This window comes from Cycloclasticus zancles 78-ME (genome assembly GCF_000442595.1).
Lineage (GTDB): Bacteria > Pseudomonadota > Gammaproteobacteria > Methylococcales > Cycloclasticaceae > Cycloclasticus > Cycloclasticus pugetii.
Genome location: NC_021917.1, coordinates 749,256 through 864,598, shown reverse-complemented (window position 1 = coordinate 864,598; position 115,343 = coordinate 749,256). Strand labels below are relative to the sequence as shown.

The 115,343-nt window shown below is 41.6% G+C and carries 116 protein-coding genes (2 of these 116 cut by a window edge); 36 read left to right on the top strand and 80 right to left on the bottom strand.

What is annotated here, in order from left to right; translation table 11 throughout:
• The 9 genes from CYCME_RS04305 to glyA form a co-directional block, all read right to left on the bottom strand.
• A protein-coding gene (locus CYCME_RS04305) for a phosphatidylglycerophosphatase A (protein WP_015006386.1) crosses the window boundary here: on the bottom strand, positions 1-62 show its 5' portion. 424 nt of this gene lie to the left of the window's left edge; only the first 62 of its 486 coding nucleotides appear in the window; its start codon is at positions 60-62; its stop codon lies off the left edge, out of view.
• A complete protein-coding gene (gene thiL / locus CYCME_RS04300) occupies positions 52-1,008 on the bottom strand; it encodes a thiamine-phosphate kinase (protein ID WP_020932229.1) in 957 nt (318 codons plus the stop codon). Before thiL ends, CYCME_RS04305 begins: the two co-directional genes overlap by 11 nt.
• Before the next feature lie 9 nt (positions 1,009-1,017).
• Positions 1,018-1,467: a transcription antitermination factor NusB gene (gene nusB, locus CYCME_RS04295; protein ID WP_015006388.1), complete on the bottom strand. Its 450-nt coding sequence runs from the start codon at positions 1,465-1,467 to the stop codon at positions 1,018-1,020.
• On the bottom strand, positions 1,464-1,943 hold the full coding sequence (gene ribE, locus CYCME_RS04290) for a 6,7-dimethyl-8-ribityllumazine synthase (protein ID WP_015006389.1): 480 nt from the start codon (positions 1,941-1,943) through the stop codon (positions 1,464-1,466). The genes nusB and ribE overlap by 4 nt, the downstream gene beginning before the upstream one ends.
• 100 nt (positions 1,944-2,043) lie before the next feature.
• Entirely contained in the window at positions 2,044-3,147 is a 1,104-nt protein-coding gene (gene ribBA / locus CYCME_RS04285) for a bifunctional 3,4-dihydroxy-2-butanone-4-phosphate synthase/GTP cyclohydrolase II (protein ID WP_015006390.1), read from the bottom strand.
• 61 nt (positions 3,148-3,208) lie between these two features.
• A complete protein-coding gene (locus CYCME_RS04280) occupies positions 3,209-3,862 on the bottom strand; it encodes a riboflavin synthase (RefSeq protein ID WP_020932228.1) in 654 nt (217 codons plus the stop codon).
• A complete protein-coding gene (gene ribD, locus CYCME_RS04275) occupies positions 3,863-4,975 on the bottom strand; it encodes a bifunctional diaminohydroxyphosphoribosylaminopyrimidine deaminase/5-amino-6-(5-phosphoribosylamino)uracil reductase RibD (protein ID WP_020932227.1) in 1,113 nt (370 codons plus the stop codon).
• Between the two features lie 9 nt (positions 4,976-4,984).
• On the bottom strand, positions 4,985-5,482 hold the full coding sequence (nrdR, locus tag CYCME_RS04270) for a transcriptional regulator NrdR (RefSeq protein WP_015006393.1): 498 nt from the start codon (positions 5,480-5,482) through the stop codon (positions 4,985-4,987).
• A gap of 12 nt (positions 5,483-5,494) precedes the next feature.
• Positions 5,495-6,751, bottom strand: coding sequence for a serine hydroxymethyltransferase (glyA, locus tag CYCME_RS04265; protein ID WP_020932226.1), 1,257 nt, complete (start codon positions 6,749-6,751; stop codon positions 5,495-5,497).
• A 206-nt stretch (positions 6,752-6,957) separates the two neighbouring features.
• On the opposite strand from glyA, the gene CYCME_RS04260 reads away from it, so the two are divergent.
• Positions 6,958-7,890: a histone deacetylase family protein gene (locus CYCME_RS04260; protein ID WP_016389992.1), complete on the top strand. Its 933-nt coding sequence runs from the start codon at positions 6,958-6,960 to the stop codon at positions 7,888-7,890.
• A 1-nt stretch (position 7,891) separates the two neighbouring features.
• On the opposite strand, the gene CYCME_RS04255 is transcribed toward CYCME_RS04260, so the two are convergent.
• Positions 7,892-10,594, bottom strand: coding sequence for a bifunctional acetate--CoA ligase family protein/GNAT family N-acetyltransferase (locus tag CYCME_RS04255; protein ID WP_020932225.1), 2,703 nt, complete (start codon positions 10,592-10,594; stop codon positions 7,892-7,894).
• 270 nt (positions 10,595-10,864) lie between these two features.
• Here CYCME_RS04255 and ettA point away from each other — a divergent pair, with 270 nt between their 5' ends.
• The 3 genes from ettA to CYCME_RS04240 all read left to right on the top strand — a co-directional run bounded on the left by ettA (position 10,865) and on the right by CYCME_RS04240 (position 13,854).
• A complete protein-coding gene (gene ettA / locus CYCME_RS04250; protein WP_020932224.1) occupies positions 10,865-12,532 on the top strand; it encodes an energy-dependent translational throttle protein EttA in 1,668 nt (555 codons plus the stop codon).
• A gap of 85 nt (positions 12,533-12,617) precedes the next feature.
• Complete coding sequence (locus CYCME_RS04245; RefSeq protein WP_020932223.1) at positions 12,618-12,965, top strand: DUF2834 domain-containing protein; 348 nt, start codon at positions 12,618-12,620, stop codon at positions 12,963-12,965.
• 286 nt (positions 12,966-13,251) lie between these two features.
• The gene (locus tag CYCME_RS04240; protein ID WP_020932222.1) at positions 13,252-13,854 is read left to right on the top strand and encodes a hypothetical protein; all 603 of its coding nucleotides are present in this window, start codon (positions 13,252-13,254) and stop codon (positions 13,852-13,854) included.
• Between the two features lie 142 nt (positions 13,855-13,996).
• Here CYCME_RS04240 and CYCME_RS04235 read toward each other — a convergent pair whose 3' ends face one another.
• Positions 13,997-14,551 (bottom strand): glutathione peroxidase, encoded by a 555-nt coding sequence (locus CYCME_RS04235; RefSeq protein ID WP_223253223.1) that lies wholly within the window; start codon positions 14,549-14,551, stop codon positions 13,997-13,999.
• Between the two features lie 203 nt (positions 14,552-14,754).
• Between CYCME_RS04235 and CYCME_RS04230 the strand changes: the two genes are divergently transcribed.
• Positions 14,755-15,030: a hypothetical protein gene (locus CYCME_RS04230; RefSeq protein WP_020162480.1), complete on the top strand. Its 276-nt coding sequence runs from the start codon at positions 14,755-14,757 to the stop codon at positions 15,028-15,030.
• Positions 15,031-15,072: 42 nt separating this feature from the next.
• Entirely contained in the window at positions 15,073-15,264 is a 192-nt protein-coding gene (locus CYCME_RS04225; protein WP_041932895.1) for a hypothetical protein, read from the top strand.
• Positions 15,265-15,269: 5 nt separating this feature from the next.
• Here the strand turns inward: CYCME_RS04225 and CYCME_RS04220 are convergent, their stop codons facing one another.
• Positions 15,270-16,229: an SdiA-regulated domain-containing protein gene (locus CYCME_RS04220; protein ID WP_020932219.1), complete on the bottom strand. Its 960-nt coding sequence runs from the start codon at positions 16,227-16,229 to the stop codon at positions 15,270-15,272.
• Positions 16,230-16,450: 221 nt separating this feature from the next.
• On the opposite strand from CYCME_RS04220, the gene ppk1 reads away from it, so the two are divergent.
• The 4 genes from ppk1 (at position 16,451) to CYCME_RS04200 (ending at position 21,698) form a co-directional block, all read left to right on the top strand.
• Positions 16,451-18,520: a polyphosphate kinase 1 gene (gene ppk1, locus CYCME_RS04215; protein WP_016389985.1), complete on the top strand. Its 2,070-nt coding sequence runs from the start codon at positions 16,451-16,453 to the stop codon at positions 18,518-18,520.
• A complete protein-coding gene (locus CYCME_RS04210) occupies positions 18,517-20,025 on the top strand; it encodes a Ppx/GppA phosphatase family protein (protein WP_020932218.1) in 1,509 nt (502 codons plus the stop codon). Before ppk1 ends, CYCME_RS04210 begins: the two co-directional genes overlap by 4 nt.
• A gap of 316 nt (positions 20,026-20,341) precedes the next feature.
• On the top strand, positions 20,342-21,214 hold the full coding sequence (gene htpX / locus CYCME_RS04205; protein WP_015006408.1) for a protease HtpX: 873 nt from the start codon (positions 20,342-20,344) through the stop codon (positions 21,212-21,214).
• 55 nt (positions 21,215-21,269) lie between these two features.
• Positions 21,270-21,698 carry a ubiquinol-cytochrome c reductase iron-sulfur subunit gene (locus CYCME_RS04200; RefSeq protein WP_020932217.1) on the top strand — a complete coding sequence of 143 codons (429 nt, stop codon included), beginning with the start codon at positions 21,270-21,272 and terminating at the stop codon, positions 21,696-21,698.
• A 9-nt stretch (positions 21,699-21,707) separates the two neighbouring features.
• Here CYCME_RS04200 and CYCME_RS04195 read toward each other — a convergent pair whose 3' ends face one another.
• From CYCME_RS04195 to CYCME_RS04175, 5 genes are read right to left on the bottom strand one after another with little or no spacing between them, the layout of a single operon-like run.
• A complete protein-coding gene (locus tag CYCME_RS04195) occupies positions 21,708-22,307 on the bottom strand; it encodes a DUF2490 domain-containing protein (RefSeq protein ID WP_020932216.1) in 600 nt (199 codons plus the stop codon).
• Between the two features lie 45 nt (positions 22,308-22,352).
• Positions 22,353-22,883: a PepSY-associated TM helix domain-containing protein gene (locus tag CYCME_RS04190; protein ID WP_020932215.1), complete on the bottom strand. Its 531-nt coding sequence runs from the start codon at positions 22,881-22,883 to the stop codon at positions 22,353-22,355.
• Positions 22,858-23,328 (bottom strand): hypothetical protein, encoded by a 471-nt coding sequence (locus CYCME_RS04185; RefSeq protein ID WP_020932214.1) that lies wholly within the window; start codon positions 23,326-23,328, stop codon positions 22,858-22,860. Before CYCME_RS04185 ends, CYCME_RS04190 begins: the two co-directional genes overlap by 26 nt.
• Before the next feature lie 51 nt (positions 23,329-23,379).
• Entirely contained in the window at positions 23,380-23,910 is a 531-nt protein-coding gene (locus CYCME_RS04180; RefSeq protein WP_041932892.1) for an FMN-binding protein, read from the bottom strand.
• Complete coding sequence (locus CYCME_RS04175; protein ID WP_015006414.1) at positions 23,910-24,833, bottom strand: DUF6662 family protein; 924 nt, start codon at positions 24,831-24,833, stop codon at positions 23,910-23,912. The genes CYCME_RS04180 and CYCME_RS04175 overlap by 1 nt, the downstream gene beginning before the upstream one ends.
• Positions 24,834-24,984: 151 nt before the next feature.
• On the opposite strand from CYCME_RS04175, the gene CYCME_RS04170 reads away from it, so the two are divergent.
• Positions 24,985-25,263: a hypothetical protein gene (locus tag CYCME_RS04170; RefSeq protein ID WP_015006415.1), complete on the top strand. Its 279-nt coding sequence runs from the start codon at positions 24,985-24,987 to the stop codon at positions 25,261-25,263.
• 235 nt (positions 25,264-25,498) lie between these two features.
• Complete coding sequence (locus tag CYCME_RS04165; RefSeq protein WP_020162486.1) at positions 25,499-25,969, top strand: VF530 family DNA-binding protein; 471 nt, start codon at positions 25,499-25,501, stop codon at positions 25,967-25,969.
• A gap of 213 nt (positions 25,970-26,182) precedes the next feature.
• On the opposite strand, the gene CYCME_RS04160 is transcribed toward CYCME_RS04165, so the two are convergent.
• The 4 genes from CYCME_RS04160 to CYCME_RS04145 form a co-directional block, all read right to left on the bottom strand.
• A complete protein-coding gene (locus tag CYCME_RS04160; RefSeq protein ID WP_016389980.1) occupies positions 26,183-26,377 on the bottom strand; it encodes a hypothetical protein in 195 nt (64 codons plus the stop codon).
• A 181-nt stretch (positions 26,378-26,558) separates the two neighbouring features.
• Entirely contained in the window at positions 26,559-28,838 is a 2,280-nt protein-coding gene (locus CYCME_RS04155; RefSeq protein ID WP_020932212.1) for a peptidase U32 family protein, read from the bottom strand.
• A 125-nt stretch (positions 28,839-28,963) separates the two neighbouring features.
• Positions 28,964-29,992 (bottom strand): cysteine synthase A, encoded by a 1,029-nt coding sequence (gene cysK / locus CYCME_RS04150; RefSeq protein WP_015006419.1) that lies wholly within the window; start codon positions 29,990-29,992, stop codon positions 28,964-28,966.
• Between the two features lie 36 nt (positions 29,993-30,028).
• Positions 30,029-31,471: a pyridoxal phosphate-dependent decarboxylase family protein gene (locus CYCME_RS04145; RefSeq protein WP_016389977.1), complete on the bottom strand. Its 1,443-nt coding sequence runs from the start codon at positions 31,469-31,471 to the stop codon at positions 30,029-30,031.
• Positions 31,472-31,886: 415 nt separating this feature from the next.
• Here CYCME_RS04145 and CYCME_RS04140 point away from each other — a divergent pair, with 415 nt between their 5' ends.
• Positions 31,887-32,993, top strand: a complete 1,107-nt coding sequence (locus CYCME_RS04140; protein ID WP_020932211.1) for a hypothetical protein — start codon at positions 31,887-31,889, stop codon at positions 32,991-32,993.
• A gap of 357 nt (positions 32,994-33,350) precedes the next feature.
• Here the strand turns inward: CYCME_RS04140 and CYCME_RS04135 are convergent, their stop codons facing one another.
• The 4 genes from CYCME_RS04135 to CYCME_RS04120 form a co-directional block, all read right to left on the bottom strand.
• Positions 33,351-36,038 carry a cation-translocating P-type ATPase gene (locus tag CYCME_RS04135; protein ID WP_020932210.1) on the bottom strand — a complete coding sequence of 896 codons (2,688 nt, stop codon included), beginning with the start codon at positions 36,036-36,038 and terminating at the stop codon, positions 33,351-33,353.
• 83 nt (positions 36,039-36,121) lie between these two features.
• Complete coding sequence (locus CYCME_RS04130) at positions 36,122-36,847, bottom strand: class I SAM-dependent methyltransferase (RefSeq protein WP_015006423.1); 726 nt, start codon at positions 36,845-36,847, stop codon at positions 36,122-36,124.
• 23 nt (positions 36,848-36,870) lie between these two features.
• Positions 36,871-37,866, bottom strand: coding sequence for a rhodanese-related sulfurtransferase (locus CYCME_RS04125; RefSeq protein WP_015006424.1), 996 nt, complete (start codon positions 37,864-37,866; stop codon positions 36,871-36,873).
• A 104-nt stretch (positions 37,867-37,970) separates the two neighbouring features.
• Positions 37,971-38,447 carry a YaeQ family protein gene (locus CYCME_RS04120; RefSeq protein WP_236886363.1) on the bottom strand — a complete coding sequence of 159 codons (477 nt, stop codon included), beginning with the start codon at positions 38,445-38,447 and terminating at the stop codon, positions 37,971-37,973.
• 233 nt (positions 38,448-38,680) lie between these two features.
• Here CYCME_RS04120 and CYCME_RS04115 point away from each other — a divergent pair, with 233 nt between their 5' ends.
• Positions 38,681-39,994, top strand: coding sequence for an APC family permease (locus tag CYCME_RS04115; protein ID WP_020932209.1), 1,314 nt, complete (start codon positions 38,681-38,683; stop codon positions 39,992-39,994).
• Here CYCME_RS04115 and CYCME_RS04110 read toward each other — a convergent pair whose 3' ends face one another.
• The 17 genes from CYCME_RS04110 to CYCME_RS04030 all read right to left on the bottom strand — a co-directional run bounded on the left by CYCME_RS04110 (position 39,995) and on the right by CYCME_RS04030 (position 55,407).
• Positions 39,995-41,584, bottom strand: a complete 1,590-nt coding sequence (locus CYCME_RS04110; protein WP_020932208.1) for a protein adenylyltransferase SelO — start codon at positions 41,582-41,584, stop codon at positions 39,995-39,997.
• Positions 41,581-42,261: an ATPase of PP-loop superfamily gene (locus tag CYCME_RS04105; RefSeq protein WP_020932207.1), complete on the bottom strand. Its 681-nt coding sequence runs from the start codon at positions 42,259-42,261 to the stop codon at positions 41,581-41,583. The genes CYCME_RS04110 and CYCME_RS04105 overlap by 4 nt, the downstream gene beginning before the upstream one ends.
• Positions 42,258-42,701 carry an acyl-CoA thioesterase gene (locus CYCME_RS04100; protein WP_020932206.1) on the bottom strand — a complete coding sequence of 148 codons (444 nt, stop codon included), beginning with the start codon at positions 42,699-42,701 and terminating at the stop codon, positions 42,258-42,260. The genes CYCME_RS04105 and CYCME_RS04100 overlap by 4 nt, the downstream gene beginning before the upstream one ends.
• 163 nt (positions 42,702-42,864) lie before the next feature.
• Positions 42,865-44,406, bottom strand: coding sequence for a long-chain-fatty-acid--CoA ligase (locus CYCME_RS04095; protein WP_020932205.1), 1,542 nt, complete (start codon positions 44,404-44,406; stop codon positions 42,865-42,867).
• A 530-nt stretch (positions 44,407-44,936) separates the two neighbouring features.
• On the bottom strand, positions 44,937-45,326 hold the full coding sequence (locus tag CYCME_RS04090; RefSeq protein WP_020932204.1) for a ClpXP protease specificity-enhancing factor: 390 nt from the start codon (positions 45,324-45,326) through the stop codon (positions 44,937-44,939).
• Positions 45,327-45,332: 6 nt separating this feature from the next.
• Positions 45,333-45,980 (bottom strand): glutathione S-transferase N-terminal domain-containing protein, encoded by a 648-nt coding sequence (locus CYCME_RS04085; RefSeq protein ID WP_015006432.1) that lies wholly within the window; start codon positions 45,978-45,980, stop codon positions 45,333-45,335.
• A gap of 79 nt (positions 45,981-46,059) precedes the next feature.
• The gene (locus CYCME_RS04080; RefSeq protein WP_016389964.1) at positions 46,060-46,797 is read right to left on the bottom strand and encodes a cytochrome c1; all 738 of its coding nucleotides are present in this window, start codon (positions 46,795-46,797) and stop codon (positions 46,060-46,062) included.
• Positions 46,794-48,011 carry a cytochrome b gene (locus tag CYCME_RS04075; protein WP_016389963.1) on the bottom strand — a complete coding sequence of 406 codons (1,218 nt, stop codon included), beginning with the start codon at positions 48,009-48,011 and terminating at the stop codon, positions 46,794-46,796. The genes CYCME_RS04080 and CYCME_RS04075 overlap by 4 nt, the downstream gene beginning before the upstream one ends.
• An 8-nt stretch (positions 48,012-48,019) precedes the next feature.
• Positions 48,020-48,613, bottom strand: coding sequence for a ubiquinol-cytochrome c reductase iron-sulfur subunit (gene petA / locus CYCME_RS04070; RefSeq protein ID WP_015006435.1), 594 nt, complete (start codon positions 48,611-48,613; stop codon positions 48,020-48,022).
• A 145-nt stretch (positions 48,614-48,758) separates the two neighbouring features.
• The gene (hisC, locus tag CYCME_RS04065) at positions 48,759-49,844 is read right to left on the bottom strand and encodes a histidinol-phosphate transaminase (protein WP_020932203.1); all 1,086 of its coding nucleotides are present in this window, start codon (positions 49,842-49,844) and stop codon (positions 48,759-48,761) included.
• Between the two features lie 4 nt (positions 49,845-49,848).
• Positions 49,849-51,147, bottom strand: a complete 1,299-nt coding sequence (gene hisD / locus CYCME_RS04060; protein WP_020932202.1) for a histidinol dehydrogenase — start codon at positions 51,145-51,147, stop codon at positions 49,849-49,851.
• Between the two features lie 3 nt (positions 51,148-51,150).
• Positions 51,151-51,780: an ATP phosphoribosyltransferase gene (gene hisG, locus CYCME_RS04055; protein ID WP_016389960.1), complete on the bottom strand. Its 630-nt coding sequence runs from the start codon at positions 51,778-51,780 to the stop codon at positions 51,151-51,153.
• Positions 51,781-51,784: 4 nt separating this feature from the next.
• Positions 51,785-53,050: a UDP-N-acetylglucosamine 1-carboxyvinyltransferase gene (gene murA, locus CYCME_RS04050; RefSeq protein WP_016389959.1), complete on the bottom strand. Its 1,266-nt coding sequence runs from the start codon at positions 53,048-53,050 to the stop codon at positions 51,785-51,787.
• Between the two features lie 32 nt (positions 53,051-53,082).
• Entirely contained in the window at positions 53,083-53,382 is a 300-nt protein-coding gene (locus CYCME_RS04045) for an STAS domain-containing protein (RefSeq protein ID WP_020932201.1), read from the bottom strand.
• Between the two features lie 27 nt (positions 53,383-53,409).
• The gene (gene mlaD, locus CYCME_RS04040; RefSeq protein WP_015006441.1) at positions 53,410-53,874 is read right to left on the bottom strand and encodes an outer membrane lipid asymmetry maintenance protein MlaD; all 465 of its coding nucleotides are present in this window, start codon (positions 53,872-53,874) and stop codon (positions 53,410-53,412) included.
• A gap of 2 nt (positions 53,875-53,876) precedes the next feature.
• Complete coding sequence (mlaE, locus tag CYCME_RS04035; protein ID WP_015006442.1) at positions 53,877-54,659, bottom strand: lipid asymmetry maintenance ABC transporter permease subunit MlaE; 783 nt, start codon at positions 54,657-54,659, stop codon at positions 53,877-53,879.
• A gap of 19 nt (positions 54,660-54,678) precedes the next feature.
• Positions 54,679-55,407, bottom strand: a complete 729-nt coding sequence (locus CYCME_RS04030; RefSeq protein WP_015006443.1) for an ABC transporter ATP-binding protein — start codon at positions 55,405-55,407, stop codon at positions 54,679-54,681.
• A gap of 298 nt (positions 55,408-55,705) precedes the next feature.
• Between CYCME_RS04030 and CYCME_RS04025 the strand changes: the two genes are divergently transcribed.
• The 10 genes from CYCME_RS04025 to mgtE all read left to right on the top strand — a co-directional run bounded on the left by CYCME_RS04025 (position 55,706) and on the right by mgtE (position 64,227).
• On the top strand, positions 55,706-56,683 hold the full coding sequence (locus tag CYCME_RS04025) for a calcium/sodium antiporter (RefSeq protein WP_020162496.1): 978 nt from the start codon (positions 55,706-55,708) through the stop codon (positions 56,681-56,683).
• A gap of 20 nt (positions 56,684-56,703) precedes the next feature.
• Positions 56,704-57,684: a KpsF/GutQ family sugar-phosphate isomerase gene (locus CYCME_RS04020; RefSeq protein WP_020932199.1), complete on the top strand. Its 981-nt coding sequence runs from the start codon at positions 56,704-56,706 to the stop codon at positions 57,682-57,684.
• Positions 57,681-58,220 (top strand): KdsC family phosphatase, encoded by a 540-nt coding sequence (locus CYCME_RS04015; protein ID WP_015006446.1) that lies wholly within the window; start codon positions 57,681-57,683, stop codon positions 58,218-58,220. Before CYCME_RS04020 ends, CYCME_RS04015 begins: the two co-directional genes overlap by 4 nt.
• 7 nt (positions 58,221-58,227) lie before the next feature.
• Positions 58,228-58,785: an LPS export ABC transporter periplasmic protein LptC gene (gene lptC, locus CYCME_RS04010; protein ID WP_015006447.1), complete on the top strand. Its 558-nt coding sequence runs from the start codon at positions 58,228-58,230 to the stop codon at positions 58,783-58,785.
• Complete coding sequence (gene lptA, locus CYCME_RS04005) at positions 58,772-59,275, top strand: lipopolysaccharide transport periplasmic protein LptA (RefSeq protein ID WP_020932198.1); 504 nt, start codon at positions 58,772-58,774, stop codon at positions 59,273-59,275. Before lptC ends, lptA begins: the two co-directional genes overlap by 14 nt.
• Positions 59,275-60,000, top strand: a complete 726-nt coding sequence (lptB, locus tag CYCME_RS04000; protein WP_015006449.1) for an LPS export ABC transporter ATP-binding protein — start codon at positions 59,275-59,277, stop codon at positions 59,998-60,000. Before lptA ends, lptB begins: the two co-directional genes overlap by 1 nt.
• Positions 60,001-60,099: 99 nt before the next feature.
• A complete protein-coding gene (locus CYCME_RS03995; protein ID WP_015006450.1) occupies positions 60,100-61,548 on the top strand; it encodes an RNA polymerase factor sigma-54 in 1,449 nt (482 codons plus the stop codon).
• Between the two features lie 28 nt (positions 61,549-61,576).
• The gene (gene hpf / locus CYCME_RS03990) at positions 61,577-61,867 is read left to right on the top strand and encodes a ribosome hibernation-promoting factor, HPF/YfiA family (RefSeq protein WP_015006451.1); all 291 of its coding nucleotides are present in this window, start codon (positions 61,577-61,579) and stop codon (positions 61,865-61,867) included.
• Positions 61,868-61,911: 44 nt separating this feature from the next.
• A complete protein-coding gene (gene rapZ, locus CYCME_RS03985; RefSeq protein WP_016389951.1) occupies positions 61,912-62,769 on the top strand; it encodes an RNase adapter RapZ in 858 nt (285 codons plus the stop codon).
• Between the two features lie 99 nt (positions 62,770-62,868).
• A complete protein-coding gene (gene mgtE, locus CYCME_RS03980) occupies positions 62,869-64,227 on the top strand; it encodes a magnesium transporter (RefSeq protein ID WP_020932197.1) in 1,359 nt (452 codons plus the stop codon).
• A gap of 18 nt (positions 64,228-64,245) precedes the next feature.
• On the opposite strand, the gene pmbA is transcribed toward mgtE, so the two are convergent.
• From pmbA to leuS, 14 genes are all read right to left on the bottom strand, one after another.
• Positions 64,246-65,601, bottom strand: a complete 1,356-nt coding sequence (gene pmbA, locus CYCME_RS03975) for a metalloprotease PmbA (RefSeq protein ID WP_020162501.1) — start codon at positions 65,599-65,601, stop codon at positions 64,246-64,248.
• Positions 65,594-67,036: a metalloprotease TldD gene (tldD, locus tag CYCME_RS03970; RefSeq protein WP_016389949.1), complete on the bottom strand. Its 1,443-nt coding sequence runs from the start codon at positions 67,034-67,036 to the stop codon at positions 65,594-65,596. Before tldD ends, pmbA begins: the two co-directional genes overlap by 8 nt.
• A 12-nt stretch (positions 67,037-67,048) precedes the next feature.
• Positions 67,049-67,885 (bottom strand): carbon-nitrogen hydrolase family protein, encoded by an 837-nt coding sequence (locus CYCME_RS03965; protein ID WP_016389948.1) that lies wholly within the window; start codon positions 67,883-67,885, stop codon positions 67,049-67,051.
• Positions 67,875-71,762 (bottom strand): YhdP family protein, encoded by a 3,888-nt coding sequence (locus tag CYCME_RS03960; protein WP_020932195.1) that lies wholly within the window; start codon positions 71,760-71,762, stop codon positions 67,875-67,877. The genes CYCME_RS03965 and CYCME_RS03960 overlap by 11 nt, the downstream gene beginning before the upstream one ends.
• Positions 71,763-71,778: 16 nt before the next feature.
• Positions 71,779-73,230, bottom strand: coding sequence for a ribonuclease G (gene rng, locus CYCME_RS03955; RefSeq protein ID WP_015006458.1), 1,452 nt, complete (start codon positions 73,228-73,230; stop codon positions 71,779-71,781).
• 343 nt (positions 73,231-73,573) lie between these two features.
• Complete coding sequence (locus tag CYCME_RS03950) at positions 73,574-74,161, bottom strand: Maf family protein (protein ID WP_015006459.1); 588 nt, start codon at positions 74,159-74,161, stop codon at positions 73,574-73,576.
• Positions 74,158-74,628 carry a 23S rRNA (pseudouridine(1915)-N(3))-methyltransferase RlmH gene (rlmH, locus tag CYCME_RS03945; protein ID WP_020162505.1) on the bottom strand — a complete coding sequence of 157 codons (471 nt, stop codon included), beginning with the start codon at positions 74,626-74,628 and terminating at the stop codon, positions 74,158-74,160. Before rlmH ends, CYCME_RS03950 begins: the two co-directional genes overlap by 4 nt.
• 110 nt (positions 74,629-74,738) lie before the next feature.
• The gene (locus CYCME_RS03940) at positions 74,739-75,398 is read right to left on the bottom strand and encodes an OmpA family protein (protein ID WP_015006462.1); all 660 of its coding nucleotides are present in this window, start codon (positions 75,396-75,398) and stop codon (positions 74,739-74,741) included.
• Positions 75,399-75,535: 137 nt separating this feature from the next.
• Positions 75,536-75,865 carry a ribosome silencing factor gene (gene rsfS / locus CYCME_RS03935; RefSeq protein WP_020932194.1) on the bottom strand — a complete coding sequence of 110 codons (330 nt, stop codon included), beginning with the start codon at positions 75,863-75,865 and terminating at the stop codon, positions 75,536-75,538.
• 31 nt (positions 75,866-75,896) lie between these two features.
• Positions 75,897-76,532: a nicotinate-nucleotide adenylyltransferase gene (gene nadD / locus CYCME_RS03930; RefSeq protein ID WP_020932193.1), complete on the bottom strand. Its 636-nt coding sequence runs from the start codon at positions 76,530-76,532 to the stop codon at positions 75,897-75,899.
• Positions 76,533-76,584: 52 nt separating this feature from the next.
• Positions 76,585-77,844, bottom strand: coding sequence for a glutamate-5-semialdehyde dehydrogenase (locus CYCME_RS03925; RefSeq protein ID WP_015006465.1), 1,260 nt, complete (start codon positions 77,842-77,844; stop codon positions 76,585-76,587).
• A gap of 40 nt (positions 77,845-77,884) precedes the next feature.
• Complete coding sequence (holA, locus tag CYCME_RS03920; protein WP_020162509.1) at positions 77,885-78,910, bottom strand: DNA polymerase III subunit delta; 1,026 nt, start codon at positions 78,908-78,910, stop codon at positions 77,885-77,887.
• 33 nt (positions 78,911-78,943) lie between these two features.
• Positions 78,944-79,474 carry an LPS assembly lipoprotein LptE gene (lptE, locus tag CYCME_RS03915; RefSeq protein WP_015006467.1) on the bottom strand — a complete coding sequence of 177 codons (531 nt, stop codon included), beginning with the start codon at positions 79,472-79,474 and terminating at the stop codon, positions 78,944-78,946.
• Between the two features lie 11 nt (positions 79,475-79,485).
• The gene (gene leuS / locus CYCME_RS03910) at positions 79,486-81,936 is read right to left on the bottom strand and encodes a leucine--tRNA ligase (RefSeq protein ID WP_020932191.1); all 2,451 of its coding nucleotides are present in this window, start codon (positions 81,934-81,936) and stop codon (positions 79,486-79,488) included.
• 168 nt (positions 81,937-82,104) lie between these two features.
• Between leuS and CYCME_RS03905 the strand changes: the two genes are divergently transcribed.
• The 3 genes from CYCME_RS03905 (at position 82,105) to CYCME_RS03895 (ending at position 84,562) form a co-directional block, all read left to right on the top strand.
• On the top strand, positions 82,105-82,629 hold the full coding sequence (locus CYCME_RS03905) for a zinc ribbon-containing protein (RefSeq protein WP_015006469.1): 525 nt from the start codon (positions 82,105-82,107) through the stop codon (positions 82,627-82,629).
• Positions 82,626-83,393, top strand: a complete 768-nt coding sequence (locus tag CYCME_RS03900) for a ParA family protein (protein ID WP_020932190.1) — start codon at positions 82,626-82,628, stop codon at positions 83,391-83,393. Before CYCME_RS03905 ends, CYCME_RS03900 begins: the two co-directional genes overlap by 4 nt.
• A 98-nt stretch (positions 83,394-83,491) precedes the next feature.
• Positions 83,492-84,562: an NADH:ubiquinone reductase (Na(+)-transporting) subunit F gene (locus CYCME_RS03895; protein ID WP_015006471.1), complete on the top strand. Its 1,071-nt coding sequence runs from the start codon at positions 83,492-83,494 to the stop codon at positions 84,560-84,562.
• Positions 84,563-84,648: 86 nt separating this feature from the next.
• On the opposite strand, the gene lnt is transcribed toward CYCME_RS03895, so the two are convergent.
• The 9 genes from lnt to CYCME_RS03850 form a co-directional block, all read right to left on the bottom strand.
• Entirely contained in the window at positions 84,649-86,163 is a 1,515-nt protein-coding gene (lnt, locus tag CYCME_RS03890) for an apolipoprotein N-acyltransferase (RefSeq protein ID WP_020932189.1), read from the bottom strand.
• Between the two features lie 30 nt (positions 86,164-86,193).
• Positions 86,194-87,045: an HlyC/CorC family transporter gene (locus CYCME_RS03885; RefSeq protein WP_015006473.1), complete on the bottom strand. Its 852-nt coding sequence runs from the start codon at positions 87,043-87,045 to the stop codon at positions 86,194-86,196.
• A gap of 8 nt (positions 87,046-87,053) precedes the next feature.
• The gene (gene ybeY / locus CYCME_RS03880; RefSeq protein WP_020932188.1) at positions 87,054-87,512 is read right to left on the bottom strand and encodes an rRNA maturation RNase YbeY; all 459 of its coding nucleotides are present in this window, start codon (positions 87,510-87,512) and stop codon (positions 87,054-87,056) included.
• On the bottom strand, positions 87,509-88,471 hold the full coding sequence (locus tag CYCME_RS03875) for a PhoH family protein (RefSeq protein ID WP_015006475.1): 963 nt from the start codon (positions 88,469-88,471) through the stop codon (positions 87,509-87,511). Before CYCME_RS03875 ends, ybeY begins: the two co-directional genes overlap by 4 nt.
• Before the next feature lies 1 nt (position 88,472).
• Positions 88,473-89,810: a tRNA (N6-isopentenyl adenosine(37)-C2)-methylthiotransferase MiaB gene (miaB, locus tag CYCME_RS03870; RefSeq protein ID WP_236886362.1), complete on the bottom strand. Its 1,338-nt coding sequence runs from the start codon at positions 89,808-89,810 to the stop codon at positions 88,473-88,475.
• 75 nt (positions 89,811-89,885) lie between these two features.
• Positions 89,886-90,695 carry an ABC transporter permease gene (locus tag CYCME_RS03865; protein ID WP_015006477.1) on the bottom strand — a complete coding sequence of 270 codons (810 nt, stop codon included), beginning with the start codon at positions 90,693-90,695 and terminating at the stop codon, positions 89,886-89,888.
• Positions 90,692-91,426 (bottom strand): ABC transporter ATP-binding protein, encoded by a 735-nt coding sequence (locus CYCME_RS03860; RefSeq protein WP_015006478.1) that lies wholly within the window; start codon positions 91,424-91,426, stop codon positions 90,692-90,694. Before CYCME_RS03860 ends, CYCME_RS03865 begins: the two co-directional genes overlap by 4 nt.
• Positions 91,426-92,379 carry a PQQ-dependent catabolism-associated beta-propeller protein gene (locus tag CYCME_RS03855; protein WP_020932186.1) on the bottom strand — a complete coding sequence of 318 codons (954 nt, stop codon included), beginning with the start codon at positions 92,377-92,379 and terminating at the stop codon, positions 91,426-91,428. The genes CYCME_RS03860 and CYCME_RS03855 overlap by 1 nt, the downstream gene beginning before the upstream one ends.
• An 8-nt stretch (positions 92,380-92,387) precedes the next feature.
• Positions 92,388-93,572, bottom strand: coding sequence for an ABC transporter substrate-binding protein (locus CYCME_RS03850; RefSeq protein WP_016389931.1), 1,185 nt, complete (start codon positions 93,570-93,572; stop codon positions 92,388-92,390).
• 354 nt (positions 93,573-93,926) lie between these two features.
• Here CYCME_RS03850 and CYCME_RS03845 point away from each other — a divergent pair, with 354 nt between their 5' ends.
• On the top strand, positions 93,927-94,736 hold the full coding sequence (locus CYCME_RS03845; protein WP_015006481.1) for an alpha/beta hydrolase: 810 nt from the start codon (positions 93,927-93,929) through the stop codon (positions 94,734-94,736).
• A gap of 81 nt (positions 94,737-94,817) precedes the next feature.
• Here the strand turns inward: CYCME_RS03845 and CYCME_RS03840 are convergent, their stop codons facing one another.
• Together CYCME_RS03840 and CYCME_RS03835 are read right to left on the bottom strand one after the other, a co-directional pair.
• Positions 94,818-99,656, bottom strand: coding sequence for an NAD-glutamate dehydrogenase (locus CYCME_RS03840; protein WP_020162514.1), 4,839 nt, complete (start codon positions 99,654-99,656; stop codon positions 94,818-94,820).
• A gap of 100 nt (positions 99,657-99,756) precedes the next feature.
• Positions 99,757-100,119: a PilZ domain-containing protein gene (locus tag CYCME_RS03835; RefSeq protein ID WP_015006483.1), complete on the bottom strand. Its 363-nt coding sequence runs from the start codon at positions 100,117-100,119 to the stop codon at positions 99,757-99,759.
• A 306-nt stretch (positions 100,120-100,425) separates the two neighbouring features.
• Between CYCME_RS03835 and CYCME_RS03830 the strand changes: the two genes are divergently transcribed.
• From CYCME_RS03830 to glp, 4 genes are read left to right on the top strand one after another with little or no spacing between them, the layout of a single operon-like run.
• Positions 100,426-101,247 carry a substrate-binding domain-containing protein gene (locus CYCME_RS03830; protein WP_015006484.1) on the top strand — a complete coding sequence of 274 codons (822 nt, stop codon included), beginning with the start codon at positions 100,426-100,428 and terminating at the stop codon, positions 101,245-101,247.
• Positions 101,240-101,941 (top strand): ABC transporter permease, encoded by a 702-nt coding sequence (locus CYCME_RS03825; protein ID WP_015006485.1) that lies wholly within the window; start codon positions 101,240-101,242, stop codon positions 101,939-101,941. Before CYCME_RS03830 ends, CYCME_RS03825 begins: the two co-directional genes overlap by 8 nt.
• Positions 101,938-102,642 (top strand): energy-coupling factor ABC transporter ATP-binding protein, encoded by a 705-nt coding sequence (locus tag CYCME_RS03820; protein WP_015006486.1) that lies wholly within the window; start codon positions 101,938-101,940, stop codon positions 102,640-102,642. The genes CYCME_RS03825 and CYCME_RS03820 overlap by 4 nt, the downstream gene beginning before the upstream one ends.
• 1 nt (position 102,643) lies before the next feature.
• Complete coding sequence (gene glp / locus CYCME_RS03815) at positions 102,644-103,912, top strand: gephyrin-like molybdotransferase Glp (protein WP_020932184.1); 1,269 nt, start codon at positions 102,644-102,646, stop codon at positions 103,910-103,912.
• A gap of 24 nt (positions 103,913-103,936) precedes the next feature.
• Here glp and CYCME_RS03810 read toward each other — a convergent pair whose 3' ends face one another.
• Positions 103,937-104,731 carry a thermonuclease family protein gene (locus CYCME_RS03810; protein WP_020932183.1) on the bottom strand — a complete coding sequence of 265 codons (795 nt, stop codon included), beginning with the start codon at positions 104,729-104,731 and terminating at the stop codon, positions 103,937-103,939.
• Positions 104,732-104,821: 90 nt separating this feature from the next.
• Here CYCME_RS03810 and gshA point away from each other — a divergent pair, with 90 nt between their 5' ends.
• Together gshA and CYCME_RS03800 are read left to right on the top strand one after the other, a co-directional pair.
• Entirely contained in the window at positions 104,822-106,405 is a 1,584-nt protein-coding gene (gene gshA, locus CYCME_RS03805; protein WP_020932182.1) for a glutamate--cysteine ligase, read from the top strand.
• A 112-nt stretch (positions 106,406-106,517) separates the two neighbouring features.
• Positions 106,518-107,234 (top strand): phosphoadenylyl-sulfate reductase, encoded by a 717-nt coding sequence (locus CYCME_RS03800; protein WP_015006490.1) that lies wholly within the window; start codon positions 106,518-106,520, stop codon positions 107,232-107,234.
• A gap of 14 nt (positions 107,235-107,248) precedes the next feature.
• Here the strand turns inward: CYCME_RS03800 and cysB are convergent, their stop codons facing one another.
• Entirely contained in the window at positions 107,249-108,223 is a 975-nt protein-coding gene (cysB, locus tag CYCME_RS03795) for an HTH-type transcriptional regulator CysB (RefSeq protein ID WP_020932181.1), read from the bottom strand.
• Positions 108,224-108,326: 103 nt separating this feature from the next.
• Between cysB and CYCME_RS03790 the strand changes: the two genes are divergently transcribed.
• Both CYCME_RS03790 and fdxA read left to right on the top strand, forming a co-directional pair.
• The gene (locus CYCME_RS03790) at positions 108,327-109,088 is read left to right on the top strand and encodes a sulfite exporter TauE/SafE family protein (protein ID WP_020932180.1); all 762 of its coding nucleotides are present in this window, start codon (positions 108,327-108,329) and stop codon (positions 109,086-109,088) included.
• A 95-nt stretch (positions 109,089-109,183) separates the two neighbouring features.
• On the top strand, positions 109,184-109,507 hold the full coding sequence (fdxA, locus tag CYCME_RS03785) for a ferredoxin FdxA (RefSeq protein ID WP_015006493.1): 324 nt from the start codon (positions 109,184-109,186) through the stop codon (positions 109,505-109,507).
• A 62-nt stretch (positions 109,508-109,569) separates the two neighbouring features.
• On the opposite strand, the gene rplQ is transcribed toward fdxA, so the two are convergent.
• The 11 genes from rplQ to rplR all read right to left on the bottom strand — a co-directional run.
• Positions 109,570-109,962, bottom strand: a complete 393-nt coding sequence (gene rplQ, locus CYCME_RS03780) for a 50S ribosomal protein L17 (RefSeq protein WP_020932179.1) — start codon at positions 109,960-109,962, stop codon at positions 109,570-109,572.
• Positions 109,963-109,977: 15 nt separating this feature from the next.
• Positions 109,978-110,982, bottom strand: coding sequence for a DNA-directed RNA polymerase subunit alpha (locus tag CYCME_RS03775; protein WP_020932178.1), 1,005 nt, complete (start codon positions 110,980-110,982; stop codon positions 109,978-109,980).
• Between the two features lie 19 nt (positions 110,983-111,001).
• The gene (gene rpsD / locus CYCME_RS03770) at positions 111,002-111,628 is read right to left on the bottom strand and encodes a 30S ribosomal protein S4 (protein WP_015006496.1); all 627 of its coding nucleotides are present in this window, start codon (positions 111,626-111,628) and stop codon (positions 111,002-111,004) included.
• A gap of 13 nt (positions 111,629-111,641) precedes the next feature.
• The gene (gene rpsK, locus CYCME_RS03765) at positions 111,642-112,028 is read right to left on the bottom strand and encodes a 30S ribosomal protein S11 (protein ID WP_015006497.1); all 387 of its coding nucleotides are present in this window, start codon (positions 112,026-112,028) and stop codon (positions 111,642-111,644) included.
• Between the two features lie 25 nt (positions 112,029-112,053).
• A complete protein-coding gene (gene rpsM / locus CYCME_RS03760; protein WP_015006498.1) occupies positions 112,054-112,410 on the bottom strand; it encodes a 30S ribosomal protein S13 in 357 nt (118 codons plus the stop codon).
• 76 nt (positions 112,411-112,486) lie between these two features.
• On the bottom strand, positions 112,487-112,600 hold the full coding sequence (gene rpmJ / locus CYCME_RS12895; RefSeq protein WP_016389921.1) for a 50S ribosomal protein L36: 114 nt from the start codon (positions 112,598-112,600) through the stop codon (positions 112,487-112,489).
• A 23-nt stretch (positions 112,601-112,623) separates the two neighbouring features.
• Positions 112,624-113,958: a preprotein translocase subunit SecY gene (gene secY, locus CYCME_RS03755; RefSeq protein WP_015006499.1), complete on the bottom strand. Its 1,335-nt coding sequence runs from the start codon at positions 113,956-113,958 to the stop codon at positions 112,624-112,626.
• Between the two features lie 3 nt (positions 113,959-113,961).
• Entirely contained in the window at positions 113,962-114,393 is a 432-nt protein-coding gene (rplO, locus tag CYCME_RS03750) for a 50S ribosomal protein L15 (protein WP_015006500.1), read from the bottom strand.
• A 1-nt stretch (position 114,394) separates the two neighbouring features.
• Positions 114,395-114,580 carry a 50S ribosomal protein L30 gene (gene rpmD, locus CYCME_RS03745; protein ID WP_015006501.1) on the bottom strand — a complete coding sequence of 62 codons (186 nt, stop codon included), beginning with the start codon at positions 114,578-114,580 and terminating at the stop codon, positions 114,395-114,397.
• 5 nt (positions 114,581-114,585) lie between these two features.
• Positions 114,586-115,095 (bottom strand): 30S ribosomal protein S5, encoded by a 510-nt coding sequence (gene rpsE, locus CYCME_RS03740; RefSeq protein WP_015006502.1) that lies wholly within the window; start codon positions 115,093-115,095, stop codon positions 114,586-114,588.
• 8 nt (positions 115,096-115,103) lie between these two features.
• Positions 115,104-115,343, bottom strand: the 3' portion of a protein-coding gene (gene rplR, locus CYCME_RS03735) for a 50S ribosomal protein L18 (protein ID WP_015006503.1). Its footprint extends 114 nt past the window's final position; the window shows 240 of its 354 coding nt (coding positions 115-354); its start codon lies off the right edge, out of view; the stop codon is at positions 115,104-115,106.

Genomic DNA, 115,343 nt, shown 5'->3' with positions numbered 1-115,343 from the left:
GCCAACATTTGCACAGGGTTAGCTAATAATTGTTTAAATGACGGGGTTTTATCAGCTCGCAAAATGATCGTACCCCTTATTAAGCGTAAATATTTTTCCGTTTTTCACTTCGACTCTCAAGCCCGCCTCTTTCTCAATAACACCAATTTTTGTAATGTCATACTTATGTAATTTACTTAATTCATCAGCATTTAGGTTCGAGGGTAATGTAAAGCATAACTCATAATCATCACCTGTCGAATAAGGCCACAAATCGTCACTCAGCTTACTTGCATGTTGGCGAACGGACTCAGTCACAGGTAAGCACTCATCCCATACGCTTGCCCCAACACCGCTGGCTTTAAGCAGGTGACTCAAATCTGCAGACAAGCCATCTGAAACATCAATACAAGATGTCGCTACATTGAGCAGCTCGCGCCCTAAGGCCACTTGAGGGTTTGGCTTTAAATATGAACACAGTTCTGCGTCCATCATGTTGAGATAACCCTGGCGGGCTTTTTCTAAGCCTAAGCCGGCGATACCAATATGACCGGACACATAAATATCATCACCAACGTTTGCGCCTGAACGCATCAATCGTTGCTGTTTAGGTAATAGACCCATCACATTCACTGTAATAGAAAGGGGGCCTCGAGTAGTATCACCGCCTATTAACTGTAACGAATATCGCTCAGCCAATTCAAAAAAACCTTTTGCAAACGATGCAAGCCAAGCTTTATCTATTGCTGGTAGTGTAATCGCTAACGAGGCCCATGCTGGGGATGCCCCCATCGCGGCTAAATCACTTAGGTTAACAGCCAGCACTTTATGCCCTAACAATTCTGGTTCACTATTCTCTAAGAAATGTACATTTTCAACCAGCGTATCCGTGCTAACAGCTATTTGTTTATCGCTAGGCACATCGATTACAGCACAATCATCCCCGATACCTAGCACTAAGGATTCGTTAGGGCCACCTGCCCTTGAGGCAAAGAACTCTTCAATAATCGAAAACTCGGGGGACGACATTTTGCAAGGTTAACCGGTTTTTTTCTTGCCTTTTGATTTTGCGTTTATTTCAACGGCTCGACTTTTTTGTGCTAATTTGTCCATGATGCTATTTACATAAGCATGACTTTTTTCAGAACCAAATTTTTTCGCCAAGTTTATCGACTCATTAATAGCCACTCGATACGGTACTTCTGGCTTGTAAAATAGCTCATATGCACCCAAGCGTAAAACAGCCTTTTCAATGGGATCAATCTTTTCTAAATTTCGCGTAGTGAACTCACTAATTGCTTCGTCTAACTCACCCAGTTTATCAACGACACCGATCAATAGGTGCTCAAAATAGGCTGTCTGATATTTAGGCGTTTCTGAGTCTTCTTCAAATTGTTTACAAATTTCATTAAGGTTTTGACCCGTAATTTGCCACTGATACAAAGCTTGTAACGCGACTAATCTTGCATTGCTTTTTGGTGAACTCATTCGGCGTCTATCACCTTAAGCACATTAACCATTTCAATGGCCGCAAGGGCCGCTTCAGCCCCTTTATTTCCAGCCTTTGTGCCCGCACGTTCTATCGCTTGCTCGATAGAGTCAACTGTTAACACACCAAACGTAACAGGGATATTCGCTTGCAATGACACAGTGGCTAGGCCTTTGGTGACCTCGGCTGAAACATATTCAAAATGTGGCGTACCACCGCGAATAACCGCGCCCAAACCAATGATTGCATCGTAATTTTGCTTCGCTGCTAGACGTTGCGCTGCCAAGGGCATTTCAAATGCGCCAGGCACTTTGACAATATCAATGTTTTTAATATCCGCACCATGTCGAACTAATGTATCAATTGCACCGCCTTCTAGTTGGTCAACAATAAAACTATTAAAACGCCCCACCAATAAGCAGAAACGTGCATCACGCACGACCATATTCCCTTCTATTACCTTTGCATCTGACATATAAAACCCTTGTTATGTGTACGTATAAACTTAAATTTAAAGAACCATTTGTATCGTTCGAAAAGCGCTTAAGCTGCTGCACTCTTCATTTATCAGCAACTTAATCTAATGGCACATGCTCAACAATCTCAATATCAAAACCAGTCAGTCCTGAATATTTCGTTGGCGTACCAAGCAATTTTAAGTTTTTAATACCGAGCGCTGTTAAAATTTGACAACCTACACCCACTTCTCTTGAGTCAACCAAGGGTTGTGGCGCCAAATTAGACACCCCTTTTTCTTTTAATTCTTGCTCGTGAATAAACTCAACAATCGATTGATTATCTTCTTTATTACGAATTAAAATCAACGCACCTCGCCCTTCAGCAACAATCTTTTGCATCGCACTTGGCAAGGGGTAATGATCACTCTCTTTCGCGTGTAATAAGTCGGCTAATGTGCTTTTTGCATTAATTCGAACCATTACTGGCTCATCTGTGTTGACATCACCATACGTTAAGGCCAAATGCAGCTTATTATCTATTTCATCTTGAAAAGCATGAAGTCTGAAATCACCGTATTTAGTCGGATAATGGCAACTACTGACAAGCTCTATCGTTTTTTCATTTTGTATACGGTAATGAATTAAGTCGGCAATCGTCCCCATTTTTAATTCATGTTTTTCAGCAAAAACGCTCAAATCTGCTCGTCTTGCCATCGTGCCATCATCATTTAATATTTCCACAATAACAGCAGCAGGCTCTGCACCTGCCAGACGCGCAAGGTCACAGCCAGCTTCAGTATGCCCAGTACGATTTAAAACCCCACCCGGTTGCGCCATCAGCGGGAAAATATGCCCCGGCTGAACAACATCAGTTGGCTTTGCAGTTGGATTAACCGCGGCTAAAATAGTTTTTGCACGATCAGCCGCTGAAATACCGGTAGTTACGCCTTCGGCCGCTTCAATTGACACCGTGAAATTGGTTGAGTAGGCTGCTTGATTATCATTAACCATTAACGGCAACCTTAATTGCTGGCAACGCTCACGCGTTAACGTTAAGCAAATCAAACCGCGGCCATAACTCGCCATAAAGTTAATGTCTTGCGGGCGCACATGCTCAGCAATCATTAGCAAGTCACCTTCATTTTCACGATCTTCATCGTCCATTATGATGACAATTTTGCCTTGCTTTAGGTCATCAATAATTTCTTGAGTCGTATTCATAAGTATTTTTAGTTGGTCAGTGGCACGTATTGTAGCCGATTCAACTCAGTTTCTTTTCAGATTATTTAACAAAGCCACTGCTTTCAAGTAATTTTTTATAATCAACTGATGACGAATTCTTTGCATCCCCCATCATTAAGCGCTCTAAGTAACGCGCAATAACGTCTACTTCAAGATTCACTGAATCGCCAATTGTTCGCTGGCCTAATGTTGTCATCTCTAACGTGTGCGGCACAATATTAACGGAAAACGAAGAATCATCCACGCTATTCACCGTTAAGCTAATACCATCAATACAAATGGAGCCTTTTTGCGCAACATAACGAGCTAATTCCTTAGGCATACTAAAACGAAAACGAACTGAACGTGCATCGGTTTTGCGCTCAAGCACCTGCCCAACCCCATCAACGTGGCCACTAACCATATGTCCACCTAAGCGAGTGTGTGCTTGTAACGCACATTCTAAATTAACCGCCGTACCGACTGTTAGTGCCCCCATCGTTGTTGCCGATAATGTTTCATTTGAAACATCCGCAACAAACTGGCCTGCCGCCAATTCAATGGCCGTTAAACAGACACCATTAACAGCAATACTGTCACCAAGCTGTGCATCACTCAAATCTAAATGAGCTGTAGCAACCGTCAAGCGCACATCACCTTGCTGTTGTTCAATACGCTTAATTTCACCGACTGCTTCGATAATTCCAGTAAACATTTAGCCTTCCCTTTTAACCCGATAAGTTAATTTAATATCGCTATCAAGCTCATGCATACCCACATAGTGTAGTTGAACTCTATCTGATAACGTTGATACTTGAGGCATAGAAAAAGCACCTCTTGCATCCGACCCTAAGGCACTTGGCGCCATATAAATGATTAACTCATCAATAATACCTGCTTGCAACAGTGCACCATTTAACAATGCACCGGCTTCAACCATTACACTATTAATAGCCTGCGACCTTAGCCACTCATGAACGGCGTATAAATCAACTTGTCCCTGAGCATCGGCAGCAATCACCTGCACAGTACAGCCAGCTTGCTGCAAAGCCGTCATAGCGTCTTGATTATTACTACAGGTTAAAATAGTGACCTTAACGTTCGACTTAAAAATACGAGCATTCACTGGGGTTTTTAACTGCGAATCTAGAATAACTCGATGCGGTTGCTCTACCGCTATATGCTCCAAACCATCTCTCGCTGTTAACTGGGGGTCATCAGCAAGGATTGTTCCTACCCCTGTTAAGACAATATCACTTTCAGCACGTAGCTGATGTACATCCTTTCTCGCCGCCGCCCCTGTTATCCATTGGCTTTCGCCCGATGCCATCGCTGTTTTACCGTCCAGACTCATTGCCACTTTACTAAAAATATACGGCTGGCCTGTAGTCATCCTATGATAGAACGCTTGATTTAGCGCTATTGCTTGCTCTTCAAACAAGCCAACAGCCACCTCAATACCTGCGGCCTGAAGTTTAGCAACACCTTGCCCGGACACAATAGGATTAGGGTCTTGCATAGCAATAACCACGCGAGATACCCCCGCGTTAATTAAACCATCAGCACACGGTGGTGTTCTGCCATGGTGGCTGCAAGGCTCTAATGTCACATACGCAGTTGCACCTTTCGCTGCTGCAGCAGCACTCTGTAACGCATATACTTCAGCATGTGGTTCGCCAGCTTTTTTATGCCAACCTTCAGCAATAACGTGCCCCTCGTCAACAATAACACAGCCGACACAAGGGTTTGGTTTTGTGCTGTACCTACCAAGCGCCGCCAGTTCTAGCGCTCGGTTCATATAGCGTTGATCATCAGACGTAAACGTCATAGCATCATATTATTTTTTGCTAACAACGGCTGATAACATCAGCTGTTCGCTTTTATCTTCTTTTTCAAGCTCATCAATTACTTTTCTAAATTCATTGATGTCTTCAAAACTTTTATACACAGACGCGAAACGAACATAAGCAACATGGTCTAGGTTTCCTAGTTCTTCCATCACCAGCTCACCAATTTTCATCGAGGGGACTTCGCGCTCGCCCAGTGACAGCAAGCTTTTTTTGATGCGACTCAAAGCAGCATCAATATCTTCGCTGCTAACAGGCCGTTTCTCTAACGCACGCAATACCCCGACACTAAGCTTTTCTTCCCAAAAGGGCTCGCGAACACCATTACTCTTCACTACCCTCGGCAGATTCAGCTCGGCTGTCTCAAAGGTGGTAAACCGCTCTTTACATGCTTGGCATTCACGACGCCTACGCACACTATCCCCTTCTCCCGCTAAGCGCGAGTCAATAACACGTGTATCACTGTCATTACAAAAGGGGCATTGCATATGGCTTAAACCTTAATCTGCGTAAACAGGTAAACGTAAACAAATGGCCAATACTTTTTCCTTAACCGCTTGTTGAACGCTTTCGTTTTCAATGTTATCAAGAATGTCACACATCCAACCAGCAAGGTCTTTGCTGTCTTGTTCGCTAAAGCCGCGTGTTGTAATTGCTGGCGCACCTAAACGAATACCACTGGTCACAAAGGGTGACTGAGGGTCATTCGGTACAGAGTTTTTATTAGTCGTGATGTTCGCCGCTTCTAGGGCTGCTTCAGCTGCTTTACCGGTTAAGCCTTTGTCGATTAAATCAACCAAGAACAAGTGATTGTCTGTACCACCTGACACGATGTTATAACCACGTGCGATAAAGGTATCGGCCATCGCACTAGCATTGACTTTAACTTGTTTTTGGTAAGCTTTAAATTCAGGTGACAACGCTTCTTTAAAGGCCACTGCTTTCGCTGCAATCACATGCATCAGTGGGCCGCCTTGAGTACCTGGAAAGACCATTGAGTTTAATTTTTTCTCAATCTCAGGATTGGATTTGGCCAAAATTAAACCACCACGTGGGCCACGTAATGTTTTATGTGTGGTTGATGTAGTAACATCAGCAATCCCTACTGGGCTTGGGTATTCACCCGCCGCCACTAAACCGGCAACATGCGCCATATCTACAAATAAATACGCACCAACAGAATCCGCAATATCACGGAATTTTTGCCAGTCCATTACACGAGAATACGCAGAAAAACCGGCTACAATCATTTTAGGTTTATGTTCGTTTGCCAGTGCTTGAATTTCTTCATAATCCACCTCGCCGGTTGCTTCATTTAAGCCGTATTGAACGGCATTAAATATTTTGCCCGAGAAGTTTACTTTAGCTCCATGCGTGAGGTGCCCACCGTGTGCCAAACTCATCCCTAAAATGGTATCGCCTGCTTGTAAAAGTGCGAAATAAACTGCTGCATTGGCTTGTGAGCCCGCATGAGGTTGCACATTGGCATAATCTGCACCAAACAACTCTTTAACACGGTCAATAGCTAACTGCTCAGCAATATCCACATACTCACAACCACCATAATAGCGTTTACCTGGATAGCCTTCTGCATACTTATTAGTCAACATAGAACCCTGCGCCTGCATCACACGAGGACTCGCGTAGTTTTCAGATGCGATCAGCTCAATATGGTCTTCTTGGCGTTGCTCTTCTTGTTGAATAGACGCCCAAAGTTCGTCATCAAATCCTTCAATGGTCATGCGCTTGTTGTACATTTAGTTTCCTCGTGCCGTTTCCAACGTCGTTAATTAAATAAAAAAGCGAATTCTACATCATATTGTGGTTACAAGGCTATTTTTAGCAGAAAGCACACAAGAACTTTGAAAAACCAACACCAATTGGCATCCTAAAGCCTGATCAACGCATGCTCAAGTTCTTTAATGTATATTATTAACATCATAAACTACCGGACCAATGTTGTATGAGAACGGCCTACATCACGCATGCTGATTTAATTAAACATGACATGGGGGATGGACACCCAGAAAGGTCAAGTCGCCTATATGCCATTCAAGATCAATTAAAACACCAACAGCTTTGGGACCTTTTAGAGCATATTGAGGCGCCAAATGTCGAGCAAGCCGCTTTATTGCGAGTTCATAGCCAGCAACACCTTGAATATATAGTTGATAACGCCCCTGGCAGCGGGCAAGCGCTCTTTCAAATCACCCCTGATACGCTAATGAACGAACATAGCCTAGACGCTGCGCTAAAAGCTGCAGGCGCAGGCACCACTGCGGTTGACCTTATTATGGACAAGCAAATAGAAAATGCTTTTTGTGCTGTTCGGCCACCGGGGCACCATGCGGAAAGGTCCAAATCAATGGGCTTTTGTTTTTTCAACAATATTGCTGTTGCGGCTGCACACGCTCTTGAAAAACACACACTAGATCGTATTGCCATTGTTGACTTTGATGTCCACCAAGGTAATGGCACACAGGAAATTTTTGAGGCAGATGATCGCGTGCTATTTTGCTCAAGCTATGAGCACCCTCTGTTTCCATTTTCTAATCGCCCGAGCATCCCCAACAAGCTCATTAACACGCCTTTAAAGTCAGGCTCAACAGGGGCAGAGTTCCGCGCTCAGGTACAACAACATTGGTTACCCGCCTTACATGCTTTTAAACCACAGTTTATTTTTATATCGGCCGGCTTTGATGCACACTGGGAAGATGATATCGCGACCCTGTGTTTTCAAGATCAAGACTTTGCTTGGGTAACACAGGAAATCATAGCGATTGCACGGCGCTACTCGCACAATCGCATTGTTTCTGTACTCGAAGGCGGTTACGCACTAAAAGCATTGGGACGTAGTGCCGAACAACACATACGTGCTTTAATGCAACTGAGCTAAATCAACTGTTTGACGCTTCGCGATTTAATAACAGCTTCACCGTCACCACCCCGGGTTCATTATGCTGACTTTGCATCGTAAAGCCGGCTCTTTTACACAGATCTAGCATGACTTTGTTTTCTGCCAACACTGAACCATACACCTCCTTAAGCCCTCTTGATTCGGCGTAATGAATAATCCTCTTCAACAATAACGTACCCAAGCCTTGTCGGCCAACGACATGATTAACAATTAAAGAAAACTCAGCCCTTGGTTCAAATGCCTCTGATATTAAGCGCACCACGGCGTACAGCTTCCAGTTTTTTTGTGTTCTTGGGTCCGTTATAACCAACGCCATTTCACGGTCATAATCAATTTGCGAAAAACGTGCTGCCATGGGGTGACTCATCGTCTTTATTGCATTAAAAAATCTAAACCGTATCTCTTCTTTGGTTAACTGATTAAAGTTTTCTATCAGCGCCGGTTCATCCTCTGGTCTCACCGGTCTCAATTCGTAGGTTTTACCGGACGCAAGCGTTATTTTCTCTTCAAGATCATGTGGGTAAGGGTGTATAGCCAGCCTGTTCGTCTTCACCTCACTTTTTATAGAAATACGTATGCGGGCATCGAGCGCAACAACACCCTGACTATTAACCAGCAACGGATTAACATCCAACTCAACTAAGCGATCAAAATCCACAACTACTTGAGAGAGTTTAATCAGTGTTAACAAAAGCGCATCCATATCAACAGCTTCTCGATCACGATAACCTTTTAGCAGATGATAAATTTTCGTCCTCGCCACCATATCTTTTGCTAACTTAAGGTTCAATGGAGGCAAGGCTAGCGCTTTATCGTTATACACTTCAACCGCTGTACCCCCCTGACCAAACATTAAAACCGGGCCAAATGTTGGGTCATTTAACACACCTAAGATCACCTCATGCGCGTCTTTATAATTAGCCATATTTTGAACAAAAAAGCCTTCTATTTGCGCATCTGGCCGACGATGTTGAACCGTATTTTGAATATCCAGTACGGCTTGTTTTACCGCTGCCTCACTCGCCAAGTTCAGCGCAACGCCTTGAACATCTGATTTATGAAGAATATCGGGAGAAAATATTTTTACCGCCACTGGGTACCCAAGCTCTGTCGCAAAACTGACAGCCTCTTCGGCTGTCGTAGCCAGGCGTGTTGTTACCGTCGGAATACCATAGGCTGCCAACACCTGCTTTGCTTCCATTTCATTAAGCCATTCGCGCTTTTTCGCTACCGCTTTGTCAACAATAGACTGTGCTGTCTTAACGTCAAACTCTAAATCTTCTGTCAGCGCGGGCGGTGTTTCCATCAAAATTTTCTGGTTTTGACGATAATGTACTAAATACATAAATGAATTAACCGCCGATTCAGGCGTTGCATAACTCGGAATACCTCGCTCAGCAAACAAGGAACGACTTGCTTCGGCGGTTGCACTACCCACCCAACTGGTGAGCACACATTTTTTACCTGTTGCAGCAATATCAGCCACAACCTTCGCTATATCAATGCTTGATGAAACAGCCGTCGGACAATTCAAGACCAATATCGCACCAATATTTTCATCCTCTTGAAGAACACCCAAGGCGGCAGCATAACGGTCTGGTCCAGCATCACCAATAATGTCGATAGGGTTTGCACCCGACCATGTTTTTGGCAACACCTTATCAAGCTTTTGTTTGCTGACATCTGACAGCTGCGCTAACACCCCACCTGATTGAACCAATGCGTCTGTTGCCAATACACCCATACCACCACCATTTGTCAAAATGGCTAAGCCACTCTTATCCAGTGGTTTAACCGATGTCAGTGATGCAGCAGCATAAAAAAGCTCACTCATCCCATTGACCCTAAGTAATCCTGAACGATCAAAAACAGCTTGATAGACATCGTCAGAACCTGCCATTGCCCCCGTATGAGACGCTACTGCTTTACTGCCCGCATCTGAGCGGCCCACTTTCAGCACAACAATCGGCTTCGTCCTAGAGGCGGCCCTTGCTGCTGAAATAAAGCGCCTCGCATGCTGAACCGATTCCATGTAAATAACAATAGCTTCCGTTTCTGAGTCCATTGACATTGCATCTAAGACCTCTCCAAATGTAATATCAGCCATATCCCCCAGCGACACTAAATGAGAAAAACCGATACCGCGACCACATGCCCAGTCAATAATCGAGGTTAACATGGCGCCTGATTGAGAAATGACACCAATCTTTCCTTTGTTAGGCATTAAATGGCTAAAACTCGCATTTAATTTGTTAATCGGTGAGATAACCCCTAAACAATTCGGCCCTATAATTCTCACATTATATTGACGCGCCTCTTTCAACATTTGCGCCTCAAGATCTTTACCACCGGTGCCATTGCCTTCAGAAAACCCAGCGGTAATGACAACAACACTTCTTGTCCCTTTTTGCCCTAGTTCAGCAATTAACCCCGGTACAGTCTTAGGTGGTGAAACAATAACCGCTAAATCCGCTGCAGATTCAAGTTCATCTACCGAGGCACTACAAGGAAGGTCGAGTACACGTTTATACTTAGGGTTAACAATACTGATATTGCCTTTCGCCATACCGCCAGACAATAAGTTTTGAACAATGATCTTACCGAGTGAGCCATCACGTGAACTGGCGCCGATAACAACAATTGTTTGAGGAGCAATAAAGCTCGACATTCTGTTTTCAGTCATGTTCCTTCCTTAAAATAAAATTATTTGTGCAATGCAATATAATAAGATTGTAATACGCATTTATCTAATTTATAAGAAAAAACCACCTATATCGCTACCTAATCTGATATTTACGCCTATAACGCCATCCAATCATTGTATAAAATATCTATCAATAACTATGCGCGCCAACTCGCCATTAAACGAGCCGCGCCATAAACGATTAATACACGTTTAACTATGTTTACTACCCTTAGAACAAGTCTTATTTAAATAATAAACGGATTACAAATGGCTCAATACATCTACACCATGAACGGCGTTAGTAAAGTCGTTCCCCCAAAACGTAAAATTCTTACTGATATTTATTTATCGTTTTACCCCGGCGCTAAAATTGGTGTTTTGGGTCTAAATGGCTCAGGTAAATCGACCCTGCTAAAAATTATGGCTGGGTTAGACACCGAAATAGAGGGCGAAGCGCGCCCACAGCCAGGCATTAAAATTGGCTACCTCGCCCAAGAACCGCAATTAGACGAAAGCAAGGACGTACGCGCTAACATTGAAGGAGCGTTAGGTGACCTCACCAATGCTCAAGCTGAATTAGACGCTGTATATGCCGCTTATGCCGAGCCCGATGCTGACTTTGACGCCCTAGCAAAAAAACAGGCCGAGTTAGAAAACATCCTGCAAGCTGGTGATGGCCACGACACCGATCGCACCATGGAAATTGCCGCAGATGCCCTACGCCTACCGCCATGGGATGCCGATGTTAGCAAACTATCAGGGGGTGAAAAACGCCGCGTTGCGCTGTGTAAATTATTACTTTCAAAACCCGATATGTTGCTGCTTGATGAACCAACCAACCACTTAGATGCTGAATCTGTGGCATGGTTAGAACGCTTCTTGCACGATTTTACCGGTACCGTAGTTGCCGTTACCCATGACCGTTATTTTTTAGATAACGTTGCCGGGTGGATTTTAGAACTCGATCGCGGACGCGGCATTCCTTGGGAAGGCAATTACTCATCATGGTTAGAACAAAAAGACGCACGACTAGAGCAAGAACAAAAAGCCGAAGCCTCGCAAAAACGTTCCATTAAAAAAGAGCTAGAATGGGTGCGTTCAAACCCGAAAGGCCGCCATGCTAAAAGCAAAGCACGTATGGCACGCTTTGATGACTTGCAATCCAAAGAGTTCCAAAAACGCAGCGAAACACAGGAAATTTACATACCACCCGGCCCACGCTTAGGTGATTCGGTGATAGAAGCCGTTAATATCAGCAAAGCCTTTGGTGACCGCGTGTTATTCGACAACCTAAACTTTAATCTGCCACAAGGTGGCATCGTGGGGATTATTGGTGCCAACGGCGCAGGTAAATCCACCCTATTCAAAATGATGGGCGGGTTAGAAGAACCCACCAGTGGTGATATTAAGATAGGTGAAACCGTAAAACTCGCCTACGTAGACCAATCACGCGAAAACTTAGACGACAACAAAACCGTATTCGAAGAAATATCAGAAGGTAACGACATGATTACCGTTGGCACCTATGAAACCCCATCACGCGCTTATGTTGGACGCTTTAACTTTAAAGGATCTGACCAACAAAAACGCATGGGCGACCTATCCGGTGGTGAACGTAACCGTGTGCATTTAGCTAAAGTACTGAAAGAAGGCGGTAATGTATTACTGCTGGATGAACCGACTAATGATTTAGACATTGAAACCCTGCGCGCACTAGAAGAAGCCCTACTCAGCTTCCCCGGTTGCGCCGTGGTCATCTCGCATGATCGCTGGTTCTTAGACCGCATAGCCACCCACATGCTTGCCTTTGAAGGCGATAGTAATGTAGTCTGGTTTGAAGGTAATTATGAAGAATATGAAGCCGATTTAAAACGCCGACTGGGTGTAGAAGCAGATCAACCTAAAAGGTTAAAATATAAAAAGTTGGCGGGGTAGAAAAATTCATTCATGGGGCTATCGAATATCAATTTGATTGCCCCTATGATTTCGCACCATAAACACCATTAAAAAAGGACGATTAATGCTCAACTCATCCAAAAGCCGTCAAATAATCTATGCTTTATTTGCTTTAGCGGGCGTCACGTTAACGTCGTACTTTAATATTCAATATATGCTTGAACAGGGTGGGTTTTCACTTAGTCATTTTATTCATCAGGCCTATATTAACAATGCCTCAAGCTCTTTAACCAATGATGTGCTGGTTATCTGGGGCGCTTTTATTGTTTGGTCATTTATTGAAGCTCGCCGCCTCTCAATGGCTCGATGGTGGGTATATATTCTACTAACGGCTACCGTTGCGGTGGCTTTTGCAGTGCCCGTTTTTTTATTAATGCGCGAGCGACTCTTAGCAGAGATAAATATCGATTAATAATAAATGAAGACCGCTAGGCTGATTTTAAACGTCGATTGAGTGCTGAGATAGATCAACCTAGACGGCTTAAATATAAGAAGTTGGCTGGGTAAAAAAGCTTATTGATATGTGGGATTAAATCCCACCATTTAAATTCAAGAGTCCAATGGAATGGAAATAATGTATAAATATTACAAGAAGTTAAACGCCTTTATTAAAATCAACCAAATAAAACTATCGGGATTCCCGGTAATACTGTTTTGTGGGATGCAATCCCATAAAACATGCTGTTAGGCAAAATCATATGAATAAAATGCTTTTGCTAGCTCGTTGGTTTTTACGAAGCTGGCCAGTGTTGATTCCAATATTTTTTGTAGTCTTGCATTGCACCGCTCTTAGTTATTGCCCTACCTCTTTAGAACAAATAAATAAAGCCTTTGCATTCGGGTTACAGCTGGCTGGTGGACTTCTAATTCTTTATTCTATCGACTCAAATATAGGAATTATTCATAATTCAAATATTATAAATGTAATAAAAAAGTGGCTTGCTGACATTCCACTATTTAAAAAGGCTTCTACACAAACAATCACTCTTGGTGGCGTCTCTTCTAAAGAAACTTTCGGTAACTTACGTATATACAACACTCCAAAAACCACAGAAGAAAAAATATCCCATTTACAAACTCAAATTGACTGGGTGAAAAAAGACCTAGAAAAACAAAACATGTCATTACAACAATCTGTATCTAAATTACAAAAAGCATCCTTTAAAGAGATTAACCGCATAAAATCCCAACTTTCAAGTTTAGAAGGCGCTTTTAAAGAAATGTCTGTAGGAAGTATTAAGACACAAATAATGGGAGTACTTTTTGTTGTTCATGGCTCAATTTCCAGTTACATTGCCTAAGGAATCAAGAAGAATCAAGGGGTCAGCCAGCTTGATTTACTTTATTCAGAGGGTAGTTAGCCCCCTCTCTTAAATAAGAAATTCTGATAGGCTATTTATTTTGACAAACAGAAGCTTTTCAAATAGCTGACCCAGCAAACTCTTAAGCTTTCAACGCTTCCTCAATCGCGTTAATAAGGCTTGCATCATCAGGCTTTATATCAGGCGCAAACCGGCCCTTAATTGACCCATCACGCGCCACTAAAAATTTTTCAAAATTCCAGCTGACATCGCTTTCTACCGCTGGCGATAAACCCTTTTCTGCCAGTCGGCTCATTAACTGACCACCTTCTAGCTGTTTGCTTGTTGGCTGGGCATTAATAAGCCATTCGTATAGCGGGTGTCTTGGGCTGCTATTTATGTTTACTTTACTGTACAGCGGAAAATTGACGGCATAGTTTGTTGAACAAAATGCTTGTATTTCAGCATCACTGCCCGGTTCTTGCCCTGCAAAATCATTACAAGGCAAACCCAATACCACCAAGCCTTTGTCTTGATACGCTTGATAAAGCGCCTCTAAACCTTCATATTGAGGGGTTAAACCGCATTTAGAAGCCACATTAACAATCAGCATAACCTTTCCCTGGTAGTCAGAGAGGGTTGATTCGTTACCGTCAATTTTAGTTAGCGCTATATCGTAAATTGAGTTACTCATCATCTTTTCCTTGTTCGTTTAATTGTCGTATCTTAACCATTATTTTGATAACTTGTACCTTATAAATGCAGTTATTCCTAGTACCCTAAAAGAACGTGAATATCACAATAGAGTGAATTATGGGGTCGGCCTAGCTAGCGCCCACTCTTAACAAAGAACCAATAAGTTCTTTAACGGTTATTGGTTAAATTAATCATTAAAAAAACATGCAATCAGACCCCCAAAAACTAATTGAAAAACACCCCAGCCTTACTCACTCAGAATTAATGAAGGTTATGTCACATGTTCAACGCCCTCAAGGCGACTGGATTTTACATACGTTGATGGTAGAAGGTTGCACTGTGCCCTTTAAATTCAAGCGCAAAGGTCAATACCAGAGCTTAAAAGGCGCCCGAGTAAACATGACGTACTATCCAGCACAAGAAACTGTTGCTGGCATTGATTTAGAAATTATGAAAGTAGTGCGTATAAAAAGAGGCTGACCTACAACTTAAAGAAGGCGCTAGTTTAAGTTCGTGATTGTTATGCCTAACACAAGTTTTAGCAAAATCGCTTGCAGCTACACCCAACAAGGCTTGTATCGGTTCTTGATAGTTAAAAAACAGTTGAAAGATAACAAGAACACCAAGGCCAACCAGCATATAACGGTTGCCGGTAAACCTTGCCCAGTTAAATACCGAAGCCATGGTATAGATGGGGTAGCCAGTTTGATTTAACGCAATTAGTCATTTTTTGACGCGACTTTTAACAAGCGATTTTTACTCTTGAGACGATAAAAGAAGTTAGGCTCGCTGATGACATAAATATCACCGTCTTTGTCCATTGTTATACCTTCAGCCTGCGGTACATCATCATGCAAACCAGCATTCCCTCTACTCAAGCCCAATCGGCTGATTTCAATCCCTTCTTTATTGACTTCAACCATTTGACGAGATTCGTCACTCAAGAGTATTAGGTGGCCTGTTTGATCGTCATAATGCACCCCTGAGTAATCATCACCGCCAAAAGAGGTTTTTTCTAAAGAAAACGGCGTTGAAATAGCAATATCAGATGATTCAACAAAACCCGACAGCTTTATCAATTGTCGAGGTGTTTTCTCGTTAATGATAAATAAATCCCCACTGTCTTGGTTATAAGTTAACCCTTCAAATCCTTTGTTTTTACCTGATGTTATGGCCAACTGAAGGCTCTTTAAGCCCGCCCTATTAACAACCTTTGTTTGCGAATTAATATCGAACATTACTAAGGTTCTTTTTCGCTCTTCAACCACGGCATATCGTTCGCCGCCGAGATACATCACCCCTTCAGTGTCTTCGAAGCCAATTAAATCAATACGACGAATTAGCTCACCGTCTTTTGTCAGCTCAAGTAGCGTTTCTGGGTTATTAACAACAGCAAATAATGTATTCGTATTACTGTTATAGGTTAGGCCAGATGCATTATCTTTAACACCCGCTATCATCTTGGGCGTTGCGTGAATTTCATAGCCACTTAAGCCAATTTGCTGTCCAGCAACTATGGGGGCTTCTTCACCGCTGAAGAGGCCTAATGAAACGACTAACATTAACAAGAGATAGATCAGGTTTTGCTTATTACAAACTTCTAAATCACCAATACGAGACTGCTCCAAAACAATTTTGAAGCAATAATCTAAACGAGATATTCGTGTGGTATTCAGCATGGCATTCATCCTTAGAATTTGCAGTGAATGTAACCAATGATGATGACAACGAAGTGTCAGAACGATGACAATATGCAGACGCGAGGCACAAATACCTATCTCAGCCCTTTCCGTGGAACAGGAAAATTTCGCCGCATAAAATCAAAGGATTAGACACTGTCACGAACCTGTCATCTTGCCTCTACATAATAAAGTTTTAGTAAACAGCTTAGGTGGGTTAGGTGATCAAAAAATTAGAGGCGAAATATATTGCGAAAGAACTCAGCTGGCTGTCCTTTAACGAGCGCGTGCTACAAGAAGCGGCAGATAAATCCACACCTATTATAGAAAGAGTCCGGTTTTTAGGCATTTTTTCAAACAACCTAGATGAGTTTTTTAGGGTGCGCGTTGCCAATGTTAAGCGTCGGGTTCTTATTGAGAAAGACCTTGATGAACAAACACCGACCAAAAACTTGTTACGTGATATACAAAAAAAGGTCTTAAAGCTACAAGAAGAATTTGATGTCACTTACCATGAGGTATTGAAAGGGCTCGCGCATAAAAACATTTTCTTAATTAATGAAGATCAACTGAGCCCCGAGCAAGGAAGCTGGCTACAAAAATACTTTACCAATCATCTACAAGGTTTTATTGAGCCTATTATTATCAATAAAAATACTAATTTAGCGGCCTTATTAAAAGATGACCTCAGCTATTTAATTTGTGAAATGCTGGGTGGTAAAAACATACAGTATGCAGCCATTGCGATACCAACCACAGACTCTCCTCGTTTTATTGAATTACCACGTGAAAAAGGTAAACGACGACGAGATATTATTATGTCCGACAATATTATTCGCTATTGCATAAACAATATTTTTTCCGCCTATTTTAATTACAAGGTCTGCAATGTTTACGCTATGAAGGTAACGGGAGATGCTGATTTCGGTCTAACCGATGATATTGATTTATCGGTTTTAGAAAAATTATCTATCGGTTTAAAGCAGCGCCTACATGCTAAGCCTGTGCGATTTGTGTACGAACGAGCCATGCCCGATCATGCTATCGACATGCTGAAATCTAAACTTGGCATTACACGTCATGATAGTGTGGTGCCAGGTGGCCGTTATCATAATTTCCGAGACTTTATTGACTTCCCTAATGTGGGGCGTAAACACCTTGAAAACCCTCCGTTAACACCTTTGGTTTCTAGGCAATTTTCCCGTCATGCCTGCCCTTTTGATGCAATAAAGCAGCAAGACATTTTGCTTTGTTACCCTTATCACAAGTTTGATCACTTTACCGAATTGATACGTCAGGCAGCTTTTGATCCAAATGTATTTGAAATAAAAATCTGCCTCTACCGTGTAGCCAACAACAGTAGGCTTATCAAGTCACTGATCAATGCGGTTAGAAATGGCAAAGAAGTTTTTGCTGTTATTGAGTTACACGCACGTTTTGATGAACAAGCCAACATGGAATGGGCGCGTATCTTAACCGAGTCGGGTGTTAAGGTTCACTTTGGCTTACCCTCACTAAAGTGCCACACTAAATTATGTTTAATTGGCCGACATGAACATAAAAAACAAACCTATTACGCTCACGTTGGCACCGGTAACTTTCACGAAAAAACAGCTAAGGTTTACACCGACTTTAGTTTATTTACCAACAAACAAGCGATTACCAAAGAAGTTGCGCTTGTTTTTGACTTTATTGCGCACAGTTATAAAAAAACCACGTTTAAACATTTAATTGTTTCCCCTATCGGCACAAGAGATTGGATTAATAAATCGATTGAGAATGAAATAAAGATGGCCAAAAAAGGGCATAAGGCTGAAATTCTTATTAAAATGAATAACATTGATGATAAGCAAGTTATTGATAAGTTGTACGAGGCCAGTAGTGCCGGTGTGAAAATTAAAATCGTCTTGAGGGGAATGTGCAGTTTAGCTCCTGGGGTTGTAGGGCTTAGTGACAATATTGAAGTTATTTCTATTGTCGACCGATTTTTAGAACATACACGATTTACGATTTTTCATAATAATGGAGACCCTCGCGTTACCATTAGTTCGGCAGACTGGATGACGCGTAATATAGAGCGGCGTGTAGAGGTTGGCTGCCCTATTTATGACCCTGCCATTCAGCAACAAATTATCCATATCTTTAACCTCCAATGGTCCGATAAGACAAAGGCCAGAATTATAGATAAGAAACAACATAACAAATATTTGCCACGAGGCAATAAGCGAAAAATTCGCTCTCAAATATCGGTGTATAACTATCTAAAAGACCTTGAGTCTAACAAGAAATGACTAGCCTTAACGCCGATACCCAATCAGAATTAATTGCTGCCTTAGATTTAGGCTCTAATAGTTTTCACTTAATTATTGCTCGCTTAAATGCCGGTAAGCTTGAACCTCTGCATAAGGTAAAACATCGAGTACGCTTACGAGCGGGGTTAAATAAGGCTAATGAATTAAGTTACGAGGCGATGCTAAGAGCAGCAAGCAGTCTTAAAGAAATGGGCGCTACAATAAAAACACATCAAATTAAAAAATGTCGTGTCGTGGCCACTCATACCTTGCGAGAAGCTGTTAACCGTAATGCTTTTCTCTCACTGGCTGAGTACTCATTGGGCTTTCCTATTGAAATAATTTCAGGCTCTGAAGAGGCCAGATTAATCTACCAAGGGGTCGTTCGTAGCGAAGAAATCAAAGACTCATGTTTGGTGGTTGATATAGGTGGTGGCAGTACTGAAATAGTGCTGGGTGAAGGCACTGATACTCAATATAGAGACAGCAAAAACATGGGCTGCATCAGCTTTACAGAACGTTACTTCAGTAAAGGCGTGAATCAAAAATCATTTAAACGGGCCGAGGTATCCGCACTGCAAAAGCTTGAGCAGTGTTCCCATCATTTTAGGACAAGTCACCCAAATAAGGTCTTTGCAACATCAGGCACCGCCAAAGCCCTTTTTAAGGCGATCGGTTTAATCAGCGAAACAACCGACCGTCTAGAATTAAATACCTTACTCAAATTACAACATTTATTATGCCAAATAGACGGTGTCTCTAAGCTCTCATTAGTTGGTATTGACGAAGCTAGAGCCATGGTTTTACCTGCTGGCTTAGCCATTATGATTGCCCTTATGAAGAGCCTAAACCTAACTGCTTTGACATTCTGCTCTGCTGCCTTGCGCGAGGGCGTCTTGTTTGAAATGGAGCAACAAAATAAACAAGGAGATACACGGCTGCGTACTCGCCAACATTTACAACGTCTTTACAACGTTGACCGTAGGCAGGCCCAACAAATAGCAGAAACTTGCGAGCTATTTTGGCACCAAACTTCAAAAAGCTGGAGTCTAACCTCAACGAAACTTAAGACTCTATTACTTGAGGCCGCTTATTTATATGAGGTTGGCCAGCAAATTAATGTGACTGACTTTCAGCAACATTCAGCTTATATTTTGGCTAACAGTGACCTTGCGGGCTATAACCAAGACGAACAGCTTCTGCTTTCAACCATCGTCATTGGGGCTAGAAAACGGTTTAGACGAAGACGGCTTCCCGACATTCGAATTATCAGCCATAAAATGTTAACGCGGTTAATTCGCCTATTTCGCTTAGCTGTTATTTTAAATAATAGCCGCCAGCCCTTAGTTATCGATTTATTATCGCTTCAGGTTGATGGGCGCGAAATGATGCTAAGCATTGATAAACAGTTCTTTCTTGAACAAGACGTGACCATGGCTGACTTAAACAAAGAGTCCAGTGTTATGGCAAACCTAGGCTACACCCTGTCTTGCCAAATTGTTTAACTGACTAGTTTAATAGCAAAATTTATTCTGCACGTTACTTAGCTGGCCTATTCACCCTCTTTCACTTTAATGTTTTATATTTTTTTGCAACGCTGTCTTTTTCCTAACTAGAATCGAACGTTCAAGTAATCAAACTAACCTTCTCTGTCCTTAAACAAAAACGCTTAACCGTTTAAGCATTAGGTATCAAAAATAGGGTATTTAGATTATTGAGACAAGCAAACGTCGAGTAAGATATTTAGCTTAAAATACCTAAACTTGAATTTACAAAATTCACCCCCAAATACTTCTTATATTGTTTAAGGACATTTTCAACATGACTCGAATTGCTTTATTTTTAGCCACTAATGTAGCCATTATGGTCGTTATCAGCTTGGTATTTAGCCTATTTGGTTTATCAGGTACTTTGCAGGCAAATGGGGTCGATTTAGACCTGAATGCTTTATTAATTATCTCTCTGATCGTTGGCATGACCGGTTCGGTCATTTCCTTAGCCATGTCAAAATCCATGGCAAAACGTTCCATGGGTGTTCAGGTTATTGATCAGCCTAAAAATTCAACAGAGCAATGGCTTGTTTCTGTGGTCTCAAAACAGGCGGAAAAAGCAGGCATTGGTATGCCAGAAGTCGGCATTTTTAATAACCCTACACCCAATGCCTTTGCAACTGGGATGAATAAGAATGATGCTTTAGTGGCCGTGAGTACTGGTTTACTTAATGCAATGAACAGAGATGAAGTAGAAGCCGTGCTTGGGCATGAAGTCAGCCATGTTGCCAATGGTGATATGATCACGATGGCATTGATGCAAGGTGTGGTGAATACTTTTGTATATTTCTTTGCCTCTGTCATTGGCCATATTGTGGATAGGGTCATTCTTAAAAATGAACGTGGGCATGGCATTGGTTATTTTGTGACCCAAATGTTAGCTCAGGTCGTGTTATCCTTTTTAGCCTCCATGCTTGTTATGTGGTTCTCGCGCTATCGTGAGTTTCATGCCGATAAAGGCGGCGCCAATTTAGCCGGTAAACAAAAAATGATTAACGCATTAAAAGCCCTACAGCGTAGTCATGAGCCAACTGATATGCCAGAAGAATTAGCCGCTTTTGGTATTAATGGTGGACAAGTCAAAAAACTCTTTATGTCTCACCCACCGCTTGAAGAACGCATCGCTGCGCTACAAAGAAACTAAGCTATCAAATAGATAAGGCAAACTGTACACATTATTAAACTAGGGAGCACCTTAAATGGATAGGCGATCTTTTATTAAAAAATCCAGCAGCTTCGCCTTAGCAAGTAGCTGCGGCGCCTCCTTATTAGTGGGCTGCCAAACATCACCCAATATCAAAACCACTCTTTTAAAAACGCAGCAAAACAATAAAATAATTGCTCATAAAACTGTATTAGAAAACGATGACTTTGCTATTTTGCAGGCCACGACTGTCAAGGCACCGATCTTTCTACATCAACAAAAAAATGGAAAATATGTTGCCTTGCTCTTAAGCTGTACACACCAAAAGTGCACCGTTTCTGTGACGCCAGACAAGCTGGTTTGCCCCTGTCATGGTGCTAAATTTGATAAACAGGGGACGGTTCTTCAAGGGCCCGCTGATAAAAACCTTCTTGCGCTTGAACTTTCTGAACAAGGCAATGAAATTGTTATCTCACTTCCTTAATAACTGCTTTTAAAAGGCCAGACTCAACACGATTGCCGATGAGGTTTGCCATTTATCCTTTTGCTTTGCCACTATTTTAAAAGATAGTTGCGGCACCACTGTTTTGAATTTATCGAAGGTAACACCCATGTCTACCCGTGTTTGCGATAATTGATGCGCCGTTAAATCATAATAATATTCATGGCTCACAAACGGTTTAGCATTAAAAATTCGCTTGGGTAATACAACCTTAGCTCTCACTCGGCTGCGTTTAGAGTGTCCTTTTCCTTCTCGATCTCTAAATTCTTGGCGAACTCTCAATCTCCAATCAAGCTTATTGTTCCCTTTGAATTTTTGCTCTAATTGAACATAGGGCCTATTTTCTAGCGCCCAACCATCTTCTTCTAAGCTATAAACCCTTCGATAATGAACACCTAGTGTTAAGTCTTTTATCGCCAAAGGAAGTCTTACGCCAATATCTGCATGCTTTCTATGCAATATGCCTTTATCTCTTCGGGCTTCTATATCACCTTTAAAAGCCACTCCTTTTATGACGGCTTTTTTATTCACCTTTAACTGGCTTTCAGTTGCTAAGCAGCTAAAAGAAAAGCACCAAACAACAAGGCTCATTAATATGAATCGATTTAAGTTAACGAACATATAAACACCAATCTTTTATCCTGCAGTGTGTGTAATCCGCTTTCTGCTTCTTTTTTTAAAATGCATCGTTAAAAACAAATATAGCCCCGTTACCCACAAAACAAATAAAATCAATGAGCTAGGTAAAAAAACCCATAGCTTTACAGCATCATGAAAGAACGTACCATCATGAATTGACTCAATGAAATCTGACCGGCGATGGGCCACTTGCAATATTTCATTAGATTGAGTGTCTATTTGAATTTCCCAATCGCTCTTCGCTCGAACTTTAACAATGCCTTTATTGGGCCTTACATCCAGTCGGTCAATATCCGACCAACCGTTAACCTTTGCTTGTTTTACTGTTTTTGAAGTTGCTAGAATTTCATCAAAAGTAATTGAAGGAACAGAACTCACTCCGCGAGTGCTGGGCGGCTGGATCCAATCTACATCTTTTTTGAGCAGCAACAAGACGCCTGAGCCTATAACAACCAAAATAGGTAAGGCACATAAAATTGATCCCCAATAATGCGTTTTCCGATTAAATTTTTTCCAATTTACTTTCATTTTTTCGCTTTTCATTTTTCTGTTTAACTTTCAACAACACATGAAGAGATAAACTGACAGGCAACACGAGACCTATCGCTAAGTGGGTGTACTCAAGCCATTGTCGAAACGTATCTTCTGCTACGTAATACAATAAATAGCCACTAATTATCAAAAGGCAGGGCATGGTAAGCAGCAAAATACCTGTCTTTCTTTTCTGTTTTGTTTTCCAACTTTTGGGTAGGTGGGCTCCTATAACAAAGCCCACGCCAATCATCATTAAAAATGCCATTGCACCGTGAACTTGCAATGCAGGGTATTGCCAAGCATGTTTTACCAGTCCATATTTGCCTTCTTGAAGAAACCAGGTTTTAAGAATAAAAAACCCACTGCCCGAGAACCAACTTAAGAAAAACAAACTATAAAGGCCGTAACGATATGGTTTAGGGAAATAGACAGTTACCATGACGTAAATAACTCATATTTATTACTAAATTAATTGTTAAACGAGTAGGCATTACAAGTGCTGTAAGACTTGTTGCCAAGTATGCGTCCAACGGTTTACTCCATCGGTAATATGTCGGCACGACAGCGTTGCACCCGAAATATTGTCAATCTGCTTATCTAACAATAATTTCTCAGAACTATCCCGACCATTAAACTGATCTAACCATTTAATATATCGAACTTCACTGCCATAACTTTCAACATAACGCAGTACCCTAAGCCCCTTTATCTTGCCTGAACTATCGATACCCACAGCCATATCAATCATTTCATGCTTACCAATAACTTGATCTACAAGAAACCACTCGTTGCTTTGTGTTTTCCATGCATTCAATTTATTACTCAGCACACGCATATCCGACGCATCTTCTATTGCCTCAACTTGAGCGTTAGATAATGTTAAATCCATTTTTTTCATCGGTGTGTTAGCAAACAACTCACCTTTTGCTTGCTCAACCGTTAAAAAAGTTTCCGCGTGTCCTATTGAAATCAGGCTTAACAGCATAAAGCCGAGTATGTACTTTACGTTTAACGCTTGCATTAAAACTCATAACCGAATGATACGCCGGCATGGTATTTCTCATGCTCATCAAAGTTTTTACCATCTTCACTAAAGCCGCCGCCCCCTTGGAACTGAAACAACACACCGCCTGTTGCCCACCATCGCTGAGTCGCATAATGAAGCGTTGGACCTATGTATTGGCCACTTTGATACCTATCGCCTAATCTAAAATCTGTTAAATCAAAACTAGAGCGCTGCACACCTTCTTCGAATTCTCCGTTTTCTTGCACACTTAAATAATCAGATTGAGAGCGATACTCAAGACCGACCGTCCATTTAGGCATAAATCGATAAGAAACAGCCGCCATCAACTCTAATGAAATTTCTTCCTCTAATACATCGGGGGACTTTCTTCTTTCAAGCTCTACCTTAGGGTTAACAACAAATATAAGTGTGTCATCTAAAAAGTCTTTTTGAAAATAGAATGTCGTTGTTAACGAATCTTGATCGATATCTGCGCCATCTAATCTGTACGCATCTCTATGCTCAAAAGCCAAGCCTACAGATAAACCCATGACATCTTTATAAGGGCTCAAAATATTATATTTAAGCGCCGCTTCATACCCTGCAAACTGAAATTTATCAAAGCGCTTGCCAGCCCCTCCCTGTGTACTAAACATAGGGTCATTGTCTGAATTATTCAGTGAGTAGTTATGATCAAAAAACACCAGCTCAGCGCTTACAGTTAATTTATCCGTTATTCCATACTCAATTTCTGGCCTAATATCATGTGCAACATAATCACCTGAGTTTTTTCCAACTTTAATTGTGTCACTCAGTTTGAACTCATAACTCCCTTGCGGCCTCGTGTCTGTACCTTTTGCATATAGCCATTGGTTTTCTCCTGCCACTGAAGCACCACTGGCTAACGTCAATAGACTGACTGCATACAACTTTTTCATAAAATTAATCCCTCTCCATAATTTTAATTAATAGTAATACGAATCATTCTCATTAGCAATAAGATTATTAAAAGTATTCTCTTGACAGCGCCAATCCATTTGTTTTAAATATTAATGATAATCATTCTCATTAACAAAAAAAGGTATTTGTATGAAATCCAATAGCACACCATTAGACCCTTCATCAAACATTGCAGACATGGCGACAAACATAAGCATTGAAAAACTACAGACGACTGTTTTGTTTTTAACAACCAAATATGCACAAACTAGGGAGTTAAAATTTGCTCAAGCAACCTATCAACACCTCTGTATGATTAATGATCACACCGATGCCAGCCCTGAACTAAAATACTTTGCCCAATCTTTAATTATGAAATGGCGGTTAATCGCATGTAATACTAGTTCACGCTTTTCATCACTTAATTAGCCCTGCTCTACCCTAATACGGTTTGCTTATTTGGGTGCCTATGTCATGCGACTCCAGCTGACCAAGCATTTATTAAGCAGGTCGTATTTAATAGCATTGAACATATGATGTAGCGATTTTCTCGGTAGTGCCGGCTGTGTTAGTACAGCTAAACGAAAAGTCTTATCGCTTCACTCTATCGCCGGTTGCTGACAGGTATAATGGAGGCCTAACCCACCTGATTAAGACAAATATCATGAATGACCCAATTGATTACACAAATAACCCGCTGCATGGCCTTAGTTTAAAGAACCTGCTGCTTGAGATCGTTGAGCATTACGGCTTTGAGATTCTCTTTGCTTATTTGAATATTAATTGCTTTAAGACTAACCCGAGTATTGCGTCGAGCCTTAAGTTTCTAAAAAAGACAACTTGGGCGCGTGAAAAAGTTGAGGCATTTTATCTATATGAATTTAAAAACCTGCCCAAGGTATCATCTAAAGAATTCTCAATACCACCTAGAGACCGACTTGTTCCAGCAAATCAAACGCCCGGGAAACCAGCTGAGCTAAGTTTGGAAGACGCGGAACAATTACAGACTAAACGTGTTAATAAAGCCTCTACCTATAATAAAGGCCAACACACAACGCACGAGAATAAGCGCCCGCCCGTCGAGGATAGCTATAGCCCTGAAAATACTGAGGATCCTTGGGCAAAATGGCGATAAAACCCAGCTAGGCTATCGTCTATTTAGGTGACATAAAATGGGCTGGCTGACTGCTTTATATTACCCTTAAAGCTCGATGTCTAAACCCATGTGGCGTTGAACAGCACTACTCAACTACTAAAAGCGAAATATGCTAATTACACGCCTAGACTAAGGAAACCAGTATCATTATTTGCAACAAACACGCAGCCTGCCAGTGTGTTTGGGTATCGGCTATTCGCTATTTTTTTTAAACGAATCGGAGATGGCTGAACCGTACGCTGTTTCTTGTTCACGGCCTGCAGCCTGTTCTTGCTGGTGCTCAATGTCACGTGCCTTAGCCCTTAGTGGGTTTGAGCCCATACCATCTTGTCCATCACAACCGATCAAGAAGGAACTTGTTACGATGATAAATAATATCTTTTTCATACTTAAATACAGTTATTGATGAGCCTAATGACCTATTAGTATAACCGTTATTCCCACTAAAATTTTAGCGTGAAGGGCTATTTTAAAAAAATACTTTTTGAGTGGTTCAACTGCTTAAGCGCACAGTATTTTTAAACTACTGCATACACAAAGCAACCAATACTACAAGCTCAGCTGCTTGTTATAAGCCTTGTCTATATTGCGCCATCGTCGAGACAGGAACCATTTGATTAAGCTGTTGTTTTGCTGCCTTTTGACCGCTTATTATTTGCTCAAAAGAATCTATCAATTGTGTTTTGTTCTGCTCTTCTTTTGACCCTGCACCGATATTGGTTAAATCTATAAAAAATTCATCAAATAAATCAGCCAAATCATTCACTACATCTAGGTTCAAAAACTGCTCATCATTGTAAATGCTGGGGTAGCCACCTTTTTGCTTATCAATGGCAAACGACACACCTTTTACATTGGTAATAGTCGTTGCCTTTTGACACTTAAGCATGCAGCCATCTTCAATGCTCGGTTTTTTACACCCCACCGTTTGTTGAAAGAAACATTGTCGACTGGTCATCATTAAAATGGGGTGATAAATACTGTAGAGCAATTTGAAATTTTTGGGTCGCGCAATATTTTTAATTTGCATACGATTAATTTCATTAGAAATAAACGCACCCGAACAGTTAAGCGTTTCTTGCAAGGTTAACAAAGCATATGAATTAGTGGTGTTTAAAAACGGTCCGGCAACCCAATCTATTCCCATTTCAAACGCTTTATAGGCAATACCCGTATTATTAGTAACAATACGTTTAGGGCGCACATGTTTTAGGACATTAACGGCTTCTTGGTAATCTTTACCAATTAAAACAGCGGGAAACCACGGTATTAAACGTGGGTTTTGAAGAAATAAATCAATGTATTTCGTACAGCCTTTTTTAAAACTTTCTGGCAACTTAAAGTAAATGTCCGCCTCTGTTACCTCACATAAATGCAGGTCTTTCTCATCCGCTATTAAAATAGACATAGACGGCTTCTTATCTATCGATGAACCTTCTTCTACTTTTGGGTGATTGAGCAGTGGCGGCACATCGACATCCCGCAATATCTCAACAGAATCATTCAGCAGGAAAGCGGCTTTATTTTTTAGCCGTGCCAGTTCTTTGAATGGCAGGCTAATATTGTCTGCTAAACGACTAAAGTCTATGGCTTCAATCGTATATCTCGCCTTATTGAAGCCTTTAAAACGCTTCTTGATCGCATTGGTATCCAGTGTTGACTGTGTTGGGTTTTTCAGTGGCTCTGCAGATTCGATCACATGTGTTGTCTCATCTTGCCCATTTGCAGTCTTTACCTGAATAGTTAGCACTAATGGCTCACCCACTTGCCCAGAAAAAACCAAATTCAATTGCTGCTTATCGATATTTAAGCCTTTAATTTTGTCGGCTAATTCATCACCAATTTTATTTTTATCTTCATACAAATCTTGTTTTGCTTTATGAATATGGACAATCGATACAGCCTGGCTTTTCGTCACTGCGTGTTCAACACTGTGATCTCTGGGATTATCAATAAACATGTCTTTGGTCAGATCACCCTTTAAAAAGGAATTGGTGAAATCACGATTAAAGACCTTATGTAAATTTGAATCGTCTTCTAATAAGCGCCCTGTTTGTTCAAATTTATCCATTTGTTTACGCCAGCTATCCACCACCGTATAAACATAATGCGCACCCTTAATACGTCCTTCTATTTTTAACGAGTCGACGCCCGCGTCCACTAATTCAGGTAAATCAAAATAGGCTGAATTGTCTTTTAAATTAAGTGGGAAATTATTGCCCGTGGCAGTGGTTTCATACTCATCTCGGCACGCTTGGCTACACCGCCCACGGTTACCAGAGTTGCCGACACTTACCGAGCTTGAATAACACTGACCAGAAAAAGCTATACACAGCGAACCGTGTACAAAAACTTCGGTTAATACATCATGATCATGTGCAAAACGGGTCAGGCTTTTCACCTCATCAAGGTTTAGTTCGCGCGATAAGTTAACCCGAGAAGCGCCAATTTTGCTTAAAAACTGTATTTGCCCTTCATTGTGTGTCGTTAACTGCGTTGAGGCGTGTAAATCAAGACTTGGAAAATACTTCTTTACTAAATTAAATGTGCCAAGGTCCTGCACAATAATGCCATCCAGACCGCTATTCACTAATTTATTCAACAGTTTGATTAGGCTAGGTAATTCTTGCTCCAATATAACGACATTGAGCGTTAAAAATACCTCGCAATCGTGCTGATGCGCCAAACGTAATACGCCACACAACTCATCAAAAGAAAGGTTAGTTGCGCGATTACGTGCATTAAAAACATCTAAACCGCAATAAACAGCATTTGCACCGGCAACAATGGCCCCTTTAATTGCTTCTACATCGCCACCGGGTGCTAATAACTCTATTTGCTTATTCATTCAATTCATCGTGTCTGACTATAAAAGCTCATTCTACTGTATCCAGCACTTGCACCGGCTATTAGTCGTCACTCTTCAACTCATTGCTTGATAAGCAAAGCCCTAGTCGTGAGACCAATAATGAATTAAAACTGATAACCCGGTGTAGACTTAGACACAGCTATTTCATCCTCTGACATCTCAATCGAAATATCATCAAACAAAGGCGTACTTAAGTAACGCTCGCCAGTGTCTGGCAACATACATAAAATATTCGCACCTGGCTTCGCTGTTTCGGCTATTTTCAAAGCACCAGCCAAGGTAGCACCTGCTGAAATACCCACAAAAACACCTTCTTGTTGCGCTAAATCTTTCGCACACTGAATGGCCTCTTTGCCATCGATAGATAGCAGTTCATCAATACGTGAGCCAGCATCCACCACTTCTTTTGTTAACACGGGAATAAAGTCTGGCGTCCAACCTTGTATTGGGTGAGGGCTAAAGCTGGGGTGGCTTTCGTTTTCAACTTGCGCAATACCACCACCTAATAAGGCGGCATTAACCGGCTCACAGACAATAACTTTGGTTGCTGGGCTTTTTTCTTTTAATACGGCTGATACACCGTTTAACGTCCCGCCTGTTCCATAACCGGTGACCCAATAATCAAGCGTTACATCGGAGAAATCTTCTAGAATTTCTTCTGCCGTCGTTTTCATATGCATTTGCGCATTTGCTGGGTTTTCAAACTGTTTTGATTGCCACCAGCCATTTTTAGCCGCCAGTTCTTCCGCCTTTTTAACCATGCCCGTGCCTTTTTCATGCGCCGGCGTTAGCACCACTTTTGCGCCTAAAAAGCGCATCAGTTTTCTGCGTTCTACGCTAAAACTCTCGGCCATGGTTATCACCAATGGGTAGCCTTTTTGTGCACATACCATTGCTAAACCAATACCGGTATTGCCACTGGTCGCTTCTACAATCGTTTGACCTGGCGTTAGCTCACCTTTACGCTCAGCATCTTCTATAACACCCAAAGCAAGCCGATCTTTAACCGACCCCATTGGGTTAAACGCTTCTATTTTGGCAAAAACATTCACCCCTTTTGGGCCAAGCTTATTGATCCGTACAACCGGCGTATGACCTATTGTTTGTAAAATATTATCGTAGCGTTGAGCCATATCAATCTCCTTATTTAAGAACTACTTTAGTTAGTATTAAATGAGTGCCTGAGCAATTTCAAGCACTTCATTGACCAAATCATCAGCATGATGCCAATCTGTTCTAGCACCCAAAAAGCACGGCCGGATAACCAGCTTATTATCCACCATGGTGGTGCTCGGAATATTAACACCATTTTTCATTAGTTGACGGTGAATTTTTTTATTTAAGCCATTTAAATCATCTACTTTTTCATTAACATAACGGAAACAACATACCGATAACGTCGGCTTTAATGCTAATTCTAAATGAGGGTGTTTTTCTACACGTTCAGCAACACGTCGCGCCATAGCATTGTGTCGACACACACGCGCCTTCATTCCCTCTACACCAATTTCACGAATCAAAGCCCATACAATGGCACCTCGAGCAGGTGCAGATAGCTCAACACCTAAATCATGATACGGAAAACCAATGGTATCCATTGAGTTCTCAATGTGTTCATTTTTTACCGTTGTTGTTTCTAGGTAAGCTGCTTCGCCTTGGTTAAAGGTTTTATATTGCGCTTGAACATCGCGCACAAAAGTCGCCCCAATACCAACCGGTGCACCTAACCATTTATGAGCATCAACAGTAATAGAATCAGCTAATGCCAGCCCCTTATATAATTCATGTACTTGTGGATCTAATGTGCCGGGTAAACCATAAGCACCATCAACATGAAACCAAATATTATGTTCACGTGCAATTTCGCCAATTTCTTGCAAAGGGTCAATCGAGCCTGTGTTCGTGCTGCCTGCATTAGCCACAATAGCCACTGGTAATGCATCGGACTTTTTATCTTCTATTAATAAACGTTTAAGCTCTCTCGGTGAAAGCCTCATCATATTATCAACAGGCACATGCACCATCGCCTTTCGCCCCATACCCAACACAGCAGCTGCACGGTGTATGGTGTGGTGACTATGCTCAGTGGCATACACTTTACAAGCGCGCTGAACACCGTCATTTGCCGGGTCTAAACCAACTTTTTCAAAGGCAGACTGCCTAGCCGCGCCTAAGCCTATTAAATTAGCCGTAGAACCGCCACTGCTAAAAACGCCTTGCATACCCTTTGGCAAATCAAACATTTCAGTTAACCAATTTAAGGCAACCTCTTCTAAATGGTTAAAAGCGGTCATGCCAACACGTTGTGGTGATGCCACTATTCCAGCCAATGTCGCAATAGACCCCATATCCGTCGCGGCTGTTGTTATATAGGATGTACAACCGGGTTTAGCCAGTTGCGACCCATTCGGCATCACATGTAAACCCAATTCACTAATCACCTGTTTTGCACCAATACCTTGCGTAGGTACTGGACGATTTAATGCTGTAGTCCAACTGTCCACGGTTGACATGGCATCAGGCTGTTCAAATCGCTGGCATTGTTCGATGGCACTGCTTAACTGTTGCAATAACTCAGGCAGGTGATTACATTCTGCTTTTTCTTCAAACATTAAAATATCAAACGTTCCGAGTTTTAAAGGGCTACTTTACCATTGCAGCATTCATCGCCAACATAGTTTTTTATTATCAGTTTCGCAAGACATGTTATAGCCTTAAATGACCCTTTATCGTCTCCTTTATCGCACTAATGATGGCAACACAGCTGTCCTTTTAGCCCCCACTTAAACCGATACTTGCTCTGCAAACTATTTACAAACCTCTTTATGGGATCGTTACTTGAACAAGTGTTATCGCTTGATTATTGAAGTATTCATCAATATTGAGCCCGTTGCTGAATTGGAATACTAGTATTGATTGGCGTAACCCTAATTAATACCCACGAGCCTATTTATCGTTAAATTCAACTTTAATATGACTTATAGATAGTCTATGGTTATGTGATAAAAATAATATCAAAGGAGCCTCATGAGCACTCAAGCAGCAAACCAGTCACTTTCATCTACCCTACTATCAGGGAGCATGGGTATCATTGTTGTATTAACCCTAGCCGCTCTTTGTATTGCACCTTTTGAGCAACACTTTTTTACCGGTTGGGTGGGTATCGCATTTATGTGCGCAACACCCACACAAGTCATTTTAAATTTGTTTTGGCATAACAACTTACCCAAACGAATCGGCGATATGCCACAGCCACTAAAAGGCATTTGCTTAACCCTTATTACTGTTGCTGCAGGTGCATTCTTCACCTTGTTATTGTCTGCCTTGGTTGGGCAAAATTATGGCGATACCCCGATGTTTATCCAGTATACGATACTAACGGTTGTGACTGTTTTGTGGCTTATTCCGATATGGCATGCTTGGCCTTTTTCTTTACTGAGTAAAAACCCTGTCATCATTGGGCTTGTTACTTTAGTGGCCACCTATGTCATAGCCTATATAGTCTGGTTTATCTTTTTTGACTACACCGCATTAGCACATATTCCTACACCCAACGGCGAGATTGTTCACCCGCTTTACCACCCAGAAATTGACCCGAAAGGCTTATTCGACTCATGGGTTGCTATGACATTTGCCGTCACAACAGCAGGGGTGATCGTTATTCATTCTTTATTTGACTTTTGGCCTATTAACAAGCTGTCGATGGGCCGCCCGCAGCCTATTCGCGGCCTTATTGGAACGATCTATGTTTTACTTTTTGCATTCATCGTACGCTGGTTTTTTACTGATTTTATCGGCATGGAACAGGTCAGCTATATGATTCAAGTACCGGTCTGCATGCTTTTTGGTGCCTTTTTGGTTAACAATATGATGCAATTTAGCCTCTTCCCTAACCTAAAGCAGCCTTACCGTGGTTTTGCGCTATTAGCTTGTGCGGTTATAGCAGGCTTAGTTATGTACCGAGTCTACAGTTATGCTGGATATTTATTCGTAGGGCATGAGCTAATCTCTGGCCCAACTGGTGGCTGGGAACTTGAATTATGGATTGCCACAGCCATGTTAGGTGTAACCTTTCCTATGGTATTCCTCGTCTCCGGTTTTTTTGATTTTTGGTTACTGAAAAAAGCAAAATAAAACCAGTATTTAACTAAAACACACCATCACCAAAGGAAAAACAGTGCCTTCCCTCAAAAAGAAAGAAGGCACTGTTTCTCGACAACTCAACAATCTGGATTCAAGCTTAATTAATTTTATGGCTTAGTTAGTTTATGGCTTATTAAGTGGCTATATTATGTACTGGCAGCCCAGCGAGCTAGATTTCAAATCTCAACATTATTTAATAACATCACCAGCAGCCGAACAAAATCAGTGTTGATACATCAAAATCATCAACTGACCTCAGAACAAACGTCATCAATCAAAAACAACCCTAGAGCATGTTAACTCATCACTCTGTTTGATTTTGTACCCATTATTCTTGGCATAGTAGTATCACCATGTCAGCCATTTCAATACAAACCGATTCTCGCGCCTTACAAATACTCGCCGTATTTCATCTGCAATAATAATCGTGATGGCAAACGGAATGCTCAAACTTAACTGCCATAATTCCAGCGGCGCGGTACCAAAGAACGTATTCATCAAAGGTACATAGGCAATTAAAGCCAATAAGATCAACTCTGACACAACACCCAGTAACACGAGTTTATTGACAAAAATACCTACCGTTAAGATACTTTGTCGTCGTGTACGACAAATTAATACATCGGCAATTTGGCAGATAATGATGGACGCAAAAAAAGCAGTAATCGCTTGTCGATACAGCGGATCGGATACGGCCAACGCCTCGCCCCATTGCCAGCCGCCATCCAGCAGGATATAAAAATAACTAAAAAAGCCGGCAGCCGCTTGAATCATGCCGACAATGCCATAGCTCATAAACAATAAATTTCGCGTTAAGAGCCGCTCATGTCTGGCACGTGGCGGTTTATTCATCACATCGGTTTCAGGCTTTTCTGAACCTAAGCCCAGCGCTGGAATAATATCGGTGCCTAAATCAATCGCCAGTATTAACACCACGGTGAGTGGCAGCGGGATATCCAACAAAACATAGGCGATAAAAGGCAGAATTTGAGGGATATTACTGGTTAAAATATAAGCGATAAACTTTTTGATATTATCAAAAATAGTCCGGCCTTCTTCAATAGCCGTCACAATGGTGGCAAAGTTATCGTCCATTAACACCATATTACTCGCTTCTTTCGCGACATCTGTCCCCATCAAGCCCATTGCTACGCCCATATCTGCATTTTTAAGCGCAGGCGCGTCGTTCACCCCATCACCGGTGACCGTGACGATTTGATCTTTCTTTTGCAAGGCTTGGACTATTTTCAACTTTTGCGCTGGTGTAATACGCGCAAATATCAATTCATTTTCATCCAGCAAGCTCGATAAGCCAGCCTCATCTAATGCTGATAATTCATCACCATTTAGCACCTTGCCGTTCTCACTAAATAGGCCAATTTGTTTACCTATCGCTTTAGCTGTAGGGCCAAAGTCACCGGTTAGCATAAACACACGTATGCCAGCCTGCCGACATTTTAAGATCGCCTCAGGAACTTCTACCCGAGGCGGGTCAATCATGCCAACAACCGCAACAAATATGTAATGCGCATCCGGAATGCCATCATTATCAAGATTCCTATAAGCTAATGCTAAGCCTCGCTCACCTCGTTCAGCCAGCGACATATATTGCGCAACAACCTGCTTTCGGTAAGCATCGGTAAACGCCACCTTTTGACCATTTAAATGAATCTGATCACACATCGCCATCACCACTTCAGGCGCCCCTTTTAAATAGGCATGAAAATGATCGCCCTCTGGTGATTCATTAACGGTCACCATATATTTATCTTCAGAGGTAAACGGTTTTTCGGCTAGGCGTTTAGTCTGAACAATGCCTTTAATTGAGGTTAGCTTTTCTGCGTAAGCCAGCAGCGCCACTTCTGTTGAGTCACCACTGTATTTCAGCTCACTGTCTAGGTGTGCGTTATTACAAAGGGTCATCACTCGACGGGCTATGTGTAACTCCACATCATCAGCAGTCAACGATAGTCCCACATCGTATTCACGTTGGTTAGTAATCAAGCTGTTAACACTGATTTTATTCTGCGTTAGGGTGCCGGTTTTATCGGTGCAAATAACGGTAGTACTACCCAGCGTTTCAACACTTTCTAAGTTTTTAATCAGCGCATTTTTACGCGCCATTCGTTTACTCGCCATGGTGAGTGCTAATGTGACCGTTGGCAATAAGCCTTCTGGGACATTCGCGACGATAATACCAATCGCAAAAATAAGGCTGCTGATCTCGCCTTTTCCAATCGCCACGCTAACGGCAAAAAAGCTAATACCAAGCACTATCGCAATACTGCTGATTATTTTTATGAAGTAATTTAGCTCTTTACCAATGGGGGTTTCAACGTTTGAGGTTTGCTTGGTTAACTCAACTATTTTACCAATTTGAGTCGCCATACCTGTTTCACAAACCAGCACCTTAGCATTGCCACTTTGCACTAAAGTACCTGAAAACACCATATTGCGGCTTTGATATGGGTTCTCACTATCAGCCTCTAACTGTAAGGTTTCTGGCGTACTTTCACCCGTTAGGCTACTCATATCAACTTGCAGTTGATTAACGCGAATTAAGCGCCCATCTGCCGACACTTTATCACCCTCATACAGCAACATAATGTCACCAGGAACCACTTGGCTAGCAGCGATCTGCTTAACCTCACCTTCACGTTCAATATTAACCATCGTTGGTAACATTTTCTGAAAGCTTTGCATGATTTTTTCACTTTGATACGCCTGTATAAAGGTGAAAATAGCGTTGAGTAATACCACGCCATACAGGGCACAACCAATATAAAAGTTACCTTGCTCTGGGTCCAAGTAATCAGCAAAGAAAGCCAAGCTGCCGCCAACCATCAGCAAGACGGCAAAGAAATTCTTAAACTGTAAGAGGAATTTTATATAGCCAGGTGTTTGCTGCCGCACATGTAACTCATTCGTACCAAAGGCTTTAATGCGGCGTTCAGCCTCTTCATCTGACAAGCCTGTTTCATGGCTATCAAGTGATTGATAGAGCTCACTAATCGGGCATTGATGAGGCTTTTCCATAATCACACTCTTAGCAATTTACACTCGATTAGCCGCGAAACTAACAAACCATTATGATTATCTTGGCAGTTTTATCGTTCAACTCAGCCATCAATAAACGTTAACTTAGCTAAATAATCATAATGTGGCCCTTGCTGAACTATCTCGCAACTAAAGCCATTTCTGTCAGCTGCATCTTGTAATAATTCCTCAGCAACATATAACCAATTAAATGGCTTCCCAGTAATATCCTTATAAGACAAGTTAAACTCGACCTCACCATGATATTTATCATTTAAATCAATCAGGTAAGAACCATCGTCTTGCTCGTAAAGGTAGATAAGATCTGAGCTATCTAACAATATTTGCCCATTCGGTGCCAACAAACTTTTTGCTTTTGAAAAAAAGGCATCAAAGCCCTCTAATGTTTCAACTAAGCCGATTCCATTCATTAATAATAATAAGGTATCAAACGGCTCTTCAGGTAAATCATAAAAGTTACACAATTTAACCGTTGATAAACCGCGCTTTTTCATCAACGCCACTGAATGAGGCGATATATCTAAGGCAGTCACATCGAGTCCTTGATTCTGCAAATACAAACTATGTGAGCCTGCACCTGCGCCTACATCTAACACTTTTCCATAGGCTAATTGAAGGGCTGCTTGCTCTAACGCGGGGCACTGCTCATAGGAACGGAAAAAATAGCTGGGCGCTAGCGTATCTTGCTCTGCAATATCCATATCAACGAAGATAGGCGTATCATCTTGCGTTTGATAAAAATTTATCAGCGCAGACCCTATCGGGTCCTCATTTTTATTTATCAACACAGTTTTAAGAAGGGTGTTTTCATTTAAGTGTCCTGTGTTTCGCTGTTGGCTTCGCGTTTCTTTTTAAGCTTATCTTGCCGATGCTGCTCAATCAATTCAGCCATTTCACCACCAATATGTTCCTCGCCGCGTTGTTTTGCCAATTCAATTTGATGTTGACGTTCAATAAACCGTGCTTTTTGCTCCTCATCCGTTTTATCAAAACAATGGTGGCAACTAATTCCCTGCTGATAGTGCGGATGCAATTTATCTTCTTCGGTAATGGGCATTCTGCAACCAAAACACTGATCAAAACTACCTTTTTCTAATTGATGGTCCACCGACACGCGGTTATCGAAGACAAAACATTCTCCTTCCCATTGCGTTTGCTCCTCTGGCACTTCCTCAAGGTATTTTAGTATCCCACCTTCCAGGTGATACACCTCATCAAAACCCTGTTGTTTGAGATAAGCAGTCGATTTTTCACAACGAATACCGCCGGTACAAAACATCGCTACTTTTTTATGCTTCGTTGCATCTAAATTTTCTTTTACGTAATCAGGAAATTCGCGAAATGTTTGCGTTTTAGGGTTTAGCGCCCCTTTAAATGTACCAATCGCCACCTCATAGTCATTGCGGGTATCCACCAATAACACATCAGGGTCGTTAATCAGTGCATTCCACTGTGTTGGTTTAACGTACGTACCCACTATATCGTTAGGGTCAATATCCTCGACACCCATCGTGACGATTTCTTTTTTAAGCTTCACCTTAGTGCGGTTAAACGGTTGCGAATCGACATACGATTCTTTGTGAACAAGGTTTTTAAACGCTTCTTGATTTCTTAGCCACCCTAATAGGTGGTCTATCCCATTGCGTTTTCCTGCAACGGTGCCATTAATGCCTTCAGCGGCGAGCAGTAAAGTACCCTTAATACCCTGATGTTGCATTAGCTTAAGTAAAGGCTGTTTTAATGCGGCGTGGTCAGCTAATCTAACAAAGTGATAGAGCGCACAAACAACGTAGTCTTGATTTTTCATATGTATCCTCAATGAGCTGGCTGGAACGTAAATCCAGTGCCTTGGTTGATTATTATATCAAACCGGCCAAAAACTTAGCGCAAACTCTTAAGAACCCACTCTGTTTAATAGCCTTTTAGGTTAACTATTTGATTTAAGTCATTATCACTTAAGTACATTTCACCGTCTTGGATATTACACTGTAAATTCATCGTTCGGCCCGCCAATGCTTCTACCCCACTGGCTGTAATGTGCACGATACTGAGATTTTTAAACCGTGCTAACTTTTCGCCGTGTTGTTGCCACCAAACAGTCGCCTTACCTTCGTGATAGGTATAAATAATCACTTGTTGTGCTCGTCCACAAGCCTTACGGATACGTTTTTCATCTGGCTGCCCAAGCTCAATCCATAATTCAATCTCACCTGTTAATGATTTTTGCCATAATTCCGGCTCATCATCGGTTGATAAGCCTTTGGTCAATGTCAGGTTTTCATTAGCATTGGCTATAAAAGCAATTAATCGAACCATCAACCTGAAATCATTTTCTGATGGGTGTTGGGCTACTGTTAACTCGTGAGTTGCATAATAATGGCTATCCATATTAGCGATACTCAAAGACACTTTATTAATGGTTGATCCGATAGCCATCTACGTTAATAATTTTTTTTAATCACAAAAAAACAGGCTAACAGATTAAAGCATTTTTGACACAGCTCATTGACGCATTCCCCTCTAATGATTGATAGTTATTACACCTTTCAATCATTAGCTCCAAACACAATAGAAAACCTTCCGACGAAAACTCTAGCGTTATTAACTAATCAATAGCCATCATGACACTAGCTGAAAAAAAAACCATCCATAGAGCAAGAGAAAAAACTCTTGGCGTGCCAGAATTAATTGCCATTGCATTGGGAGGGATGGTTGGCGGAGGCATTTTTACCATTTTGGGCATTTCTGTTTCAATGGTCGGTGCGTATACACCCGTGGCTATCTTTATCGGCGGAGGAATTGCCTTATTAGCCTGTTATTCATATATAAAGCTGGGCGTTTACTACCAAGATGAAGGAGCTACGTACTCGTTTTACAAAAGAACCTTTCCCGAATCGCGGTTTGCCGCCTCATTAATTGGTTGGTGTGTGATTTTTGGTTATATCAGTACACTTGCTTTATATGCCTATACTTTTTCTTCTTACGCCGTTAGTGCTGTTGATTTTGCAAACAATGAATGGGGGCGAAAAATCGTTGCTGGACTGATCATTTTAAGCTTTACACTAATCAATATATGGAGCGTTAAAGGTATGGGTAAAATTGAAGACATTATGGTCTATAGCAAATTAATTATCCTAATCGTGATCTCCTTTGTGCTGATTAACAACAGCCAGACCTCCCTGCCTGAGCTTCTGCAAAACGAACAAAACACTAGCCTTCTATCAATACTTATTGTGGCATCACTGACCTTTGTCGCCTACGAAGGGTTTCAACTAGTCATCAATGCGGTGAATGAAATGGAACAGCCTGAGGTCAATATTCCAAAATCAATTTATTCTGCTATTTTTTTAGCTATTTTGATTTATGTTGTGATTTCACTTGGCGCCATTTTAGCTATCTCATTTGAAGAAATTATCGAGAACCAAGAATATGCACTCGCTGCTGGAGCAAATCACACACTCGGCCACTGGGGTACAGACCTTGTTATTATTGGTGCACTGTTAGCCACCAGTAGTGCAATTAGTGGCACCTTATTCGGTGCTTCAAGGCAAATGGCCGTCATTGCTCAAGATGGTTACTTTCCTGCCATTCTCGCCAAACGCTCTGGCCAAATACCCACTGCGTCCATTATCGGTATGTCGATAATGGCATTTTTATTAATATTAGCTGGAAGTCTGCGCATTATTCTTGAGTTTGGTAGCATTACGTTTTTGCTTGTCTCTGTATTGATGGCTTATGCAAACTTTAAAATTCGGCAGCTAACAAAGGCTTCCCCGTTAATAACAATAAGCTCCATCGTCGGGCTTGTTTTAGCCACCGCACTGATCATTTATTATGAGTTTACGCATCAACCGCAGCAATTAGCTTTTATCGTAGGAATATATGCTTTGCTGACCTTAAGCGCTTGGCTTTATTCTAAAAAAAACCAACCTTAATTAAGAGCTACACGACAGCATAGAACAACCTACTTTATGCTTCGCCCAATCTGGCCTTTTTTGATTGAGGTGTTCTTTATCAGGTTGTTCATCATATGGGTGCCTTAAAACCTCTAAGAGCTCATTCACCATGCTGTGATCGCCTTTCTCTGATTTATCGATCGCCAGTTGAGCCAAATAATTACGTAATACATATTTAGGGTTAACGCTGTTCATTAAGGCCCTTCTTTGCACCGCATTTTGCGGCTCTTGTTCGCACCGTTTCACATAGCGAACTAACCACTCGGTGATCGCCTCTTTCGCCTGCAGCTCAAGCTCATCAATATAAAACGCTGGCTTTAAATGCTCTATCGCTGTTGCGACGTTAAAGTCATCAGAAGTTGTCTGAATATCTGCTAATCGCCTAAAGAAAATCGTCATATCTGTTTCATGCAAACTAAAAAATGACAGCAATTGTTTAACCAACTCACTATCAGTCTCTTCTTCAAGCTGCGAGAAACCGAGCTTTTTAGACATCATTAATAACCATTGTTGACCGTAACGCTCAGCATACTCGTTAAGCGCTTTTTCCAACGGTTCTGCCTCCTCAATCAACGGATAAATCGCATTTGCTAATTGATATAAATTCCAGTGCGCTATTTTTGCTTGTTGAGCAAAGGCATAACGATGATGTGTTGCATCGGTGGTATTAGGTGTCCAGTTAGGGTCATACGATTCAAGCCAACCATAGGGACCATAATCAATGGTTAAACCGAGTATCGACATATTGTCGGTATTCATGACCCCGTGAACAAAACCAACTCGCACCCATTCTATGACCATATCGCAAGTTAATCTGCAGACCTCTTCAAACCACTTCAGATAAATCTGCTTAGACGGCACTGAGTCTTTTTCTAGTAAGTGCGGAAAATCGGTTTCAAGCGTGTAATCAACAAACTGTTTTAATAGCTCTGTGTTTTGCTGAGCATAATATTGAAAATGCCCGAAACGCGTAAAGGATGGTGCGAGCCTACACACGACAGCACCCGGTTCAGTCGCTGGGTTACCGTTGTACATCACATCACGCATAACATGCTCGCCAGTACTTGCTAGACTAAGTGCCCTCGTGGTTGGCACGCCAAGATGAAACATCGCTTCACTGCACAAAAATTCTCTAATCGAAGAGCGTAAAACAGCTAACCCATCTGCCGTTCTAGAGTACGGTGTTGGCCCGGCTCCTTTAAGCTGCAAAGCCCAGCGTTCACCCTTTTTATTAACAATTTCTCCTAAATTAATTGCTCTCCCATCGCCCAGTTGCCCTGCCCAATTTCCAAACTGATGGCCGCCGTAACAAGTAGCATATGGCTGCATGCCATCGAGTTGTTCATTCCCTGAAAAAGTATTGAGAAACTGTTCTGATAGGCAATCGTCTTCATCTAAGTCTAATAATGCCGCCGCTTCTAGAGAGTAAGAAACCAGCGATGGCGCCTTCATCTGTTTTGGACTAACCCATGAAAAACAAGCTCCCTGAACCTGCCGCGGGTAATTCTCGCTAACATTATCGGCAGGTAACTGGCTTACAAATTTATTACTAAAGGTTAAATTATTCATACTGCCTCCTCGGTTGGCATTAAGTCGGCAAATACAAAGCCATCACGTTCCACGACTTCACCCAGCAACACCCCAATGGAGTACTTAAACATCGGGCCAGCATACGCAAAACTATGAAACTCACCATTTTCACCGCATGGGTCAACACCAATCGGTAAGTCATCTAAAAACTGTTGGTTAAAATCACGCCCTACAAAACTGGCTGGCAACTGCTTAGGGTCAATACAAGTAATGTGCGTTTTTAAGCCAGCTGCTAACATCTGTTGAGCTAGTTGATCGGTCGATTTCAACCAGAGTGGGAATAAAGGCTCTATCCCAGTTGGTTTTAAGTTGTCTATTCGGTATTGGCGAATATCCTCTAAAAATAAGTCGCCAAAGGCCATATGCGTGGCACCCAGCTTTTCGATGGATTCAAAAAAAGCACTCATTGCTCGGTTATATTCATTATTACTACATGGCGATGGAATGGGGATAATATATAAGGGGAGGTCTGCCGCCGCCGCTTGTTGCTTTAGCAGTTCCACACGAACTGCATGCATCGCAACACGTTGGTGTGTTTGATTGACCGTTGTTACTAAACCAAGCAGTTCAATATCCTGATCTTGCTGAAGTTGATAAAGTGTCCACGCGCTATCTTTACCACTACTCCACGATAATAAGGTTTTTTTCTTTGTCATGGTAGCGTTACACCTTCTACCGATTGTTCAAAAGAAGTAACTTTTGCTTTAATATCGTTGGGAATTGGGGCTGTTTGTTGACGTTTCATATCAAACCAAACTATCACTCCTCGGCTTGTTAGTACGGGTGTATCCTGACCTTTGTGATAAATATCGGCTAACATTGTTGCGCTTTTATTACCCATTTGACTAATGCGCGTATGAACCTCAAGTAAGGCTGGATAATGGACTTGTTTTAGATACCTACATTGCATATCCGCTAATACCCAGCCCGACTCTATACCCGCTTTAAGGGTTAAGCCCATCACCTCTTCGCAGTAAGCAACTCGACCGGATTCAACATAACGAACAAATTCAACATTATTAATATGTCCATAAACATCTGCGTCACCCCAGCGAACAGATAATGGAAAGACATGGTTAAATTCTTGTTTACTCATCAACAGCCCTTTGAACCTTATAAATTATTCATTACGTTTGTCATTATAACGACTTGGACACCGCCGCTTTAGGACAATATATTTCAATATTCTTAACGCTTAGAGCTATAGAAAACATACCCATCACTTAAGTGCCCTATTGAAAACAACCATAACAGTCGACCTATTGAACACCCCTTTCTATTTCACCGCGCTTATTTAAAACCCGCTTCACGATCTTACCAGCACCATTTTTAGGAAGTGTATCCATAAAAACGACTTTTCTTGGCACTTCATAACTGCCTAAGTGTTGACGACACCAACGACGTATATCGGCTGAGCTCGCCTCAACGCTCTCTTTTAACACGACATAAGCAACGGGGATTTCACCATGTAGTTCATCTGTTTGCCCAATTACCGCTGCTTCTAATATTCCGTCATAGCGATACAGCACCTCTTCAATAATCCGCGGATAAACATTCATACCGTTAACAATAACCATATCTTTTTTCCGATCGAGAATACTAAAGTAACCCTCTTCGTCAACGTTACCTAAGTCACCGGTTAAGAACCAATCTTCATAAAAAGACTCTTTGGTCGCCTCTGGCAATTGCCAATAGCCCTTCATCACATTATCGCCACGAACGGCAATTTCACCAATTTCACCTACCGGCAACTCCACACCCTGTTCATTAAGAATTTTCATTTCAACATTGGGTACAGGCAGACCAACCGTGCCTATTTTTCGAATGCCGCCTACTGGATTTACACACGTTACCGGTGAACACTCTGTTGGCCCATCGCCTTCATAAATGGGCACGCCAAATTTTTGTTCAAAACGATTTAATATGTCTACCGGCATCGACGCGCCACCAGACACACATAACTTAATTGAACGAAAGCGTGCACACTTATCGTCACGAGTATTTAGCAACACGTTGTACATACTAGGCACACCAAGAAAAACGGTACTGTTAGTTTTTTCGATGATGGTAAGCAAATTATCAGGTTCAAACTTGGCAACGGGAACAAAAGCACAGCCATGGGTCAGAGGAGTCAGCATGCCCACAGTCGCTGCAAACGCATGAAACATTGGTAACACAAGAACAATCACCTCTTTACCTGCTTGCCATTTCATTGCCTGAAAGACACTAGATGTGTTGCTCACTAAATTGTGATGTGTCAGCATCGCACCTTTTGGTTTCCCCGTAGTACCGGACGTGTATAAAATAGCCGCTAAATCATTAACTGGGTCAATTTTTATATTTGGTAATGAGCCATCATTATCACAAAGTTGCTTCCAATCAGCAGATTCTTCACGATTAGCGCGGATACAAATATTAAATAACTGTGCTGATATCTCTGCAGCAATGTCATCCATATTCGCCTGAAAAGCTTCATGGTAAATAACACCTTTAACCTGTGCATTTGTCATCACATAAATGATTTCAGCCGCTTTTTGAAGTAGATTAATAGGAACCACAACAGCTCCAGCCTTAACGATACCCATATAAGCTATCGCAAACTCAATACTGTTTATGCAATACAAGGCGACTGTGTCGCCTTTTTTAATACCCCGTTTTAGCAGCCCGTGAGCAAATTTATCTGAAGCAGTTTTTAACTCTATAAAAGTACATGACGTATCATTATCAATAACCGCAACACTATTAGCATAGGTGCTTGAAGTGGTGTTAAACGCTTCTATTAAAGATATTTTATGGCTCATTTATGCTCTCTTTTATTGCCATTTAATGGCTTATATTTATTAATGAGTAAGCGGTAAGTTATTTACTCTACGATGTTAGTTATTTATCACACATATGATTAGCAGCCAACCATAACGTGACAATATACTGATAGCAACCTAGAAGCGCTAAAGCAAGCCTTTCATTTTAATGGACTAAAAAATAGTTTAAGTAGGTTTGATGATTGTCGTTAGCTTTTTGATCGAACAGCTCTGTTTAACAGCAAGTAATTACAAGATAGCTTACCGATAAGACTTAGCCGAACCAGATGATAAGAAAGCTAGATTAGCTCTGAGATAACAGGGTATTCTATTAAATGGACTTTAGTGAATAACCAGTAATCTCAACTGATGAGCAACCGTAAAATAAACACCAGCAGGCAAAGCATTTTGACTGATACCGTTATTACCACGAATAGATTAGCAATAATTGCTACTTACCACTGAGGTCGAGAACTGAGATGCTTTTATGTCTAATTCATGCCACTACGTTTAAGTAGTCGGCATAGACATTATTTAACTATTTTTAACACCGGTTTTTTAGTTTCTTTTTTTGCCGGCGATTTATCAGGATCTGGCGGCACGTCATCTTCAAAGCGTTCATCAAACATCATCCCTTTACCATTTTCTTTTGCATACGTCGCTAAAACAGCATTGATCGGGATATATAGGTTTTCAGACTGACCAGAGAACCGAGCAGAAAAAGAAATAGCCTCATTATCTAAAAACCAATTTTGTACTGCGCTCGGGTTAGTATTTAAAATAATACGCTCATCCGATACATATGCAGTCGGAACAATGACCCCCTCATAGCTTGTATCAACTAAAAGATAGGGAGTCATTCCGTTTTCAAGTATCCACTCATGTAAAGAGCGTACTAAATAAGGCTTGAGTGGCGTCATTGATAATTAAGAGGCCATTAATATATGACTTTCCATCATATCAAGCTCTTCTTTGCTCATGCTTTCTTGGAAGGTGTCACGTTTTGTGACTCGAGCAATATAGTCCTTAATGGCCTTTGCTTCTTTAGGTAATTCAATACCATATAGTGGTAGACGCCAAAGTAAAGGAGCCAGTACACCATCTACCAATGTAAACTCATCACTTAAAAAGTATTTATTTGATTCAAACAATGGAATAGAAGCGATTAAGTTTTCTCTAAGTAGTTTCTTTGCTTTTGCCGCTTTTTTCTCACCTGCGTTAACAATATCATCAAGTAGGGTATACCAGTCTTGATCAATTCTATGTATTAACAGACGAGAACGTGCACGGGATACAGGGTCAATAGGATATAACGGTGGATGCGGAAAGCGTTCATCCAAATATTCCATAATAATTCTTGAATTAAATAAGGCTAAATCCCTGTCAATTAAAATAGGTAAGGTTCCATACGGGTTCAACTCTTGTAAGTCTTCTGGAAACTCCTTGCTATCTACAAATTCAACTTCAGCTGATGCACTTTTTTCGCACAATATAAAACGAGCACGGTGACTATAGTGACACACAGGGTCTGCAAAAAGCGTCATGATGGATTTTCTATTCAGTGCATTTATCATTATTTTGTCCGTTTTATTAAATGTGAAAGAGCTTTGTGTTAAATACAAAGCTCCTCAACTAGTACCGCTTATTATATTTTTAGTGAACGTCTTTCCAATATTCTTTCTTTAAGAAATAGAACACGACAATCATCAAGAAGATAAACATCAAGACTTTCCAACCAAGGCGTTGACGTTCAAGTTTTGCTGGCTCGCCCATGTAGGTCATAAAATTAACAAGGTCATTCATCGCCTTATCAAATTCTTTTTCAGTCATTCGACCAGGCTCAACGATTTCTAATCGATCTATCACTTTACGAATAGAACCATCTTCAAGCTCAACATCTTTATAGACTGCTTGCTGCATACCTTGTAAGTCTGCCAATACATGTGGCATCCCTACTTTTGGAAACAACGCATTGTCCACTCCAAACGGGCGCGATGCATCTACATAGAAGCTTTTTAGGTAGGTGTATAACCAGTCAGAGCCACGAGACCTAGCAATCAATGATAAGTCTGGTGGGTTAACACCAAACCACTTTACTGCATCTTCTGGACGCATTGAAATGGTCATACCATCAAATATTTTTTCACCCGTGAACATTAGATTAAGCTCAACTAATTCAGGCGGGATTTCTAAATCCTTCGCCATTCTTGAGTATCTAAGTTGCTTAGCTGAATGACAACTTAAACAATAGTTAACAAAATACTTAGCACCCCGTTGTAAAGACGCCTTGTTATCTAAATCTATCCTTGCCGACTCAAGTTCAATTGCCCCACCTGCAGCAAACAATTGTGATGAAAATAGTACTAATAAAGCCAAACTTAGTTTTTTCATTTCTCTTCTACCCTCTCTGGAACATATTTATCTTGGCCAAGGTTTGAATAAAATGGCATTAATAAGAAAAAAGCAAAATAAACAATCGAGAAGAGCCTAGAAGCTATGGTGCCTATTTCTGTTACAGGCTGCATTCCAAAGTAACCTAAGCCAATGAAACTAACACAAAATGCAACTATCGCAGCTTTAAATATAGGGCCTCTATAACGTATTGATTTATTCACACCCCTATCTAACCAAGGCAATAGGAATAAAACAAAAATTGCACCACCCATTGCAACAACGCCTAGGAACTTATCAGGCACCGCTCTTAAGATTGCGTAAAACGGTGTGAAGTACCATACCGGGGCAATATGCTCAGGTGTCTTCAATGGGTCCGCTGGTATAAAGTTTGCGTGCTCAAGGAAGTAGCCTCCCATCTCCGGCATATAGAAAATAATTAATGCGAAGACAAACATGAACACCGCGACACCTACTAAGTCTTTGACTGAATAGTATGGGTGGAATGGTATTCCGTCTAACGGTACACCTTTATCATCCTTGTGCTTTTTAATCTCGATACCTTCTGGGTTGTTAGAACCCACTGCATGCAATGCCACAATGTGCATAAACACCAAAATAACCAGTACTAATGGAATCGCAATCACATGAAAAGCAAAAAAGCGGTTAAGTGTTGCATCAGAAATAACATAGTCACCACGTAACCATAGTGCTAAATCTTCACCAACATAAGGAATCGCTCCAAACAAAGACACAATCACTTGTGCTCCCCAATATGACATTTGGCCCCATGGTAATAAATACCCCATAAAAGCTTCAGCCATAAGAGCGACATAGATAATCATGCCGAATACCCAGACTAATTCACGAGGTTTTTTAAATGAGCCATAAATCAAACCACGGAACATGTGTAAATACACAACGATGAAAAAAGCAGATGCGCCTGTTGAGTGCATATAGCGAATCAACCAACCCCATTCGACATCACGCATGATGTACTCAACAGAGTCAAACGCTAACTTTGCATCTGGCTTGTAGTTAATTGTTAAGAAAATACCGGTAATAAATTGATTAATTAGCACCAATATCGCTAACGAACCAAAGTAGTACATCCAGTTGAAGTTTTTAGGTGCATAATATTCTGCAAGATGCTCATTCCACACTTTGCTTAGTGGGAATCGTTCATCCACCCACCCTAACGCATTTTTTAACATGCCACTCATTATGCTTGCCCTCCTGATGAACCAATTAATATTCTGGTGTCTGTTATATATTCATGAGGCGGCACCACAAGATTTAATGGTGCAGGTACGCCCGCGTAAACTCGACCGGACAAATCAAACAACGAACCGTGACATGGGCAGAAAAACCCACCCTTCCACTGAGGACCTAAGTCTTCTGGAGCCACTTCGGGTCTATAGGTTGGAGAGCAACCCAAATGTGTACAAATACCAACTGCAATAAAAACTTCTGGCTTAATAGAGCGCGATACATTTTTACAAGACTCTGGTTGCTCAGATTCATTTGAATCTGGATCCCTTAATATATCGGTCATTTCAGCCATCTCAGCGAGTGCTTCTTGACTACGTTTCAACACCCAAACCGGTTTCCCACGCCATTCAACACGAATCAGCTGCCCGGGTTCTAACTTACCAATATCAGCCTCAACTGGAGCACCCGCCGCTTTTGCACGGTCACTTGGGTTCATTGACGCTATAAATGGAACCGCCACATAAGCCGCACCCACTCCCGTTACCGCAGTAGCTGCAGCGGTTAAAAAAAGACGCCTGCGCTTATCTACTACTTGTTCGCTCATCTAAATCTCCATAAAATCATCGTAAATTACACATGCACATTTTGCACGGCACTTATTCGCAGGATTTTAGCATATTTTATTTTTTTAGGGTCAGCTAACAAAGCCTAGAAGAGAAATTGTATCCCATATACAACTCTTTTTTGATTTACTGCTTTAGTATTGAAGCAAATTTTTCAATAAATAAATCATTTTCCGAACGTGTGCCTACTGTGACGCGAAGGCATTCCGCCGGCAAACCGGGATTACTAGCCATTTTTTTAATTAACACACCGGCTTGCTTTAATTGCTCAAAAACACGCTCCGCAGAATCGGATAACAATGAGAATAATATAAAGTTGGCATCACTCGGGAAAACTTTCACTCCAGTAAATGACGTTAAGCCGCTCAGTAACCGTTCGCGTTGTTCGCGAATAACGGCGGCTTGCTGATTTAGAGTATCAATGTGTTTAAATGCAAATGTAGCCGTTAATTGTGTAAAAACATTAATATTGTATGGCAGGCGTATTTTTTCAAGCTCGTCTGTCAGACATGGGTGGCCCACTACAAAACCAAGCCTCAACCCTGCCAAACCTAATTTAGACACTGTCCGCATCACTAATAAATTTTTAAAATCTGGCGTTCGATTCATAAACGTTTTGCATGCGAAAGGCTGATACGCCTCATCAATCACGACTATGCCATTAGCCAATTCTAAAATTTGAATTAAATCATCATCATCAAATAAGTTTGCCGTCGGGTTATTTGGGTATGATAAAAATATAACAGCCGGGTCTTCTTGTTTAATTGCAGCCTTCATAGCCGACATATTCAAGCTAAAGTCTTCGTTAAGCGGCACACCGGTGAAAGGCAAACCGAGAGAATTTGCAATGTGCTGGTACATAACAAAACTTGGTGTTGGCGCTATGACAGCACTTCGATCCTTCATCGCCATTAAAATAAGTTGTATCAGCTCATCAGAGCCATTACCAAGCACTACCCCTAATTCTGCTGGCACATCAAAGCAATCACGCAACCCAGTTATCAATTCCCTAGCTGATGGATCTGGATATCTATTAGGCTCAACATTTGAAAGTAGTTGTAACCACTCGTCTTTCATTACCTTAGGCCACGGAAATGGGTTTTCCATCGCATCCAACTTAATCAGCCCTGTTGCTTCTGGCACATGATAAGCCGCCATTTTCTGTATTTCTGGGCGAATTAAGTCTTCAACTATTTTGTTTTTTTTTGACATCCTACTAGCCGTTTATTTTACGGTATTCTGCAGATTTTGCATGGGCTGTTAAAGCCTCACCGCGCGCCAAAATAGACGCTGTATCAGAGAGTGCTGAGGCCCCAGCTTTACTGCAATTAATCATGCTAGTGCGCTTTTGAAAATCATAAACGCCCAGTGGTGATGAGAATCTCGCTGTGCCAGATGTCGGTAAGACATGGTTAGGTCCAGCGCAATAATCGCCCAGTGCTTCCGGCGTATATCTACCTATAAATATTGCACCCGCGTGTTTAATCTCTTCAGCCCACTGCTCAGCATTATCTACTGATAACTCAAGATGCTCTGGCGCTATTTTATTAGCAATGCTTATCGCTTGTTCTTTTGTTTCTGCATAAATAAACCCACCCCTACCTTCTAATGAGGCTTTTATGACCTGTGAACGCTCAAGCGTAGGAAGTAATTTTTTTATGCTCGCCTTAACCGCTTCAATGAACCCTTCATCTAGTGAAACGAGTATCGATTGCGCTTTTTCGTCATGTTCTGCTTGCGAAAAAAGATCCATCGCTATCCAATCTGGATTGGTTTTTCCATCACAAACAATAAGAATTTCAGACGGGCCAGCAATCATGTCTATACCTACTTGGCCGAAAACCATCTTTTTTGCTGTCGCGACAAAAATATTACCCGGCCCAACAATCTTATCAACTCTCGGCACGGTTTCTGTTCCATAAGCAAGCGCTGCCACGGCTTGCGCCCCACCCACTTTAATCACCTTATCTACGCCCGCAAGCCAGGCAGCCGCAAGAACTAATGCGTTTAGTTCGCCCTTAGGAGTCGGGGTAACCATTACAATCTGTGATACCCCCGCTACTTTCGCAGGAATAATATTCATCAACACTGAAGATGGGTATGCCGCTTTACCGCCCGGCACATATACACCAACACGTTCAAGTGGGGTAACTTTCTGACCGAGCGTATTACCCATCTCATCGACAAAATCCCATGATTGTGCTTTTTGCTGTTCGGCATAGTGACGAATCCTATCAGCGGCGACTTTAAGTGCCTTTGAGTGCTCATCCGGTAATTGATCCCAAGCACTAGCGAGCTGCTCTTGTTCAACAACAAGGTTATCGGCGCTGGCTTCCCATTGATCAAACTCTTGAGTATATGACAATAGCGCCGCATCACCATGCTGGCGGACAGCCTGTATTATTTCACTGACGGTTTGATTAACCGAGCTATCTTCTACATCATCCCAAGCCAACAAATCAGCAAGTGATTGATCAAAATCAGTACTCGATGCGTTCAACGTTTGTATATTCATTTATTAACGCCTGTTATCAACAGCCACTTCTAATGTCTTAATCAGCGTCTTAATTTGTTGATACTTCATTTTCATTGAGGCTTTATTAATGACCAGCCTAGAGCTAATGTCCATAATAAAGTCTAGTGGCTCCATACCATTAGCTTTTAATGTATTACCAGTATCGACTAAATCCACAATACAATCGGCCAAGCCTACAATAGGTGCCAACTCCATAGAGCCATATAACTTAATAATTTCTACTTGTTGGCCTTTTTTAGCAAAATATTGTTCCGTTAACGACACGTATTTAGACGCTACTCGAATTTTACCGGTTGGTAGTTTTTTACCCGTTACAATCGCCGTCATTAAACGACATTTTGCAATATTTAAGTCTAACGGCTCATAAAGGTTATCGCTACCATGTTCAACCAGCGTATCCTTACCCGTCACGCCGACATCTGCTGCGCCATACTCTACGAAGGTTGGCACATCAGTGGCCCTTATGATGACTAAATTAACCTTACCACAAACACTTGGCACAATCAGTTTCCGTGTTTTAGATAAATCCTCAGATGGCTCGATGCCCGCCTCAGCCAACAACGGGAGCGTATCTTTTAAAATCCGGCCTTTTGAAATTGCTATTGTTAACATTGAACTAGCTAGGTACTCGGCGTATTTGACCGCCTAATAAAGCGGTTTTTTCTTCAATACATTCATAACCACGGTCGATATGGTAAATCCGCTCAATAATTGTTTCGCCTTTAGAGACTAAACCAGCAATAACCAGACTTGCAGATGCTCTTAAATCTGTTGCCATCACTGTTGCGCCTTCCAGCATTTCTTTACCGACACAAATAGCTGTATTACCTTCTAATTTAATATCAGCACCTAAACGCTGTAACTCATGAACATGCATAAAGCGATTTTCAAAAATCGTTTCTGTAATAACCGATGTCCCTTCAGCCAGCGTATTAAGCACCATAAATTGTGCTTGCATATCAGTTGGAAAACCTGGGTATGGCGCTGTTTTAAAAGACACGGCTTTAGCACGTTGGCCCTTCATATCCAACTCAATCCAATCGTCGCCTATGGTCAATTCTGCACCGGCTTCTTGCAATTTTGACAACACCATATCTAAGGTACCAGGGTCAACGTCTTTGATTTTAATCTTCCCCCCGGTTGTTGCAGCCGCCACCAAATAGGTGCCCGCTTCAATCCTATCTGGAAGAATGTCATACACTAAATTTTTAGTTGCTAGCGATTCAACACCTTCGATGGTCAAGGTGTCTGTTCCAATACCTGATATTTTTGCACCTAATTTATTTAGAAAGTTAGCTAAATCACTCACTTCAGGTTCACGTGCAGCATTTTCTATAATGGTTGTTCCTTCTGCTAACGTCGCAGCCATCATCAAGTTTTCAGTCCCTGTCACTGTCACCATATCTAACACAAGCCTTGCACCTTTAAGCCGATCGCATGACGCATGAATATACCCATTCTCAACTCGAATATCAGCGCCCATTGCCTCCAAGCCCTTTAAGTGAATATTCACCGGTCGTGAACCAATTGCGCAACCACCTGGCAAGGAAACTTCTGCTTTACCAAAACGTGCTAATAATGGGCCTAAAACAATAATTGATGCCCGCATTGTTTTTACCAGTTCATAAGGTGCTTTAAAGGTGGAGATCGTAGATGAATCTACTTCAATTCTTACTTTTTCATCGACCGATAAGGTAACACCCATCTGTCCTAGCAGACTCATTGTGGTTGTAATATCATGCAGATGAGGAACATTCCCAATAATAACTGGGTTTTCGGCAAGCAACGCACCTGCCAAAATTGGCAAGGCCGCATTTTTTGCACCTGAAATACGTATTTCTCCTGAGAGCGGCCCACTGCCTTGAATAATCAACTTATCCATTTTCTACCTACCTATTATATTTACTAACGCCACTAAACGATTGGCAGAATTCCATCAAGACCACTAACTCGGGCGATTTCTAACATTTGCTCAGGTATTTCTTGAAAACAAATACCCTGACCAGACCTCTGCGCCATGGCCATCCACTCAACCAATAAAGCCAAGCCTGCGCTGTCTGTTTTTTCAACTGAGTTTAAGTTAAACGCTAGGTCAGCCTGACCGGCAAAAAACGGCTCAGACGCTAATAACAACGCCGCAACATGATCAAACCCTAAGGTACCTGAAACACATATTACACCTTCATCATTTTGCTCTAGTATTGCATTACTCATTGATAAATCCAGCCTGCTGAAAACTTATTATTCTTCGGAGCTACTGCTAAACAAAAATTGACCAATAATCTGTTCAAGCACTAACGCTGATTGCGTCATCTCAAGTTGACTGCCGTGAACAAGTACTTCTTCTTCACCACCAGGCTCAAGCCCAACAAACTGCTCACCCAACAAGCCTGCTGTTAAAATACTCGCATTACTGTCAGAAGGTAATTGATTGTACTTTGCATCGATCTTCATCGTGACAACAGCCTCAAATGAGTCTGGGTCAAAATCAATCGCCTTTACTCGGCCTATGTTGACGCCAGCCATTGATACTGGCGCACGCACTTTTAGGCTACCAATATTTTCAAAGTTAGCAATAACATCGTAACCTTCGTCACTATTTGCATTGCTTAAATTGCTCACTTCCATAGACAAGAAAAACATCGCAACAAAGCCAATGGCTACAAAAAAACCTACTAAAATCTCAATCGATCTTGATATGTGCATACCTAGATATCTCCAAACATCAATGCAGTTAAAATAAAATCTAACAATAAAATAGCAAATGCAGAGTGAACAACCGTTCTCGTTGTTGCTCTCCCCACTCCTTCAGAAGTAGGCACCGCATCATAACCTTCAAAAATAGCAATCCATGTGACTACCCAACCAAACACTACACTTTTAATTAAGCCATTAATAATGTCTTCGTTGAAATCAATCTTAGCCTGCATTTGAGACCAAAAACCACCTTCGTCAATGCCAAGCAAGCCAACGCCGATAAAGTATCCACCTAAAACACCAACCGCACTAAACAATGTCGCTAAAATAGGCATTGAAAGCAAACCTGCCAAGAAACGTGGCGCCATAACCCTTTTGACCGGGTCAACAGCCATCATCTCCATTCCAGACAATTGCTCAGTGGCTTTCATTAAACCAATTTCTGCGGTTAGTGCTGACCCCGCACGACCAGCAAATAACAATGCCGTTACCACTGGGCCTAACTCTCTAACCAGTGACGCGGCAACCATGACGCCCAGCATGCCTTCTGCGCCAAAGTCTGACAGCGTATAAAACCCTTGTAATGCCAGCACCATACCGACAAAAACCCCTGAAATAATAATCAAAGAAAAACTCAGCACACCAACCGAATACATCTGTGCAATTAACAATCGCGGCCGCATCAAAACACTTGGGATGCTCAGCAAAATGTTAACAAAAAAAACAGATCCTCGACCCAAACGCTCAAGCATACTCAATGATGCAGCCCCTAAGCGTTGCAAATAATCTAGCATGCTAAAGTCACCTTTATTCTCACGTCTCTATTCCCATTAAATCTTTTGCATACTCTTTGGCTGCATAATGAAAAGGAACAGGCCCATCAGCCATTCCCTGCATAAATTGTTGCGTCCATTCAGAGTCTGATTGTGCTAATTGCTCCGGCGAGCCGTGCTCAACCACTTTGCCCTTTGATACCAGATAAACATAGTCTGCAATGGCACAGGTTTCTTTCACATCATGTGACACCACAATACTCGATAGGCCTAATGCATTATTCAACAAGCGAATTAACTGCACCAACACACCCATCGAAATGGGGTCTTGCCCAGTAAATGGCTCATCGTACATAATCATCATTGGGTCTAGTGCAATAGCTCGAGCCAATGCAACACGTCGTGCCATACCACCGGACAACTCGGCCGGCATCATATCCCTTGCGCCGCGCAAACCAACCGCATTTAACTTCATTAATACTAAATGGCGAATTAACGACTCGGGAAGCTGAGTGTGTTCACGTAGCGGAAACGCCACATTGTCAAACACCGAAATATCCGTTAGCAATGCACCACTTTGAAAGAGCATTCCCATTTTTTTACGCAGTTGATAAAGGTGCTTATGTTTTAGCTGATGAACATTCTGCCCATCTACTTCAATAGAACCAGATGAAGGTTTCAACTGACCACCGATTAACTTCAACAAGGTAGTCTTTCCTGTCCCACTAGGCCCCATAATGGCCGTGACTTTTCCACGCTGAATATCCATATCCACGCCATCAAAGATAAGCTTTGATCCGCGAGAAAAATGGACATCTCTAACTTTTATTAATGAAGTCGTTTCCGTCAATGACGTTTCCCTAGTTTCTTTCAACACTATTATCAGCGTTATTGAAGATAAAATAAATCAGGCATTGTCCCTACCTTATCAATGCACGTCAATCCGAACTTTCACTATTTATGGCGCAATCTTTTAAAACCCAATTGTTTTTTTCGCTTAAACTATCCACTTTTTATGCGACAATAAATTTCGCGTTAACTTAACCTATTCTCCTTACCTTAATCTTATGCTTGTATTTTCTGTTGCGCTGCTTGCAGGCTTTTTCTTTTTAATTTTTTCTGCTGATTATTTTGTTAAGGGCACTTCCGCTATTGCGCGAAATATTGGAATATCGCCGTTAATTATTGGTCTCACCATCATTGGCTTGGGCACTTCGGCCCCTGAAATGTTGGTTGCTGGAATAGCCTCTGTTCAAGGCAACACTGGTCTTGCAACAGGCAATGCCGTTGGCTCAAATATCGCTAATATTGGTCTAGTACTCGGTGTTACCGCGTTAATCAGCCCCATTTTGATAAAGTCATCTTTACTTAAACGCGAACTACCTATTTTATTGGTCATCTCTATAATCAGTTACCTTTTACTCGTTGATGGCCACCTATCAAGATTTGACGGACTTATTTTAATTGCTGGGCTCATTGCTTTCCTTTACTGGTTATTACGCAGCGCTCAACAGAACAAGCAGCAAAAAAAAGACATCTTAGCAGCCGAGTTTGATGACGAAATCCCAAGCGACCTAAGTACAAAGACTGCCTCTTTTTATGTCATCATCGGTCTTACTATCCTCATTATTAGTTCAAAACTACTAGTTTGGGCAGCCGTCAATATTGCCATCCTCTTTGGTGTTAGTGATTTAGTCATTGGATTAACCATTATCGCCATAGGAACTAGCTTGCCAGAATTAGCAGCTTCTATTATGAGCGTTATTAAAAAAGAGCCTGATCTTGCTGTAGGAAACATTATTGGGTCGAATGCCTTCAACTTATTAGCTGTCTTATGTTTACCTGGGCTTCTTCACCCTGGCAATGTAGATCCACAGCTCGTTTCACGCGACCTCCCCATTATGCTTGGCTTTACTTTATGCCTATTCATTTTTTCATATAGCTTTAATGGGCAACCTAAGATCAACCGTTTTAAAGGTGGGGTTTTTATGCTATTTTTCGTCGCCTACCTAAGCAAAGTATACTTAGATACTCTTGGAATTTAACTTAACTCAACACCGATCAAATGCCTGATAACCATCATCGAACTCAACTTAAGCAACTAGGCTTGGCCGTTGTACAAACCGAAGCAGACGCTATTGCTAATCTCGCCGGACACATTGACGAACAATTTATCGATGCGTGTGAACTGATGCTTAAATGTGACGGCAAAGTTGTCGTCATCGGTATGGGAAAATCAGGCCATATTGGTAATAAAATTGCCGCCACGCTAGCCAGCACCGGAACACCAGCTTTTTTTATTCACCCAGGGGAAGCCAGCCATGGCGATCTTGGCATGATCACTAAAAACGATGTGGCTTTAGCGCTTTCAAATTCAGGCGAAACCGGAGAAGTGCTCACCATTTTACCCATTCTTAAACGTTTAGGCGTTCCACTCATTTCTATCACAGGCAATCCAAGTTCAACCCTAGCAAGCCTTTCTGATGCACCCATTAATGCCAGTGTTGCTAAAGAAGCTTGCCCATTGGGCCTTGCGCCTACCTCCAGCACCACAGCTGCGTTGGTTATGGGCGACGCCTTGGCCATTGCGTTACTTGAGGCACGCGGCTTTACCGAAGCGGACTTCGCTCTTTCACACCCAGGCGGCAGCCTAGGAAGGCGTCTATTACTTCATGTTAGTGACATTATGCATCAGGGTGATGATATTCCAATCACTGAAGAAACAGCGCCGGTAAGCGCCGCCTTGCTTGAAATGACAGAAAAAAAATTAGGAATGACGGCTATTACAAACCAACAAGGTGATTTAACCGGTATTTTCACCGATGGCGATTTACGACGCATGCTTGAAAATAATATTGACATCCACGGCACTGAAATCAAACAAGTGATGACCCGTGGAGGCGCGACTATTAGCTCAACACAACTGGCCGTCGAGGCCTTACAACTGATGCAAGATAAAAAAATTAACGCATTATTGGTCACCGATAACAACCAACTGGTTGGTGCTCTTAATATGCACGATATGCTAAAAGCAGGGCTATCATGATTGAGCTAACTGATGATTTTCAGCAACGGGCACAAGATATCCGATGCGTTATTTTTGATGTCGATGGAGTGTTAACAGACGGAAAATTGTTTTTTGACCTAAAAGGCAATGAGTACAAATCTTTTCATGCACAAGATGGACAAGGCTTAAAACTACTCCAGCAAAATGGTATCGATGTTGCCGTTATTTCTGGCCGCTCATCCCCCCTTGTCGAGCAAAGAATGAAAAACCTTGGCGTGACAAATATTTACCAAGGCCAAGAAAACAAAACCGCCGCGTTTAACCATTTACTAAAAAAACTTAACATTACCCCAAATCAAGTGGCGCACGTTGGTGACGACTTACCCGACTTAGCGCTAATGACACGAACTCGCTTAGCCATTGCCGTTAAAGACGCAAACCCATCTATACTTGGATACTGCCAAGGCCAAACAGAACGACTCGGGGGACACGGTGCCGCTCGAGAAGTCTGTGATACTATTTTAAGCATTCAAGACAAACTCACGCCTTCTGTGCAACTGTTCTGTGACACCTAACACCCTAATGAAACCCCTTAAAATCCTTGCCTTGGCTCTATTTGCCGCTGGCACTTGGTGGATTGCCTTCACACAAGAGCCAGAAGCGCCTGTACAAACGGCAAAACCAGGCCATAAAATTGATTATTTTTTAAAGCATTTTGAAGCCCTCAGCATGACCTTATCGGGCGAACCAAAACAACGAATAAAAGCAGAATACATGCAACATTTTGTTGATGACGACAGCACCGAGCTTACTCGCCCTATCATGACCATGTATTCATCAGACAAACCTGATTTACACATTAATTCGGAGACTGGTTATTTATCTTCAGACGGTGAACTTGTTTTACTCAATGGTGCCGTAAACATCAGACGAGAGGCATTAAAAAATATTGCGCCACTTGAAATCGACACGCATAATCTACGCATTCAATTGCCCAACGATTTTGCAGAAACCGATGAGTTTGTGAAAATAAAATCTGGCACTAACGCCATTGAAGGCATGGGCTTACGTGCCCACTTTCGAGAACCCATTAATATTAAAATACTAGAACAAGTTCGAGGCCGCCATGAAATCAACTAAACAAACGCTTCTTTTTTTAACACTGACATTAATCTCAGTGACAACACCCTTGTGGGCGCTCAGTACAGATAAACAAAAACCGGTAGAGGTTGAGGCCGATAACTTTAATTTAGATGACGCGAAAAAAATTACCGTCTATTCTGGTAACGTTATTATCACCCAAGGCAGCATGGAAATTATAGCTGATAAAGTCACCATTCATGGCGTTCGCGGTACCACCGATAAAGTTATTGCCATTGGAAACCCAGTTAAATTCAAACAACAACCTGATGGTAACCAAGGACTTATTCGAGGTGAAGCTAATCGGTTTAACTACTTGGTAACCAAAGACACTTTGGTGCTATTAGACGATGCCACTTTATGGCAAAACGGTAACACCTTCGCCAGCGATCGAATTGAATACGACAGCAAGCGCTCTATCGTCAAAGCAGGTGATAAAAAAGCAGGCTCTAAACGTGTAAAAGTAACCTTAGAGCCTGCAAAAAAATAATGAGCACCTTAAAAACACATAATATCTGCAAACAATTCAATAATAGAAAAGTTGTTGATAACGTTAGTATTAACGTAAAAAGTGGTGAAGTTGTTGGTTTATTAGGCCCAAATGGTGCAGGCAAAACAACCTCTTTTTACATAACCGTTGGCCTCATTAAACCTGACAGTGGCGATGTCTTTCTTGATGACGAAAACATTACTCAAAGCCCTATGCATGTTCGCGCACGTCAGGGTCTTGGCTATTTACCACAAGAAGCCTCTATTTTTAGAAAATTAAGCGTAGAAGACAATATTCGCGCCGTTCTACAAACACGAAAAACACTCTCACCCGGCCAGCAAGAACTGGTTCTTGATGAGTTATTAAATGAGTTTGCAATCGATCAATTACGTACTCAAAATGCCTTAGCACTTTCTGGCGGTGAAAGACGCCGATTAGAAATAGCCCGTGCGTTAGCCACTGAACCTCGTTTTGTATTGTTAGATGAGCCTTTTGCCGGCGTTGACCCCATCTCTGTTATTGATATTCAAAAAATCATCCATCACTTAACCGAACGAGATATCGGTGTCCTCATTACCGACCATAATGTTAGGGAAACCCTAGGTACTTGTGATCGTGCATACATCCTAAATAATGGTCGTGTTATCACCGAAGGATCAGCTGAAGATATCTTAGAACACCGCGAGGTACGGGACGTTTATCTAGGGCATGAATTTCGCATGTAATTTCCAATTAAAAGTCATTCTTTTTGTTGAAATATGGGCTAAACTTACAACATGAGATGTCAGCAAGTTTTTAATTCTTTTGTACAACAGGCGGTATAAATGAAGCAGTCATTACAGCTTCGAATAGGTCAGCATTTAACAATGACCCCTCAATTGCAACAGGCTATTCGCTTGCTGCAATTATCGACAGTAGAGCTTCAACAAGAAATCCAAACCGTCCTAGATGGCAATATGATGTTGGAAGTTCCGGACGAAGAGCTTCCTGCTAATCAAGATGCTATAGACAAGAAAAATCTCCCCGCCGATGAAAAAACCAGCGAAGGTTCACAGGACCTTCTACCTGACGAGTTAGCCGTCGACACTTCATGGGATGACATTTACGACCTAACCCCCTCACCCGGACTTAATCAAGCTTCAGACAGTATCGCCCCTGACCCTGGTAGTATCAATTCTGCTAAGCAGACTTTACATGATCACCTGACGTGGCAGATGGAGTTAACCAATTTCTCAGATACTGACCGCGTCATAGCCACCACCATTATCGACAGTATCAACGACAACGGTTATCTAAATTCAAGCCCTGAGCTTATTCACCAATACCTGTCAGAGCAACTAGACAATTTAGATCTAGATGAAGTTATTGCTGTTTTACATAAAGTGCAGTCATTCGACCCCATAGGTGTTGGAGCACTTGATTTACAAGATTGCTTGCTCATTCAATTAAAGCAATTGCCAGAAAATACGCCGTTTTTGTCACTTGCTATCGAACTGGTCAGCAACTGTATGCCAGCACTTGGCTCTCAAGATAGTACAAAACTTAAACGCCAGATGGGCGTTGATGACGATACATTAGGGCAGATTATTGCTCTTATTCAGCAGCTCGATCCACGACCAGGGTCAGGTGTTGAAGAAACCAGTACCGAATACGTCACACCTGATGTTTATGTTAACAAAGTAAAAGGTCGCTGGCAGGTTTCTATCAATGGAGAGATCGCGACAAATATTCGTATTAATCCTTATTACCAAACGCTGATTAAACACGGCGATAAAAGCACCGACACTCAGGCCATGAAAAACCACTTGCAAGAAGCGCGTTGGTTTTTAAAAAGCCTACAAAGCAGAAATGAAACGTTGATGTTAGTCGCACAAGAAATTGTTAACCGGCAGCATGAATTCCTTGAGCATGGCGCTATCGCCATGAAGCCGATGGTATTACGTGACATCGCTGAAACCGTTGAAATGCATGAATCAACCATTTCACGCGTTACGACAAACAAATACATGCATACACCCAACGGTATTTTTGAACTCAAGCATTTCTTTTCAAGCCATGTTTCAACTGACACAGGTGGAGAGTGTTCCGCTACTGCGATTCGAGCCTTTATTAAAGAACTTGTTAGTAACGAAAACCCTAAAAAGCCTCTTAGCGACAATAAAATTGCCGTTATACTGGGAGAAAAAGGCATTAACGTTGCGAGAAGAACGATCGCCAAATACCGCGAATCCATCTCAATACCCCCTTCTAGTCAAAGGAAGCGAATTCTTTGATTTTTTACCACCAAAACAGGAGAGTTATATGCAATTAGATCTATCTGGACACCACGTTGAAATTACCGATGCAATTAGAGAATATACAAATACAAAATTTGGTAAAATTAAACGTCATTTTGATAAAGTTATCGATGTACATGTTGTTTTATCCGTTGAAAAACTTGAACAAAAAGCAGAAGCGACTATTCAGCTAAACGGCTCAAAAATTTTTGCTGAAGATACGCAAGAAAACATGTATGCAGCCATCGACAACTTGGTTGACAAGTTAGATAGACAAGTTATAAAACACAAAGAAAAGACTAACGCTCACCGCTAATTAATTAAGGCCGACTTCACCGTCGGCCTTTTTACTGACTTATTATGAAATTTATTATCGTTAGTGGTTTATCCGGATCAGGAAAAAGCGTCACTTTAGATACCTTGGAAGACGCCGGTTTTTACTGCACGGATAATTTACCTGTTGCCTTATTATCAGATTTTGCAACATTGCTGACAGATTCAAAAAAACCTCTCTTTAGCAAAGCCGCTGTTGGCATCGATGCACGTAATGACCCGTCGTCCTTGGAGCAGTTCAGCGGTTTTATTGAACAACTAAAAAGCAATAATATCGATTATGACATTATCTTTCTTAGAGCCAGTAAAGGCAGTTTAATTAAGCGTTTTAGTGAAACTCGACGAAAACACCCCTTATCTGACAGCAATACCTCGTTAGATGAGGCGCTAGACTTAGAACTTAACCGACTTAGCTTAATCTCAAGTCATGCAAGCATCCAAATTGATACAACGCACAGCAATGTGCATGAGTTACGCGGAATCATTCGTGAACGTGTAAGCTTTGATAACAGCACAGGTTTGTCGCTTCAAGTCATGTCCTTTGGGTACAAACACGGTGCACCCAATGACGTCGACTTTGTATTTGATGCTCGATGCCTCCCTAACCCATATTGGGAACCAAGTTTGCGTGAATTCACCGGGTTAGACAAACCTGTTATCGAGTTTCTAGATGATAAACAACTCGTTCAAGATTTTCTTCAAGATACCGCTAAATTCCTGACTCGCTGGGTGCCAGAGTTTATCAATACAAACCGTAATTATTTATCCATTGCTGTAGGCTGTACCGGTGGACAACACCGCTCTGTTTACCTCACAGAAAAGTTAGCAAAATACCTTACTTCTCAAGCACTTAACGTAATCACTCGACACCGCGAATTAACCTAAGTCTATTCGGCCTTGACAGTTCGCATAAATAACAAAGCAGTCAACAAATGATTACGCTAGAATATTAGGTGTTTACAGTACCTGATTTTTATTATTGATATGTCAGCTTCTCCACAACATGAGAACACCCATGAGCACCTACGTTTACTCGCCGGTAACCTCGACAGCGGTGCTTTATCAAAAATTGAAGCCCAACTAAACGAACTTCATCCTGCTGAAATAGCTAACCTTCTCGAATCACTACCACTACAAAACCGACGTATTGTCTGGGAGCTTACCAACCCTGAACTAGCCGGTGACATTTTAGTTGAAGTAAATGATGAGGTACGCCTAGGGCTTATCGAACATACCGATGAAGACGACTTAGTTGCAGCTGTCGGCTCACTAGATACTGATGATCTGGCTGATATTTTTGAAGACCTTCCGAAGGTTGTTTTGCATCAGGTTGTCCGTGCCATGTCAAACCAAGACCGACGACGACTACAGTCTGTCATGTCTTATGATGAGGATAGCGCGGGGGGGTTAATGAACCCTGACATGGTCACTATTCGCCCAAATGTGGATCTTGGTGTGGTTTTAAGGTACCTAAGACAACGCACTGAATTACCGGCGAATACTGACAAATTATTTGTTGTCGATAGAGATGATCGTTATTTAGGTATTTTGAACATCTCAGACTTACTGACAACCAATTCTAAAGAGTCGGTGAGCAACACCATGATCACTGACCAAAAAGCCTTACTGCCTACCTTATCTGCTAATGAGGTGGCCCTATTCTTCGAAGATTACAACCTCGTTTCAGCGCCTGTTGTTGATGAGGACAATCGATTACTTGGGCGCATTACCGTTGATGATGTTGTTGATGTTATTCGTGATGAAGCCGATCGCTCCTTGTTAAGCTTAGCCGGTCTAGATGAAGATGATGACATGTTTGCACCTGTCACAAGGAGCGCTAAACGTCGTGCAGTTTGGCTAGGAATTAATTTATTCACCGCTTTTCTAGCCGCTTGGGTTATCGGTATATTTGCAGCAACCATTGAACAGGTCGTTGCCCTTGCGGTTCTTATGCCAATTGTTGCCAGTATGGGTGGAATTGCCGGTAGCCAAACATTAATGCTGGTAATACGAGGCATTGCACTGAATCAAATTGGCACTACCAATGCTCGTTGGCTATTATGGAAAGAATTAGCCGTCGGCAGTTTAAATGGTATTCTATGGGCTTGCGTTGTCGCCGCAATAACTGGGTTTTGGTTTCAAAGCCAATCCCTCGGCCTTTTGATTGGTGTCGCTTTGGTTATTAACTTAATCGTTGCTGCACTGGCCGGCGCCACCATTCCGTTAACGCTAAAGAAAATGAATATAGACCCAGCTATTGCTGGGGGCGTTATTCTGACGACGGTCACCGACGTTATCGGCTTCTTTTCTTTCTTGGGCCTCGCAACCGTTTTTCTAATTTAAATCAGTCCAAACGCTGACTTACGAACCAGCAATGGTCATTTCACTAACTAAAATAGACCCTGTCCGCGTATTCCCTCTAAGGTCTACATCATTACCCACAGCAACAATAGATTGATAAATATCTTTTAAATTACCCGCTATCGTCACCTCTTCTACTGGGAACTGGATGACCCCATTTTCAACCCAAAAACCTGCGGCTCCTCTGGAGTAGTCACCGGTCATTGTATTCACTCCCTGACCTATCAATTCAGTCACTAGCAAGCCTGTATTCATTTCTTTAAGCATGCCATTAAAATCCAGCTCACCGGACTTAACGGTCAAATTATGTACGCCACCAGCATTAGCCGTGGTTTTCATCCCTAGCTTACGCGCTGAGTAACTACTTAAAACATAACCTTCGACTACGCCTGCTTTAACAATGTTCCTTGCCGATGTGGCCACACCTTCAGAATCATACGTTGCACTACCCATTGCTTGAGCTAACAAAGGCTGCTCATAAATATCAATAAATGAAGGAAAAACTTGCTGACCTAAACTGTCCAAAAGAAATGATGATTTGCGATATAAATTTCCACCTCTAATGGCTGATATAAAATGGCCGATCAGGCCACCGCTGACTTCAGCAGCAAACATAATAGGGCTTTTTCTAGTGCTAATGGCTTTAGCTCCAAGACGGTTTATGGTTCTTTTAGACGCCATTTCACCTACTTTTTTAGCATCATCCATTGCACTAGCCTGACGAGCAACGGTGTACCAATAATCGCGCTGCATAGTTCCATCACGTTCACCAATAACTGAGCAGCTCATGCTATGGCGACTAGCCGGATAACCATGATTAAACCCAAGGCTATTGGCTAGTACACGGGTACCCTCAAATGTTTGAATACTGGCACCCTCTGAGTTGCTAATGTCTTTATCATAAAAACGTGCGGCATCTTCACACCTTACCGCCATTTCAATGGCTTCATCCGCACTAATAGTCCATGGGTGATATAACGATAAGTCAGGAAAAGTTGTTGCCAAATACTGCTGTTCTGGCAGCCCAGAAAATGGATCTTCTTCAGCATACTTCGCAATTGCACACGCTGCAGACACCATTTCTTTAATTGCCGCAGAATCCAATTTTGTGGAACTAGCAGAGCCCTTCTTATGGCCCTTATAAACGGTAATACCAATACCCTGATCACGATGATGCTCTATCGTTTCAACTTCCCCCAAGCGTGCATTCACAGAAAGGCCTTGCCCAACACTAATAGCCGTTTCTACTTGGTCTGCACCCTGTTTTTTTGCTTCTAATAAAATATCGGCTGCAATATTTTTCAATTGCTCCGTTTTTTGTTCACTGTTAGTTGATGTATCCACTGACTTAGGCATGCGTCCCTCCTACTGTCAAGCCATCAATTTTTAGTGTTGGCTGGCCGACTCCAACCGGAACACTTTGACCTTCTTTACCGCAGGTTCCAACCCCTTGATCTAATTTGAGATCATTCCCCACCATGCTGACTTTGTTCAAGACATCTGGGCCATTACCAATTAACGTTGCGCCTTTGACAGGTTGGGTTATTTTTCCGTTTTCAATTAAGTAGGCTTCGCTGGCTGAAAACACAAACTTACCCGAGGTAATATCCACCTGCCCCCCTGCAAAATTGACTGCATACAAGCCATTTTTTACCGATGACACTATCTCAGCTGGCTCACTTTTACCCGGCAACATATAAGTATTTGTCATTCTAGGCATTGGTAAATGTGCATATGACTCACGTCGGCCGTTTCCAGTTGCTGCATGCCCCATCAGGCGCGCATTCATTTTATCGTGCATATAGCCCTTCAATACACCATTTTCAATTAATGTTGTACACGCCGTCTTAGTACCTTCATCATCCACCGACAGTGAACCACGCCGACCTTCCAACGTTCCATCATCCACCACAGTGCATAATGGCGAGGCCACCTTTTCACCAATTCGTCCACTAAACGCTGAGCTGCCTTTGCGGTTAAAATCGCCCTCTAAGCCATGGCCTATTGCTTCGTGTAGGAGAATCCCCGGCCAACCAGGCCCTAATACGACTGTCATGGTACCTGCTGGAGCCTCAACTGCTTCTAAGTTCACCTGCGCTAAACGCACAGCCTCTCTTGCATAAGTCATTGCTCGATCTTCTTCTAAGAAGTATTCATAACCTTGTCGCGCGCCACCACCCGAACCACCTTGTTCACGTCGCCCATTTTCTTCTATGATAACCGACACATTCATTCTTACTAAGGGTCGGATATCGCTGCTTAGACTGCCGTCATCCGTTGCCACCAGTACAACTTCGTAAACACCCACCAAACTAATAACGACTTGTTCAATACGTGCATCCAATTGACGTGTTTGCTGATCAATACGTTTTAATAAAGCCACTTTCTCTTCACGAGTCATGGTATTTAATGGGTCAATGGGTGCATACAAGCTAGGCATATCATTGAACATAGTAGCCTTTAAAATACCCGAACGTCCCCCACTCGCTATTGCTTTGACGCTGTTCGCGGCGGCTAACATATTCGGCAGTGTTAGTTCCTCACTGTAGGCAAAACCTGTTTTTTCCCCGCTCACCGCTCGAAGACCAACGCCTTGTTCTATATTGTAATTGCCATCCTTCACGATACCATCTTCAAGAACCCACGACTCACTGCGTGACGATTGAAAGTAAATATCTGCCTGATCAATGTTAGTCGACAGTAATGACCCCATCACATTGTCTATATCGTTAATTGATAAACCGACAGGTTTAAGAATCAAACTTTCTGCTTGTTGAATTAAATCGCTCATAATGTCTCGTTATTAAAGTCGTCTATGCTGAATCGCCGGTAGACTTGTTCTGACCTTGTTTAGTTCTGATTTTTTGAATGTCGCTAGGGCAATACCATTGTCGATGTCTAAGCTCGATAGCACATCACCCCAAGGACCGACAATCATACTATGTCCGAAGGTTGAACGGCCATTATTATGCTGACCACCTTGGTTAGCCGCAATCATATAACACGAATTCTCAACGGCCCTAGCCCTACATAATAATGACCAATGTGCTTGACCTGTGAGTTCAGTAAAAGCCGACGGTGCGACCATAAACTCCGCCCCTTGGCGTAACAGTTCACGGTAAAGTTCGGGAAAGCGTAAATCATAACAAATAGACAACCCCATCTTACCAAACGGCGTATTAACTACCACTGGGCAATCACCTGCTAAAAAGGTCTCTGATTCACGATAACGCTTCTTGCCATCCGCTATGTCTACATCAAATAGGTGCATTTTATGATAATACGCCTGTCGCTCACCCTTAGCGTTATAGACCAAACACGTCGCATATACTTTATCTTGTACCGGCGAGCTTATCGGTAAAGAACCCGCAACTATCCAACACGCCGTCTTTTTTGAGAGTTCACTTAAAAAACTCTGGATTGCCCCCTCCCCTAACGTTTCAGCAATCGATAGAAGTTGCCCCGAGTGCTTGGCCATTAGTGCAAAGTTTTCCGGCAACACAACCAGTTTTGCTCCCTCAGACACCGCTTGGTTCACCCAATATTCAACGGCTGTTAAATTATCTGCAAGTTGGTCAGATGATGTCATTTGAACAGCCGCCACCGTTAACTCTTTTTTCATCATGGCATTACGGCTCATTAGCCTTCTGCCCTGAAAGAGGTAACTGGCCAAGTGTTGCATCAAAAACAGGCGTTAACACATTATCCATCATGCCAAATATTTTACCCCCAGGTTGACTAATTTGTTCTATCGTCGGGTCACGCCATGGCCCGGTAACACGATATTGATAGCCGGCCAATTTATTCACTGTTTTGCCAGCAATTTTTTGAGCGATAAATACCGCTGCGCCGACCAAAGGACCACCAGCGATAGCACCGGCTAAAGGTAAGCTTTCCGTTGTTTTTGGTGTCACCGTAATCAACTGATCTAATTGTTCGTTAACTAAACTAACATCCCCTTGAAAATCTAAGCGAGCCGACGGGCTTTCTAAATAAAAACGCTTTGTAGATGCCTCGCCTTTTAGCAAGTTAAAGCGCCCTTTTATTTTATCAAAACTCAAGCCTTTTTGTACCAAATCACTAAAGTCGAGCTGCAAGCGCCTTTGCAGTGTATTTAGACTCAACAAACCAAAAATCCGCCCAATGCCAGGCTCGACATCTAACAAACGCCCTTGACCTGATTTTATCTCTGCATACCCACTGAGCGTATCTTTTGAGAAATCTTGCGGCTCGCCTAACCAGTTCAAATCAAAATAAAACTCGACAGGCGCATCTTTCAGTTTCTTGGTGATGTGCATATCCGCTAACAAAGAACCTAATGACTGACTATTAAGCGTTCCTTTTAAACCCGTTATACTTTGCCCATCCAGAACTTCCCACGCGCCGCCCGCTTTAAAGTCATCACGATCTGATTTTAAAGATAATGTTTCAATCACGACTCCATTATCTTTTTGACGAAGCTGCAATGTCAGCGTTCCTAGTTTTGAGCGCCCAATAAAAAACTCTTTGCTACTCAAATCTAGATTTGGGATATCAGTAGGGCTCATTGGCGGTATTTTGCCGCTATATACCTGCCCCTCATTAGAGGGTAGTTTCAAGGTATCTAACTCTAGACTTATTGTGCTTCCATCAACAAATTTGTCCGGCACTTTATATCGACCTATAACAGTTGGGCTGTTGACCTCGCCCGACCAAGTTGAGTGCTGATGCGTGCCACTAACAAGCACATTATCAAAAATTCTATCTAGCCATTCTAGCGTTCGAATATTGAGGTTAAATTGGTTGATCATGGGCGGCTCTGATATACGACTTGTGTCAACACCAAGAGCTTGCTGCCACTGTGTAATATTTAACACCTCGATTTCCCCAGATAACTGAACTCCCTGCTTTACCGGTAGTTTCGACTCGTCTTTACCAAAATGAATATCTGCTTTTTCTAGGGCCAGTTTTTTATCCTGACTATTGGTTAATCGTATATAGGTTTTAAGGCTGTCTCCATACCAGGCTTTAATTGGTAATGAGGACTGACCCAGCTGCACTATCGCCTTAAAGGGCTTTACTTGATTTTTTTGCTTACCTACCGGCGCGGGTAAGTCCACCCCTACCCCTTTGAGAGAACTGCTTAATGTGATCGTCGATAACCTTCCAGTCGCTAACCCCTTATGCGGTAACTCAACCTTTACCTTGGCCAAACCAGCACCCTTAATATGCCTCCAAAAGTCTGACGGGTACTGTTTTGCAAGACGCGAAATAGTTAACGGGCCCTTACCTTCAATGACCGTACTATCTTTTTCCGTCTTGATCGCTAGACTAAGTTTTTCATCTAAGAAATGCCCAGTAATTGAGTCCCCACGTATGCCTTGGTCGTCATATTCAATTTCACCTTCAATAGCATTAATAACCAGCCCAACATCAGGAACCGTTAGGCGATTATCTTTTAATTGCGCTTTCGCTTTCACCTTTGTTTTAAGGTTTTTCCTAAGCGGTATATCAAGGTTTAAATCTAAAACCGAGGACCCAGACACAGTGCTGTAGTCTAATAAGCCACTCATCTGTTCATTAAGCGGTGACTGCTTAAAAAAGGTATATAAGCCTTGAATATCATTCTTAACCTTACCGCTTAGGTGTAAGTATTTATCTGTTTTAAAATCTGCGATATTAACAAGAACATGATCAATTTCATTACCCGCTATTAAGCCTTCATGCCCATCAATCTTCATCCCTTCATTTTTAAATTCAATATCCGCTGACACGCCTAACGCATCTGGCCACTTATCTGCATAATGTAAGCGGAGATTTTGTGCGCTAAATAGCACTTGAAAAACACCTTCATTTTGACGATATGGGAAACTTGATAATGGACCGCTAAGTAATAACCCACCTCCTTGAACCTCACCTTCTATAAAAGCTGCATCTAACCAATTAACAACCTGTTTGCCCATGATACCAACCGGTAAATAAAGCGCTGTATAGCGGCTATCCGCTGCACCAAAATTTGTTTGCAAGTCGATCGAAGGTTTTTCATCGCCATCAGGTAACGTAACGTTCACCCGTGTTTGTGTCGCAATATGCGGTGAATTCATCGTGATATGATCAGACTTTATTGACCAGCCATACGCGTCTTTATGCCACGTTAACTGACCATTTAGCTGATCAACCGTTATCGGTTCTCTAAACAGCGGCGTAAAGTGTATCGAGCCGTTATCCACATCAAGCTGTAACCAACCTTTATCTTGCGTTGCACAGCCTGTTCCAGAAAAATTATTAATACTTGGAAATGCTTCATACGCCTCGCTCGTCAAGCCTTGAAGCTCGCCGCAAGTAGCCCAGCTAAGCTGTGTGTCTCGGCGTTGAATAGAAACACTTGCATGATTTAATAAACCCGTTGGTTTAACCTCTTTAAGAATAGGTAAGACAGAATCGTCTGTCACATTAACAGACTGAAAAATACTGGTAATGGCCTTTAAATTAAGCCCATTTGCTGTTACATCAAAGGAATAATTATCCGCATTATCCGAGCGATATTGCACATTAAATTGGCTTTCCTTCTGCATGCTGTTCTGTGTTTTAAACACAACATCTTGGGCTTTTAATGTCCAACCATTCAAAATGGTTTCCCAAGCAAAATGACTACTAAAGTCAGACACATTGATTTCATTATCGCCCTGCCTAAGGCTGGCTCTTCGTACCAAGGCATTGCCTTTAACCTTTGACAATTTAGCGGCTTTCCACGTACTCCAAAGCTCAACATCACCTTCACCTTGGTCAATAGACAACGTTTCTACTTTTAACCGCGTCAGGTATTCAGCTATATCAATGCCTTCTGCCTTAAAGTAGCCTTTAGCATCCCAGTTTGTTGTTGATAAAACATCCCCTCTAACTTTAATAGCTAAAACAAAGGTTCCCCCTTTTTCTGTTGGCAATGCCGCAGTCACTTTGAGTGCATGTTCTGGCCCCTTGTTTTGAAAAATGATATTTGCCTTTTCAAGGGTAATGTCTGGCAAGTCTCGTAAATCGTCTTGCCATATGATCTGACTATCCATTACTTCATAACGTCTACCCTCTAATAACCAAGAAAAGTCACCTGATGAAGCATCCGTGTTTTTTGCAGTTGTCAAACCAACGAGAGAAAAACGCCCATCAGCAAGCCGCTGTATTTTAATATGACTATTAACGATGGTTATTTTATTTGGCTTGGTTTCCCCCGTCACCAAATCAAGTGGATTAAACGATAAGCGAATTTCACCCACCTTGAGTGCGTTTGTTTGTTTGTTCAGCCCATTTATTGTTATCCCTCTTAGGCTTAACTGTGGATTGAAACCAGACATTCTCGCCGACAAGCTGGTAATACCAACCTCAGCACCTATTTCTTCAGACAAATACACTTCTAAATCATGTTTGTACTCGGGCACCTCTGTTAAAAAAAATCGTGCCGTCATTAGCAATACCGCAAGCACACCAAGACTTACGGTAAAAAACCATAATAAGGAATGTCCAAATAAACGTACTTTACTCACTATTAATACTCTAGTTTTATACTAGCACCACATCATATTGTTCTTGGGTATATTCATTTTCTGCTCTAAAACGAATGCGTATACCAACAAAAGATTCTAAGTCTGCCAATGTTGTTGATTCTTCATCGAGCATCATGTCGACAACTTCATTTGACGCCAACACCAATAGCTCCTTTGCTTCGTATTGCCGAGCATCTCGTATAATTTCACGAAAAATCTCATAACACGTCGTTTCTGGTGTTCGCACCATCCCCGTGCCTGAACACGTAGCACAAGGTTCACACAACACTTGCTCCAAACTTTCCCGCGTCCGCTTACGTGTCATTTCGACCAAACCTAACTCGGAAACATTACTAATTGTATATTTTGCATGATCCTTAATCATTGCTTTTTCTAAGGCATTCAACACCGCCGCTTTATGCTCTTCGTTATGCATATCAATGAAATCGATGATGATAATGCCACCCAAGTTTCTCAGCCGTAACTGGTGTGCAGTAACTTGAGCCGCTTCCATATTAGTTTTAAAAATAGTTTGCTCTTGATTACCTCGTCCTAAATAACTGCCAGTATTAACATCAACCGTTGTCATTGCTTCTGTTTGGTCAAGTATCAAATGCCCACCTGACTTTAACGGCACTTTTCTTTCCAATGCTGCCTTTATGTCACTTTCAATGCTGTACATATCGAATAAGGGCCGATGGCCTTTATACAATTCTAATAAGTGTTCTACTTCCGGCATAAACTTGATTGAAAAATCCAGCATTCGATCAAAGTTACTCTTCGAATCTATAACAATTTTAGTGACTGATGTTTGATACCAATCCCGTAATATCCTCAAAGCCAAAGGTAAATCTTCATAAATAAGCCCAATAGGCACTTCTTTTACTTGAAGACTGATCACTTCCCAAAGTTTGTTAAGAAACAGCATATCAGCGCGAATACTCTCTTCACTAACCCCTTCTGACGCAGTTCTTGCGATATAACCACCTGAGTAACCTTGCTCTTTAAAAATCTCCATACACGCTAGCAACCGTTCTCGCTCGGCTTCGTCTTCTAATTGTTGGGACAGCGCTAATTTTTCAGAATAAGGCAAAAAAACTTGGTAACGAGATGGAATTGAAATACTCATCGTTAAACGCGGGCCTTTTGTACCAATGGGGGCTTTCAAAACTTGTACGACAACTTTTTGACCTTGCTGCAAAAAATGCTCGATGCCTTTGTCTTCCGAAGGAGTTTCCCCCGCCACCAACACGTCAGATGCATGTAAAAAACCAGCCCGGCCGATACCAATTTCCACAAAAGCCGCTTGAATACCTGGCATAACACGACATATTTCACCACGATATAAATTTCCAACAACATCTCGTTTACGCTGGCGCTCAATAATCAGTTCTTGCAAGACACCATTTTCAAGCACCGCCACCCGTGTCTCAGGCGGCGTGATATTTATCAGAATTTCATCGCTCATTTTTTCTAAACCATTGGTTATTTAGTATTGATGAATATAGTTAGGGTATTGACCACTTTACTATGAAAAGCCTTTTTTACTGCGTTGATTTTACGCTTATTACACCGCCGCATTTATCAATTTGCTGATAAAAACAGATAACCAACTTGCAAATAAAAAATGTAAAAACTAGTCCCACACAAACATTAATAGTTTTACCGGTATGGGACGGAAAAGTTGCCGATAAACCTGAGGCTGACTAAGGCTTTTGTGTTATGCCTAATAACGACCCTCTATAAGCGCCTGTCATGGAGCCATTCAACAATAGCATCACGTTTTGCCCCTATCATTCCAGTTGAAAAAATTAAACAGTTTTACCTTGGCTTACATCAAGTCCATGTTGTTTAAGTAACTGAGCTGTTTCATAGATAGGAAGCCCCATAACACCTGAAAAACTGCCATTCAGTTCGGTAATAAAAACAGCGCCTTTACCTTGTATTGCATAGGCGCCGGCTTTATCTTTTGGCTCCCCTGTTAACCAATACCATTCAAGCTGATGATCTGAGAGAGTTGAAAATGTCACCGTGCTTTCACTAACGACACACGCATTTTGTTGCCCCATAACGGCCACCGATGTTAACACTGTGTGTCGCTTACCTGACAGTTTCCTTAACATTGCCAAGGCATGTTCTTTGCTATCTGGTTTACCTAAAATCTCCCCCTCGATAACAACGGTCGTATCCGACCCTAGCACCAATACCTCTTGTTCCGGATGAAAAACCTTTGCTGCTTTGGCTTTCTCTATTGCCAAACGCTGAACATAATCATATGGCAACTCACCCTTTAACGGAGTTTCATCTATATCGACAGGTTTTACATTAAACTCAACACCCAACTGACGCAGCAATTCAGCCCGCCTTGGTGATGCCGATGCTAATATTAATCGCTTCATTCTCTATGGTAGGGATGGTTATTCATCAGGCTCCAGCCTCTATATAACTGTTCAGCAAGAACAACACGCACAAGAGGATGAGGAAACGTCAAGGCGGATAAGCACCATTGTTCATTGGCTCTTTTTAAGCACTCGGCAGAAAGACCGTCTGCACCACCGATAATAAAAATTATTGACGGTTGAACACCTTGCCAAGCCGATAACTTATTTGCAAGTTCTTCTGTTGACCACTGCTTTCCTTTCACCTCAAGGGCCACGACATAATCAACATCTTTAATCATGGATAAAATCTTTTTCCCCTCCAGCTCCACCACTTTCGACACATTACTTTGCTTAGTCCTTTTTGCAGGGGGAATTTCAATCATTTCAAGTGAGCATTCCCGAGGCATTCGCTTTGCGTACTCCTGATAGCCATGACTCACCCAGCTGGGCATTTTTTGCCCTACTGCTAAAATTTTCAGCTTCATATACGACCTATGATTTATGAAAAAGGCGGCTCAACTGAGCCGCCTTTATACTTTCTTTTGAGCCCTTATCGTAACAAGCTCCTTAAAATACGCTGTAAGCTAACGCAGTGCTACCTAACATTTAATGGTGTTAATGTTATTTCCACTCGCCTGTTTTGTGCTCGCCCTTCTTTTGTAGAGTTACTTGCAATTGGACTTTGCTCACCATAGCCCATTACATTAAACCGTTGGCCAACCACACCTTGTGAGCGTAGGTAGCTCGCTACACTTTGTGCGCGCTGTTCAGATAAACCTTGGTTATACGCTTCATCACCTACACTATCTGTATGGCCAATGACCGTAATGGTCGTATCTGAATATTCTTTAAGAATAATCGCCACTGAGTCCAGCACTTGATAGAAGCCTGCATTAATACTTGAGTTACCAGTTGTAAACGTAACATTGCCGGGCATATTCAATATAAGGTTGTTTCCAACACGGCTAACGCTTACCCCTGTTCCACTTAGACGTTGACGTAATTTCGCCTCTTGCACATCCATATAGTAACCAACACCACCGCCTGCTGCCGCACCCAAGACTGCACCTTTCAATGCCGTTTTTCGGTCCCCTTTCATTGCGCCTATTATAGCGCCTGTTACAGCACCCGCTCCTGCACCCATCGCCGCTTTACTGGTTTGTTGTTCTTGTGTATATGGGTTTACTGTCGTACAACCAGCTAATGTAAACATTAAACCAGCTGCAATGCCTGTTACTAAGGTTTTATTATTCATCCAAAATCTCCCTATTAATACGTATGGTTAAAAACCATTGATTCATAAAATCGAGCATTTAAAATCATTGCCATTTCTTTGTTTTGTTCCTTATCTTAACTCACTTAAATGAACAAACAATGAACTTAAATCAATCTTTAAGTATCTGTCTCGACCGTCCAAAGCTTTTCAAGTTGGTAGAACTCACGAATATTCGGCTGCATAACATGAACAATCGTATCACCCAGGTCTATTAGCACCCATTCACCCGCATCCATTCCTTCAATACCGAGGGGTATTAATCCGTGCTTTTTAGAAACCATCGATACTTCCATTGCAAGAGACTTTACATGTCTATTTGATGAGCCTGTCACAATCACTATATGATCAGCAAAAGAGCACTTACCGCTCACATCAATCACTTCAATGTGCTGACCTTTTTTATCATCCAGCGCTTCGGTGACTTTTGTTAATAACTGCTGAGCCATATTTTCTATACCTTATTTTCTAATTATTGAGTTATCTATAAAAACTGTTTTTGTTAATCACATCTAAACACTGACTCGTCAGCATTTCTTTTACAGTTTTTTTATCTTTAATGCGTTGTCTAATCTGTGTTGCCGAAATATCGAGAGGCTTCACTGACTGACAGTAAATTTTACCATGTGTTTGCTGCTTTAGTTGCGACTTATCCTTTGTTAAAAAAGGGGTAATATAACTTTTTACTGCTGCTTCAAACTGGTTATCAAACCCAGCACGATCGGTCACCACGATATGCGTCAATTTTATTAGCTCTTCCCAGCGATGCCACGACATCAAACCATTAAAAGCCTCCATGCCTAACACCAACACCAGCGAGTCATTTGGATACTTTCGACGAAAATCCGATAACGTATCTACCATATAACTCGGCCCACTTCGCTCCATTTCGCAACTATCCGCCACTAGCGAGGGGGACTCACTCACTGCCAACTTCAATAAAGAGAATCGTTGTTCCGCTGATAACACCGGCGCAATACGATGCGGTGGATTAGCTGATAAAACCATTCTCACCTCATCTAAGCCTATCTCTTTTTGCACTGCGCTTGCCGCTGTCAAATGCCCCAAATGAATGGGGTCAAACGTCCCGCCATATATTCCAATAAATTTGGCCATCACTCACAGCATCTCAAAACAAGCAAACAACAAGCCCATTAATGAAGCAAAACTACTGACGAATATGCCCATCACCTAACACAATATATTTTTGCGTCGTCAAACCAATCAGCCCAACAGGGCCACGCGCGTGCAGCTTGTTGGTGCTGATACCTATTTCACCACCCAAACCATACTCAAAGCCATCTGCAAACCGTGTCGAGGCATTGACCATCACAGAGCTCGAATCAACCTCACGTAAAAATTGCATTGCCTTAGAATAATCGGCCGTCACAATTGACTCGGTATGCCCAGACCCATGCTGATGAATATGATCCATAGCAGCTGTCATATCATCAACAACCCGAATTGACAAAATAGGGGCAAGGTACTCTTCGTCCCAATCAGCCTCAACAGCTTTCTCGCAACTGGGTATAATTTGACAAGTTTTTTCACAGCCACGTAACTCCACTCCCTTATCAGTGTAGAGTTTCGCTAATTCCGGCAAGATATCTTTTGCAATACCTTCGGCCAGCAATAAAGTTTCCATTGTATTACAGGTACCATAACGCTGTGTTTTTGCATTGAGCGCAATCGATTTCGCCATTTCTTTATCCGCCAAATCGTCAATATAGACATGACATACTCCATGCAAATGCTTAATCACTGGCACCCGTGCTTCTTTAGTGACCCGTTCAATCAGGCCCTTACCGCCTCGTGGGATAATAACATCCACAAAATCTTCCATACGTATTAACTCACCAACCGCATTACGGTCCGTTGTTTCAACAACTTGAACCACCTCGGTTGGTAAGCCTGCTTGATTTAAACCTTTGGTAATACAAGCTGCAATGGCTTGATTTGAGTGTTTTGCTTCCGAGCCGCCACGTAAAATACTTGCGTTACCTGACTTCAGGCATAACGCAGCCGCATCGGCAGTTACATTAGGACGTGACTCATAAATAATACCGATCACACCTAATGGGACACGCATTTGACCAACTTTTATTCCCGAAGGTCGTGAGTTAATTTGACTGATTTCTCCTGCAGGATCAGGTAAGGCGATTATCTGCCTTAAGCCTTCTGAGATGGCCTGTACACGTTCTTCATTCAACGCTAAACGATCTAATAAAGCAGCATCAAGGCCACTGTCCTGGCCAGCTTTTACATCTAGCGCATTGGCCTGTAAAATAGCACTTTGTTGATGTTCTATTTCATCAGCTATAAACGCCAGAGCTTGATTTTTAACGCCAGTATCTGCATTAGCAATAACACGGGCAGCACGTTTTGCCCGCTCACCCACGCTATACATATAGTCTTTTAGTTCACTCATTTTTTTCCTATAAAAATCATTATTTTTGACATTAATTATACTACGGTTGGTTATTGAAACGTTTCGGCTCACAAAACGCTAAACAAATTTGCTCAATCATCAGCCATTCATCCCCTGTCTCAACACCTTTTGTCACCCGTTCGGCCTTTGCGCAAGCCTGAATCATCGCTTGCCACTGACCAAGCCCTCCTCTAGATAGAGCCTTCATATAAGTGTTTTTTTTACTGTCCCAAATCCGGTGCTTTTTAAACGTTGCGTCACGTCGACCCATTGTTTTTTCTTCAAAGCTTAAGCTGGCAAGAATCCGTAATTCGCGCATTAAAGCCCATAAAACGACAGGTGCCGCCAGCTTTTCCCCTAACAAGCCTTTTAATATTTGAAGTGCTCTTGCCGCGTCACCCAACAGCAAGCTATCGGTCAGCTTGAAAACATCATACCGTGCATTATCTGCCACCGTATTTGAGATGTCTTCTATTGATAATTCTACTGGGCCAAATAATGTGTGAAGTTTTTCAATTTCTTGATCAGCAGCCAGCAAATTCCCCTCAACACTGTCTGCTAGCAATTTAACACCTTGGGCGCTTGCCTTTAAGCCTTTTCGCTTCAGACGATGGTCCAACCATCTCAACAATTTATCATCAACCAGAGGCCACACTTGCACCACTACCCCATGTTGATCTATCGATTTAAACCATTTTGACTTTTTTGCAGAACCATCTAACTTGCCAGCGACAATAATCAGTAGATTGTCGGCAGACAAATCATCTAGCATTTTTTCAATCGCTTGTGATCCTTCTCGCCCCGGTTTAGCCGTTGGTAAATTTAATTCAATTAGGTTCTTTTCGGCAAATAATGACTGGTTCAAACTAGCGGCATAAAGCTGGTTCCAGTCAAACTGCCCCTCAACATGCAACACCTGACGGTTCACAAACCCCGCGTTTCTGGCCTGCTGACGAATTAAGTCAACAGCCTCACCTTGCTGTAATGGCTCAGCACCGGACACTAAATACACCGGTGCTAGTTTCTTATTCAGCGAAGAGGATAATTGATTAACGTCTAACTGCATAGGCTCTGGCCCAACACAGGCCAGCTAATTGAGTTAATGAACCACCGCGTCTACTTTTACTGCTTGTATATGCCTTAAAATTTGTTGGGCCGCATCTCGTTTTAAATCACGCGCAATAACCGCTGACTCATTGGTTCGACCTATAATGTCATTTTCATCGTTGATGAAATCACGCACTAATAATAGCGCTTGGTCATCTAAAAGCACCTGACCATTCGCCATCACCAAACTATAAATGACGGAGTACTGCATTTCTGACTCACGAACTTTACCTCTTGAGTCCACACTCAAGGTTCTATTTTCTGACTCTTCTTTTTTAATCGTTAATATCGCATCGGCATCTGAACGCTGGCTTACCACTTCTGCGGAGTACCCAAGCAGCTCTTTCAAATCTCTTACTAAGTCAGTGTGCTGAGGGCCAGCCACATAAATTTTCTGAAGTTCAGCAGGTAGCTCGAAAGCTCCTCGTAATTTAAAACCGCACGCCGTTAATGAAACTGACAACAGGCAAAGTATTGTCATTAAACGCAGTATCACAAAAAAGTGTGTTCGAGTGTTCATCATATTTTAGTCCGCTAAATAACAATATTAACCAGTCTCTTCGGCACAATAATAACCTTTCGAACAGGTTTTCCGTCAATAAATTTATTAACATTGTCCTCTGATAACGCTAACTTTTCTATGCTTTCTTTAGATGCATCGGCCGCCACCATCAGCTTAGCTCTTAATTTGCCATTTACTTGCACCACCATTTGCACTTCGTCCAACACCAACGCCGTCTCATCAAATTCTGGCCACGTTACGTCGATCAGTGGATCCTGATGACCCAAGGCTTGCCACATCTGATCACAAACATGAGGAATAATCGGCGACAACATCAATACAATGCTTTCTAACGCTTCTTGTAGCAAGGCTCGAGAAGCATCCGTTTCGGCTTTAAATTTAGACACTGAGTTTAACAATTCCATATTAGCCGCAATGGCTGTATTGAACGTTAAACGGCGACCATAATCATCATTGACCTTATTTAAGGTTTCATGGACCTGTCGACGAAGCACCTTATCTTCACTGCTTAATTGATCAACTGTATATCCGCTGATTAAGCCGCCATCGACATGCTCTTTGACTTGACGCCATAAGCGACGAATAAATCGAAATGAGCCTTCGACTGCGCTGTCAGACCATTCTAATGATTGCTCTGGAGGCGCAGCAAACATAGTGAATAGGCGCACCGTATCGGCACCGTACTTTTCAATTAAACCTTGCGGATCAACCGTATTGCCTTTCGATTTTGACATTTTCGTGCCATCTTTAAGCACCATCCCTTGCGTTAACAAGTTCTTAAACGGCTCATCGCAAGACACCAAGCCAAGGTCACGCAATAATTTTGTATAAAACCGCGAATACAGGAGATGCAAAATAGCATGTTCAATACCACCGATATATTGATCAACCGGCAGCCAATAGTTAGCTCGTTCATCTAACATCGCTTGATCATTATCTGCACAACAATAACGTGCAAAATACCATGAAGACTCCATGAACGTATCAAACGTATCGGTTTCTCTTTTAGCTTGCTGACCACACGTTGGACAGCTTGTATTAATAAATTCTTCGTGCCTTGCTAAGGGCGACCCGACCCCTTCCAAGGACACATCCTTAGGCAAAATAACCGGTAACTGCTCATCGGGCACTGGCACAGTACCGCAGTCATCACAATAAATAACCGACACAGGTGTTCCCCAATAACGTTGACGTGAAATACCCCAATCACGCAAACGAAAGTTAACCGTTTTTTTGCCCTTACCCTTGGCACTTAATGATTCAGCAATTGCATCGAAGGCCTGCTGAAAATCTAAACCATCAAATTCCGCTGAATTAAGTAACGTTCCTTTGCCCGTATACGCTTGCTTTGTAAGATCAATCTCACCAGGGTTATCGGTAGCTATAACTTGCTTGATTGCTAAGCCATACTTGTTCGCAAACTCGAAATCACGCTGATCATGAGCAGGCACTGACATCACTGCTCCGGTTCCATAATGCATTAATACAAAATTTGCGATCCAAATAGGTACCGTCTCACCCGTTAATGGATGAATCGCCTTAAGCCCCGAATCAATGCCCTTTTTCTCCATTGTCTCCATCGCAGCTTCCGATGTTTCCATGGTTTTACATTGATCTAAAAATTCAGCAATATCGGTATTATTTTCTGCCGCTTGGAGAGCCAGAGGGTGCTCTGCCGCAACCGCAACATAGGTAACACCCATTAAAGTATCTGGTCGTGTCGTATAAACAGGTAAGGTACTATCACTGCCTTCAATATCAAACGACAGTTCAACACCTTCTGAACGACCAATCCAGTTTTGCTGCATAGTGCGAACCTGCTCAGGCCAGCCTTCCAACTCTTTCAACGAGCTCAATAATTCGTCAGCATAGTTTGTAATTCGCATAAACCATTGTGAAATTTCGCGTTTTTCAACCTCGTTATCACAACGCCAACAGCAACCATCAATCACCTGTTCATTTGCTAACACCGTATTACAATCTGGACACCAGTTAAGCGGTGCTGTTTTTTTATACACCAAGTCTTTTTCAAGTAAGCGCGTAAAGAACCACTGTTCCCAACGATAGTAATCATCATTACAAGTGGCTACTTCACGCTTCCAATCATAACCAAAACCCAATTGTTTAAGTTGGGTGCGCATATAATCAATATTATCTGAGGTCCAGCCACCAGGGTGCACTCCATGTTTCATCGCTGCATTTTCCGCCGGTAACCCAAAGGCATCCCAACCCATCGGTTGCATCACATTTTTACCTTTCATCCGCTGGTAACGGCTAACTACATCACCAATGGTGTAATTACGAACATGTCCCATATGTAACCGCCCACTCGGATACGGAAACATAGACAAACAATAGTATTTTTCCTTTGTTGTGTCCTCGGTTACTTCAAAAGCCCCCGTTAATTGCCATTTTTCTTGAACACTCTTTTCAATAAGAGAAGGTTGATATTCTTCTTGCATTTTTTTACCGTCGGACACACTATTTAATAAGGTGGGTAGAATACCTTAGCTACCTATAAATCTAAAGTTGAATTAAATAGAAGGTTACATCTTCTGTTTGTATAAACTTTAAGCCCAATGGGTCTGAAGTTGAATTGAGAAGACTAGACCTTCATACAGGGAGATCTTATGAACAACTCAATACAAGATAAGTTACTTCAAGCCTACGATAAGATGATGCAACGCCTCCATGACACCGTTGAACGGGCTGAAAAAATTGCTATTCCAACTCTTAGTGAAAACCTAAAACATGCACAAGAAAAAGCCGTTGAACTAGGCGAACTGACAAAAGAGGAAGCAAGTAAAGTTGCCGACTATTTAAAAAGGGACTTAGAAGACGCCTCAGCCTATCTACAAACCACAAAAAAGGAGTTCTCTGACTGGCTATCTTTTGAGTCAAATTTGATAGAGGGTAAAATCGGTGACTGGACCCATTCGGTCGTCGATAAAGCAAAATTAGAGTGGGAGAACTTAAACTTAGATACCATAAAGGGAACGCTTTACCATTCAGGAGAGCTTACAGGCCCTGGCACTCTTGAGTGCACCCAATGTAAACAGACACTGAACTTTAAAAAAACCGGACATATTCCCCCATGTCCAACCTGCCATAAAACTGAATTTAAACGTCGCAAAAAGAAGGTGGTTAAAAAATGAACCGTGTTATTTTTAATAAAAAAGGTGGTGTTGGCAAATCTACTATTACCTGCAATTTAGCCGCAATTAGTGCGTCGAAAGGTAAAAAAACCTTGGTCATCGACCTTGATACACAAGGCAACTCAACTCACTATTTACTCGGCCAGCAATCAAATACGCTTGAATCCACATTGGCAGATTTTTATACCAACACCCTTAACGTAAGCCTATTTCCAAAAGATTTCAGCGATTTTATCTATGAAACTGGTATGCCAAATTTATATGTCATGCCATCACACCCAGGCATGGACAATCTACACGCAAAGCTTGAATCTCGTTACAAAATATATAAATTGAAAGAAGCGTTAGACACCATGGGAGAGTTTGATAATATTTTTATCGACACGCCACCAGCGCTCAACTTCTACACCCGTTCGGCACTAATCGCCGCAAATAGCTGCATCATTCCCTTCGATTGCGATGTTTTTTCAAAACAAGCCTTGTATTCCTTACTCGATACTGTCGCCGAAGTTAAAGCTGACCATAACCCAAACTTGGAGATTGAGGGTATTGTTGTCAACCAGTTCCAAAAACGCGCAAAACTACCGACCCAGCTACTAGAAGAACTTATTGACGACAATTTAAAGCTTTTCAAAAGCATGATCTCCCCTTCTGTAAAAATACGAGAATCCCATAGCGCAAGCCAATCCATGATCCAATATGCGCCAAACCATAAAATCACCGAGGAGTTTAAAAGCCTTTATCAGGAATTAAAGAAAAAATAATTGGATTCTCCCCTAACGTTAGGTTTACACTCTACGGCGGTTATAAATTACCTACATTTAACACTTTTTAAAATCAACACAGCAAACGTAAGGTCACAATGAAAAAACTATTTGGCTTATTTGGTGGGGCAAAAAAAACCCCTTTAAAGGCAACTATTCAGCCATCTGGCAAATCATTTGAAGTTCCAAAAAACAACACTTTGTTACAGACTGCGCTCAATGAAGGGGTTAATTTTCCGTTTCACTGCACGGTGGGCACCTGTGGAAATTGTCGCTGCAAATTACTCGATGGTGAAGTTAAAGCCATCATGGATTTTTCATACACCTTATCAGAACCAGAACTTGATGAAGGCTACATTCTTGCCTGCCAAAGCTTATTGAAGACCGATGTTATCATTGAGCTTGAAGCCGACGCTAACCAACCCAAACACTCAGTAAAAACCTATAAGGGAACCATTACTGACACCCACATGCATACACATGACATTATGGAAGTGACGGTGGAATTAGACCAAGCAATTTCATTCACCGCAGGGCAATTTGCCGATATAGGACTTGAGGGGTTTTCTCGCCACCGCAGTTACTCTTTCGCCAATGCGCCGGCTGCTAATGGCCAAAAAACGCTAAGTTTTCATGTTAGAAATGTGCCCGGTGGCGACTACACCCAATGGCTGTTTGAAAAAGACCGAAAAGGCGAAGCCTTTGAACTGCACGGCCCTAGCGGTGCGTTTTGGTTAAGAACTTCAGATGCGCCAATTCTCGCCATCGCAGGTGGTAGCGGCATGGCACCACTAAAATCTATTTTAGAAGATGCCTTAAAAAATAACATTAATAGACCCGTTACCTATTTATTTGGTGCCCGTGCTCAACGCGATCTCTATTGTCTTGATGATATGAAAAAACTAACAGAAAAGTGGTCCAACTCTTTTAAATTTGTACCCGTGCTGTCCGAGGAGCCTGAAGATTCAGACTGGACTGGAAAACGTGGTCTGGTCACCGACTTTATTGACGATGAAACTATCGGTTTTTCCGTGTCTGATAGTCACGCCTACCTATGTGGCCCGCCAGGAATGATTGATGCAACACTGGTAAAGCTTGAAGAGGCTAATATCAGTTTAGATAATATTCATTACGACAAATTTTTGGACTCTAGGCAGTTAGAGAGCTGATTTTCGAACTACCCTAGAGTTAAATCTGTTTCGCCTTCAGCAAACCAGCATAAGAGCGTCATGTTCATCTGGCCGCCTTTAGTCTGTTAAGCACTGTAGGCGGGGCGATTTTTTATACGGTCCCTTTTTAAAAAACTCACCAGTACCATCACCACAACAAAACCTAAAAAGCCCCACCAACCACCTTGGACAAAAGGGGTAGCGCCCTTTAACGGCGTTATCTCCCCAGTTAATGCAGTGCGTCTAAACATCGGCGCTTGTTTAATAACTTGCCCCGCAGGGTCAATAATTGCCGTAATACCCGTATTGGTAGACCTTAATAAAAAGCGCCCACTTTCCAACGAACGCATCCGAGCCATCTGAAAATGTTGGTACGGTGCAATCGTGTCGCCAAACCAGGTATCGTTACTCACGTTCACTAAATACGCTGCCTCAGGAAGCCCATCAATGGATGTTTGCTGAAAAGCATCTTCGTAACAAATAGACGATGCAAACGGAAAACCCGCCCCTTGTAAAAGCGTTTGCTGATCACCTCCGGCTGAAAAATCGGACATGGGTATTTTTAGAAAATTTAAAATAATGGTCGATAGAGGCTTCAATGGCATATATTCACCCAGAGGCACTAAATGACGCTTAAGGTAAAAATCATTCGAATATCGAACACTGTATAAGCCATTATAATAATCGCTGCCATTAGTAGACATGACGGGTAGCCCTAGAACAATATCTATATCACGTTCATCTACCTCCCTTTTTAGTTGTGGTATCAACGTGTTTTCCACCCGATGCAAAAAAGCAGGCACAGATGTTTCAGGCCAAACAATTAAATCAACACCATGCTGTTGCCTTGTCATTTGCAGATAAATGTCGATGTTTTTTTGCTTAAATGACGGCAGCCATTTTATTTCTTGTGGGATATTACCTTGCAATAAGGCTACTTTAATCGGCGCTCCTGCAGGCTCCGTCCATTCGATGTTTTTAAGCATAAATCCACTGAGCCAAACGGACACAATTAAAGTACTAGCAAACATCATCTGCCTTTTTCCTAACTTATGAAGGCAGTATGAAATCGCCCCAACCATTACGACTAACAACCAAGAAACCCCCAACACCCCAACGATAGGGGCCCAAGCAGACAGCCAAGTATCGACTTGGCTAAAACCCAGTGACAACCATGGAAACCCAGTAAACAAGACGCCTCGTAACGCTTCTAACCCAACCCATAAACTGGGCAACGCCAATAAATACCGAACCGCAAGGCGCCGGTAAAAAAATCGGTTCATCAAATATGCAAATAACGCCATATAAAGCGCAAGAATGGCCACCATTCCTAACATGATAATGATGGCTAACCACAATGGAGCATTTGCAAAGTGGTGAATACTAAAGTAAACCCAATAGACACCATGAGCAAAATACCCCCAACCAAAGGCATAGCCCATTAACGCTGCTGTTGATGGCCTTAATTGGCGTAAGGTCAATAGAAATAAAACGGGAGACAGCACCGCCATAAGCGGAAGGTCGTAAGGTGAAAACGCTAGTGGGAGTAAGGCACCAGAAAAAATTGCAGCAATAACACGCATGCCCTGCTTAGGATTCATCAGCATTATTCGCCCTGCATTTTCCTGACTTTATTCTTCCTCAACCGCATCTAGAATGGTCATACGAAGTAAATGAACACGACGATTATCAGCCCTTAACACCTCAAATAAAAAGCCATCAATTTGTGTTTTTTCACCATGTTCAGGCACATGACCGAAGCTTTTAACCACCATACCACCCACTGTATCAACATCGTCTGGATAATCGGTTTCAAAACGTTCATTAAAATCGGCAATTTCGGTTAAGGCTTTAATGTTGTATTCATATTCGCTACGCTGAAGAATAAACGCTTCTTCTTCAAAATCATGCTCATCTTCAATCTCACCAACAATTTGCTCAAGCACATCTTCAATCGTGATAAGACCCGCAACTGAACCATACTCGTCAATCACAATCGCCATGTGATTTCTATTCGCACGAAACTCATGCAACATCACATTTAAACGCTTACTTTCAGGCACAAAAATCGCGGGGCGCATGACATCCTTTACGTCAAACTTTTCATCCTTATTAGTAACAACATAGTTCAATAAATCTTTCGCCAACAAAATACCAGCCACTTGTGAGGTTTCTTCATCTTGAACAGGAAAACGAGAGTGTGCTGACTCCGTCACGCGAGGAAAGATATCTTTCAATTCTGCTTCTCGAGGAATAAAAACTATCTGCGAACGAGGAATCATAATATCTCGCACCTGTAACTCTGAGACTTGCAAAACACCTTCAATCATCGCTAAGGCATCCTGCCCTAATAAATCTCTTTTCTCCGCATCACGCATTAACTGCACTAGGTCTTCACGATCTTTTGGCTCGCCCATTAGCGCCTGCCCTAATCGTTCTATCCAAGATCGATTTTCAAGTGTGTCATTTTTTGTCTGGTTCATATTATTGCTCAACCCTCATAAGGGTTCTTAATCCCGATACTATTCAAAAGTTTTATTTCTAACAATTCCATGACCTGAGCATCATCGTCATTAATGTGATCATAACCTTGAAGGTGTAAACAACCATGGATCACCATATGCGCCCAGTGTGCAGCCGCTTGCTTCCCCTGCTCTTCCGCCTCACGCAACACCACAGGTACACAAATAACTAAGTCGCCTAGGGTTTCTTCCGATAAGGCACCGTCAGGCAAACCACTTGGGCTTTCGAACGGAAAGCTTAAAACATTCGTTGGCCCTTTCTTTTGACGATAGGCTTCATTTAAAGCAGCTGACTCATCTTCGTCTACCAATCTTATAACGACTTCAGCATCTTTTTGCTGTTGGAGTCCAAGTTTAACCCAATCAATCAACGATTGTTGCTCAGGCAATTCGCTACAGTCACTGGCTATTTGTAATTCAACACTCATGATTTAGCGTGCTTTTCATAGGCCGACACAATTTTTTGTACGATCGGATGCCTCACCACATCTGTATTTTTAAACTGCGTAAAACTAATGCTGTCTATGCCCTTTAAAATCTTCATGACCAATTTCAAACCCGATTCGGTATGCCCTGGTAGGTCTATCTGAGTAATATCACCCGTCACCACCACTGTAGACCCATAACCAATTCGTGTTAAAAACATTTTAATTTGTTCTGGCGTTGTATTTTGCGCCTCATCTAAAATAATAAATGCTTCGCTCAATGTTCGGCCTCGCATAAAAGCCAATGGCGCAATCTCTATTACATTTCGTTCAATAAGTTTTTCGACTCGCTCGACACCTAACATCTCATATAAAGCATCGTACAAAGGTCTTAAATATGGATTAATTTTTTCACTTAAATCGCCCGGTAAAAAACCCAGTCGTTCACCCGCCTCTACCGCTGGGCGAGCTAGAATAATTCGTGATACTTTCTCTGCTTCTAAGGCTTCTACTGCACAGGCTACAGCCAAATATGTTTTACCCGTCCCTGCCGGCCCAATGCCAAAAACAATATCATTTTTTGGAATACTTTTAACGTAAGACTGTTGGTTACCACCACGTGGCTTAATTACTTTTTTTCTAGTATGGATAACGGCGGTGTCATCTAGATCCACCGGTTGCTCTACAGACATCTTTGTTTCCTGCATTAATAAATGTACCTTTTCAGGTGTTAATTGATCGCTTTCGGTACTTTTATACAGCGCTTTTAACGCCGTAATCGCTACTCCAACCCCAATCTCCAAACCGGTCACGCTAAAATGATGCCCTCGATGTTTTACATCAACATCTAAACGCCGTTCTAACTGTGTGATATGCTCATTAAATTGGCCGCACAAACTGGCCAAACGTTTATTGTTGGCTGGCGTTAAGATCACATCAGTGGTTTTAAGTTTGCTACTCAATTTATGAAGCTGTACGCCTTTCTTGAAGAGACTGACTAGCCTCCCTATCTGCTGCTGTCACTACCCGTCCCCTTAGAGAGTATGGCAAGGCTTCTGTAATTAACACATCAACAAATTGCCCTTTTAGCCGAGTATGGCCAGCAAAGTTTACAACGCGATTATTCTCTGTACGCCCGGTCATTTGTAAAGAATTCTTCTTTGACTCACCTTCCACCAAAAGCCGTTGAACAGTGCCAACCATGCTTTTCGAAATATCTGCCGTTTGCTGGGTAATAATATTCTGTAGTCGCTCAAGACGTTGCTTTTTAACATCCATATCAATATCATCTGGCATTTCTGCCGCTGGCGTTCCTGGACGAGCACTAAAAATAAAGCTAAATGAAAAGTCGAAGCCTATTTTTTCGATTAGCTGTATGGTGTCTTCAAACTCCTCACCGGTTTCTTGTGGAAAACCAACAATGAAGTCTGATGAAAAGCTCATATTCGGACGAATCTTTTTAAGACGTTGAAGTTTTTCAATATATAAATCTATTTCATGCCCGCGTTTCATTCGTGCCAACACGCTATTGCTGCCGCTTTGCACTGGCAAATGAAGGTGATCAACTAACTCTGGAATATCCTCATACGCTTGAATTAAACTTTCTGAAAACTCCTTTGGGTGTGATGTGGTATATCGGATACGATCAATACCATCAATTGCTGCAACGTAATGCAGCAGTAACGCAAAATCAGCGATATCTCCATCGCTCATTTCTCCGCGATAGGCGTTAACATTTTGCCCCAATAAATTAACTTCTCTAACCCCTTGCGACGCTAAACTCGATACTTCTGCAATCACATCATCTAAAGGTCTACTGACTTCCTCGCCGCGTGTATAGGGAACAACGCAAAAGGTACAATATTTACTGCACCCTTCCATAACTGATACGAAAGCTTTCGGCCCTTCTGCACGAGGTTCTGGCAAATTATCAAACTTTTCAATTTCCGGAAAAGAAATGTCCATTACCAGTTTCTTTTTTGTTTGCGCCTCTTTCAACATCGCTGGTAAACGGTGCAAGGTCTGTGGACCAAACACTACATCAACATAGGGTGCTCTTCGCCGTATAATTTTGCCCTCTTGACTGGCAACACAACCACCTACGCCTATTAATAAGTCGGGGTTCTTTTCTTTCAATGGGCGCCAGCGCCCTAATTGATGAAAAACACGCTCTTGTGCTTTTTCTCTAATTGAGCAGGTATTAAGCAGCAATACATCTGCTTCTTTTTCATTATCTGTTAACCGTAGGTCATGCGATTGCGCAAGCACATCCGCCATTTTTTCAGAATCATATTCATTCATCTGACAACCATGGGTGCGTATAAAAAGTTTTTTAGTCATATTCGTTAATTTTAACACGCAACGAGAGGCCGTTGCTCAACTTGGTCCACCAGCTTTTCTTACCATCATGCCCTTTGATGGGTTATAACCCCAAACGGCCACTAACAAAAACACAATAAACGCCACTAAGGTATACACAAAAGCAGCTAGGTTAAACTGCCCATACAGCGCAAATCGAAGCAACTCAACCGCTTGTGAAAACGGATTATAACTTGCCAAGGTATGCAATAACTCGCTTGATTCTTTAATTTTCCATAACGGATAAAGCGCCGTAGACATAAAAAACATTGGGAAAATAACAAAATTCATCACCCCTGCAAAGTTTTCTAACTGTTTTATAAAAGACGACAGCAACATTCCTAACGCTCCGAGCATTAAACCCGCTAGGACCAACGCCGGAAATAAAGTCAGATAGCCCAGCCATGGTGCTTGAATGTCATAGAACCACGCAATCAGCAAAAACACATACGCTTGAAGGATCGAAACAAACGTCCCGGCCATTAATTTTCCAGTGAGTAAAAACCAACGTGGCAAAGGGCTAACTAAGAGTGTTTTCATGCTACCCATTTCGCGGTCATAGACCATCGATAAGGAACTTTGCATGCCATTGAAGAGTTGAATCATGCCAATCAAACCAGCAGTAATATACACCTCATACAATATGTACGTTTCATACGGTGGCATAATCGCAATTCCCAAGGTAGAGCGAAAACCCGCTGCAAAAACAAACAACCAAACCAAGGGCCTAACTAACGCCGCAATAAAACGTTCACGTTGAAGCAAAAATCGCCACAACTCTCGTTTTATAATACCTTTCAATGCAATAAAGGCATGCTTAAGCCTCATGATGATATCCCCTGTGTTAAGCGCTTAAACGCACGGGAGATGTCATCTGTAGAGTCCCCACCACATACTTGGCTCACCGGCCCTTGTGCTTTGATTTCCCCTTGATGCAAAACAAGCAACTTATCAGACGGATACACCTCATCGATCAAATGCGTTGCCCAAAGAACCGACAACCCATCATCTTTGCATAACGCATGCACGTGCTCAACAATCCCTTTACGGCTTGACACATCCAAACCAACAGTGGGCTCATCTAATAACAATAAAGATGGCTTATGTAACAGCGCTCTGGCTATTTCCACACGCCGACGATGCCCGCCATTGAGCTGACGAATTTTTTCATCTTTACGCGCCAACATACCCTGCCTTTCTAGTTCTTCACTTACTCGAACGGAAGCCTGTTTACGCGACATACCGTGCAACGAGGCGTGATAATAAAGATTTTGCAGAACACTTAAATCCATATCTAGTGTTGTTTGCTGAAACACCACCCCTAAATTCGCCAAAGCCTGACAAGCTTGCGTCTTAACGTTAAACCCATTAATGCTAATTTCACCGGAACGACTGTCGTACAAATGCGTTATCAACGAAAACAAGGTCGACTTGCCCGCACCATTAGGCCCTAACAAAATAGCGCACTCACCAGCTGCTATTGAAAAATTAATGTCCGATAAGGCTGCTGTATTTCCATACGCATAACTTAGCGTTTTAACAGCTAATGAAAGACTCATTATTTAACCGCAATACCCCAAGGGTAACGACCAACCCGTACAGATTTTGTTACTGTTAAGGTTTCCACATCAATAATCGAAATGTCATTACTGACACCATTAGTTGTATACAACCGCTTTAAGTCTGGCGAAAACGCAAGGTTCCATACCCGTTGGCCAACTAATAAATACTTGATGACCGTCATTGTTTCAATATCCAAAACAGCAACACGGTTCGCAGGACCCAACGCAACAAATAAAAATTTATTATTCGGGTGCGCCAACACACCGACCGGTTGAATAAGCGCCTTATCAACCCCGGCTATTTCAAACTGTACTTTACTGACAATTTGCTTCGTCGACACATTAATACGAGACAAAGAACCTGCTATTTCAGAGCTTACAAACAGCGCTTGACCGTCTACAGAAAACTCTGCTGCCCTAGGACGTGAATCGACCAAGGTATTCTCTTTTATCGTTTGCTCTGTAGGATCAATCCAATGGACCATATTAGTTGTTTCAGATGTATTAACTACCCACTTTCCATCAAGAGACACAGCAATACCTTCAGGTTCCACGCCAACCGGGATCTCAGCAATTACGTTCTTTGTTTGCAAATCAATCACTGTGACAATATTGTCATCTTCATTAGATACGTACAACCAAAGGCCATTAGGGTGAATCTTGAACAATTCCGGGTCATCACCTGATGGCAGCTCACCCACCACCTTTAAGCTTGCGGTATCTATAACCTGAATGGTGTCATCGTCACTCGCTGCGACATAGAGTTGTGTTTTATCGTTGTTGAAGGCTACACCACGTGGGCGCTGACCCAACGGCACTGTTTGCAACAACTGCCCTGTTTCACCGTTAACCACAGCCAAGGCGTTGTCTTTTTCTAATGTTATATAAAGTGTATCTGCAAAACTGACTGTCGAAAAAATTATTAAAAACGCGAAGAGGTATTTATTCATTATTATTTTTAGCGTAATTCACATGTTGATTCGAGCTTATCATACCCTAGCGTATCTAAATAAGTCCGCGGGTGTAAAAACTCTTTAAGCGGCAATACCGAGACAATTGAGCGTGGCGTTGCCAATAAAACAGGCTGACGTAACTGTTGATTCCAACGCCTAAATGTAAGCTTTACACCTTTAAAACCGGCCAAACTAAAACGATCACTGAGGATATATTTTTTTACTTCAGCTGGCTCCACTTTATTGGCTCGTGTCACCGCCTCACCTACCGTACGAACGGCTAACCATGACGAGTAATCAACATCATTCATCCAGCGGCCAGCTTGCTTATAAAACCTATTTTGCATTTGAACTGCGCCCCATCGCTCGTGGGTTCTATGCCAAGCACTTGGCACTAAACCCTGCGTGCCAATAATAGGTCGAGGTAACCAAGTATTCATCGTTAAGTATTCACCAAATAAGCCTTTTACATCCGCTACCGCTAAAACATCATACTCAGCGCCCTGAGTAAATACAGGGATTTCTGCTTGCGCTGTGCGACGAGCATCATGATCAAAATTCCACGTTTTTTCTTTTACGATTTTTATCCCAAAACGTTTTGCAGCACGCTTAATAGCATTAGCAAAGCGTTGGTCTTCTTCATCGTTCCCCTTAACCAAAAACCAATTTTGCCAGCGTTTTTTCAGCATCCATTGAGCAAGTGCATCTGCTTTCATAGCATCACTTGGAATAATATGAAAGATGTTTGCACTACAACTGTTATTCCTTAGCCTGTCATCTGTCGATGAAACATTGAAGAGCAATATATTCTTCGGCTTGGCCAAGGCAGAGATTTTTTCCAGTGTTGATGCTTGAACATCGACGAGGATATAGCGATAACCTCCTTCTACCAATAGATTGAAGGCGCTAATTACATCAGCATGAAGAGGCACCTCAATGTGCTTCAAGTCATAATGATGTCCTGTAAATTGCCCTGTGGTATTATTATCCTTGATGCCTAAGGTGGCTCCTTGAATACCTTCATCCGTTAGTATTGGGTCAAGGTTTGATAAGGCCGGCGGCACTGCTCTTTTTTCCGTAAGCAAGGCCAAACTCACCTTAACATCATTTGCTAGCACATGATTGGAGCCCATCACCATTAAGCAAGTTAAGAAAAAAACCACGCGCTTGTTTAATACCATATTATTCATTTTTTAACCGGCTCTTTAGCAATGGACACTGCCCTTTCAAGCGCTTCATGCGCCATCTGTGTGCAGCTTGACTTGTTTTTGATTTTATTTTGATTAAAACAGCACGTCTAGTGAAATTAAAGTCTAGAATGTGAGGCAAAAAAAAGCGACTCATAAAGAGTCGCCAAGAGGAGGAGAACATTATTACATTGGGCAGCGATCTGAGAGCAGAGCTGCAGTAACAATGTGATATGAATATTATATTGCTTTGCAGCATACGTCAAGACTTATTCTAAAATTTACACATAAAAAGTTAGCCCGCTTTAAATAAAAGGAAAATAATGATTAATACATCTAAATATAATCGAGGTAGCAATGAACATTGAATCCTCGGCAGAAAACCCAGCTTTAGATGTTATTGAGCGCCACCCTAACAAAGCGACTCGCAAACCCATCTTATTTATTCATGGTGCGAACATGTCTGCATGGTGTTGGGACGAATACTTTATGCCTTTTTTTGCAGACCTGGGGCATCCAACCTATGCCATCAATCTACGCGGCCACGGGAAAAGCGGCGGAAGCGCCATGCTCGCTTCAAATAGCATTGCCGATTATGTTAATGACATTCAACGAGTTATCGATGAAATTGGCGAACCCCCAATTCTGATTGGTCACTCCTTAGGTGGGCTGATTATTCAAAAATATATAGAAAAGGAAACCGTTCCTGCCTGCATACTGATGGCTAGTGTTCCTGTTGACGGTCTTATTCCATCAATTATTGATTTGGCCTTGAACCCAACTTTTTATATGCAAATGAACCTTGGCGAACTTATCGGCACGTGGTTTTCACCGGTTGATCTAACGCGTAAATCTATATTTGCTGGCCACGTTAATGACGATGTTGTAATCCGTTATTGTGCTGAAATGCAACAAGGCTCTCCAAAAGCTTTGCTTGATACCTTATGGCTTGGTCTGCCTACGTACAAAAACCCTTTCGAGATCCCGATGTTGGCGCTCAGTGCTGATGAGGATACTTTCTTTAGGCCCGCACACATCAGAAAAACAGCAAAGGCATACAAGGCAGACTTCATTAATATGAAAAAAATGGGGCATACCATGATGATTGACGCTCACTGGCGTGAAAGTGCTGAAACCATTCAGCATTGGCTAGAAAAAAACCTTTAGCCGCTCATTAACGACATATACCTTAATAAAAAGGGCTGAATACACAGCCCTTTTTACGATCACTTAAAGCACCACAGCGATTTAAGATATCATCGCTTTGCTTTTCTCAACAATTAAGTGAAGTTTCTTCAAAATGACTGATAATTGCTCAATTTCCATTTCACTTTCAGCTTGAATTAATGACACCAAGTGCAAATAACGATCAATATCAGCGCGTTGAGTAGAGCACCACTCAGTGAGCCTTTTTTCCGTAGTATCGCCTTTATCAAATGATTTAAGTATAGCCGTTAACAAGGCACGATTTTCAGCATGCAATTCATCTCGTAAAGCCGACCGAGCCAAGGATTGCCAGTAATTTTTCCGCGGTAAATAACTAATACATCCATGCAACCAACTGAGTTTAAGTTCGTTACTAACCACCGAATACACAGACAGAACATCCTCTATACCTCGATCAACAATACTGTTCACCGCAATAATATCTAAAGCAACAAACTCCAACTCTAGACAGGCAATCTTGTTAGCTAATACCTCATCCACGCCGCCTTCTTGGTAGTAAGCAGCTCGCTGCTCAACATGCTCTTTTTCAACGTCTGAAGCATGCGTTATCATCTTTTCCCCTATTAGGGAAACATTCTTAGCAAACTCATCAGTCACGTCGGTAACTGAAACGACTTGCGAACGGTTTCTCTGCAACCAATACATCGTACGTTCAACCAGCTTTCGTACATTCATCAACATATCGATCTGCACTTTGGGCGATACTTTATTATCTAGCGCCTCAATCTCGCTCCATATCACTTCTATATTAAAAATCTCGCAAGCAATCTTATAATTTTTAATAACCTCATCAATACAGGCACCCGCTTCATCTTTCATTCTAAAGGCAAATGATGGCCCTAGCCGGTTTACCATACTGTTAACTACCTGATTAACAATGATATCGTCTCGTAAGCGATGCTCCTCAATAGCGCTTACAAATTTATCCCGTAAGTTTGATGGGAAGTATGCCAATAACTCTCGTTTAAAATTTTCATCTTGTATAACTGAAGCGCCCTTCATTAAGTCCTTTAAAAGTAACTTGCTATAGGCAAAAATCACCGCCAACTCTGGGCGATGCAAGCCCTCGCCTTTAGCCTTCCGCTCTTCTATTTCTTCTTGGCTTGGTAAGAACTCAACTGTACGGTCTAACCGACCCTCTTGACCAAGTTGGTTGATCAAACGCCCATGCACTTCCAGCATGTCTGAGGATTGGCTTTCAACCATCGTAATGGCTTGTGTTTGCAGGTAATTATTTCTTAGTACCAACGTACTGACCTCATCGGTCATCTTGGCAAGAAGAGCATTGCGCTGCTTAATGGTCATATCGCCTTGCTCAACCAATTTATTAAGTAAGATTTTAATATTCACTTCGTGGTCTGAGCAATCCACACCTGCAGCATTATCAATAGCATCGGTATTAATGCGCCCTTTAGCCGCGTATTCAATCCGGCCTAATTGGGTAAACCCTAAATTTCCGCCTTCACCCACCACTTTGCAAGCAAGCTCTCGACCGTTAACCCTTAGTGCATCATTGGCCCGATCTCCTACATCAGCATCCGTCTCGATGCTAGATTTTACATACGTTCCTATACCACCGTTCCACAACAAATCTACCGGCGCTTTTAGCATCGCTCGAATAAGATTATTAGGCGTTAACACCTTATCGCTAACGCCTAATAACTTCTGTATTGGTGGCGTGAGGGCAATAGATTTATCTGCCCTTGAAAAAACACCTCCACCCTTCGAAATCAACGCCTTGTCATAGTCACTCCATGATGAACGTGGCAATTTAAATAACCGCTTACGCTCTTCAAATGAAGCACTGATATCGGGGTCTGGGTCTAAAAAAATGTGCATATGATTAAATGCACCGATAAGCCTAATCTTTTCAGATAACAACATTCCGTTACCAAACACATCTCCGGCCATATCGCCAATTCCGATCACGCTAAAAGGAGTTGTTTGAGTATCGACGCCTATCTCTCTAAAGTGTCGCTTTACCGACTCCCAAGCCCCTTTGGCGGTAATGCCCATTTTTTTATGGTCATACCCGACAGAACCTCCTGATGCAAATGCATCACCCAGCCAAAAGTCACGCTCAATAGCTATATTATTCGCAATATCAGAAAATGTTGCTGTCCCTTTATCTGCCGCCACCACTAGATAAGGATCATCATCGTCATACCGCACCACATCATGTGGCGGTATCACTTTTTCACCTTTCAAATTATCAGTGATATCTAACAAGGCACCAATAAAAATACTGTAACAAGCAACCACTTCTTCCATCATCTCGTCACGCGTTAAGCCGTCTAGAGAACGCTTAACGATAAAGCCACCTTTAGCGCCGGTTGGCACGATCACCGCATTTTTTGACATCTGCGCTTTCATCAAGCCTAAAATTTCTGTTCTAAAGTCCTCTTTTCGATCTGACCAACGCAAGCCACCACGCGCAACTGAGCCCCCTCTTAAATGTACCCCTTCAACACGAGGCGAATAAACAAATATTTCAAATTTTGGTCGCGGAGACGGCAACTCGGTCAGCGCTTCTGGGTTTAGCTTAAACGAGAGATACGGCACACCCGTACTATCGACAGTGCATTGGTAATAATTTGTCCGTAATGTTGACTGAATTAAATTCAAATACCGCCGTAGAATTCGATCTTCATCTAGCGACACGACCGTCTCAATTTCAGCAAGAATCTCTGCTTCCTGCTGCCCAATTTTTGTTTTTTTAGCTTTAATAGATGGGTCAAATCTAAGCTCAAATAAGCGCACTAAATGCCCCGCAATAATTGGGTTACTTTGCAAAGTTTGCTGAACATATGCCTGGCTAAAGGTTATTCCTGCTTGCCGCAAATACATATAATAGGCACGCAGTAACATAATCTGTTTCCAATCAAGGTTTGCCTTAATGACAAGCTGATTAAATCCATCGTTCTCAATATTTCCAGTCCAAACCTTTTCAAAAACCAATTGAAAGTTTTCTTTTATACTTTCTATGTCAGGCAGTTCTGTGTTGTACACCAAACCAAAATCATGCACCCAGTAACTCGACTGTGATGATAGATCAGTCACTTCAAACGGTCGCTCATCAAACACCGTAACACCCATGTTTTCTAGTACCGGTAACGTTTGCGATAAAGGAGCTGGCACCCCCTTATTAATTAACTTAAATTGTAAACCCTCGCCGTGCGACTCTAATGGTTGATACAAAGACATTTGAATTTGTTGGTCGGCACTGACTTTTAAACGTTCGGCTTTTTCAATATCGGCCACAGCAAACCTAGCTGGATAGTTATCTTTATACGCCGAAGTAAAACCATCACCATAACGATTCCAAAGCTCTGTGCCTTTCGTTTCCCCATGTCGATGAACTAAAGAAGATAATAAATCGTCCTTCCAATCTCTGAGCGCTTCAATGATTTCACTTTCCACTTCAGATACATCAAACTCACCCACCCAATCAGTATTGGTATGCACCATAAAATGAATCCGTGCAAAAATAGACTCGCTAAACTGGACATTAAAATCTACGCTATCGGTTTGCAGTTTAGCGCAAATGATCTGCTCCATTTTTTTCCTAGCCATCGTGTTGTAGCGATCTCTAGGCACGTAAACAAGCATTGATACGAAGCGCCCATACGCATCAATTCTTGCAAACACCCGAGTCCGTTGACGTTCTTTTAATTTTAGAACCCCCAGCGCTAAACTCAGTAATTGCTCATCATTTGAATGAAATAACTCATCTCGAGGCAAATCTTCTAGCACATTCATTAACGATTTGCCGCTGTGGCTATTTTCCTTGAAGTTTGATTTAGCAAAAACTTTGCTGATTTTTTTGCGTATTAAGGGGATTTCTCTCACCCTGACAAGGTAAGCCGCTGATGTGTATAGCCCTAAAAATCGATACTCGCCAATCACCTCACCGTGTTTATTGAATTTTTTTACCCCAACATAATCCATATACGCAGGACGATGAATAATAGATTTTGTGGTTGCCTTAGTCACAATTAACGGGCATGGCTCACTCATAAAGTCGCATGCCTTATCCGTTATAGGAATAACATCAGCTTGTGGGATAGCCGCTAGCTTATCTCTTAATATACCTTTACCGGAACCTTCTACAATTTTAAAACCATCCGATTCATTACCTTTAACCAACTCATATTCCCGACAGCCAAGAAATAAAAAATTATCGTCTTTAAGCCAGCTTAAAAAGGCTAACGATTCGTCAATATCTTCATTATTATCTTTTGGCGAAAACTCTTTTAGCATCTCGGCAGACTGCTGAAGTGAATTAATACTAGCTTTCCAGTCTTCATTAACCGCCGTATTGTAGGTGATCACTTTTTGAACTTGATCTGCCAACAGCTCAAGCCCGCCTCCCTTTGAAGCCTGGCGATCAACTTCTAATCGAATCATTGACTCACTGACTGTGCGCTCTTTACTTTGCCCAGGCTTAAGAAGGCCATTTTCATCACGCACGACTTCAATAATGGGGTGAACAACCAAGTGACAAGTTAAGCCGCTTTGATTTAAATTCATTGTTAACGAATTCAATAAAAACGGTCTATCCATGGTGACTATTTCTATAATGCTATAAGGGGATTGCCAGCCATGAGTTTCAAAGTCAGGGTTATAGACATTGACTTTAGACTCTTCACCTTGCCTAGACTGCGCTAAATTCCAATGCGCAATCGCCGCTCCATACAGGTCATCCAGCTCTCTTTCTGCTAAATCCTCCCAAGCCACGTCACGATAATATTCGTTAATAAAGCTCCGAATAATAGGCTCTTCTTTTTTATCAAAACGGTGATTGATAATTTTTTCTAGCTGAGAAAAAATTTGTTCTTTTTCTTTTAACTCTGTCACCATTAACAGCCTCTCTATTGATCGATAAAATTAAGTATAGGAGATTTTCTTTAAGATGTGCTTATTTTGCTGGCTACTGGGTAATAGATAAGCTTATCGCCCCCTACAACCGTTGCTGCTGTATGAAGTTTTCTAATTGTTGCTGCCCCTGTTGTTCAAGCCGTATGAACTTAAGGTTAAAACAAAATAAATCCTGTGCTAAGCGGTAACTATTTTGTATGCTGCACGTGGCTTTAAGCGAGTTATCTTCCATCTCAAATTCAACACCCAAGTGCAGTGGTTTTGCTGGATTTAATTGATAGCCTTTCGGCATAATCATTTGCGCGGTCATTTGGTCACAGCAGATGCCTAACCCACCTACAGAAATATTTTCCCCTCTCACTATCAACGTTATACGCTCGGCTGTTTCCAACTTCACCTCTTGTTGATAGTCAACTCTTACATATTGTCGTTCATAAACTCGCACTATAGATCCACCTTACTCTAAGTAAGTCGCAATTAAATAGTTTCTAAGGTTTTCGTGTACAACAGTTTTAGCTCTGTACCTGCCCAACCAACAACAATACAGATCACCTTACCGCTAATGTTAATAACCTTATTGTGTTTTTCTTCATACCCTCAGCCATCTATTGTACAGGCCTGCAAATAAAGACAAAACACCTTAACAACACGGCTAATTGCTGCGACTAAGCGATAAAATAATGCTTTCCCTTGCTCCGTTAGCATCCCAACGTTAACATTGAATTTTTAAACTAAAGACTCTCTATATAAAGTGAAAAAAAGCTGTCTACTTATCACTCTTCTATCGCTGATTTTTAGCGCCATAAGTTATGCTCAAGACCCCTTACGCCTAGCAACGACAACAAGCACTGAGAATTCAGGTCTTTTGGCACAATTACTACCCGCCTTTACTCAGCAAACGGGCATCCAAGTTGATGTAATTGCCGTAGGAACCGGCAAAGCACTTCAAATGGCCCGCAAAGGCGATGCCGACGTTGTGATGGTTCATGCAAGACAAGCCGAAAATATTTTTATTGCCGAAGGTTTTGGCGTTAATCGACGTGATGTGATGGAAAATGACTTCGTCATTGTCGGCCCTGTTACCGACCCTGCTCATATTAAAAACCAGAAAAACACACTGAATGCACTCAAGCAAATTGCCGCTAAGCAAGTGTCTTTTATTTCTCGTGGAGATAATTCTGGAACGCATAATAAAGAACGCTCCATATGGGGCCAAGCTAATTTGAAGCCCCGTGGCCCTTGGTATAAGGAAGCAGGACAAGGCATGGGAAAAGTATTGTTAATGGCTGATGAATTGGGCGCTTATACCTTAACTGACCGAGGCACTTGGCTGGCCTATAAAGACAAACTGTCACTCACTATTTTAAATCAAGGCAGTGTTTTACTAAAAAACCCTTATGGCATTATTGCGGTAAATCCTGCTTTGCATAAAGACATTCAATACTTAAAAGCCATGTCACTTATAGCTTGGGTAACCTCGCCAGCAGGACAACGCCTTATCGATACCTTTCAAAAAAACGAGCAACGTCTTTTTTACCCAACCGCCATTAAAGACGTCATGACCAGTGAATGATTTAAGCCAAGCTTGCATAAATGCCTTTCAGTTGTTACTGAGCGGTCATGATGATATTTGGGAAATTATCTCGCTCTCATTTGGCGTATCTATGTCGGCTATTTTGATTGCCACGCCCTTTGCGATGCTGATTGCCTTTATATTGGCTTTTTTCGAATTTCCCTTGCGTAGAGTGCTCATTTCTTTATTTAATACCTTTATGTCTGTCCCCGCCGTCATTGTTGGCTTAACACTTTATTTAATTTTATCGCGTAGCGGCCCATTAGGAGATTTGAGGCTTTTATTCACCAGCCAAGCAATGGTTATCGGCCAAGTTATGCTGAGCTTTCCATTATTAGTCGCAATGGCTCATGCCTCTTTTCAAGCTGCAGACCGGCGCGCTTGGGAAACGGCTATCACCTTAGGCGCAAAGCCTTGGAGGGCTTTTTTCACACTAATATACGAAGTACGTTTTGGCTTAATTGCTGCTGTTGTTGCCGGCTTTGGTCGCGTGGTTGCTGAAATTGGTTGTTCTATGATGGTTGGCGGTAATATTCTTCACTCCACACGTAACATTCCTACCGCTATCGCCTTAGAAACCAGCAAAGGCGAGTTCGCTCAAGGCATTGCACTTGGCATGGTTTTACTGTTACTGTCCTTAAGCTTGAATGCAGGCATTTCGATCTTTCAAGGTAAAGGGGAATTAAAAGCATGAGCACATTAGTTAGTTATAAAAACCTCGCCATTACCTTGTCTGGAAAACTGGTTTTAAATATCAAGCATCTCGATATACCCGCCCACCAATGCACACTCTTAACTGGTCAAAATGGATCGGGAAAAACCACGTTATTAAAAATAATGAGTGGTTTATTAAAGCCTGATTCAGCCAGCATTAACTACCAAGGTTTAACGCTCAACTGGAAGCAAGCCAAAGCTTACATCCAAAAAGACATCATCTATTTACATCAACAACCGTATTTATTTGATGCCAGCGTTACTGACAATATTGCTTATGGACTGTATCGATCAGGCGAACGCAAAAGCAATGTGCATAAAAAAGTCACGCAAGCATTAGATTGGGCAGATTTATCGCATCTTGCCCACCGCCCAGCCAAACAATTATCTGGCGGTGAAAAACAACGTGTTGCGTTGACTCGCGCACGTATTTTATCGCCGCGCTTATTGCTGCTAGACGAACCAACCGCAAGCATGGACAGTACTGCAAAACAACAAACAGCCAAGCTATTACAGCGACTCAAAGATGAAGGGGTTACCATTATGATCAGCAGCCACGAAGCACATACTGTTGAACATATTGCCGATCACCATATTCATATTGAGCATGGTAATGCCCTAATACGTCCACCTAATTCAAATAACGTGACAATGATAAACACCGCAAAAAAAACTTCATAATATGAATAGAGTAGATGTACAAAGTAGTTGTAGCGACGACGATGAAGCAGACACCTTAAGCGTCGATGCCGCCTTGCTGAAAATGTTAAACGCTGTTGCAGAAAAAAGCGGCAGTGAACATATTCCATTAACTTCGGCTGTTGACCGAATACTCGCAGCCCCCTTTCTTTCGCCAATCAACGTTCCTTCACACCGCAATGCAGCCGTTGATGGCTATGCAATAATACATACTGATTTACCCAGCAGCGGGGAAATCAAAACATTAAACATTGTTGGTCGTATTGTTGCTGGGCACCCTTATAAAGGTCGCTTAAAGCAAGGCGAGTGCCTACAAATAATGACTGGCGCACAAATGCCTGACGCTGCCGATACCGTTATTATGCAAGAACATGTAGAAATACATGACAACACCATTCATATTGATGCACGGCATAAAAACGGACAAAATGTTCGCCAAGCAGGCGAAGATATCCAACAAAATCATACTGTTTTGGAAGCAGGCATTAAATTAACACCGCCACAAATTGGTCTCATTGCCTCTTTAGGTATTTCAGAAGTTCATGTTAAAACACCACTAACCATTGCTGTTTTTTCAACCGGTGATGAACTTCTTAGCCTTGGAGAGCCTCCACGTGAGGGCTGTATTTATGACAGTAACCGCTACAGTATGATTTCTGCATTAAAGAAAATAGGCTGCAAGGTATTAGACATGGGCATCATTGCAGACGACCCCGAACAATTACGCAGCGCTTTTAAACTAGCATCAAACAGTGCCGATGTTATTTTCACCTCTGGCGGCGTGTCTGTTGGAGCCGCCGATTACACCAAACAAATACTCGCAGAAACTGGCTCTATCAATTTTTGGAAAGTCGCTATAAAACCCGGTAGGCCCATTGCCTTTGGCCATATAGACAATACAACGTTTTTTGGCTTACCCGGTAACCCTGTCGCAGTCATGGTCACCTTTTATCAATTTGCCTTACCCTGCCTACAAAAAATGATGGGGCTAACAACACCATTAATTTGCCCAACTATTCAAGCCAAGAGCACACACTCTATTCGAAAAATTGCAGGACGTACTGAGTTCCAGCGTGGATTTTTATCAAAGAACAATGACGGCGAATGGGAAGTCAGCACCACAGGAAAACAAGGCTCTGGTATCTTACGATCAATGAGTGATGCAAATGCCTTTATCATTCTTGAACACGAGCGCCCCTCCATCAATAAAGGCGACTGGGTAATAACCCAGCCATTTTCGGCCCTTTTTTAAGGCTTTATAAGCCCATAAAACATGCTAAGTCTCAATTAAAATCTGGCTTGAGTGAATGACGTTAATTGACCACAACTGGCCTCTCTTTCTAGGCCAACCACGAACCTCAAGTTGTTTACCTTTATAGCTGTCTAACGTTAAAAAATAACGTTTGTTTTCAACGCTAATCCAAATATACACTTCATCAGATAGCCACAACTTTGCACCTTTTTTACCCCTCGTTATTTTTTGGACTTGCCCACTAAAACGCCCCCAGCCCTGAGCTCTATTTTTTGCAATATCCTCAACCGCCTTTTTCTGATAAGCCTGCAGGGACCATAAACCCATTTTCTTTTTCTCGGCCTGTCGTTGCATCGCTTTAAAACGATGGGCATATCGAAGATTAGGTGGATGAATACTCAGGGTCGCTTGACCACTACGAAGCATTTCTAAATTAATGTGTTGGCCATCGTCTAAAAATAGATGCGCCAATATACGACCATAGCGATCTTTTTGTTCGACATCGTATTCAACTAAAACCATTTTGTTTAATACCCATTTTTTCAACGCCTTTTTTGCCGCAACGGCCCCTGCTTCAATAGCCCGTCCCTTGTAACCCATTTCAGGCGTATTAATGCCTAATAAACGAACCGTCAAACCATTTTTAAGCACAACAGTATCACCATCAATAACATTGATTACTTTTAATAACGACCCAGCCTGAACGGTAGAACACGCGACTAGATACAGCAGCAAAAAAGTAACGAATGTAAATTGCCTGATAGAAACAACGCTAAAAGCCCGACTGATAATGTCTTTTTTAATATGATCAATTAACATATTGCACCGCCCATTAGCCTATAATTAGCTCAGCCATAATACCTATGGCTATTAACTTTTTAACAATAAATAATAACAGGTAGGTGTAGGTTGTATTTACGCATACAAAAAAGACTCAAAAAATTTCTTGATCACCAGCAAGGTGACGCACTTTGTGACGGATTAAAAGGTATTGAAAAAGAAAGTTTGCGCGTAACCCCTGAAGGGAACATAGCTCAAAGCCCACATCCTACTGGCCTTGGATCTGCCTTAACAAACCCTTACATCACCACTGATTATTCAGAGGCATTGCTCGAATTTATCACCCCACCTTTTAGCAAGACGACCGATACCTTAAACTTTATGGAGGCCGTACATTCCTATACTTACCAACACCTTGGTAATGAAATGTTATGGGGTACCAGCATGCCGTGTATTGTTGATGGAGACATGAGTATTCCTATTGCCAATTATGGCTCATCCAATATTGGCCAAATGAAACATATTTATCGAATTGGTTTATGGCACCGTTATGGCCGAAGCATGCAAGCCATCGCAGGCATACACTTTAACTACTCTCTGCCAGAGAAGTTTTGGCCCATTTACCAATCTTTAGAGCAAGACACGCGGCCTAGGCAAGATTTCATTTCGCAGTCATATATGGATATGGCACGAAACCTACACCGATACGGCTGGTTAATTTTATACCTATTCGGCGCGTCACCTGCTATTTGTAAATCGTTCGTTAAAGGTCAAGAACACGACGATTTCGAAGAGTTTGATGCCGGCACACTGTACAAACCTTATTGCACCTCTCTTAGAATGAGCGATATTGGCTATAAAAATGACAGTCAATCGAACATCAACATTTCATACAACAGCCTTGACAAGTATGTCGCTCGACTAATAGCTGCTACGCAAACGCCTTTTGCTGAATACGAGGCCTTTGGCGTTAAAGACGCTAATGGACAATACCAGCAACTTAATACCAATATTTTGCAAATTGAGAATGAGTACTACAGCAACGTTCGCCCTAAACAAATTACTCGCTCAGGGGAAAGCCCTAGTCAAGCGTTAAAAAAGCGCGGTATACGTTATGTTGAACTTCGTTCAGTGGACTTAAACCCATTTGACCCTGCCGGCATTAATGAACAACAGTTACACTTTTTAGAAGCCTTTATGATCTTTTGCTTATTGGCTGACAGCCCTTCCCTTTCATCAGAGGATAAAGCTTGCGTAGATAAAAACTTAACCTTAGTCGCCTCTGCTGGTCGACAGCCAGGATTAAAGTTACGCCGTAATGGTGACAGCATCAGCTTAAAAGATTGGGGATTAGAAATTTGCCAAGAAATGACTCTGCTTTGTGAGACGCTTGATGCCGATGATAAAACCAAACCATACAGCAATTCACTCGCCGCACAGATCGCTAAATTGAATGATGTGGAACTTACCCCTTCTGCAAAAATACTCAAGGCCATGAAAGAGCAAGAACTTCCATTTTTTAAATTTGCAATGAAACAGGTCAAGAAACATCATACCTTCTTCAATCAGCACAGCATCAACAATGAGCAACAGCAGTGTTTTGAAAAAGCAAGGCAACAGTCTATCGACGAACAACGAGAGATAGAAAGCAGTGATACAATCGAATTTGATGAGTTTTTAGAACGCTATTTAGCGCAAACTAAAAATGTTTAGTTATTTTATCTAATATCAACACACCATTACTTCTATTCATATCTCATTTTAGAATTTTTGAAATAGATGATTCTTGCTACACTGACAGCTAGCCATTTACTAGAGCCTTAATATGAACATCCAAACACTCCAAAGCCAACTGGACAATAAGCAACCACGAGACATTCTTAAAACCATTTACACGCAGCTAGATGACCTCGCTATTTCATTCAGTGGTGCCGAAGATGTAATATTGATTGATATGGCATGCAAACTTGGATTAAAACCAAATGTCTTCACCTTAGATACCGGACGACTTCACCCTGAGACATACCAGTTCATCCAAACAGTGATGGACCATTATAAAATTAAAATTACCGTTTTATCCCCCAACCAAGATGCTTTACAAGCTTTAACCCACGAAAAAGGCTTATACAGCTTTTACCAAGATGGCCATAAAGAATGTTGCGGCATTAGGAAAGTTCAGCCATTAAAGCAGCATTTAACGGCTTATTCTGGCTGGATAACAGGCCAACGACGTGACCAAAGTAAAGCCACTCGTGATAGCCTTAATATTGCTGAAATTGACACTGCTTTTAGCGGCAAAAACACGGAACTGCTAAAGTTTAACCCCTTGTGTCATTGGACTTCAGAACAGGTCTGGTCGTATATACGTGCTCTGGAAGTCCCGTTTAACCCGTTACATAACCAAGGGTTTATTAGTATTGGTTGTGAACCTTGTACAAGGGCCACCTTACCGCACCAAGATCCTAGAGAGGGGCGATGGTGGTGGGAAGCTGCAGAGAGTAAAGAATGCGGATTACACTCAAGTTTAAGCAAACCTCGCTAGAAAGTTATTGCCCCTTAGAAATGAGGTAAACTTACTCCCTCAAATAGCTTATCAATAGCCGATTGCTCCTTAAGTTCCATCGCTTGATTGATGACTGCTTGTGTTAGATGCGGCGCAAATAAATGTATAAACTCATACATATAGCCACGTAAGAAGGTATCTTTACGGATACCTATTTTAGTGATACTGGTGCCAAAAAGATGTCCAGCATCTAATGCCACCAGATCATTATCTACTTGTTCGTCATAGGCCATCCGCGCAACAATCCCTACCCCAAGTCCAAGCCTGACATATGTCTTAATGACATCCGCATCTACCGCTGTTAAAGCAATATCTGGACTTAAACCTTGTGCTTTAAATGCATCATCTAATTTAGATCGCCCAGTAAAGCCAAACACATAAGTTATCAGCGGGTGTAGCGCAACATCAATAAGGCTTAGCCGATCAATTTTAGTTAACGCATGGCCCTTCGGAACCAATATGCACCGTTCCCAAGAATAACAAGGCATCATGACTAAGTTATCAAATAACTCTAAAGCCTCCGTTGCAATGGCAAGATCCACTTTCCCTTGCGATACCATTTCAGAAATTTGTACCGGCGTACCTTGTTGAATATCTAAGCTAACATCTGGCATTTCTTGCATAAATGTTTTGATGATAGACGGTAAAGCATAACGTGCTTGAGTATGTGTTGTTGCAATCGATAGCAAGCCCTTTGTTTGATCTTTATATTCTTTAGCAATATTTTTAATATTCTCTGCCTTCATTAACATTTCGCCCGCTATGCTAATAATTTTTTTTCCGGCCGGCGTCATGTCAGTTAAATGCTTGCCATTACGAGTGAAAATGGGAATACCTAACTCATCTTCTAAAATACGAATTTGTTTACTTATACCCGGTTGCGAGGTATAAATTGTTTCAGCTGTCGCTGACACATTAAGATTGTTTTTTGAAACTTCCCAGATATAACGGAGTTGTTGTAACTTCATAGATTAATATTCTTTTGTTATAAATATAGAAATATATATTCCTTTTTATTATAAGAGAATTGATTTATATTACAAGGTTATATTAATAGCTCGGTTTCTCCCATTGGATTACTTATATATATTAGCAGGCGCAGCTGTAGGCTTCGTGATTGGCCTAACGGGTGTAGGTGGTGGTTCTTTGATGACCCCTCTACTTGTTCTTGGCTTCAACGTTCAACCAGCGATTGCTGTTGGCACAGACCTTTTATACGCAGCCATTACAAAAGCAAGCGGCATTTGGTCACATCAAAAACTTAAAAATATTGACTGGATGATTGTAAAAAATCTATGCCTAGGTAGCATCCCAGGCTCAATATCTTGCATATACATCATCCAATACTTTAATTTATCAGCAGAAGCATTTGAAAGCATTATATCGATTAGTCTAGGCATTATGCTAATCTTGACCTCAGCAGTTATAGTTTTTAAAGACAATATAGCAAGGCACTTCAAAAAACCTGCTGACTACACGCCAAGCCCATTTATTATTATCTGCTTAGGCCTTGTGCTAGGCATACTGGTCACCTTATCGTCAGTTGGGGCAGGTGCTATTGGTGGTGCGCTTTTATTACTCCTCTACCCTCGTTTAAGAACCAGAACCATAGTAGGCACCGACATAGCACATGCTGTACCGCTAACTGCAGTAGCAGGCCTAGGACATTTTCAATTAGGGCATATAGATTTCCAATTATTAATCAGTTTGATCATTGGCTCATTGCCAGCAATCTATCTAGGCACTATGGTCGGTGAAAAACTGCCTGAGAAAACATTAAAATATATCGTCGCAACCATTTTATTACTAATTGGCATTAAGTTTGCGATTTAACACGGCAATTAAATCACAGTACATTCAATTTTATGTGAGCTAGATTCTCAAATTGAATATAATAACAACAGAAACAAACCAACAAGGATTATAAAATGACATTCGTAGTAACCGAATCATGTATCAAATGTAAATACACCGATTGTGTAGATGTATGCCCAGTAGATTGCTTTCATGAAGGGCCAAACTTCCTAGTCATCGACCCAGATGAGTGTATTGATTGCACACTATGCGAACCTGAGTGCCCTGTAGAAGCCATTTATTCAGAAGATGAATTACCCGAAGGGCAAGAAGAATTTATTCAAATTAACGCCGACCTATCCCAAACTTGGCCTGTTATCACTGATGTAAAAGATGCACCTGAAGATGCAGATGAGTGGGCAAACAAAGAAAACAAATTAGACTATTTAGAAAGATAAATAAAACACTTAAGCATAAAAAAACCGGGCTTAGCCCGGTTTTTTTATGCTTATCAAGCAGATCAAGATTCGATAATTTCTTCCGAACCAGATTCCACATCACGATCGACTAATTCAACATACGCCATAGGCGCAGCATCACCAGCTCTGAATCCACATTTAAGAATTCGTAGATAACCACCAGGGCGATCTTTATAACGAGGAGCTAGATCATTAAACAGTTTCGTAACACTGTCTCTATCTCTTAACCGTGCAAAAACTAAACGTCTTTTAGCAACAGTATCTTCCTTAGATGAAGTAATAAGAGGTTCAATGAAACGACGAAGCTCTTTGGCTTTAGGTAATGTTGTACGAATAACCTCATGACCGATGAGAGAGTTAGCCATATTTTTAAACATTGCTTTACGGTGGCTGCTATTACGATTAAGTTGCCTACCTGATTTACGATGACGCATAGTTAAATCCTTAAATTAAATTGAACCTACAGCTCTATCACTAGTAATTAAACTAGATGGTGGCCAGTTTTCAAGACGAATACCTAAAGACATGCCCTTTGAAGCAAGAACATCCTTAATTTCTGTTAATGATTTTTTACCAAGATTTGGCGCTTTTAATAATTCAACTTCAGTACGTTGAATTAAGTCACCAATGTAGAAAATTTGTTCAGCTTTCAAACAATTTGCTGATCGAACCGTCAGTTCTAGATCGTCAACAGGACGTAATAGAATAGGATCGAACTCAGGTTCTTTAGGTTCCTCAGGAACTTCTACAATGTCTTTAAGGTCAACAAAAACAGCAATATGATGATGTAGAATCGTTGCAGCAGCTCTAATCGTTTCTTCAGGATCAGTCGTACCATTTGTTTCAAGCTCAATAATAAGCTTATCAAGGTTAGTACGTTGCTCAACGCGAGCTGTATCTACATTATAAGAGATGCGCTTAATAGGGCTAAAAGAAGCATCTAATAAAAGCGTACCAATCGGCAAATCTTCATCATCTTGTTTACGTGAAGCGGCAGTCTGATAACCTGAACCCCGTTCAACTTTAATTGACATGGAAAGCTTACCATTAGCAGTTAAATTGGCGATAACAAGTTCTGGATTCGCTATTTCAACATCATGATCAATTTGAATGTCAGCAGCAGTAACTTGACCTTCTCCAGATTTTTCGATTGTCAAATAGGCTTCATCTTTTGCATTAAGATTAACCGCAAGATTTTTAAGATTCAACATGATATCAATAACATCTTCTTGGACGCCATCGATTGTTGTGTACTCGTGTAAAACACCGTCAATTTTAATTTCGGTCACTGCGCAACCTGAAATTGAAGATAAAAGAACACGTCTTAAAGCATTACCTAAAGTGTGACCATATCCGCGTTCCATTGGTTCTATGGTAACTTTAGAACATGTAGGAGATATAGATTGAACTCCTGTAACCTTAGGCTGTAAAAAACCTGAAAGTAAATTTTGCATTATATTTCCTCTTTAAAGATTACTTAGAGTACAGCTCAACAACAAGATGTTCATTGATTTCTGCAGGTAAGTCAGAACGTTCAGGTTTGACTTTGAAAATACCTTGCATTTTTTTAATATCAAGCTCTATCCACTCAGGCACACCACGTTGCTCAACAAATTCAAGAGCAGATTTGATACGGTTTTGGTTCTTTGAGCTTTCCATTACTTCGATAACATCTTCAGATTTAACCTGAAACGAAGGAATATTCACACGAACACCATTAACAACAATTCCGTTATGTCTAACAAGCTGTCTTGCTTCAGAGCGTGAAGCAGCAAAGCCCATTCTGTAAACGACATTATCAAGACGGCATTCTAACAATTGCAATAAGTTTTCACCGGTAGAGCCTTTAATACGGGCTGCTTCAGCATAATAACCACGGAATTGTTTTTCAAGTACGCCATAAATACGACGTAGTTTTTGTTTTTCGCGAAGCTGTAATGCATAGTCTGACAAACGAGTACGACGTTGCCCGTGTTGACCAGGAGGGTATGCTCTTTTTTCCATTGCACATTTAGCTGTGTAGCATTTTTCGCCTTTCAAGAAAAGCTTCTCGCCTTCACGACGACATAAACGACATTTTGAATCAGTATATTTAGCCATAATAATTTCCTAGTTATACACGTCGTTTCTTTGGCGGACGACAGCCATTATGTGGAATAGGTGTTACATCTTCAATAAAAGTAATATTAAAACCAATATTGTTTAATGCACGTACTGCAGATTCACGACCAGGACCTGGACCTTTAATCTTAACTTCAAGATTTTTCATTCCAAAATCTTTCGCAACTTCACCAGCACGTTCTGCAGCAACTTGAGCTGCAAAAGGTGTACTTTTACGTGAACCTCTAAATCCAGATCCACCAGCAGTTGCCCAAGATAGTGCATTGCCTTTACGGTCTGTTATGGTAACGATCGTGTTATTAAATGTAGCATGTACATGGACAATTCCATCAACTACATTTTTTTTAACTTTCTTCTTACTACGACTTGGTTTAGCCATACTTCAAATATCCTTTAATTGAATCTTACTTTCTAATTGGTTTCCGAGGGCCCTTGCGGGTTCTAGCGTTTGTTTTAGTACGTTGGCCTCGAACAGGTAAACTTCTACGATGACGGATTCCACGGAAGCAACCCAAATCTAGTAAGCGTTTAATATTCATAGAAACTTCACGACGTAAATCGCCTTCTATTAAATATTTTCCGACTTCTTCACGTATCAGTTCTAATTGATCTTCAGATAGTTCGCGAACTTTAGTTGTTGTATCAATTCCAGCTGCAGCACAAATAGCTTTTGATCTAGTAAGACCAACGCCATATATAGATGTCAGTGAAATAACAATGTGCTTATTATCAGGTATATTAATACCAGCGATACGTGCCATTAATTCTCTCCGTTATTTTGGCCAGTAGAAAACCGGCAATTTTAATCTTTATTTCGAATAACTACAAGCTTAAATATTAGCCTTGACGTTGCTTATGTCGCCCATCTTTACAGATAATGCGTATTACTCTATTACGACGAACAACTTTACAATTGCGACAAATTTTCTTTACTGATGCTCTTACTTTCATAATTTACTCCTACTAACCTTAACTTATTTGTTTTTAAGGTTCGCTTTTTTCATTAAACCTTCATATTGCTGTGACATAAGGTGACTTTGCATTTGCGCAATGAAATCCATGACAACAACAACGATAATTAACAATGATGTTCCACCAAAATAAAACGGCACATTCCAATAAACAATCAAAAACTCAGGTAACAAACAAACAGCCGTAATATACATAGCACCAAGCAACGTTAATTTTGTAATAACCGCATCTATATATTTAGTTGTTTGCTCACCAGGCCGGATACCAGGAATAAAAGCACCTGATTTTTTAAGGTTATCCGACGTATCTCTTGAATTAAATACTAATGCAGTATAGAAAAAACAAAAGAATATAATCGCTGCTGCATAAAGCAACACATAAATTGGCTGGCCCGGAGATAACATACTAGATACATCTTGCAACCACCCCATTCCTTCACTGTTACCAAACCAACCTGCAATAGTTGAAGGAAATAAAATTATACTTGAAGCGAAAATGGGTGGGATCACACCCGCCATATTAAGCTTCAACGGTAAAAAACTAGACTGACCCGCCATCATTTTATTACCTTGCTGACGTTTAGCGTAATTTATAGTGATTCTTCGCTGAGCACGTTCAACAAAAATCACAAATGCCGTCACAGCAACAGCTATAAAGAACAGCATAATAACCATAAATGCGTTCATTTCGCCTGTTCTAACTAATTCGAGTGTACCACCAATAGCACTCGGTAATCCTGCAACAATACCACCAAAAATGATAATTGATATACCGTTACCAATTCCACGTTCAGTAACTTGCTCCCCTAACCACATAAGAAACATCGTCCCACTGACAAGTGTAACTACTGCGGTAAACATAAAAGCAAAACCTGGATTAAATACCACCGGTAAGCCGCCAGCAGATTGCCCTTGAATTGCTGTAGCAACACCAAACGCTTGAAACGTTGCAAGTACTACCGTGAAATAACGTGTATATTGAGTTATTTTACGTTTTCCAGATTCACCTTCTTTTTTAAGTTGCTCAAATTTTGGAACAACAGACGTCATTAACTGGATAATAATAGACGCAGAAATATACGGCATTATTCCAAGCGCAAAAATACTCAGTCTTTTGAGCGCACCACCTGAGAACATGTTAAACATATCAAGAATAGTTCCAGCTTGTTGCTCGAACATTAATGATAGTGCCTTAGGGTCAATTCCAGGAACTGGCACATGCGCGCCAATACGAAACACAAACAAAGCACCAAGAACGAAAAACAATCGTTTTCGTAGTTCAGGTAATTTGCTTAACCCGCCAGTTGCGCCTGAGGCTGATGAACCAAGTACAGACATTGATTAAGCTAAACTGCCGCCAGCTGCTTCGATTGCCTTAACGGCACCAGCAGTTGCAGAAATTCCTTGTAATTTTACCGCTGAAGTCAATTCACCAGATGAAATAATTTTAACTTTTTTAGTAAAAACAGGAACAATATTAGCGGCGATCAATGATTCAATTGTAACAATCTCATCATTTAAGTTATTTAACTCATGCAACCTAACTTCTGCTGTTAATTTCTTTTTAGCAGAGGTAAATCCAATTTTAGGAAGCCTACGCTGTATTGGCATTTGACCACCTTCAAAACCGATTTTAGGCATTCCACCTGATCGTGATTTTTGACCTTTATGACCACGACCACAAGTTTTACCTGATCCAGAGCCGATACCACGGCCAACGCGTTTTGCAGGTTTTGTACTACCAGCAGCTGGTTTAATTGTATTTAGTAACATTTTAAATCTCTTCTACGTTAAGCATGTAATGAATTTTATTGATCATGCCTCGATTTTCAGGTGTATCAATAACTTCAACTGATTGATTGATTTTGCGTAAGCCTAAACCAGCAACACATGCTTTATGTGATGCTAATCGACCATTCTTACTACGAATCATTGTTACTTTGATTTTCTTTTCACTCATTATTATTACCCGATGATATCAGCGACTGATTTTCCACGTTTCATAGCAACTTGTTCAGCATTCGTCATATCAGATAAACCTTTAATAGTTGCTCTAACAACGTTAGCAGGATTGTTACTTCCAACACATTTTGCAAGCACATCATGCACACCAACAACTTCAAATACAGCACGCATTGCGCCACCAGCAATAATACCAGTACCATCAGAAGCCGGTTTCATAAAGACTTCTGCAGCGCCATATTTAGCAGTAATTGGATATTGCAATGTATGCTCACTTAAATTAACTGTAACCATATTTTTGCGTGCTTGTTCCATCGCCTTTTGTATAGCTACAGGAACCTCACGTGCTTTGCTAATACCAAAACCAACACGACCGTTACCGTCACCTACAACAGCAAGTGCAGAGAACCTAAATTGACGTCCACCTTTAACTACTTTAGAAATTCTTCTAACGGTAATTAATTTTTCTTGTAAATCGTCTTGTTGATTATTTTGTCCAGGTTGTGATGCCATAATTGCCTCTAAAATTCCAATCCATTTTCACGTGCAGCGTCAGCTAGAGCTTTAACGCGGCCATGATATTTATATCCAGAACGATCAAAAGCAACTTCTTTTATACCTGCTTCTACGGCACGTTCAGCAATAGTTTTACCAACTACGCTGGCTGCTTCAATATTTCCACAATTTTTTACTGATGATTTAATATCACTTAATAGTGTAGATGCGGAAACAAGCACCTTAGATCCATCAGCAGTCATTAC

Bases quoted from the DNA above. Each gene is read 5' to 3' on its own strand.
- thiL (WP_020932229.1), bottom strand. From the start codon at position 1,008: ATGTCGTCCCCCGAGTTTTCGATTATTGAAGAGTTCTTTGCCTCAAGG.
- nusB (WP_015006388.1), bottom strand. From the start codon at position 1,467: ATGAGTTCACCAAAAAGCAATGCAAGATTAGTCGCGTTACAAGCTTTG.
- ribE (WP_015006389.1), bottom strand. From the start codon at position 1,943: ATGTCAGATGCAAAGGTAATAGAAGGGAATATGGTCGTGCGTGATGCA.
- ribBA (WP_015006390.1), bottom strand. From the start codon at position 3,147: ATGAATACGACTCAAGAAATTATTGATGACCTAAAGCAAGGCAAAATT.
- CYCME_RS04280 (WP_020932228.1), bottom strand. From the start codon at position 3,862: ATGTTTACTGGAATTATCGAAGCAGTCGGTGAAATTAAGCGTATTGAA.
- ribD (WP_020932227.1), bottom strand. From the start codon at position 4,975: ATGACGTTTACGTCTGATGATCAACGCTATATGAACCGAGCGCTAGAA.
- nrdR (WP_015006393.1), bottom strand. From the start codon at position 5,482: ATGCAATGCCCCTTTTGTAATGACAGTGATACACGTGTTATTGACTCG.
- glyA (WP_020932226.1), bottom strand. From the start codon at position 6,751: ATGTACAACAAGCGCATGACCATTGAAGGATTTGATGACGAACTTTGG.
- CYCME_RS04260 (WP_016389992.1), top strand. From the start codon at position 6,958: ATGAGAACGGCCTACATCACGCATGCTGATTTAATTAAACATGACATG.
- CYCME_RS04255 (WP_020932225.1), bottom strand. From the start codon at position 10,594: ATGACTGAAAACAGAATGTCGAGCTTTATTGCTCCTCAAACAATTGTT.
- ettA (WP_020932224.1), top strand. From the start codon at position 10,865: ATGGCTCAATACATCTACACCATGAACGGCGTTAGTAAAGTCGTTCCC.
- CYCME_RS04245 (WP_020932223.1), top strand. From the start codon at position 12,618: ATGCTCAACTCATCCAAAAGCCGTCAAATAATCTATGCTTTATTTGCT.
- CYCME_RS04240 (WP_020932222.1), top strand. From the start codon at position 13,252: ATGAATAAAATGCTTTTGCTAGCTCGTTGGTTTTTACGAAGCTGGCCA.
- CYCME_RS04235 (WP_223253223.1), bottom strand. From the start codon at position 14,551: ATGATGAGTAACTCAATTTACGATATAGCGCTAACTAAAATTGACGGT.
- CYCME_RS04230 (WP_020162480.1), top strand. From the start codon at position 14,755: ATGCAATCAGACCCCCAAAAACTAATTGAAAAACACCCCAGCCTTACT.
- CYCME_RS04225 (WP_041932895.1), top strand. From the start codon at position 15,073: ATGCCTAACACAAGTTTTAGCAAAATCGCTTGCAGCTACACCCAACAA.
- CYCME_RS04220 (WP_020932219.1), bottom strand. From the start codon at position 16,229: ATGCTGAATACCACACGAATATCTCGTTTAGATTATTGCTTCAAAATT.
- CYCME_RS04210 (WP_020932218.1), top strand. From the start codon at position 18,517: ATGACTAGCCTTAACGCCGATACCCAATCAGAATTAATTGCTGCCTTA.
- htpX (WP_015006408.1), top strand. From the start codon at position 20,342: ATGACTCGAATTGCTTTATTTTTAGCCACTAATGTAGCCATTATGGTC.
- CYCME_RS04200 (WP_020932217.1), top strand. From the start codon at position 21,270: ATGGATAGGCGATCTTTTATTAAAAAATCCAGCAGCTTCGCCTTAGCA.
- CYCME_RS04195 (WP_020932216.1), bottom strand. From the start codon at position 22,307: ATGAGCCTTGTTGTTTGGTGCTTTTCTTTTAGCTGCTTAGCAACTGAA.
- CYCME_RS04190 (WP_020932215.1), bottom strand. From the start codon at position 22,883: ATGAAAGTAAATTGGAAAAAATTTAATCGGAAAACGCATTATTGGGGA.
- CYCME_RS04185 (WP_020932214.1), bottom strand. From the start codon at position 23,328: ATGGTAACTGTCTATTTCCCTAAACCATATCGTTACGGCCTTTATAGT.
- CYCME_RS04180 (WP_041932892.1), bottom strand. From the start codon at position 23,910: ATGCAAGCGTTAAACGTAAAGTACATACTCGGCTTTATGCTGTTAAGC.
- CYCME_RS04175 (WP_015006414.1), bottom strand. From the start codon at position 24,833: ATGAAAAAGTTGTATGCAGTCAGTCTATTGACGTTAGCCAGTGGTGCT.
- CYCME_RS04170 (WP_015006415.1), top strand. From the start codon at position 24,985: ATGAAATCCAATAGCACACCATTAGACCCTTCATCAAACATTGCAGAC.
- CYCME_RS04165 (WP_020162486.1), top strand. From the start codon at position 25,499: ATGAATGACCCAATTGATTACACAAATAACCCGCTGCATGGCCTTAGT.
- CYCME_RS04160 (WP_016389980.1), bottom strand. From the start codon at position 26,377: ATGAAAAAGATATTATTTATCATCGTAACAAGTTCCTTCTTGATCGGT.
- CYCME_RS04155 (WP_020932212.1), bottom strand. From the start codon at position 28,838: ATGAATAAGCAAATAGAGTTATTAGCACCCGGTGGCGATGTAGAAGCA.
- cysK (WP_015006419.1), bottom strand. From the start codon at position 29,992: ATGGCTCAACGCTACGATAATATTTTACAAACAATAGGTCATACGCCG.
- CYCME_RS04145 (WP_016389977.1), bottom strand. From the start codon at position 31,471: ATGTTTGAAGAAAAAGCAGAATGTAATCACCTGCCTGAGTTATTGCAA.
- CYCME_RS04140 (WP_020932211.1), top strand. From the start codon at position 31,887: ATGAGCACTCAAGCAGCAAACCAGTCACTTTCATCTACCCTACTATCA.
- CYCME_RS04135 (WP_020932210.1), bottom strand. From the start codon at position 36,038: ATGGAAAAGCCTCATCAATGCCCGATTAGTGAGCTCTATCAATCACTT.
- CYCME_RS04125 (WP_015006424.1), bottom strand. From the start codon at position 37,866: ATGAAAAATCAAGACTACGTTGTTTGTGCGCTCTATCACTTTGTTAGA.
- CYCME_RS04120 (WP_236886363.1), bottom strand. From the start codon at position 38,447: ATGGATAGCCATTATTATGCAACTCACGAGTTAACAGTAGCCCAACAC.
- CYCME_RS04115 (WP_020932209.1), top strand. From the start codon at position 38,681: ATGACACTAGCTGAAAAAAAAACCATCCATAGAGCAAGAGAAAAAACT.
- CYCME_RS04110 (WP_020932208.1), bottom strand. From the start codon at position 41,584: ATGAATAATTTAACCTTTAGTAATAAATTTGTAAGCCAGTTACCTGCC.
- CYCME_RS04105 (WP_020932207.1), bottom strand. From the start codon at position 42,261: ATGACAAAGAAAAAAACCTTATTATCGTGGAGTAGTGGTAAAGATAGC.
- CYCME_RS04100 (WP_020932206.1), bottom strand. From the start codon at position 42,701: ATGAGTAAACAAGAATTTAACCATGTCTTTCCATTATCTGTTCGCTGG.
- CYCME_RS04095 (WP_020932205.1), bottom strand. From the start codon at position 44,406: ATGAGCCATAAAATATCTTTAATAGAAGCGTTTAACACCACTTCAAGC.
- CYCME_RS04090 (WP_020932204.1), bottom strand. From the start codon at position 45,326: ATGACGCCACTCAAGCCTTATTTAGTACGCTCTTTACATGAGTGGATA.
- CYCME_RS04085 (WP_015006432.1), bottom strand. From the start codon at position 45,980: ATGATAAATGCACTGAATAGAAAATCCATCATGACGCTTTTTGCAGAC.
- CYCME_RS04080 (WP_016389964.1), bottom strand. From the start codon at position 46,797: ATGAAAAAACTAAGTTTGGCTTTATTAGTACTATTTTCATCACAATTG.
- CYCME_RS04075 (WP_016389963.1), bottom strand. From the start codon at position 48,011: ATGTTAAAAAATGCGTTAGGGTGGGTGGATGAACGATTCCCACTAAGC.
- petA (WP_015006435.1), bottom strand. From the start codon at position 48,613: ATGAGCGAACAAGTAGTAGATAAGCGCAGGCGTCTTTTTTTAACCGCT.
- hisC (WP_020932203.1), bottom strand. From the start codon at position 49,844: ATGTCAAAAAAAAACAAAATAGTTGAAGACTTAATTCGCCCAGAAATA.
- hisD (WP_020932202.1), bottom strand. From the start codon at position 51,147: ATGAATATACAAACGTTGAACGCATCGAGTACTGATTTTGATCAATCA.
- hisG (WP_016389960.1), bottom strand. From the start codon at position 51,780: ATGTTAACAATAGCAATTTCAAAAGGCCGGATTTTAAAAGATACGCTC.
- murA (WP_016389959.1), bottom strand. From the start codon at position 53,050: ATGGATAAGTTGATTATTCAAGGCAGTGGGCCGCTCTCAGGAGAAATA.
- CYCME_RS04045 (WP_020932201.1), bottom strand. From the start codon at position 53,382: ATGAGTAATGCAATACTAGAGCAAAATGATGAAGGTGTAATATGTGTT.
- mlaD (WP_015006441.1), bottom strand. From the start codon at position 53,874: ATGCACATATCAAGATCGATTGAGATTTTAGTAGGTTTTTTTGTAGCC.
- mlaE (WP_015006442.1), bottom strand. From the start codon at position 54,659: ATGCTAGATTATTTGCAACGCTTAGGGGCTGCATCATTGAGTATGCTT.
- CYCME_RS04030 (WP_015006443.1), bottom strand. From the start codon at position 55,407: ATGGATATTCAGCGTGGAAAAGTCACGGCCATTATGGGGCCTAGTGGG.
- CYCME_RS04025 (WP_020162496.1), top strand. From the start codon at position 55,706: ATGCTTGTATTTTCTGTTGCGCTGCTTGCAGGCTTTTTCTTTTTAATT.
- CYCME_RS04020 (WP_020932199.1), top strand. From the start codon at position 56,704: ATGCCTGATAACCATCATCGAACTCAACTTAAGCAACTAGGCTTGGCC.
- CYCME_RS04015 (WP_015006446.1), top strand. From the start codon at position 57,681: ATGATTGAGCTAACTGATGATTTTCAGCAACGGGCACAAGATATCCGA.
- lptC (WP_015006447.1), top strand. From the start codon at position 58,228: ATGAAACCCCTTAAAATCCTTGCCTTGGCTCTATTTGCCGCTGGCACT.
- lptA (WP_020932198.1), top strand. From the start codon at position 58,772: ATGAAATCAACTAAACAAACGCTTCTTTTTTTAACACTGACATTAATC.
- lptB (WP_015006449.1), top strand. From the start codon at position 59,275: ATGAGCACCTTAAAAACACATAATATCTGCAAACAATTCAATAATAGA.
- CYCME_RS03995 (WP_015006450.1), top strand. From the start codon at position 60,100: ATGAAGCAGTCATTACAGCTTCGAATAGGTCAGCATTTAACAATGACC.
- hpf (WP_015006451.1), top strand. From the start codon at position 61,577: ATGCAATTAGATCTATCTGGACACCACGTTGAAATTACCGATGCAATT.
- rapZ (WP_016389951.1), top strand. From the start codon at position 61,912: ATGAAATTTATTATCGTTAGTGGTTTATCCGGATCAGGAAAAAGCGTC.
- mgtE (WP_020932197.1), top strand. From the start codon at position 62,869: ATGTCAGCTTCTCCACAACATGAGAACACCCATGAGCACCTACGTTTA.
- pmbA (WP_020162501.1), bottom strand. From the start codon at position 65,601: ATGCCTAAGTCAGTGGATACATCAACTAACAGTGAACAAAAAACGGAG.
- tldD (WP_016389949.1), bottom strand. From the start codon at position 67,036: ATGAGCGATTTAATTCAACAAGCAGAAAGTTTGATTCTTAAACCTGTC.
- CYCME_RS03965 (WP_016389948.1), bottom strand. From the start codon at position 67,885: ATGAGCCGTAATGCCATGATGAAAAAAGAGTTAACGGTGGCGGCTGTT.
- rng (WP_015006458.1), bottom strand. From the start codon at position 73,230: ATGAGCGATGAAATTCTGATAAATATCACGCCGCCTGAGACACGGGTG.
- CYCME_RS03950 (WP_015006459.1), bottom strand. From the start codon at position 74,161: ATGAAGCGATTAATATTAGCATCGGCATCACCAAGGCGGGCTGAATTG.
- rlmH (WP_020162505.1), bottom strand. From the start codon at position 74,628: ATGAAGCTGAAAATTTTAGCAGTAGGGCAAAAAATGCCCAGCTGGGTG.
- CYCME_RS03940 (WP_015006462.1), bottom strand. From the start codon at position 75,398: ATGAATAATAAAACCTTAGTAACAGGCATTGCAGCTGGTTTAATGTTT.
- rsfS (WP_020932194.1), bottom strand. From the start codon at position 75,865: ATGGCTCAGCAGTTATTAACAAAAGTCACCGAAGCGCTGGATGATAAA.
- nadD (WP_020932193.1), bottom strand. From the start codon at position 76,532: ATGGCCAAATTTATTGGAATATATGGCGGGACGTTTGACCCCATTCAT.
- CYCME_RS03925 (WP_015006465.1), bottom strand. From the start codon at position 77,844: ATGAGTGAACTAAAAGACTATATGTATAGCGTGGGTGAGCGGGCAAAA.
- holA (WP_020162509.1), bottom strand. From the start codon at position 78,910: ATGCAGTTAGACGTTAATCAATTATCCTCTTCGCTGAATAAGAAACTA.
- lptE (WP_015006467.1), bottom strand. From the start codon at position 79,474: ATGATGAACACTCGAACACACTTTTTTGTGATACTGCGTTTAATGACA.
- leuS (WP_020932191.1), bottom strand. From the start codon at position 81,936: ATGCAAGAAGAATATCAACCTTCTCTTATTGAAAAGAGTGTTCAAGAA.
- CYCME_RS03905 (WP_015006469.1), top strand. From the start codon at position 82,105: ATGAACAACTCAATACAAGATAAGTTACTTCAAGCCTACGATAAGATG.
- CYCME_RS03900 (WP_020932190.1), top strand. From the start codon at position 82,626: ATGAACCGTGTTATTTTTAATAAAAAAGGTGGTGTTGGCAAATCTACT.
- CYCME_RS03895 (WP_015006471.1), top strand. From the start codon at position 83,492: ATGAAAAAACTATTTGGCTTATTTGGTGGGGCAAAAAAAACCCCTTTA.
- lnt (WP_020932189.1), bottom strand. From the start codon at position 86,163: ATGAATCCTAAGCAGGGCATGCGTGTTATTGCTGCAATTTTTTCTGGT.
- CYCME_RS03885 (WP_015006473.1), bottom strand. From the start codon at position 87,045: ATGAACCAGACAAAAAATGACACACTTGAAAATCGATCTTGGATAGAA.
- ybeY (WP_020932188.1), bottom strand. From the start codon at position 87,512: ATGAGTGTTGAATTACAAATAGCCAGTGACTGTAGCGAATTGCCTGAG.
- miaB (WP_236886362.1), bottom strand. From the start codon at position 89,810: ATGAATGAATATGATTCTGAAAAAATGGCGGATGTGCTTGCGCAATCG.
- CYCME_RS03865 (WP_015006477.1), bottom strand. From the start codon at position 90,695: ATGAGGCTTAAGCATGCCTTTATTGCATTGAAAGGTATTATAAAACGA.
- CYCME_RS03860 (WP_015006478.1), bottom strand. From the start codon at position 91,426: ATGAGTCTTTCATTAGCTGTTAAAACGCTAAGTTATGCGTATGGAAAT.
- CYCME_RS03855 (WP_020932186.1), bottom strand. From the start codon at position 92,379: ATGAATAAATACCTCTTCGCGTTTTTAATAATTTTTTCGACAGTCAGT.
- CYCME_RS03850 (WP_016389931.1), bottom strand. From the start codon at position 93,572: ATGAATAATATGGTATTAAACAAGCGCGTGGTTTTTTTCTTAACTTGC.
- CYCME_RS03845 (WP_015006481.1), top strand. From the start codon at position 93,927: ATGAACATTGAATCCTCGGCAGAAAACCCAGCTTTAGATGTTATTGAG.
- CYCME_RS03840 (WP_020162514.1), bottom strand. From the start codon at position 99,656: ATGGTGACAGAGTTAAAAGAAAAAGAACAAATTTTTTCTCAGCTAGAA.
- CYCME_RS03820 (WP_015006486.1), top strand. From the start codon at position 101,938: ATGAGCACATTAGTTAGTTATAAAAACCTCGCCATTACCTTGTCTGGA.
- glp (WP_020932184.1), top strand. From the start codon at position 102,644: ATGAATAGAGTAGATGTACAAAGTAGTTGTAGCGACGACGATGAAGCA.
- CYCME_RS03810 (WP_020932183.1), bottom strand. From the start codon at position 104,731: ATGTTAATTGATCATATTAAAAAAGACATTATCAGTCGGGCTTTTAGC.
- CYCME_RS03800 (WP_015006490.1), top strand. From the start codon at position 106,518: ATGAACATCCAAACACTCCAAAGCCAACTGGACAATAAGCAACCACGA.
- cysB (WP_020932181.1), bottom strand. From the start codon at position 108,223: ATGAAGTTACAACAACTCCGTTATATCTGGGAAGTTTCAAAAAACAAT.
- fdxA (WP_015006493.1), top strand. From the start codon at position 109,184: ATGACATTCGTAGTAACCGAATCATGTATCAAATGTAAATACACCGAT.
- rplQ (WP_020932179.1), bottom strand. From the start codon at position 109,962: ATGCGTCATCGTAAATCAGGTAGGCAACTTAATCGTAATAGCAGCCAC.
- CYCME_RS03775 (WP_020932178.1), bottom strand. From the start codon at position 110,982: ATGCAAAATTTACTTTCAGGTTTTTTACAGCCTAAGGTTACAGGAGTT.
- rpsD (WP_015006496.1), bottom strand. From the start codon at position 111,628: ATGGCTAAATATACTGATTCAAAATGTCGTTTATGTCGTCGTGAAGGC.
- rpsK (WP_015006497.1), bottom strand. From the start codon at position 112,028: ATGGCTAAACCAAGTCGTAGTAAGAAGAAAGTTAAAAAAAATGTAGTT.
- rpsM (WP_015006498.1), bottom strand. From the start codon at position 112,410: ATGGCACGTATCGCTGGTATTAATATACCTGATAATAAGCACATTGTT.
- rpmJ (WP_016389921.1), bottom strand. From the start codon at position 112,600: ATGAAAGTAAGAGCATCAGTAAAGAAAATTTGTCGCAATTGTAAAGTT.
- secY (WP_015006499.1), bottom strand. From the start codon at position 113,958: ATGTCTGTACTTGGTTCATCAGCCTCAGGCGCAACTGGCGGGTTAAGC.
- rplO (WP_015006500.1), bottom strand. From the start codon at position 114,393: ATGTTACTAAATACAATTAAACCAGCTGCTGGTAGTACAAAACCTGCA.
- rpmD (WP_015006501.1), bottom strand. From the start codon at position 114,580: ATGAGTGAAAAGAAAATCAAAGTAACAATGATTCGTAGTAAGAATGGT.
- rpsE (WP_015006502.1), bottom strand. From the start codon at position 115,095: ATGGCATCACAACCTGGACAAAATAATCAACAAGACGATTTACAAGAA.